This is a genomic window from Enterococcus diestrammenae, assembly GCF_049384045.1.
GTDB lineage: Bacteria > Bacillota > Bacilli > Lactobacillales > Enterococcaceae > Enterococcus_C > Enterococcus_C diestrammenae.
This window is the reverse complement of record NZ_JBMRGR010000008.1, coordinates 1-113,071: the sequence shown is the minus strand read 5'-3', so window position 1 is coordinate 113,071 and position 113,071 is coordinate 1. Positions and strand designations below refer to the sequence as shown.

General features: G+C 40.5%; 127 protein-coding genes, 1 tRNA gene and 1 other RNA gene (1 of these 129 cut by a window edge). 26 read left to right on the top strand and 103 right to left on the bottom strand.

Annotated features, from left to right (window positions below):
• Positions 1 to 293, top strand: partial view of a TetR/AcrR family transcriptional regulator gene (locus ACO03U_RS07495; protein WP_204687499.1) — the 3' portion only. The gene continues 283 nt to the left of window position 1, outside the view; the window shows 293 of its 576 coding nt (coding positions 284-576); its start codon lies beyond the left edge, outside the window; it ends in the stop codon at positions 291 to 293.
• Positions 294 to 393: 100 nt separating this feature from the next.
• A tRNA-Ser gene (locus ACO03U_RS07490) sits at positions 394 to 481 on the top strand.
• Between the two features lie 453 nt (positions 482 to 934).
• Here the strand turns inward: ACO03U_RS07490 and ACO03U_RS07485 are convergent.
• From ACO03U_RS07485 to ACO03U_RS07390, 20 genes are all read right to left on the bottom strand, one after another.
• Positions 935 to 1,519 carry a hypothetical protein gene (locus ACO03U_RS07485; RefSeq protein ID WP_204687501.1) on the bottom strand — a complete coding sequence of 195 codons (585 nt, stop codon included), beginning with the start codon at positions 1,517 to 1,519 and terminating at the stop codon, positions 935 to 937.
• Entirely contained in the window at positions 1,516 to 2,004 is a 489-nt protein-coding gene (locus ACO03U_RS07480; RefSeq protein ID WP_204687503.1) for a hypothetical protein, read from the bottom strand. Before ACO03U_RS07480 ends, ACO03U_RS07485 begins: the two co-directional genes overlap by 4 nt.
• A gap of 60 nt (positions 2,005 to 2,064) precedes the next feature.
• Entirely contained in the window at positions 2,065 to 2,286 is a 222-nt protein-coding gene (locus tag ACO03U_RS07475; protein WP_423104517.1) for a cold-shock protein, read from the bottom strand.
• Complete coding sequence (locus tag ACO03U_RS07470; RefSeq protein ID WP_204687505.1) at positions 2,283 to 4,655, bottom strand: phage tail tape measure protein; 2,373 nt, start codon at positions 4,653 to 4,655, stop codon at positions 2,283 to 2,285. Before ACO03U_RS07470 ends, ACO03U_RS07475 begins: the two co-directional genes overlap by 4 nt.
• A 3-nt stretch (positions 4,656 to 4,658) precedes the next feature.
• The gene (locus ACO03U_RS07465) at positions 4,659 to 5,012 is read right to left on the bottom strand and encodes a hypothetical protein (protein ID WP_204687507.1); all 354 of its coding nucleotides are present in this window, start codon (positions 5,010 to 5,012) and stop codon (positions 4,659 to 4,661) included.
• Positions 5,013 to 5,024: 12 nt separating this feature from the next.
• Complete coding sequence (locus tag ACO03U_RS07460; protein ID WP_423104514.1) at positions 5,025 to 5,384, bottom strand: hypothetical protein; 360 nt, start codon at positions 5,382 to 5,384, stop codon at positions 5,025 to 5,027.
• Positions 5,385 to 5,487: 103 nt separating this feature from the next.
• On the bottom strand, positions 5,488 to 6,099 hold the full coding sequence (locus ACO03U_RS07455) for a hypothetical protein (RefSeq protein WP_204687509.1): 612 nt from the start codon (positions 6,097 to 6,099) through the stop codon (positions 5,488 to 5,490).
• Between the two features lies 1 nt (position 6,100).
• On the bottom strand, positions 6,101 to 6,385 hold the full coding sequence (locus tag ACO03U_RS07450; RefSeq protein WP_204687511.1) for a hypothetical protein: 285 nt from the start codon (positions 6,383 to 6,385) through the stop codon (positions 6,101 to 6,103).
• A complete protein-coding gene (locus ACO03U_RS07445; protein WP_204687513.1) occupies positions 6,375 to 6,650 on the bottom strand; it encodes a hypothetical protein in 276 nt (91 codons plus the stop codon). The genes ACO03U_RS07450 and ACO03U_RS07445 overlap by 11 nt, the downstream gene beginning before the upstream one ends.
• Positions 6,651 to 6,816: 166 nt before the next feature.
• On the bottom strand, positions 6,817 to 6,957 hold the full coding sequence (locus ACO03U_RS07440) for a hypothetical protein (protein WP_204687515.1): 141 nt from the start codon (positions 6,955 to 6,957) through the stop codon (positions 6,817 to 6,819).
• Between the two features lie 20 nt (positions 6,958 to 6,977).
• A complete protein-coding gene (locus ACO03U_RS07435) occupies positions 6,978 to 7,217 on the bottom strand; it encodes a hypothetical protein (RefSeq protein ID WP_204687565.1) in 240 nt (79 codons plus the stop codon).
• On the bottom strand, positions 7,210 to 7,623 hold the full coding sequence (locus tag ACO03U_RS07430; RefSeq protein ID WP_204687517.1) for a DUF3206 domain-containing protein: 414 nt from the start codon (positions 7,621 to 7,623) through the stop codon (positions 7,210 to 7,212). Before ACO03U_RS07430 ends, ACO03U_RS07435 begins: the two co-directional genes overlap by 8 nt.
• A 331-nt stretch (positions 7,624 to 7,954) precedes the next feature.
• A complete protein-coding gene (locus ACO03U_RS07425; protein WP_204687519.1) occupies positions 7,955 to 9,481 on the bottom strand; it encodes a DNA primase family protein in 1,527 nt (508 codons plus the stop codon).
• Positions 9,482 to 10,309, bottom strand: a complete 828-nt coding sequence (locus ACO03U_RS07420) for a bifunctional DNA primase/polymerase (RefSeq protein ID WP_204687521.1) — start codon at positions 10,307 to 10,309, stop codon at positions 9,482 to 9,484.
• The gene (locus ACO03U_RS07415) at positions 10,302 to 10,460 is read right to left on the bottom strand and encodes a hypothetical protein (RefSeq protein WP_204687523.1); all 159 of its coding nucleotides are present in this window, start codon (positions 10,458 to 10,460) and stop codon (positions 10,302 to 10,304) included. The genes ACO03U_RS07420 and ACO03U_RS07415 overlap by 8 nt, the downstream gene beginning before the upstream one ends.
• Positions 10,461 to 10,511: 51 nt before the next feature.
• Entirely contained in the window at positions 10,512 to 10,715 is a 204-nt protein-coding gene (locus ACO03U_RS07410; protein WP_204687525.1) for a hypothetical protein, read from the bottom strand.
• Positions 10,716 to 10,725: 10 nt separating this feature from the next.
• Positions 10,726 to 10,953, bottom strand: a complete 228-nt coding sequence (locus ACO03U_RS07405; RefSeq protein ID WP_204687527.1) for a hypothetical protein — start codon at positions 10,951 to 10,953, stop codon at positions 10,726 to 10,728.
• Between the two features lie 127 nt (positions 10,954 to 11,080).
• Entirely contained in the window at positions 11,081 to 11,389 is a 309-nt protein-coding gene (locus tag ACO03U_RS07400; protein ID WP_204687529.1) for a hypothetical protein, read from the bottom strand.
• A gap of 3 nt (positions 11,390 to 11,392) precedes the next feature.
• A complete protein-coding gene (locus tag ACO03U_RS07395) occupies positions 11,393 to 11,701 on the bottom strand; it encodes a hypothetical protein (protein WP_204687531.1) in 309 nt (102 codons plus the stop codon).
• An 80-nt stretch (positions 11,702 to 11,781) separates the two neighbouring features.
• Positions 11,782 to 12,045, bottom strand: a complete 264-nt coding sequence (locus ACO03U_RS07390; protein ID WP_204687533.1) for a DNA-binding protein — start codon at positions 12,043 to 12,045, stop codon at positions 11,782 to 11,784.
• 158 nt (positions 12,046 to 12,203) lie between these two features.
• Here ACO03U_RS07390 and ACO03U_RS07385 point away from each other — a divergent pair, with 158 nt between their 5' ends.
• From ACO03U_RS07385 to ACO03U_RS07375, 3 genes are all read left to right on the top strand, one after another.
• Positions 12,204 to 12,833, top strand: coding sequence for a helix-turn-helix domain-containing protein (locus tag ACO03U_RS07385; RefSeq protein ID WP_204687535.1), 630 nt, complete (start codon positions 12,204 to 12,206; stop codon positions 12,831 to 12,833).
• 135 nt (positions 12,834 to 12,968) lie between these two features.
• Entirely contained in the window at positions 12,969 to 14,120 is a 1,152-nt protein-coding gene (locus ACO03U_RS07380; RefSeq protein ID WP_204687537.1) for a site-specific integrase, read from the top strand.
• 324 nt (positions 14,121 to 14,444) lie between these two features.
• Complete coding sequence (locus ACO03U_RS07375; protein ID WP_204687539.1) at positions 14,445 to 16,247, top strand: glycerophosphoryl diester phosphodiesterase membrane domain-containing protein; 1,803 nt, start codon at positions 14,445 to 14,447, stop codon at positions 16,245 to 16,247.
• Positions 16,248 to 16,352: 105 nt separating this feature from the next.
• Here the strand turns inward: ACO03U_RS07375 and ACO03U_RS07370 are convergent, their stop codons facing one another.
• On the bottom strand, positions 16,353 to 16,571 hold the full coding sequence (locus ACO03U_RS07370; RefSeq protein ID WP_204687541.1) for a hypothetical protein: 219 nt from the start codon (positions 16,569 to 16,571) through the stop codon (positions 16,353 to 16,355).
• A gap of 469 nt (positions 16,572 to 17,040) precedes the next feature.
• Here ACO03U_RS07370 and ACO03U_RS07365 point away from each other — a divergent pair, with 469 nt between their 5' ends.
• The 3 genes from ACO03U_RS07365 to ACO03U_RS07355 all read left to right on the top strand — a co-directional run bounded on the left by ACO03U_RS07365 (position 17,041) and on the right by ACO03U_RS07355 (position 18,558).
• Entirely contained in the window at positions 17,041 to 17,184 is a 144-nt protein-coding gene (locus ACO03U_RS07365; protein ID WP_202625853.1) for a hypothetical protein, read from the top strand.
• Between the two features lie 168 nt (positions 17,185 to 17,352).
• A complete protein-coding gene (locus ACO03U_RS07360) occupies positions 17,353 to 18,039 on the top strand; it encodes an MIP/aquaporin family protein (protein ID WP_161869998.1) in 687 nt (228 codons plus the stop codon).
• Positions 18,040 to 18,285: 246 nt separating this feature from the next.
• On the top strand, positions 18,286 to 18,558 hold the full coding sequence (locus tag ACO03U_RS07355) for a hypothetical protein (protein WP_161869999.1): 273 nt from the start codon (positions 18,286 to 18,288) through the stop codon (positions 18,556 to 18,558).
• A gap of 92 nt (positions 18,559 to 18,650) precedes the next feature.
• Here the strand turns inward: ACO03U_RS07355 and ACO03U_RS07350 are convergent, their stop codons facing one another.
• Together ACO03U_RS07350 and gdhA are read right to left on the bottom strand one after the other, a co-directional pair.
• Entirely contained in the window at positions 18,651 to 19,994 is a 1,344-nt protein-coding gene (locus tag ACO03U_RS07350) for a glucose-6-phosphate isomerase (protein ID WP_204687543.1), read from the bottom strand.
• 257 nt (positions 19,995 to 20,251) lie between these two features.
• Positions 20,252 to 21,595 carry an NADP-specific glutamate dehydrogenase gene (gene gdhA, locus ACO03U_RS07345; protein WP_161870001.1) on the bottom strand — a complete coding sequence of 448 codons (1,344 nt, stop codon included), beginning with the start codon at positions 21,593 to 21,595 and terminating at the stop codon, positions 20,252 to 20,254.
• A 142-nt stretch (positions 21,596 to 21,737) separates the two neighbouring features.
• Here gdhA and ACO03U_RS07340 point away from each other — a divergent pair, with 142 nt between their 5' ends.
• Positions 21,738 to 23,006 (top strand): BaiN/RdsA family NAD(P)/FAD-dependent oxidoreductase, encoded by a 1,269-nt coding sequence (locus tag ACO03U_RS07340; RefSeq protein WP_204687545.1) that lies wholly within the window; start codon positions 21,738 to 21,740, stop codon positions 23,004 to 23,006.
• Positions 23,007 to 23,173: 167 nt separating this feature from the next.
• On the opposite strand, the gene ybaK is transcribed toward ACO03U_RS07340, so the two are convergent.
• From ybaK to ACO03U_RS07325, 3 genes are all read right to left on the bottom strand, one after another.
• Positions 23,174 to 23,671 (bottom strand): Cys-tRNA(Pro) deacylase, encoded by a 498-nt coding sequence (gene ybaK, locus ACO03U_RS07335; protein WP_204687547.1) that lies wholly within the window; start codon positions 23,669 to 23,671, stop codon positions 23,174 to 23,176.
• Positions 23,664 to 24,443, bottom strand: coding sequence for a type I 3-dehydroquinate dehydratase (gene aroD / locus ACO03U_RS07330; protein WP_204687550.1), 780 nt, complete (start codon positions 24,441 to 24,443; stop codon positions 23,664 to 23,666). The genes ybaK and aroD overlap by 8 nt, the downstream gene beginning before the upstream one ends.
• A gap of 89 nt (positions 24,444 to 24,532) precedes the next feature.
• Positions 24,533 to 25,702: a class I SAM-dependent rRNA methyltransferase gene (locus ACO03U_RS07325; RefSeq protein ID WP_204687563.1), complete on the bottom strand. Its 1,170-nt coding sequence runs from the start codon at positions 25,700 to 25,702 to the stop codon at positions 24,533 to 24,535.
• 220 nt (positions 25,703 to 25,922) lie between these two features.
• Between ACO03U_RS07325 and ACO03U_RS07320 the strand changes: the two genes are divergently transcribed.
• The 3 genes from ACO03U_RS07320 (at position 25,923) to ACO03U_RS07310 (ending at position 29,547) form a co-directional block, all read left to right on the top strand.
• The gene (locus ACO03U_RS07320; RefSeq protein ID WP_204687552.1) at positions 25,923 to 28,049 is read left to right on the top strand and encodes an LTA synthase family protein; all 2,127 of its coding nucleotides are present in this window, start codon (positions 25,923 to 25,925) and stop codon (positions 28,047 to 28,049) included.
• A gap of 276 nt (positions 28,050 to 28,325) precedes the next feature.
• Positions 28,326 to 29,072: an FtsX-like permease family protein gene (locus tag ACO03U_RS07315; RefSeq protein WP_204687554.1), complete on the top strand. Its 747-nt coding sequence runs from the start codon at positions 28,326 to 28,328 to the stop codon at positions 29,070 to 29,072.
• Positions 29,062 to 29,547 (top strand): hypothetical protein, encoded by a 486-nt coding sequence (locus ACO03U_RS07310; protein ID WP_161870007.1) that lies wholly within the window; start codon positions 29,062 to 29,064, stop codon positions 29,545 to 29,547. Before ACO03U_RS07315 ends, ACO03U_RS07310 begins: the two co-directional genes overlap by 11 nt.
• A 417-nt stretch (positions 29,548 to 29,964) precedes the next feature.
• On the opposite strand, the gene ACO03U_RS07305 is transcribed toward ACO03U_RS07310, so the two are convergent.
• Together ACO03U_RS07305 and ACO03U_RS07300 are read right to left on the bottom strand one after the other, a co-directional pair.
• The gene (locus ACO03U_RS07305) at positions 29,965 to 31,518 is read right to left on the bottom strand and encodes an ATP-binding protein (protein ID WP_204687555.1); all 1,554 of its coding nucleotides are present in this window, start codon (positions 31,516 to 31,518) and stop codon (positions 29,965 to 29,967) included.
• The gene (locus ACO03U_RS07300; RefSeq protein WP_161870009.1) at positions 31,518 to 32,231 is read right to left on the bottom strand and encodes a response regulator transcription factor; all 714 of its coding nucleotides are present in this window, start codon (positions 32,229 to 32,231) and stop codon (positions 31,518 to 31,520) included. Before ACO03U_RS07300 ends, ACO03U_RS07305 begins: the two co-directional genes overlap by 1 nt.
• Positions 32,232 to 32,430: 199 nt before the next feature.
• Between ACO03U_RS07300 and ACO03U_RS07295 the strand changes: the two genes are divergently transcribed.
• A complete protein-coding gene (locus ACO03U_RS07295; protein ID WP_161870010.1) occupies positions 32,431 to 33,201 on the top strand; it encodes a Cof-type HAD-IIB family hydrolase in 771 nt (256 codons plus the stop codon).
• A gap of 145 nt (positions 33,202 to 33,346) precedes the next feature.
• Positions 33,347 to 33,711, top strand: a transfer-messenger RNA (tmRNA) gene (gene ssrA / locus ACO03U_RS07290).
• A 216-nt stretch (positions 33,712 to 33,927) separates the two neighbouring features.
• On the opposite strand, the gene ACO03U_RS07285 is transcribed toward ssrA, so the two are convergent.
• The 21 genes from ACO03U_RS07285 to ACO03U_RS07185 all read right to left on the bottom strand — a co-directional run bounded on the left by ACO03U_RS07285 (position 33,928) and on the right by ACO03U_RS07185 (position 52,291).
• Entirely contained in the window at positions 33,928 to 34,914 is a 987-nt protein-coding gene (locus ACO03U_RS07285; RefSeq protein ID WP_204687688.1) for an N-acetylmuramoyl-L-alanine amidase, read from the bottom strand.
• A 15-nt stretch (positions 34,915 to 34,929) separates the two neighbouring features.
• Positions 34,930 to 35,352 carry a phage holin family protein gene (locus ACO03U_RS07280; RefSeq protein ID WP_204687690.1) on the bottom strand — a complete coding sequence of 141 codons (423 nt, stop codon included), beginning with the start codon at positions 35,350 to 35,352 and terminating at the stop codon, positions 34,930 to 34,932.
• An 80-nt stretch (positions 35,353 to 35,432) separates the two neighbouring features.
• On the bottom strand, positions 35,433 to 36,179 hold the full coding sequence (locus ACO03U_RS07275; RefSeq protein ID WP_204687692.1) for a hypothetical protein: 747 nt from the start codon (positions 36,177 to 36,179) through the stop codon (positions 35,433 to 35,435).
• Positions 36,179 to 37,882, bottom strand: a complete 1,704-nt coding sequence (locus ACO03U_RS07270; RefSeq protein WP_204687694.1) for a BppU family phage baseplate upper protein — start codon at positions 37,880 to 37,882, stop codon at positions 36,179 to 36,181. Before ACO03U_RS07270 ends, ACO03U_RS07275 begins: the two co-directional genes overlap by 1 nt.
• A 12-nt stretch (positions 37,883 to 37,894) precedes the next feature.
• A complete protein-coding gene (locus ACO03U_RS07265; protein WP_423104503.1) occupies positions 37,895 to 41,035 on the bottom strand; it encodes a phage tail spike protein in 3,141 nt (1,046 codons plus the stop codon).
• Entirely contained in the window at positions 40,978 to 41,709 is a 732-nt protein-coding gene (locus ACO03U_RS07260) for a phage tail protein (RefSeq protein WP_204687697.1), read from the bottom strand. Before ACO03U_RS07260 ends, ACO03U_RS07265 begins: the two co-directional genes overlap by 58 nt.
• Positions 41,702 to 43,789 (bottom strand): phage tail protein, encoded by a 2,088-nt coding sequence (locus ACO03U_RS07255; RefSeq protein WP_455287373.1) that lies wholly within the window; start codon positions 43,787 to 43,789, stop codon positions 41,702 to 41,704. The genes ACO03U_RS07260 and ACO03U_RS07255 overlap by 8 nt, the downstream gene beginning before the upstream one ends.
• Positions 43,790 to 43,844: 55 nt before the next feature.
• Entirely contained in the window at positions 43,845 to 44,048 is a 204-nt protein-coding gene (locus ACO03U_RS07250) for a hypothetical protein (protein ID WP_204687701.1), read from the bottom strand.
• A gap of 116 nt (positions 44,049 to 44,164) precedes the next feature.
• The gene (locus ACO03U_RS07245) at positions 44,165 to 44,683 is read right to left on the bottom strand and encodes a hypothetical protein (RefSeq protein WP_204687703.1); all 519 of its coding nucleotides are present in this window, start codon (positions 44,681 to 44,683) and stop codon (positions 44,165 to 44,167) included.
• Positions 44,680 to 44,913: a hypothetical protein gene (locus ACO03U_RS07240; protein ID WP_204687705.1), complete on the bottom strand. Its 234-nt coding sequence runs from the start codon at positions 44,911 to 44,913 to the stop codon at positions 44,680 to 44,682. Before ACO03U_RS07240 ends, ACO03U_RS07245 begins: the two co-directional genes overlap by 4 nt.
• A gap of 13 nt (positions 44,914 to 44,926) precedes the next feature.
• The gene (locus ACO03U_RS07235) at positions 44,927 to 45,547 is read right to left on the bottom strand and encodes a hypothetical protein (protein ID WP_229084646.1); all 621 of its coding nucleotides are present in this window, start codon (positions 45,545 to 45,547) and stop codon (positions 44,927 to 44,929) included.
• Position 45,548: 1 nt separating this feature from the next.
• Entirely contained in the window at positions 45,549 to 45,935 is a 387-nt protein-coding gene (locus tag ACO03U_RS07230) for a hypothetical protein (RefSeq protein ID WP_204687707.1), read from the bottom strand.
• On the bottom strand, positions 45,935 to 46,336 hold the full coding sequence (locus ACO03U_RS07225; RefSeq protein WP_204687708.1) for an HK97-gp10 family putative phage morphogenesis protein: 402 nt from the start codon (positions 46,334 to 46,336) through the stop codon (positions 45,935 to 45,937). The genes ACO03U_RS07230 and ACO03U_RS07225 overlap by 1 nt, the downstream gene beginning before the upstream one ends.
• Complete coding sequence (locus tag ACO03U_RS07220; RefSeq protein ID WP_204687711.1) at positions 46,336 to 46,662, bottom strand: head-tail adaptor protein; 327 nt, start codon at positions 46,660 to 46,662, stop codon at positions 46,336 to 46,338. The genes ACO03U_RS07225 and ACO03U_RS07220 overlap by 1 nt, the downstream gene beginning before the upstream one ends.
• A 9-nt stretch (positions 46,663 to 46,671) precedes the next feature.
• A complete protein-coding gene (locus tag ACO03U_RS07215) occupies positions 46,672 to 47,205 on the bottom strand; it encodes a hypothetical protein (RefSeq protein ID WP_204687713.1) in 534 nt (177 codons plus the stop codon).
• A 34-nt stretch (positions 47,206 to 47,239) separates the two neighbouring features.
• A complete protein-coding gene (locus tag ACO03U_RS07210) occupies positions 47,240 to 47,590 on the bottom strand; it encodes a hypothetical protein (RefSeq protein ID WP_204687715.1) in 351 nt (116 codons plus the stop codon).
• 2 nt (positions 47,591 to 47,592) lie between these two features.
• Positions 47,593 to 48,522 (bottom strand): capsid protein, encoded by a 930-nt coding sequence (locus ACO03U_RS07205; protein WP_204687716.1) that lies wholly within the window; start codon positions 48,520 to 48,522, stop codon positions 47,593 to 47,595.
• Positions 48,523 to 48,540: 18 nt separating this feature from the next.
• Positions 48,541 to 49,140, bottom strand: coding sequence for a phage scaffolding protein (locus ACO03U_RS07200; RefSeq protein ID WP_204687718.1), 600 nt, complete (start codon positions 49,138 to 49,140; stop codon positions 48,541 to 48,543).
• A gap of 414 nt (positions 49,141 to 49,554) precedes the next feature.
• On the bottom strand, positions 49,555 to 49,749 hold the full coding sequence (locus ACO03U_RS07195) for a hypothetical protein (RefSeq protein ID WP_204687720.1): 195 nt from the start codon (positions 49,747 to 49,749) through the stop codon (positions 49,555 to 49,557).
• 102 nt (positions 49,750 to 49,851) lie between these two features.
• The gene (locus ACO03U_RS07190) at positions 49,852 to 50,808 is read right to left on the bottom strand and encodes a phage head morphogenesis protein (RefSeq protein ID WP_204687722.1); all 957 of its coding nucleotides are present in this window, start codon (positions 50,806 to 50,808) and stop codon (positions 49,852 to 49,854) included.
• Positions 50,780 to 52,291 (bottom strand): phage portal protein, encoded by a 1,512-nt coding sequence (locus tag ACO03U_RS07185; protein ID WP_423104497.1) that lies wholly within the window; start codon positions 52,289 to 52,291, stop codon positions 50,780 to 50,782. The genes ACO03U_RS07190 and ACO03U_RS07185 overlap by 29 nt, the downstream gene beginning before the upstream one ends.
• A 51-nt stretch (positions 52,292 to 52,342) precedes the next feature.
• Here ACO03U_RS07185 and ACO03U_RS07180 point away from each other — a divergent pair, with 51 nt between their 5' ends.
• Positions 52,343 to 52,666 (top strand): hypothetical protein, encoded by a 324-nt coding sequence (locus ACO03U_RS07180; RefSeq protein ID WP_204687724.1) that lies wholly within the window; start codon positions 52,343 to 52,345, stop codon positions 52,664 to 52,666.
• On the opposite strand, the gene ACO03U_RS07175 is transcribed toward ACO03U_RS07180, so the two are convergent.
• From ACO03U_RS07175 to ACO03U_RS07140, 8 genes are all read right to left on the bottom strand, one after another.
• On the bottom strand, positions 52,623 to 52,781 hold the full coding sequence (locus ACO03U_RS07175) for a hypothetical protein (RefSeq protein ID WP_204687726.1): 159 nt from the start codon (positions 52,779 to 52,781) through the stop codon (positions 52,623 to 52,625). The two genes, ACO03U_RS07180 and ACO03U_RS07175, sit on opposite strands and share 44 nt — an antisense overlap.
• 12 nt (positions 52,782 to 52,793) lie before the next feature.
• Positions 52,794 to 54,050 (bottom strand): PBSX family phage terminase large subunit, encoded by a 1,257-nt coding sequence (locus ACO03U_RS07170; RefSeq protein WP_423104495.1) that lies wholly within the window; start codon positions 54,048 to 54,050, stop codon positions 52,794 to 52,796.
• On the bottom strand, positions 54,043 to 54,462 hold the full coding sequence (locus tag ACO03U_RS07165) for a terminase small subunit (protein WP_204687728.1): 420 nt from the start codon (positions 54,460 to 54,462) through the stop codon (positions 54,043 to 54,045). Before ACO03U_RS07165 ends, ACO03U_RS07170 begins: the two co-directional genes overlap by 8 nt.
• Positions 54,463 to 54,605: 143 nt before the next feature.
• Entirely contained in the window at positions 54,606 to 55,034 is a 429-nt protein-coding gene (locus ACO03U_RS07160) for a hypothetical protein (RefSeq protein ID WP_204687730.1), read from the bottom strand.
• Between the two features lie 225 nt (positions 55,035 to 55,259).
• On the bottom strand, positions 55,260 to 55,655 hold the full coding sequence (locus tag ACO03U_RS07155) for a RusA family crossover junction endodeoxyribonuclease (protein ID WP_204687732.1): 396 nt from the start codon (positions 55,653 to 55,655) through the stop codon (positions 55,260 to 55,262).
• 432 nt (positions 55,656 to 56,087) lie between these two features.
• Complete coding sequence (locus tag ACO03U_RS07150) at positions 56,088 to 58,331, bottom strand: AAA family ATPase (RefSeq protein WP_204687734.1); 2,244 nt, start codon at positions 58,329 to 58,331, stop codon at positions 56,088 to 56,090.
• Positions 58,332 to 58,811, bottom strand: a complete 480-nt coding sequence (locus ACO03U_RS07145; RefSeq protein WP_204687736.1) for a hypothetical protein — start codon at positions 58,809 to 58,811, stop codon at positions 58,332 to 58,334.
• Positions 58,812 to 58,825: 14 nt separating this feature from the next.
• Complete coding sequence (locus ACO03U_RS07140; RefSeq protein ID WP_204687738.1) at positions 58,826 to 60,418, bottom strand: DEAD/DEAH box helicase; 1,593 nt, start codon at positions 60,416 to 60,418, stop codon at positions 58,826 to 58,828.
• A 56-nt stretch (positions 60,419 to 60,474) separates the two neighbouring features.
• Here ACO03U_RS07140 and ACO03U_RS07135 point away from each other — a divergent pair, with 56 nt between their 5' ends.
• Complete coding sequence (locus ACO03U_RS07135; protein WP_204687740.1) at positions 60,475 to 61,155, top strand: DUF4145 domain-containing protein; 681 nt, start codon at positions 60,475 to 60,477, stop codon at positions 61,153 to 61,155.
• Here ACO03U_RS07135 and ACO03U_RS07130 read toward each other — a convergent pair.
• The 10 genes from ACO03U_RS07130 to ACO03U_RS07085 form a co-directional block, all read right to left on the bottom strand.
• Positions 61,124 to 61,318 (bottom strand): hypothetical protein, encoded by a 195-nt coding sequence (locus ACO03U_RS07130; RefSeq protein WP_204687742.1) that lies wholly within the window; start codon positions 61,316 to 61,318, stop codon positions 61,124 to 61,126. The genes ACO03U_RS07135 and ACO03U_RS07130 overlap by 32 nt on opposite strands.
• Positions 61,319 to 61,328: 10 nt before the next feature.
• On the bottom strand, positions 61,329 to 62,075 hold the full coding sequence (locus tag ACO03U_RS07125) for a hypothetical protein (protein ID WP_204687744.1): 747 nt from the start codon (positions 62,073 to 62,075) through the stop codon (positions 61,329 to 61,331).
• A 6-nt stretch (positions 62,076 to 62,081) separates the two neighbouring features.
• On the bottom strand, positions 62,082 to 62,510 hold the full coding sequence (locus tag ACO03U_RS07120) for a replication terminator protein (protein ID WP_204687747.1): 429 nt from the start codon (positions 62,508 to 62,510) through the stop codon (positions 62,082 to 62,084).
• A 12-nt stretch (positions 62,511 to 62,522) separates the two neighbouring features.
• Entirely contained in the window at positions 62,523 to 63,122 is a 600-nt protein-coding gene (locus ACO03U_RS07115) for a hypothetical protein (protein WP_204687749.1), read from the bottom strand.
• Between the two features lie 13 nt (positions 63,123 to 63,135).
• Positions 63,136 to 64,170 carry an ATP-binding protein gene (locus ACO03U_RS07110; RefSeq protein ID WP_204687751.1) on the bottom strand — a complete coding sequence of 345 codons (1,035 nt, stop codon included), beginning with the start codon at positions 64,168 to 64,170 and terminating at the stop codon, positions 63,136 to 63,138.
• The gene (locus ACO03U_RS07105) at positions 64,170 to 65,519 is read right to left on the bottom strand and encodes an AAA family ATPase (RefSeq protein WP_204687753.1); all 1,350 of its coding nucleotides are present in this window, start codon (positions 65,517 to 65,519) and stop codon (positions 64,170 to 64,172) included. Before ACO03U_RS07105 ends, ACO03U_RS07110 begins: the two co-directional genes overlap by 1 nt.
• Entirely contained in the window at positions 65,519 to 65,746 is a 228-nt protein-coding gene (locus ACO03U_RS07100; protein ID WP_204687755.1) for a hypothetical protein, read from the bottom strand. The genes ACO03U_RS07105 and ACO03U_RS07100 overlap by 1 nt, the downstream gene beginning before the upstream one ends.
• Positions 65,743 to 66,570, bottom strand: coding sequence for a helix-turn-helix domain containing protein (locus ACO03U_RS07095; RefSeq protein WP_204687756.1), 828 nt, complete (start codon positions 66,568 to 66,570; stop codon positions 65,743 to 65,745). The genes ACO03U_RS07100 and ACO03U_RS07095 overlap by 4 nt, the downstream gene beginning before the upstream one ends.
• On the bottom strand, positions 66,567 to 66,848 hold the full coding sequence (locus ACO03U_RS07090; RefSeq protein ID WP_204687758.1) for a hypothetical protein: 282 nt from the start codon (positions 66,846 to 66,848) through the stop codon (positions 66,567 to 66,569). Before ACO03U_RS07090 ends, ACO03U_RS07095 begins: the two co-directional genes overlap by 4 nt.
• 251 nt (positions 66,849 to 67,099) lie before the next feature.
• Positions 67,100 to 67,348: a DNA-binding protein gene (locus tag ACO03U_RS07085; RefSeq protein ID WP_204687760.1), complete on the bottom strand. Its 249-nt coding sequence runs from the start codon at positions 67,346 to 67,348 to the stop codon at positions 67,100 to 67,102.
• Between the two features lie 101 nt (positions 67,349 to 67,449).
• Between ACO03U_RS07085 and ACO03U_RS07080 the strand changes: the two genes are divergently transcribed.
• The gene (locus ACO03U_RS07080; RefSeq protein ID WP_204687762.1) at positions 67,450 to 67,638 is read left to right on the top strand and encodes a hypothetical protein; all 189 of its coding nucleotides are present in this window, start codon (positions 67,450 to 67,452) and stop codon (positions 67,636 to 67,638) included.
• A gap of 135 nt (positions 67,639 to 67,773) precedes the next feature.
• Here the strand turns inward: ACO03U_RS07080 and ACO03U_RS07075 are convergent, their stop codons facing one another.
• Positions 67,774 to 67,956: a helix-turn-helix domain-containing protein gene (locus tag ACO03U_RS07075; protein ID WP_161870050.1), complete on the bottom strand. Its 183-nt coding sequence runs from the start codon at positions 67,954 to 67,956 to the stop codon at positions 67,774 to 67,776.
• 301 nt (positions 67,957 to 68,257) lie between these two features.
• Here ACO03U_RS07075 and ACO03U_RS07070 point away from each other — a divergent pair, with 301 nt between their 5' ends.
• From ACO03U_RS07070 to ACO03U_RS07050, 5 genes are all read left to right on the top strand, one after another.
• Positions 68,258 to 68,569 carry a helix-turn-helix domain-containing protein gene (locus ACO03U_RS07070; RefSeq protein ID WP_204687763.1) on the top strand — a complete coding sequence of 104 codons (312 nt, stop codon included), beginning with the start codon at positions 68,258 to 68,260 and terminating at the stop codon, positions 68,567 to 68,569.
• A gap of 19 nt (positions 68,570 to 68,588) precedes the next feature.
• Positions 68,589 to 68,993: an ImmA/IrrE family metallo-endopeptidase gene (locus ACO03U_RS07065; protein ID WP_204687764.1), complete on the top strand. Its 405-nt coding sequence runs from the start codon at positions 68,589 to 68,591 to the stop codon at positions 68,991 to 68,993.
• Positions 68,994 to 69,142: 149 nt separating this feature from the next.
• On the top strand, positions 69,143 to 70,762 hold the full coding sequence (locus ACO03U_RS07060) for an ATP-dependent nuclease (protein ID WP_204687765.1): 1,620 nt from the start codon (positions 69,143 to 69,145) through the stop codon (positions 70,760 to 70,762).
• Positions 70,763 to 70,812: 50 nt separating this feature from the next.
• On the top strand, positions 70,813 to 71,679 hold the full coding sequence (locus tag ACO03U_RS07055) for a DNA adenine methylase (RefSeq protein ID WP_204687766.1): 867 nt from the start codon (positions 70,813 to 70,815) through the stop codon (positions 71,677 to 71,679).
• A 110-nt stretch (positions 71,680 to 71,789) separates the two neighbouring features.
• Positions 71,790 to 72,932, top strand: coding sequence for a tyrosine-type recombinase/integrase (locus tag ACO03U_RS07050; RefSeq protein WP_204687767.1), 1,143 nt, complete (start codon positions 71,790 to 71,792; stop codon positions 72,930 to 72,932).
• Between the two features lie 841 nt (positions 72,933 to 73,773).
• On the opposite strand, the gene ACO03U_RS07045 is transcribed toward ACO03U_RS07050, so the two are convergent.
• The 9 genes from ACO03U_RS07045 to xdhC all read right to left on the bottom strand — a co-directional run bounded on the left by ACO03U_RS07045 (position 73,774) and on the right by xdhC (position 80,431).
• On the bottom strand, positions 73,774 to 74,001 hold the full coding sequence (locus tag ACO03U_RS07045) for a hypothetical protein (protein WP_204687612.1): 228 nt from the start codon (positions 73,999 to 74,001) through the stop codon (positions 73,774 to 73,776).
• A 205-nt stretch (positions 74,002 to 74,206) separates the two neighbouring features.
• Entirely contained in the window at positions 74,207 to 74,680 is a 474-nt protein-coding gene (locus tag ACO03U_RS07040; RefSeq protein WP_204687615.1) for a GAF domain-containing protein, read from the bottom strand.
• A gap of 98 nt (positions 74,681 to 74,778) precedes the next feature.
• On the bottom strand, positions 74,779 to 75,597 hold the full coding sequence (gene yqeB, locus ACO03U_RS07035) for a selenium-dependent molybdenum cofactor biosynthesis protein YqeB (RefSeq protein ID WP_204687617.1): 819 nt from the start codon (positions 75,595 to 75,597) through the stop codon (positions 74,779 to 74,781).
• Positions 75,570 to 76,331, bottom strand: a complete 762-nt coding sequence (yqeC, locus tag ACO03U_RS07030; protein WP_204687618.1) for a selenium cofactor biosynthesis protein YqeC — start codon at positions 76,329 to 76,331, stop codon at positions 75,570 to 75,572. Before yqeC ends, yqeB begins: the two co-directional genes overlap by 28 nt.
• A complete protein-coding gene (locus ACO03U_RS07025; RefSeq protein ID WP_204687620.1) occupies positions 76,319 to 76,582 on the bottom strand; it encodes a putative Se/S carrier protein in 264 nt (87 codons plus the stop codon). Before ACO03U_RS07025 ends, yqeC begins: the two co-directional genes overlap by 13 nt.
• Before the next feature lie 10 nt (positions 76,583 to 76,592).
• Complete coding sequence (yedF, locus tag ACO03U_RS07020; protein ID WP_161870168.1) at positions 76,593 to 77,189, bottom strand: sulfurtransferase-like selenium metabolism protein YedF; 597 nt, start codon at positions 77,187 to 77,189, stop codon at positions 76,593 to 76,595.
• A gap of 33 nt (positions 77,190 to 77,222) precedes the next feature.
• Positions 77,223 to 78,245, bottom strand: a complete 1,023-nt coding sequence (gene selD, locus ACO03U_RS07015) for a selenide, water dikinase SelD (RefSeq protein ID WP_204687622.1) — start codon at positions 78,243 to 78,245, stop codon at positions 77,223 to 77,225.
• A gap of 10 nt (positions 78,246 to 78,255) precedes the next feature.
• Entirely contained in the window at positions 78,256 to 79,407 is a 1,152-nt protein-coding gene (sclA, locus tag ACO03U_RS07010) for a selenocysteine lyase SclA (RefSeq protein ID WP_204687624.1), read from the bottom strand.
• A 34-nt stretch (positions 79,408 to 79,441) separates the two neighbouring features.
• Complete coding sequence (gene xdhC, locus ACO03U_RS07005) at positions 79,442 to 80,431, bottom strand: xanthine dehydrogenase accessory protein XdhC (RefSeq protein ID WP_204687626.1); 990 nt, start codon at positions 80,429 to 80,431, stop codon at positions 79,442 to 79,444.
• Positions 80,432 to 80,808: 377 nt separating this feature from the next.
• Between xdhC and ACO03U_RS07000 the strand changes: the two genes are divergently transcribed.
• The gene (locus ACO03U_RS07000) at positions 80,809 to 81,192 is read left to right on the top strand and encodes a hypothetical protein (RefSeq protein ID WP_204687628.1); all 384 of its coding nucleotides are present in this window, start codon (positions 80,809 to 80,811) and stop codon (positions 81,190 to 81,192) included.
• A 78-nt stretch (positions 81,193 to 81,270) separates the two neighbouring features.
• Here ACO03U_RS07000 and ACO03U_RS06995 read toward each other — a convergent pair whose 3' ends face one another.
• The 18 genes from ACO03U_RS06995 to ACO03U_RS06910 form a co-directional block, all read right to left on the bottom strand.
• Positions 81,271 to 82,191 carry an LCP family glycopolymer transferase gene (locus ACO03U_RS06995; RefSeq protein WP_204687630.1) on the bottom strand — a complete coding sequence of 307 codons (921 nt, stop codon included), beginning with the start codon at positions 82,189 to 82,191 and terminating at the stop codon, positions 81,271 to 81,273.
• 151 nt (positions 82,192 to 82,342) lie between these two features.
• Positions 82,343 to 83,356 carry a sugar transferase gene (locus ACO03U_RS06990; protein WP_204687632.1) on the bottom strand — a complete coding sequence of 338 codons (1,014 nt, stop codon included), beginning with the start codon at positions 83,354 to 83,356 and terminating at the stop codon, positions 82,343 to 82,345.
• 12 nt (positions 83,357 to 83,368) lie between these two features.
• Positions 83,369 to 84,349: a stealth family protein gene (locus tag ACO03U_RS06985; protein ID WP_204687634.1), complete on the bottom strand. Its 981-nt coding sequence runs from the start codon at positions 84,347 to 84,349 to the stop codon at positions 83,369 to 83,371.
• Between the two features lie 9 nt (positions 84,350 to 84,358).
• On the bottom strand, positions 84,359 to 85,504 hold the full coding sequence (locus ACO03U_RS06980; protein ID WP_204687636.1) for a glycosyltransferase: 1,146 nt from the start codon (positions 85,502 to 85,504) through the stop codon (positions 84,359 to 84,361).
• A 78-nt stretch (positions 85,505 to 85,582) separates the two neighbouring features.
• Entirely contained in the window at positions 85,583 to 85,981 is a 399-nt protein-coding gene (gene tagD / locus ACO03U_RS06975) for a glycerol-3-phosphate cytidylyltransferase (RefSeq protein WP_204687638.1), read from the bottom strand.
• A gap of 92 nt (positions 85,982 to 86,073) precedes the next feature.
• On the bottom strand, positions 86,074 to 86,946 hold the full coding sequence (gene galU / locus ACO03U_RS06970) for a UTP--glucose-1-phosphate uridylyltransferase GalU (RefSeq protein WP_204687640.1): 873 nt from the start codon (positions 86,944 to 86,946) through the stop codon (positions 86,074 to 86,076).
• A 36-nt stretch (positions 86,947 to 86,982) separates the two neighbouring features.
• On the bottom strand, positions 86,983 to 88,410 hold the full coding sequence (locus tag ACO03U_RS06965; RefSeq protein ID WP_204687642.1) for a flippase: 1,428 nt from the start codon (positions 88,408 to 88,410) through the stop codon (positions 86,983 to 86,985).
• Between the two features lie 201 nt (positions 88,411 to 88,611).
• Positions 88,612 to 89,778, bottom strand: a complete 1,167-nt coding sequence (locus ACO03U_RS06960; protein WP_204687644.1) for a hypothetical protein — start codon at positions 89,776 to 89,778, stop codon at positions 88,612 to 88,614.
• Between the two features lie 22 nt (positions 89,779 to 89,800).
• Positions 89,801 to 90,907, bottom strand: coding sequence for a UDP-galactopyranose mutase (gene glf, locus ACO03U_RS06955; protein ID WP_204687646.1), 1,107 nt, complete (start codon positions 90,905 to 90,907; stop codon positions 89,801 to 89,803).
• A gap of 89 nt (positions 90,908 to 90,996) precedes the next feature.
• Positions 90,997 to 91,929: a glycosyltransferase gene (locus ACO03U_RS06950; RefSeq protein WP_204687648.1), complete on the bottom strand. Its 933-nt coding sequence runs from the start codon at positions 91,927 to 91,929 to the stop codon at positions 90,997 to 90,999.
• Positions 91,930 to 91,940: 11 nt separating this feature from the next.
• On the bottom strand, positions 91,941 to 93,092 hold the full coding sequence (locus tag ACO03U_RS06945; RefSeq protein WP_204687650.1) for a CDP-glycerol glycerophosphotransferase family protein: 1,152 nt from the start codon (positions 93,090 to 93,092) through the stop codon (positions 91,941 to 91,943).
• An 87-nt stretch (positions 93,093 to 93,179) separates the two neighbouring features.
• Positions 93,180 to 93,959 carry a DUF4422 domain-containing protein gene (locus tag ACO03U_RS06940; RefSeq protein WP_204687652.1) on the bottom strand — a complete coding sequence of 260 codons (780 nt, stop codon included), beginning with the start codon at positions 93,957 to 93,959 and terminating at the stop codon, positions 93,180 to 93,182.
• A gap of 31 nt (positions 93,960 to 93,990) precedes the next feature.
• The gene (locus ACO03U_RS06935) at positions 93,991 to 94,707 is read right to left on the bottom strand and encodes a sugar transferase (protein WP_423104525.1); all 717 of its coding nucleotides are present in this window, start codon (positions 94,705 to 94,707) and stop codon (positions 93,991 to 93,993) included.
• Between the two features lie 22 nt (positions 94,708 to 94,729).
• The gene (locus ACO03U_RS06930) at positions 94,730 to 95,494 is read right to left on the bottom strand and encodes a tyrosine-protein phosphatase (RefSeq protein ID WP_204687654.1); all 765 of its coding nucleotides are present in this window, start codon (positions 95,492 to 95,494) and stop codon (positions 94,730 to 94,732) included.
• A 26-nt stretch (positions 95,495 to 95,520) separates the two neighbouring features.
• Positions 95,521 to 96,228 (bottom strand): CpsD/CapB family tyrosine-protein kinase, encoded by a 708-nt coding sequence (locus ACO03U_RS06925; protein WP_204687656.1) that lies wholly within the window; start codon positions 96,226 to 96,228, stop codon positions 95,521 to 95,523.
• Between the two features lie 13 nt (positions 96,229 to 96,241).
• Positions 96,242 to 97,018 (bottom strand): YveK family protein, encoded by a 777-nt coding sequence (locus ACO03U_RS06920; RefSeq protein WP_204687658.1) that lies wholly within the window; start codon positions 97,016 to 97,018, stop codon positions 96,242 to 96,244.
• A 50-nt stretch (positions 97,019 to 97,068) separates the two neighbouring features.
• Positions 97,069 to 97,938 carry a hypothetical protein gene (locus ACO03U_RS06915; RefSeq protein WP_204687660.1) on the bottom strand — a complete coding sequence of 290 codons (870 nt, stop codon included), beginning with the start codon at positions 97,936 to 97,938 and terminating at the stop codon, positions 97,069 to 97,071.
• A gap of 835 nt (positions 97,939 to 98,773) precedes the next feature.
• The gene (locus ACO03U_RS06910; protein ID WP_204687662.1) at positions 98,774 to 99,718 is read right to left on the bottom strand and encodes a hypothetical protein; all 945 of its coding nucleotides are present in this window, start codon (positions 99,716 to 99,718) and stop codon (positions 98,774 to 98,776) included.
• A gap of 359 nt (positions 99,719 to 100,077) precedes the next feature.
• Between ACO03U_RS06910 and ACO03U_RS06905 the strand changes: the two genes are divergently transcribed.
• Positions 100,078 to 100,527 (top strand): hypothetical protein, encoded by a 450-nt coding sequence (locus ACO03U_RS06905; RefSeq protein WP_204687664.1) that lies wholly within the window; start codon positions 100,078 to 100,080, stop codon positions 100,525 to 100,527.
• Between the two features lie 70 nt (positions 100,528 to 100,597).
• On the opposite strand, the gene ACO03U_RS06900 is transcribed toward ACO03U_RS06905, so the two are convergent.
• The 5 genes from ACO03U_RS06900 to ACO03U_RS06880 all read right to left on the bottom strand — a co-directional run bounded on the left by ACO03U_RS06900 (position 100,598) and on the right by ACO03U_RS06880 (position 106,439).
• Complete coding sequence (locus ACO03U_RS06900; protein WP_204687666.1) at positions 100,598 to 103,162, bottom strand: WxL domain-containing protein; 2,565 nt, start codon at positions 103,160 to 103,162, stop codon at positions 100,598 to 100,600.
• Positions 103,155 to 103,583, bottom strand: a complete 429-nt coding sequence (locus tag ACO03U_RS06895; RefSeq protein ID WP_204687668.1) for an LPXTG cell wall anchor domain-containing protein — start codon at positions 103,581 to 103,583, stop codon at positions 103,155 to 103,157. The genes ACO03U_RS06900 and ACO03U_RS06895 overlap by 8 nt, the downstream gene beginning before the upstream one ends.
• A gap of 9 nt (positions 103,584 to 103,592) precedes the next feature.
• A complete protein-coding gene (locus tag ACO03U_RS06890) occupies positions 103,593 to 104,618 on the bottom strand; it encodes a WxLIP family cell surface protein (protein ID WP_204687670.1) in 1,026 nt (341 codons plus the stop codon).
• A gap of 101 nt (positions 104,619 to 104,719) precedes the next feature.
• On the bottom strand, positions 104,720 to 105,415 hold the full coding sequence (locus tag ACO03U_RS06885) for a WxL domain-containing protein (protein WP_204687672.1): 696 nt from the start codon (positions 105,413 to 105,415) through the stop codon (positions 104,720 to 104,722).
• Positions 105,399 to 106,439: a WxL protein host-binding domain-containing protein gene (locus ACO03U_RS06880; protein WP_204687674.1), complete on the bottom strand. Its 1,041-nt coding sequence runs from the start codon at positions 106,437 to 106,439 to the stop codon at positions 105,399 to 105,401. Before ACO03U_RS06880 ends, ACO03U_RS06885 begins: the two co-directional genes overlap by 17 nt.
• Before the next feature lie 238 nt (positions 106,440 to 106,677).
• Between ACO03U_RS06880 and ACO03U_RS06875 the strand changes: the two genes are divergently transcribed.
• Together ACO03U_RS06875 and ACO03U_RS06870 are read left to right on the top strand one after the other, a co-directional pair.
• Positions 106,678 to 107,640 (top strand): DUF916 domain-containing protein, encoded by a 963-nt coding sequence (locus ACO03U_RS06875; RefSeq protein WP_204687676.1) that lies wholly within the window; start codon positions 106,678 to 106,680, stop codon positions 107,638 to 107,640.
• 224 nt (positions 107,641 to 107,864) lie between these two features.
• Positions 107,865 to 107,921, top strand: a complete 57-nt coding sequence (locus ACO03U_RS06870) for a hypothetical protein (protein WP_423104523.1) — start codon at positions 107,865 to 107,867, stop codon at positions 107,919 to 107,921.
• Here ACO03U_RS06870 and mprF read toward each other — a convergent pair.
• From mprF to ACO03U_RS06855, 3 genes are all read right to left on the bottom strand, one after another.
• On the bottom strand, positions 107,908 to 110,517 hold the full coding sequence (gene mprF / locus ACO03U_RS06865; RefSeq protein WP_204687678.1) for a bifunctional lysylphosphatidylglycerol flippase/synthetase MprF: 2,610 nt from the start codon (positions 110,515 to 110,517) through the stop codon (positions 107,908 to 107,910). The genes ACO03U_RS06870 and mprF overlap by 14 nt on opposite strands.
• Before the next feature lie 42 nt (positions 110,518 to 110,559).
• The gene (locus ACO03U_RS06860; protein WP_204687680.1) at positions 110,560 to 111,765 is read right to left on the bottom strand and encodes a hypothetical protein; all 1,206 of its coding nucleotides are present in this window, start codon (positions 111,763 to 111,765) and stop codon (positions 110,560 to 110,562) included.
• A gap of 77 nt (positions 111,766 to 111,842) precedes the next feature.
• Positions 111,843 to 112,478, bottom strand: coding sequence for a DUF998 domain-containing protein (locus tag ACO03U_RS06855; protein WP_204687682.1), 636 nt, complete (start codon positions 112,476 to 112,478; stop codon positions 111,843 to 111,845).
• Positions 112,479 to 113,071: the final 593 nt, after the last annotated feature.

Here is a 113,071-nt window from a genome sequence, read left to right as displayed (position 1 = left end):
ATTTATATGTTGCCTTGTATGTCGATGAGTATGGTGGCGGCCAGATGGTACACGATTTTTCTTACGATTACTTTAAAGAAAACGTGTCAAAAGATCCAAAATATGCCGATTTAAGCGAAGACTACATTAAACCGCTTCACGATGGCATTTGGATCACAGTCACTGGGATTGCTTCGTTGATGTCTTCTGGAATCATCCAGCCTAGTCAAGAAGAGATTATTGAATTAATCCAACGGGCTATTGAAATGATTTTAAACGTCAAAGAACCCGAAAAAGTCTTCGATAATTACTGAACTTGTCACCACTCATGAGTGATTTTCGCAAATCATACAGGAGTGGTGGTATTTTTTCTTGACAAATCCGTAATTTTTGCGAAAATAGGACATGTGCCTTGGAGAGTTGGCAGAGTGGTAATGCAACGGACTCGAAATCCGTCGAACCGGCTAATACCGGCGCGCAGGTTCAAATCCTGTACTCTCCTTATATAAAGAAAGAAACCCCGTCCTATCGAGGTTTCTGCCATCTGTTTCTAGTTTTGACTTGATTTTGACTTGATTTATCAAAAATTCACTCATAAACGCTGGGGGCATTAGCATTTGTCAATCATTGGCAAGTGCTTTTTTTATGTAATGAACACGCCCCTCCCTCGCATAAGAGACGCGTTCAACCAAAAGTACATAATGAGAACTATCTTGTGTTCTACCTCCACTCACAACTCAATCATATTATGACAAGTAGCCGTTCATTCTGTGGACGTTTTTTCATTACTCATTTTTGAGTAACAGCTCAGGGCGTGAACTACTTTACACCCTCCACACATTACCGTCTTGGACAAATTTATCCGCCACGTTAGCTAACTGAACGATTCGTTCACCCAGAGCCCTCCAGTATTCCTAGCGAAACACGCTTAGAATGCTCCTCTGGCACACGGTTCTCACCCAAAATCGACAATAAGCGACATTCCCACCCTGTTGTGGTCTACTTCACACTTCTCCAGGTTCAAGGATCGCATAAATTCCGCTGCAACTTCATCGCCTGGTTTGAAAATTTTCGCTTTGCTTGGGTCTAGTGTAAATACCACTTCATCACGTATAATCCCCAGGAAGGAAGGCTCATAGCTTTTCAGATACAGCTTGCCCATTTTTAGATTGAACTCCGGCAATTTTGCTATTTGCTTTTTGTTGTACACGCCTGTAATGCCCTTTATTTGCGTTTCTAGCCGTGCCTCTGCTTCAATCCGTCTCTGTCTATACTCATACGGTTCAATACCGTATAGGTCAGCCATTGCCTTATCTGTGCCTGGTTCAGCACTAAACGGCTTGCCATACTGCTGACTGATTACTCGCCGTTTAATATGCGTGACATACTTATCAGATAAGAGTTTGACATCAGCCTCATCTACCAGCTTTAAAGCGTTGAAAAATACAGTAGCCGCCTTCTGGTCCCATTCGGTCAACTCACTACTTAATTCAATATAACCTTGCCATTGTCGCAAATAATGTTTCGCAAGCCAGCTCATAATGCAAATACCTCCGCCATTGTTGTTACATCGTTCAATACATCGCCGGACAGCGTGACTTGCTCCGGTTCAGGCTCCAACTGCTCCCTAAAGCAAATCGCCGTTTCAATCTCTTGGATCTCGGTTGCTACCTTTTGCAATAACTCCATCGAAACATAGCCTCTTTTTTGCCCTGTATAACGTGATTTCAAGCGTTTTAGCTCATCGGCTGGTAAACTATCAAGATACATATTAAAATGCTTATTCCTAAAGATATTACGGTCTATACGGCGCTCTACTAAGTCCATGCGGTCATAAAGGTTAACAATCTCTTTATCCGGCCGAAAACCGCACGAAACAACACCCAAGGATGAATATTCTAGGTGGGTGGTCATGGACTGCTGATAGAACTCCCAACGCAATTCGTTAAAGTGTCTCTTGAGTTCCGATATCCTCTTGCTCAGTCTAAAATACTCTTGAACAATCAACTCATCCATCACGTCCATGCAGTAAGCCCCCTTTTATTATGTATAAGAGGTGGTCAAAGCCACCTCAAAAATAAGTTATTAGATAAGACTAACATTTGTAGCGTTCAATCCTCTTTCTGTTTCTGCTGGTTCAAAATTTAGCGATTGATTCGCCTCCAATTTTTTATATCCTGGCATATCAATTTCTGAATAGTGAACAAAATAATCGTGCCCATCTTCCCCAGCAATAAAACCAAATCCTTTAACTTCGTCAAACCATTTTACAGAACCAATGATTTTCTTTTTTAAATCTACACTCAAACCGGAACACCTCCCATATCCATGATTGCTTGTTTACTCGCTTGCTCCATTTTCCTGTTTAATCGGTCCAGTTCAGACGGATTATTAGCATCCACATTCCCAAAGTGATTGTGTTGCTCAACGGAGATATTCCCTTGTGGCCCTCTCGGATTTTTCTTTTCGGGATCCGTTAGAGGCGTGACTGTGGTTTTTCCATTGCCAACATTTAACAATTCTGGACCAGCTTCACCGACGATTGCTTGACCATTAATTAAGTGACCGCCTTTGGCTAAATACGGTATTTTCCCGATTGAAAAGGACTTCCCACCTACACCTGGAACCCATTTAGGAATCTTGATATTATTCAAACCACCGATAAAGCCGTTAATCAGCCCAATCATGCCATTAATAGGCGCTTTGGCCATTGCAGCAATACCTTCAAAAATACCGCCAAAAATATTTACTACGCCTTTCCACGCTTTCGACCAATTCCCGGTAAATACTCCAGTAATAAAATCGATAAAGCCGTTAAATATTCGCTTTCCAGCACTAGCAAAGTTGTTAAAATTCGCCATGATACCATCAAACACACCGCCGATGTGGTTTTTCAAGAAGTCAAAGACCGATTTCCCGACGTCCTTTATTCCTTTGAAAAAGGCATTCACACCATCTCTAAACCACTTACATTTGTTGTAGGCCAGAACAAATCCTGCGATTAGCAAAGCAATCCCTGCTATAACTAGCAAGAAAGGGTTCTTTGCTAAAAATCCAATAAGCTTTACCCAACCGCCTTGTAATGTTGCGATACCGCCAGCCACTTTTGTCACAGAACCAAGTAACGTACCGAGAATAACTAAAAATGGTCCGATAGCAGCAACAATCAAACCTATTGTCACAATCCAATTTTTAGAGTCTTGATCCAAACTTTGAAACCATTGAGCAAAAGCCTTTAATGCATCAGCAGCCTTCTGGATATAGGGAGCAAAAATATTTCCAACCTCAGCTCCGGCCAACATAACCTCATTCATGGCACTTTGATATGTGACCGTTTCTTTTATTTCATCTTTGAGTTTACTACTAGCGCCTTCTGACTCTTCATAAGCAGTTTTGTTATCCGCTAATGTTGTGTTGGCTTTTTGCATTGCTTCTATTACTTTATATCCCGCATCTTCACCTTGAGATCCAAAGATTGCTGAGATTGCTGCAGCTTTTTCCTGCTCCGTTCCCAGATTAGTAATTTCACTTGCCAAGAGTTGGAACGCTTCTTGATTGGTTAACCCGCCTTCTTTAATCTCATTAAATAATCCTTGGAAATCCCCACCTAAATCAGCAACGGCCGTTTCTACAGTTCCATCGCTCATGCGGATTCCAAATTCTTTCACTAGATCGTTCACTTTGTCGAGATTATAGGCACCACCATCTAATCCGGCCTCTAAAATGGCAAACATTTCCTCTGCCGAATAGCCCGAATCAGCAAACAAAGGTGCGTACTCCGCCAAGTTGTCTCCTAATTCATGAGTCTTATCCAGCCCATTTTGAGTAGCCACGGTAATTAAATCCATAGCTTCTTCTCCACTAAAACCGTATGTCGTCATTAGAGAATTAGCCCCACGCAAGGTTTCATCCATGTCAGCATCAAAAAGCTGTTCGAGAGCTAAGGCTTTCTCGGTCATTGATTGGATAGCGTCAGAACTTTGATTTTTTAACTCTGGAAATTGGTTGATAATCCGCACGACAGCTTCTTTCGCTTCGTCAATACTGCCAACCATCCCATCGGCAAAAACATCTTCCATTGCTTGATTCAGATTTTCTGCCTCGGATTCCGTCAACCCAAAAGCCGCTTGGATTTCGGACTGAGCAGTATTAATATCATTAGCAGCATTGATTCCAGCCGCCCCAATTCCCAAAATGGGCGCTGTAATACCAACAGACATCTTTTCACCGACACCTTTAACCTTTTCGCCGGCTTCTTCAATCTTGCCCAGTTTTTCAGCTGTTTCAGCTGACATCTTTCCTTGCTCTTCTAGGGCTTCATTTGTTTCTTCTAATGCACGTTTCAACTTGTTTTGACCGGTTTCGGATTCTAACATTTTCTTGTAGAGCTTTTCGGATTCAGCAGAATATTCACCAGTTTCTTTGACAGACTTCTCATATTCTTCTCGGAGCATCTGTGTTCGCTGTTCAGCTAATGCGACTTGTTTCTCTAGCTTTTTCTTGGTTGCGGTCAACTTCTCGGTTTGAGTAGCATCTTTATCCATTGCCGATACATGGTTCTTGTACTCGGTGTTAGCCAAGTTCATTTCTTTGTTGATGGCTTTAATTGATTGCGAATAAGCAACCTCGCCATTCGTTTTAAAATTTAAAACTACATCAGATTCTTTTCCTGCCAACGTCTACCATCTCCTTTGCATCGTCGCTAAGAACTCATTTTCTTTCTCCTTCATTTCATCTTTAAGTACATCAAATTTATTTCCATCCACAAGTTCGCCCTTGTTGAACTCCGAGATCAAAAAATTGCACAACTCGATTCGCTTCGATAATAATCGCATAAATGCTTTTAAATATTTTTTTTCGACTTCCTCAAGCTTTCGAACCTGGATTATAATCAATTCACGCTTGATTTTTTTTAACTTTTTTACTAATGCTTTTAAACTACTAGCCGCATCTTTTGAACTCCCCCAATCAGGAAGCATATACTGTTCCCAAACCAAATCCATTTCGATTCTTAACAAATCAGTCTTTTTCATTTGTCATCTCCACTATTCCCTCTCAGACAAGAAACTATTAAATTCTGCCAAACTTTGGACATCTTCTAAATTCTTATCGTACTCAGTTACTAAACGGAGTAGTTCTTTCACTGCCGCTGTATATCTATTGACCATCGTGTTATAAGTCTTCGCCGTTGCCGATTCTTTATAAAATTCTTGACTACCATTCTTAAAAAATTCAACGGTGCCGTTTTTGTTCATGTCAGATTCGAGTTCTGATAGGGTTACGTTCATAAATGCGATTCGTTCTATCAATCCTTCAACAACTTTTACGCTACTCCTAGGAACTTCTTCCATTAGTGCTTTAAGTTTGGCTATTTCAGCCTTAATTAGAGCCTCTTTTTTTGCCAAATCGTTTTGCCCCCCTCCCGTAAGAACCGAATGTATTTTTCGGAGGTCCCCTCCCGTTCCCTTTTCAAAAATTTAAAATCATTTTGAACAGGGGGGATTGTTTTTACGAATCAATTCTAAAATCGTGATCTAATCTTCCGGAAACTCTCAATTCTTCATCTAACCACGAGTTAACCGCTCGCTTAACAGAATATAAGTAGCTACGCACGCCCCCGTATAGCGCTGCATCTAAATTATGTGATTTATTTGAACGAGGATCGCCTCCCAAAACTTCTACAAGTTTTCCCATTGCAAAATTATGAGATTGACATAACCCATCCTGTGTTACTAATAGCCGGTGAAAATCCGTGCTCATCGCCGCTGCTACTTCTGAGAAAGTTTTTCCTTCGAATAGCTTCTTACCTTCATTCAATAATGCTGTGTTTTTCTCCGACGTTTCCTTTTTTAGCCCCTGAATATATTTACTGGAAACTGAGTCCGCAATTTCTTTCCGCTCCTGATAGGCCAAAGCAATCACTTTCTCCAGATCCTCAATATCCTTATTCACACTCTTGTTTGCTTTAAACGACTCCAATGTATACTTTCCTTTGGCTGCTAACTCCTTGTCCCGAGTTGCCATTAAGGAATCCAGTTCCGCTTCCAATTCATTAAGGTTTGCATCGATTTCTTTCAATTCTTCTACTACTGGTGTAGTCACTTTGTACTCATTCGACATATCATTTTCCTCCGCTTAACTTTGATTTAATTTTTTCAATCACATTCGAGTTTGACGGCTTAACCTGAGATACTCGCTTAGCTCGATTAGTTTTCAACAATTGACTTCGCCTTTCAATAGCTTCTTGATTCCTGGGGTCAAGATTTAACAGCTCATTCACTTTTTTTAAAGGTAAGGTTTCGATTGGTGGATTCTCAGCCTTAGCCTCAGCTTTGGCCTTCGCTTCCATCTCTTGCTGGTATCTTAACCATTCTCGATCATTAAAAAAATCATCTTCAGTTTTCATTTTTGCCTCCTGTATATTTCCATTGAAGATTGGCTTGCATAGAAGATTTTGTTTTCCCTCTCGCAAACTTTTTAAAGAAACTAGATCGCACACCCAACGTTTCAATAGTCGCCTTTAGCAATGTGGCTGTCTGCTTATCGCTCAGCTTCCCGGCTTCTTCTTTATCTAAAGCCTCGTTTAGTTGTGCTTCGCTCATCCCGGTAAGTCTGCATAACTTTTCCGGTGCAAGCTTGTTCAATACCAAAATTTCACGGATACTTTTCATAATTGCTCTCCCCTCCTATCTTTATAAAAAAACGGACACAAGATACCCCTTCATAAAAGCATGAAGTAATACCTTGTATCCGCTGGTTCTTCCTAGTCAGATACTGTTATTCTGTTATAGTTATTATATCATAAAACACGTCAAAAAGCCTGATATAAAAGCATTTTCAGTCTATTTTATTCGTTGTTTTTACTTCATACAAGACGACTTTCCCGTTTTTCACAGTTAGTACGACTTCGCCATAATTCGGCAATTTAACATCAACTGTTTTGCTATTAGTGTCAATATACAACCGATCACTGCTCACTCATATTCCCCCTATTCTTTTTAATCTCTATACCAAATAGAAATAGTTGTCTCCGATTCAAAATTTTCTCCTTCACCAACAGCAGCAGAACTTTGCTTGATATGAAAGATAGCCCTCTCTGGATCTTCAGCCAAGAAGTCATTTACTCTTGCTTCTAGTCCAGGTTGTCTTGCGTTAGCATTTGTATAGTGATACACCGGGCCTCCTGATTTAAATATCTTTACCTTCAGTGGCCGTGGTTGCCCTGTGAAATTATTCATCTTGTTCCTCCAGTAAATACTCTATCAACTCATCATCAGTCAGCAGCAACGCCAAGAACCTATCATGCAGATTGGTAAACAAAGCCTCTTCACGATCCGTCATTTTCCGTTGAGTTGCCAGGTTATACAGCGCAAGCAGCCCGGATAAGTCCTCTGCCACTTCCTCGGCTGTTTGGTAGTTCTCCCCATCAACTAAGGTTACCACCAACAATGATTGACTCCACTCCACTGATTCCCTTAGCCAGTTTGCATCGTCCGCCATTATATCCAAGGCTTCCTGTGAGAACGTGGAATAGTCCTTCGTTGCCAGCGCCACACTAAATGCCAGCGTGTTCATCAAGAAGCGTTCCATCATCTCGGTGTATTGCATGTTCATTGGTTTATTTGTGCTTATGAAATTTAGCATTTTATTCCTCCAATCTTGTTCTAAAGTTACCAAGTAAAAAGCGTCAAAGCGACAAACGGGCGTCAAATATTTTTAAATTGTCGCTTTTTATAATCCTTGTCATACCAAGGGTTTGAAGGCTATTTCCCACAAAAAAGCGACAAAGCGACAATTTGAACAAGTTGCCACTATATTTTATTTATCATGATTAATACGTTATTCTTTTTCTTTTTTCCTTAAGAATATATAACTTTGTCGCTTTGTCGCCTGACAGGTAAAGTTCCTTACTCTCCCAAGGTATACAGCGGGCGTCAAATATTTTTAAATTGTCGCCAACTTGTCGCTTTGTCGCCTAACCTCTCCAAAAGAGAGGCTGCTTCTTTTTCGGGTCGATTCTATCTGGTGAATAGTGGGAATAATAATCCAAGTCATTAAACACCTTTAAGTCGCTTTGGTGAAAATAGTCTAACGGGGCAAGGTTTTTTCTTGAGTACGTCCACAGTTTCGGCTCTAAGATATCCTTCAGCTCCTTGGTAAAGGTGTTCTGTTTCATGCCTCGACTCTTGTTCTCTTCCTCATTCCATGCTTTAAAAAGCTCAAATAGGAACTTCACTGGTAGCCGTTCACTGGTAAAATCACCAAAGAAAGCATTGTAAAAGCGAAGTACATTGTTGTTATCTTCTTCAAACTGTTGAAGGATTTCCATGCCGTCAGCGGTGTTTTCCATCTCCACATCGTCCAAGTTGACTGCTTTGTACGCAATCCATTCTAAAAGCTGTTGATTGTAAATGTAATGCGACTTGACCTTTTTGTTATCCCGCCCCTTGTAAGTATGGTTAAAAGGAACGATAACCAACCGGCGTTTAAATCCATCATCAAAGCCATTGATTTTAGGGAACTCATTAAACGACTGCACGATCTGGGCGGTGATAACTACCCCGAACCCATCTTTGCCTTTGCCTTCAGCTTGAACAACGTCACCCGTCACGATCGAACGAAAATTTGAACTATTCTCTATGAAGTCTTTACCGGTGTTATCATCACCAATGATTAAACTGTTGCCGTACGCTGTATAACAACCCCATCTAGCAGATAGCTGTTTCAGCGTCAATGCGGCGGTGTTACGTTTGCCAACAAGCGCCCGCAGCAACATTTGAAAAGTACCCTTACCGCTTTTCCCTTCCTTTGAGAAAAAGAACAACGCCTTTTGTGACACGTAATTCCCATTTAAACAAGCGTGGAATATCTTCCAAAAAAGCTGATACTTGTCTGGGTTATCGTCTGACAGTTCTTTTAGCCAATCACTAAAGCACCAATCAGCAAACGCTGGTTCTTTGGCGTTAGGATTGTAATTGACGGAAGTTTTTGCAAGGAAAACTTTGTCTGGTGTAAAAGGAAGCAATTTCCTTTCTGTGCGGTCAAATATGCCATTATTCATCACTATTAGTGATTCGTCCATCGTAGGCTCTTTTTCTGGTGATTCGATTTCTAACCACCCCATAATGTTTGATCTAGCTGCACTATTAGTCGTATTTTCAACTTTTAGGATAAGCTTCCCAATGAAGCGCTCGCCTCGCTTATAAATGCCTTCGTCCAAGTCGTAAGCACACAACGGGGCAACTTCTGGGTTGTAGTCGGTAACTACTGCAAAATGAACGTGCTTTTTCAATATATTAGCTACTGTTCGGGGCGGTACTGGTGGGATTGTCGTCCGAATCTCCCCGGTTTTTTTGTCTTCTTTTTGCGTTTTGTGTTCTTCCCGCCAGGAGTCACCTTCTGCATATAACACTTGATAAAGCTCACTCATCGTTTTTGGCGGTGTTCGTGTATCAATTCTTTCTTGTTCTTCCTCAATAAATTGGAGAATATCGTCTTCCAATTAGTGCCCCCCTTTCGTGTGCTTCTTCACTCGACTTTTGAAAGTAGCGTTGATTTCGCTTATCTTCAAAGGTTTTTCCATAAAATTATCATTAACCACTAGGAGTAACTGGTAGATGGTGTCTAGGTCTGCTCCAACGGCCAACATTTTAGACGTCTGTCTCATAATCCAATCATTACGACTTCCTTCACCCTTAGGCGCTCCGTGAACTAGCTCATCAAGAAAAGCACCAGTGTATTTCTTACCAGTCGTTCTTGCATGTTTTGGATAGTTCGCTATCTCAGCAGATTTTACATTTCCTTGTAGCGCCTGTATCAGCCAGTTTGGGGCGGTGGCAACTTGTTCGATATACTTACCATCTAACGCACTGTAAACGCCGTGTGTGGTCGTTGTTGGGGCTATCGGTATGCCGTGAGTAATGATATCTATTCCGGTTTTCTCCTTGCCAAGTAAAGCATTAAAGGCGTCTTGTTGCTGTTCCATCTCCACACCGTCCGGCAGCTTAAAGAAAAAGTGAACGCCGTTTCGTGGTGTCTTCTCTATATAGGTTGGAGGAAACGAACCAAACCGATTCCAAACTCGCTTGATATTTTCTACGCCATCAGTTTCTTTTTCGTGACGATCAACATCTATGACCATCAAGCGACTAGGCTCAAGATATAAGCCAATGTTCGCTTTGGGATTGTCAATCCACCACTTATTAAGCTGTTGCAGATCGTTCGTACCGTCATAGAATCCATTTGATCCCTTAAAAGGTATCTTAGTACCTGGGACCAATGGATAAATATGGAGGCCAAGTTTTTGATATTTCCTTACCTGTTCAATCATCACTTGCCCTCCTAACTTCGTACTCGTCCCATTCATTCCATAAGATTGCCACCACTGAAAACAACGTCAGCGCCTTTACTACCATCGGAGCAAAGCCAATGACTAGCCCGGCTACTACCCCTAATGCAAACAGATTAAATTTTTTATTCATCGTGGCCACCTCAACTAGCAAATACTGCATCGCCAGTATCAAACCGTAGGATTACTTGCTGGCCTGTAACGTCAGCCATTCGCCCGTGGAATCAATCTGGACTGATAAGGACAACTCCCGGTCTAAATCGCTTGAAGCCTGTAATGTAGCCCCATACGTCCGAATCTTTTCCGGGATCTCGACTTCTTTATATTTCCAATTCTCAACAATAATGATTGTTACTGATTTATGGCCTTGGCCTATTTGTTTTGTCATGATAGCCGCCTCAATCCGGGCAAATCTCGTTTGAGATTCGCAAAACTTCGGTTTTAATGTCATCAATCAAATCCACTAAATCATCTAGTTCACCGCTTTGGGCAATATAGGCAATTGCGAATTTATCACCTTGTTGTTGCGCATAAGTCAATCGGCATAGTGAGTGCTGTGCCACGCTGAGTTGAGTGAATAGCTTCCGTAATTGTTCCGCATTTTCGTATAATTGGTTGTCTTTCATAGTAATTTCCCTCCAAATTTGTTATCATGGAGTAAGATAAACGGCTATGAAAGTCCGTTCTGATAGCCTTTAGCGCATTGTGTCTTGCCGGACAGCGCTGAGGCTTTTTTTCTTACTCCAATCATAATTAATACTCCTGACTTGATACGTAATCCTTGAAGGCTTCCAAAACTTCCAGCGCTTCATACTCTGATAAGTTCGCCGCCTCTGCCAGCTTCGTAAGTGCTGCTAATTGGCTTTCTCTGAGGCTTTTTAGCATACTCTTGAGGTTTGCCTCTTGTTGAGAAAAGTAGGCTATCTTGGCTTCTAGTTCGTCGTTTAGTTGTGCCACGTTGTCAATCATCTTAAAAAGCATATCTTTCACCAACTCGGTATCGTCTGTTTCTTTCAATATTTGTACGACGCTTTTTCTAAGGGCCGTGATGTTTGCTTTCATGATTTAAACTCCCAACTTAATTCCCAAGACGCTTGCTAACTGTTCGACTTTTAAATAAATTATTTCTTGGTATTCTTCAAAATCGACTGGCTCGCCTGTTTCGTTATCTCTAATAACGCCTTGAGATATATCAGATAAATCTTGCAAGACAGATTCAGCGGTTACTTCTGGTTCGTAATCTTCCTTCAAAAGCTCAAGGCCGTTCATCGCCAGTCTAAAACTCTCTTGGGCAACCTCTCCCGAATTTTCAAAAGCTGATTGCAAGTGATACAACACTCTGTTCTGTAAACCATCTTTTTCTAAGTAGTGCATGATAAATTCCTCCTTCTTCCAATCCATAAGTGACTAACATTTGACTTCCGACATTCCACTTGCGCCCCCAGCGATTGCGATTAGTTTTGATATTGTAGTAACCATTCCCGAATTGCCTTTTTACTATAAAGAACCATTCCAGATTCCAAGCGAATTTCCGGGCAACCTTGTTTTACCCAATCTTTCAATGTATTAACACTTACATCAAAAGCAGCTGCCGCATACTTCTGTTTCACGATATCTTGGTTATCAACCACCGCTTGCAGCGCTTGTTCAAACATAGATACTGCTCCATCAAAACTTTGCTTTTGCCATTGGGCTAGCGTTTCTTCGATTGTTAGCATATGATTTTCTCCTTTCTTCCCGATAGCGATACGTTACTTTGCGTAACTTTTGGATATTTTTTTAGACGTCACTTTGCGTAACCTCTTGCCTATATTTTATATTTGATTTACAATGATGTCAAGTAACATTGCGTAACTTTTTTTAAAAGGAGGATCTTATGAATAATAATGAGCCCAATAAATCCGAAGTTGGTAAGCGCATTAGATCAATACGAACAAAAAAAGGTCTCACACTTGAAGAATTTGGCTTGATATTCGATCCACCCGCTAGTAAAAGTATTGTTTCTCGTTGGGAATCTGGAAAAAGCGTACCAAGTCCCGAACGGATAAAAACTATTACAGAACATTTTAATATTTCTACTATGTATTTACTTTATGGAAAAATAACTTTTGATGATGCTCGATATAGTAGTGAATATGAAAAATTTATCGAAAAACCAGATTTTAATACTAAAGAAGCTGAAGAAAAAATAAATTCGTTAGTACACAATTCCAACCTTGAAGATATACGCTTTTTCTTTTCTGAATTTGATTTATCTGATCTTAATCTACAACAAGGGTTCTATTTATTAGAGGTACTCGCACCTTTGGGATTAAATGATGCAGAAAAATACGACGATGAGTTGCTATCTCTTTTAGTTAAACTTCTATCTAACATAGAACACCTTTATAGATACTCAGAATATAAAAAATTAATTGCGTTGATGAACCAATCGCCAAAAAGTAAGACTGAATTAAAGTCTGATATACACAAGCACATTGAGGAAATTATTAAATTTATTACCTAGTAAATCACTAAAATCTAGATATATTAGCACTTTTACACATCTTCATCTAGTATACGAACTTCTAAATTTTACTATGTACAACATTCCCTCCCCCACACGCCCCCAGCGTTTGCACCAGAGGAGGAAGAACCAAACATGGCTACAATCAAACAATACGAAACAAAAAAGGGTAAATTCTGGTACTATAAAGCATACTTGGGCATTGATCCTTCAACCGGCAAACAAGTTGCTACTACAAAACGTGGATTCAAGACAAAAAAAGAAGCGCAACTCGCATTGAGTCGGCTTCAGGTAGATTATGAAAAAAATGGATTAAACAAGCCAGCAGCCAGTCAGACCTTCCAAGAAATTTTTGATTTATGGAAAGAGAACTTCAAATTGACTGTAAAGGAAAGTACCTATTGTAAAGCTATCAGTCAATATGAAGTGCATACTCTACCTGTCTTTGGCAAAAAAAAGATTGATGAAATTACTGTAACTGATATTCAAAAGTTTGCCAATGATAAGGTTAAGACAAAGAAAAAATACCGTGACTTTATCACCGATATATCTCGAATTTTTGAGTATGCAATGCAATTAGGACTTGTAACTGATAATCCTACCAAGCGAATCATCATACCCAAAAGGAAACAAGACGTTACCGAAGAACGTATCAAAAACTACTACACGAAAGACGAACTACAATTATTTCTAGATTGCTGCAAAGAACAAGAGTCGCCTAAGATATACGCCTTCTTCCAGTTGCTATCTGCTTCTGGTTGCCGTCAAGGGGAATTACTGGGCCTAGAATGGCGCTTTGTTGATTTCAAAGAAGAATGTATCCATATCAATCAAACGCTGGCTAGAGGCGAAAATAGACGCTTATATATTGAACAGCCAAAAACAAAACACTCTAAGCGAACTGTTAGCCTAGATCATGAAACCATGAAAGTTCTTAGAATGTGGAAAAAGGAACAAGCTGCTACCTATCTTCAATTAGGTATTAATACGAACCGGAAAGACCAGCTTGTATTTCCAAATGTAGAAAACAGCTTTATTCAATTGTCTAAGCCTCGAACTTGGATGTTAAGAGTTATGAGGAACAACAACCTAAGAATAATCACAATCCACGGGTTCCGACACACACACGCTACTTTATTATTAGAAGCTGGTGTCCCTGCCAAAACAATTTCAGAACGACTTGGCCATTCCACTATCCAAATTACGCATGATCTATATATACACGTAACCGAGAAAATGGAGAAAAAAACACCTCAAGTTTTCGCCTCAATCATGGCTAGAAATTGACTTGATTTTGACTTGATTTGTTTTCAATTTGTTGAAAAGTATTGATATTTCAACAGGAAAAAAAATCATAAAACAGCGGTATTATAGGAAAATGACAGGCTCTGATTCATTAAAACAATCCCTGTACTCTCCTTTCTATCAACGTTTTCAGCACTTTTGACCGAAATGTCAGAAGTGCTTTTTTTGGCTTTGGGGGTAAGTTTGGGGTAGAAAAGCTACAAGAACCTTAATAAAAAAACGCACTCTTGACTCACGCCCTTCCTATCAAACCCTCCCAGTTCCGTTCTGGCTAAAAATACCGTAAACTAAACTTAGGTGATGACGATGAACTATTTGAAGAAAACACTATTAAATACTTGGGAATTTCTCCGCAATACGCAAGCCTACTTCCGGGATGTCTTGCTGATGCACGGCTTTATTTTATTTGGTTTGCTCCCCTTACTTTCAAGTTCCACAAAATTTATCCTTAAGCGGGGAAATATTTCTTATTTATCAAATGAAAATATCGGCGAAATCTTGACGCAACACCCTGCTGTGGCGCTGTTATTGGGATTGACGCTACTGTTTATTTTGTTGGCAGTATTTTTCGAATTTACCTTTTTACTTTTAAGCGTCTACTTTATTCAACAAAAAGAAGCGGTCTCCCTCAAGCAATTATTGAAAATGACCTTGCTTCAAATGAAGAAAATTCGTCCCTCCGTCATTCTTTTCTTTATTTTTTATTTTCTGCTAGTACTTCCCATCGGTGGCTTGAATTTCAATTCTGACCTGCTTAGTCGGATTAAGTTACCCGCCTTTATCATGGACTTTATTTTTACCAATCGACTCTGGGTTGTTTCTGCCTTTATTTTAGGTTACTTGATTTTGGTTTATTTAGGCATTCGGGTGATTTTTGCTTTGCCGGAAATGATTTTACGGGACCGGTCCTTTGGGGCTGCGGTAAAAGAAAGCTGGGAAGTCACCCAGCGACGTTTTTTCTCAATCATCGGTCGCTTTTTATTCATTATCGGTAGTATTTTGTTGATAACAACTGCTGGTACCACCTTGGTCATTGCCTTGCAAGCAGGGGTTGAGCATTTTTTGCCTGACCAAGCCTTGAATACCGCTATCTTTGCTATGACCTTTTTGCAATTTTTCTTCCTATTAAACTTGGTGCTTTCGACAGTGGGGATTTTCGCGATTATTGTTGATTACATGGCAGATGAAGGCTTTTTGCCGGCGATTCCCAAATGGTTTTATCGTGAACCATTGAAACCTGTTTCCCACCGCCATCTGAAAAACTCTTTAATGGTGGCTTTGGCAATCTTCTTTGGTATCGGGGTCAGCATTTACAATATGAATTATTTAACCAACATGAGCCAAAAAATCCCTATCACAGCATCCCATCGAGGCGTTTCTGATAAAAACGGGGTCCAAAACAGTCTGCAAGCACTGACAGCGACCCACAACCATTATCATCCTGATTATATCGAAATGGACGTGCAACTGACCAAAGACAAGCAGTTTTTGGTCGCCCATGACTTTAATCTAGCCCGGCTTACTGGTCAAGCCCTACGTCCTGAAGAGGCAACCCTAGCGGAGTCGTTAGCTTTGACCGTCACCGAAAATGGGAAACAAGCCCCTCTCGTTAGTTTTGATGATTACTTAGCGACAGCTGAAACCCTCCAACAAAAACTAATTGTCGAAATCAAGCTCAAAAAAGCTGATCCAGTAGAAATTGCAACTCTTTTTGTCAATCGCTACGGGTCTCGCCTCCAAGCAGATGGTAGTCTGGTTCAAAGCCTTTCTTACCCAGTGGTTGAAGAAGTCAAAACCCTTACTCCAAACCTAACTGTCGGATATACCTTGCCATTTAACATCGTGGGTCCCCCAGTTACCAAAGCCGACTTCTTGACTATGGAATACAGTACCATCAATCGCAATTTTATTGAATCTGCCGAAAATGATGGCAAACAAGTTTTTGTTTGGACCCCAAATAGTGAAGATGACATTAGTCGGATGATGTTTTACGGGGTGGACGGTATTATCACCGATTCCATGGCAACTCTCAATCGTGTCATTGAGCAACGTCAGGATCAGACGACTTATTCTGATAAACTCCTTAATTTTGTCATCGGAATTGGCTAGTTACATCAGTTGTTATCTATTAGAAGTAAAAAATAGCTAAAAAAATGCACAAAAAAATAATCCAGCAGCGATTCCTGTTTTTTCGCTGCTGGATTTTTTGATTGTCTAGCCTACCAATGCAATACCGATTTGCTGTTGGACGTCTTCGTATCTGACCAACATCCGATGCTGGTACTCGATGACTTTCGCGCGGTCTGTTCGGTGGCAATCCTCCACTGTAATCACGACCGTGTTGGTATAAGCATGTTCCACCGTGCCTACCACCTCGTTAGTCAGTCCAATCGGTTTGCATATGTAGGATTTTCCAATTTCTACGTGTTCCATTTAGCGTTCCTCCGTGTTGTTTTATTTGTACATATAATAACAGAAAAAAATAGACTTGAAAACGTTTTTCACAATTTTTTTTAATTTTTATTTAGCTATTACGACGATATCCCCTACTTTTTAATTATCTTTATTAGATTTGTCTGTTTTTTTCTTACTGAATGATAATTTTAAGGGACTTATGAAGGTGAACTTGAGCGATTCTTCATTTTTAATTGATTAAACCCACCTTATTACATTAGCTATTTCTGGAGTTATTTATTACGTCATCAAACCATGGTGTCATTTATCTTTCTTACAATACCTGATTTAACGGGAAAAAGAACTGTTCTAACGATAGAAATAATTAATTTTATCTTATCGATTGCAAAATGATTACTGATTTCTTTGCTATTTTTAATTTATCATGATATATTAAAATAGTCGGTGAAACCACTAACGAAATAAACTAATGAAAGCAGGTGAACAGATGACATTTACTGAAACTGAATTGACGTATCGAGTAGCTTTTGATACAAAGAGCAATCGCTTCATGGCAATCAATGCCCACGATGAAACCCACATCGCTTATGGTGTGACCATCGAGGAAGCTGTACGTAACTTGCGCGCTTAATCAAAAAGGAGCCTAAAAGTGAAAACCGTAGAAGCGAAAATCCATTAAATTCGTCTGTCAGCTCTTACTGATGGACGAATTTTTGTTTACATAGCCTCAAACAGCGAAATTCTTTACCAGTTACTGAGAATTCTCTATAATAAGGGATAGAAAAGGAGATGTCTTATTATGGAATTATTCAGAAAAATATTTGGAGAGTTTATCGGGACTTTTATGTTAGTCTTCGTTGGTACCGGTGTGGTTGTCTTGGTCAATCCTGATCCACTAACAATTGGTTTAGCCTTTGGTCTGACCGTTACCCTGATGGATTACGCTATCGGCCACGGTGGTTTGTCAGATGGTCACTTCAACCCCGCAGTTACAGTAGCGATGGCCATCAATGATCGGGTCCCTGTCAAAGATGGCTTATTCTACATCTTAGCTCAATTGGTGGGTGCCGTCTGTGCTTCGGCTTGTGTTGGTGTTTTAGGTAATGCTTTAGGTGTCCCTGCTGGTTCTTATGGTCAAACAGACTTCACCAACATCAACGCTGGTATGGCTTTTGCTTTTGAAGCATTGATTACGTTCTTATTCATTTTTGTGATCTTGATGGTTACAAGTAAAAAATACGGTAGCAAACAAATGGCTTCCATTGCTATCGGTGCCGCTCTTGGTCTTTTGATCATCTTGGCATCCAACTTAACCGGTGGCTCATTGAACCCTGCTCGTAGCTTTGGTCCAGCAATCTTCGCCGGTGGTACTGCCCTTTCTCACTACTGGGTATTCTTGTTTGCCCCACTAGTTGGTGCCATTGTCGCTGCTTTCATTGCCAAATTCATGGGTAGTGAAGAAGGCTTAACTGAAGACGACGACTAATTCATCAGAACAATCCACAACACGCAAACCAAAAGCTTATCTTCCTTTTAAAGAATGGGAAGATAAGCTTTTTTATGACCCCCTTTTTAAGCTTAAGCTGCTAATTAGACGAAAGCCAAGATGTAGAAAGTATCACAAATCTTGTTTACACCTAAAAGCCAGCAAACGAGATATTGGAGTCTAGTTGACAAGTCTTGTATAATAAACGTACGGCTTTAGCCAATAAACCATGAGGAGTGAAAAATCATGGAAGAATTCGAAGGGGTTCTCGTCAAAACGGCCCTACTTCAAGAAAAACCCATCATGCTTTCATTAATGCGCTTGAAAAATGATGAAGATGCCCTCGACTGCGTCATTCGTGATCGTTTTTTATCTGCATATATCTTTCGACTCCCTGTCGATAAATATACCATCCACGTCACTGGTCGCCGCAACAAACGCAATCAGTTGCTAGTCAAACATATGACGATTCTCAATGTGGATGATTACATCAAAGTCATCGGGACACCAGAAGGATAAGGGCTCGCTAGCTATCGCAACAGGAGAGCTGAAAAAGACCACTTCTCGCCAAGTATTTCACGGCTAGAAGTGGTCTGTTTTATGCGATTGGTTTAAAGACGATCGTTTAATTCTTTTCCAAGTTCTTCAAAACCAGGTTTGCCAAGAAGAGCAAACATGTTTTTCTTGTAAGCTTCGACCCCTGGTTGGTCAAATGGATTGACTCCATTTAAGTAACCGGAAATCCCGATAGCAATTTCAAAGAAGTACATAACATACCCCAGTGTGTAAGCATCCATTTCAGGAATAGTTACCAATAAGTTTGGTACATCCCCATCTGTGTGGGCCAAGAGAACACCTTGGTAAGCTTTGGTGTTGACGAAATCAACATCTTTGCCTTGGAGATAGCCCAAACCATCCAAATCGGTATCTTGGACTGGAATTTTCACGTTTTTGCGAGGTTTTTCAACTTTCACAACCGTTTCGAAAATATTACGACGACCTTCTTGGATATATTGTCCAAGGGAGTGTAAGTCAGTAGAGAAGTTGGCACTAGATGGGTAAATGCCTTTTTGGTCCTTCCCTTCTGATTCGCCACACAATTGTTTCCACCATTCAGAGAAATATTGCATGCCTGGTTCGTAGTTGATCAATAATTCGGTGACTTTGCCTTTGCGGTATAAGATGTTACGCATAGCTGCATATTGGTAGGCTTCGTTTTCTTCCAATTTATCTGAAGAATATTCTTTGGAAGCATCTGCAGCCCCTTGCATCAAGGCATCGATATCAGCCCCACTAGCAGCGATTGGCAACAAACCGACAGCAGTCAAGACGGAGAAGCGGCCGCCGACATCGTCAGGAATCACGAATGTTTCCCAATTGTTGGCATCGGCTTCCACCTTCACTGCACCACGGGCTTTATCTGTAGTAGCGTAAATCCGTTTGTTGGCTTCTGCTTCACCGTATTTGTTGATGAGCATTTCTTTGAAGACCCGGAAAGCAATTGCTGGTTCCGTTGTTGTCCCAGATTTTGAAATGACGTTGACAGAGAAATCCCGGTCGCCAATCACTTCAATCAAATCAGCCAAATAAGTGGATGAAATGGAATTACCGGCAAAGAAGATTTGCGTTTTCTTTTCTTCCCGGTTCATGTAGTTGTAGAAAGTATGATTCAAAAAGTCAATCGCAGCTCGGGCACCGAGATAAGAACCACCGATCCCGATGACTACCAATACTTCTGAATCTGATTGGATTTTTTTGGCGGCTTCCTTGATACGAGCAAATTCTTCTTTGTCATAGTTGGTTGGAAGGTCCACCCACCCGATGTAGTCTGAACCTGCGCCAGTCCCATTACGCAACATTTCGTGAGCTGCTGTCACTTGGCTTTGCATATAGCTGAGTTCATGTTCATTGACAAAAGGTGCCACTTTGGAGTGGTCAAATGTAATGTGTGCCATTCTTGTTCCTCCTTCAATTGTGTGACTGTCGCCTGAGCAAAGGAAACTGTTTCACTCAACCCACAGTCAAGATTAACATTTCGTTACATCTACTACTTTACGGTTTTCAAGGCTTTTTTTCAAGCAGTAACTGTTGTGAAAAAGCTATCATGACGGGAAAAAAGTAAATCCTCTGAAAACCTGTCCGTAAAGGCCGAACAAGCCACAGAGGATTTTCGAAACAGGATGATTACGAAAGGAAAACTTGTTTTTTTATCCTAGACAAGACCTTGACTGAGCATCGCTTCTGATACTCGTGCAAACCCAGCGATATTGGCTCCCAACATATAGTTGTTTTCCGCGCCATTTTCTTTGGCGGTATCTCGGCAAGTTTCATAAATATTTTTCATGATATCATTTAGACGATTGTCCACTTCTTCTTTGGTCCAAGTCAACCGTTGGGAATTTTGGCTCATTTCCAAAGCTGAAACCGCCACGCCGCCAGCATTGGCCGCTTTCCCTGGGCAATAATGGACGCCGGCATCGATGAAATATTCCGCCGCGGCTAAGTTACAAGGCATATTGGCTCCTTCAGCTACGACTTTGACCCCGTTTGTTACCAATTGCTTAGCTTGTTCCAAATCGATTTCATTTTGGGTGGCACAAGGAAGCGCAATATCAGCTTTCACATTTTGGTCCCATACTGAGCCCTCGATATAGGTAGCCGTTGGTTTAGCTTCTTGATAAGCACTTAGGCGTTCTCTTTTAACTTCTTTGATTTCTTTCAAAAGGGCTAAGTCAATGCCGGCTTCATCAATGATACAACCGGTAGAATCCGAGCAGGTAATCGCCTTTGCTCCCAGTTGTTGCAGTTTTTCGATGGCATAAATGGCGACATTTCCTGAACCAGAAACCATCACTTGTTTGCCTTCAAAGCTATCCTTGTTGTATGCTAACAGGTGATTGACGAAATAAACGCAGCCATAACCGGTAGCTTCCGTCCGCGCAAGACTGCCCCAAAAACTTAGTGGTTTACCAGTCAAAACGCCCGCATCGTATTCCCGCAATCGTTTATACTGACCATAAAGGTAGCCGATTTCCCGACCGCCAACTCCGATATCTCCTGCTGGTACGTCCAAGTTGGGCCCGATATGTTTGGCAAGCTCCGTCATGAAGCTTTGACAAAAACGCATGATTTCCGCATCTGACTTGCCTTTCGGATCAAAATCAGAGCCGCCCTTCCCACCACCGATAGGCAGGCCGGTTAACGCATTTTTGAAAACTTGTTCAAAAGCTAAAAATTTCAAAATCGATAAGTTCACACTGGGATGAAAGCGCAAGCCACCTTTGTAAGGACCTAAGGCAGAGTTAAATTGGATCCGATAGCCGCGATTGACTTGCCAGGTTCCTTGATCATCTTGCCAAGGAACCCGAAATTGAATGAACCGCTCTGGCTCAGTCAGCACCGCTAGTAGATTATGTGCTTCAATCTCAGGATGTTTTTCCAAATAAGGGGTCACTGTGGATAGAAATTCATCCATGGCTTGCAAAAATTCGGCTTGGTTGGCGTCTTTCTCGTGTAAAGCAGCGCCAATGGTCTTTACATAGTCTTGTGCTGTCATAAATCATCCTCCAATATCCTTTATTGTCCAAAAGTTACTTCTCCATTTTAGCAGATTTGCTAGCTCCTGTGGTTAAATCTACAGAAAATTTCGTCTATTCATCTAAAAAAATCCTAATCTTTTCATTAAAGGACGTGTCAACATGCATAAAAATTACGATGTGATCGTAGTGGGTGCCGGTCCAGCCGGCTTAATGAGCGCGATTGCTGCCGCCGAACAAGGGGCTTCGGTACTCTTATTAGAAAAAAACAAGAAACCAGCAAAGAAACTGGCCATGACTGGTGGCAGTCGCTGCAATGTCACCAATAATCGTCCAGTGGCTGACCTTATTCAACACATCCCCGGCAATGGTCGCTTTCTCTACTCCACTTTTTCCCAGTGGAATAATCAAGATATCATGGCCTTCTTTGCTGCCAGACAAGTTGCCTTAAAAGAGGAAGATCATGGACGGATGTTTCCTGTCACGGATCGCTCCCGGACGATCATCGACACCTTAGTCACTGCTGCTAAAGATGCAGGAGTGACTATCGAAACAAATACAACCGTGGAAAAACTATTGACCGCAGCAACCGGCGAAATTCAGGGAGTCCGCAGTGCCAAAGGAGATACCCACGCCCCTTGTGTGATAATCACCACCGGCGGAATCACTTATCCTGGAACAGGTTCTACTGGGGATGGCTATCAATTTGCCAAACGCTTGGGCCATACGGTGACCCCGCTATTTGCCACCGAAGCCCCTTTGATTTCCGAAGATCCGTTTATTAAAAGCGGGGCTTTAACGGGTCTCTCTTTACAAAATGTTGCGTTATCCGTCTTGAATAAAAAAGGAAAAGCCGAAGTCACCCACCAAATGGATCTACTGTTTACCCATTTTGGCTTATCCGGCCCGGCAGCTTTGCGTTGTGCTTATTTTGTCAATCGCCAACTGCGACAAGCCCCCGGTGAAGCAGTCTTGCTACAGCTAGACTGCTTACCAGAAACTAGCCATGCCCAACTTAGCACCCAGCTTCAACAGCTCTTTCGTGACAATCGTAAATCGGTAAAAAATGCGTTGGCGCAATTGTTGCCTGACCGCCTGCTGGCCTTGTTTGTAGACCAACTTCAGCTAACCGACACACAAGCCAAACAAGTCACCGAAAAACAGCTAGATGCGCTAGTAAATCTGATAAAAACCTTTCCTATCACGATTAAGCAAACGATTGGTTTGGAGAAGGCCTTCGTGACAGCCGGTGGGATCAACCTCAAAGAAATCGATCCAAAGACGCTAGCTTCTAAGCTCGTTTCCGGATTGTTTTTTGCCGGAGAAGTCTTAGATATCAATGGCTATACTGGTGGCTACAATATCACAACTGCTTTATGTACCGGTCATGTTGCCGGACAACATGCTGCCCAGTTTGCCGGTTATTGGTAAGCCAGTTTCACCAGATCAGATTCCCCCTCAGCTTCAAGATCCGCGACCAATGCCAAAGCCAATCACCTTTTGCCTTTTTGAAATTTTAGACAGACCTTAGTCCATTCACAAAAGCCCAGCCCTTCTAAGGAGTAAATCTCATTAGGAGGACTGGGCTTTTTAGGGTTCTATTCTTCTAAATCAAGGGTTAAATCGACAAACTGACCTCTCACCAAAGTTGCCAAATCTTTTGGTGCCAGTTCCATCTGGAGTCCGCGACGTCCGGCTGAAACGATGATTGTCGCAAAGTTTTCTGCTCGGGCATCAAAAAAGGTGGGAAAAAGTTTTTTCATCCCCACAGGTGAACAACCGCCGCGGATGTAGCCCGTGGTTTCTTCCAAATCTCGCAAATGCAACATTTCGACTTTTTTATTGCCACTGGCTTTGGCGATTTTTTTGAGATCTAGCTCGCGGTTCCCAGGAATCACCGCGACGATGGGACCGGTTTTATTTCCTACTGCCACTAAGGTTTTAAATAGTTGGTCTTCGTTACGCCCCAGTTCTTCTGCGACACTATCCGCACCAAGATGGTCTTCTTGCCAGGCGTAAGTGTATTCTTGATAGGGAATCTTCTTTTGTTCGACCAAGCGAATCGCATTGGTTTTAGGTATTTTTTTCTTACTCATTTCTTTCACTTCCATTGGTTTCAATATGCATGGCGTCTAAAATCGTAACCAGCTGGTCTACGGGAATTTGCCCCGGTGCAGAAGCCTCAGCTAAGGAGCCAAAAGTCATGACCGATTGAATCAATTCACCGCTGATCCGACTTGGTTTCCCCATATCCCCCATGGAGATCAAAACTAAAGGCAAATCCACCAGTTCTCGCAATTTACTCGAGATATTCATCAGGCGCAGAACATCTTTTAAAGAATTGGGCATAACCGCGATTTTTCCCAAGTCCGCATGAAATTGCTTCATAATGCTTAACTTCAAGACCAACTCGCCATCAGCCGGCGTTTTTTCAAAATTATGATGGCTCAAAATAATGGCAATCTGTTGCTCTTTAAAAAGCTGAATAAACTTGCGTCCGAGATATTCCGCTACCTCTAACTCGATGTCCACCAAATCCAAGGCACCGCTTGCCGCTGCCGCTTCATAGAGTTCACGGTATTGCTTCAGAGTAAACTCTTGCGGCTTGCCCCCTTCTTTTTCAGTCCGGAAGGTAAACAAAAGTAATTTATCCCGCAAAATCGTCTTTAGATGAGACAACAGATTCAACACTTGAGCAAGATCCGTGACTTGATCGAATAAATCCACTCGCCATTCCACTACATCGGCTGGACTTGCTTCTGCCGCTTTGGCTTGTTGGGTAATGTCCTCAGCTGTTTTGCCAGTAAGGGGGACACAAATTTTCGGGCGTCCTACACCAAAAATGGTTTCTTTCAACTTGAATTCCATAACTAGCCTCCAAAAAAAGTTATTTGGTAACCCTTCCCACCAAAACCTGTCAGCAGGAAAGCCATTTGCTTGATCGTCGCTTAAATAGCTTATTTCTTGATTTCATAGATAAAGACTTTCAGATAATTCCCTTCAGTAAAGGCTGGATTCACTGTAAAATCCCCCGGCAATCGCTGTTCTTCCAAAAGCCGATACTTAACCTGTGCCAGTTGGAACTGCTCTTCTACACTTTTTTTAAACTTAGCGACAGATAAGTTCGCGGCATTCGTCGAGGCAATCAGTAAACCCTGATCTGCCAGTATCGACAGGCTATCTGCCACCAATTCTCCATAATTTTTTTGAACAGTAAAGACCTGTTTTTTATTCCGAGCAAAACTTGGCGGATCCAAAATGATCAGATCAAAAGTCAGGTCCTTTTTACGGGCGTAAGCAAAATAGCTAAACACATCCATCACGTGGATTTTTTGTGTCAAAGGATCGATCCCGTTGATTCGAAATTGTTCCCGTGTTTTTTCGAGACTACGCTTAGCCAAATCGACACTCGTGGTAGCCACCGCCCCACCCATCGCACTGGCGACAGAAAATGCCCCAGTGTAACTAAACATATTCAACACTCTTAGCCCACTAGCCAACCCTTCAGCCAAACGACCCCGAACCTCTTTTTGGTCTAAAAAGATTCCCGTCATTAACCCTTCATTTAAATACACCGCATAATTGACGAAGTTTTCTTGCACCAGTAAAGGCTCCGGTGCATCAGCGCCATATAGATGCTGACTTTCTGGTAAGTCTGCATGTTTAAAGCGAATTTTTTCATAAGCCCCCACCACTTCAGGAAAAACCTTTTGAAAAGCATTCACCAGTAGTTGACGCTTGTGATACAGCGTTTCGTTATACCAAGAAAACACAGCAAAGTCTTGGTATAGCTCGATAGTCAGTCCGCCGACACCATCCCCTTCACCGTTGAATAAGCGAAAAGCACTCGTCCCTTCATCTAGATAGTAAGGTTGGCGTTTTTCTTTGGCAAGAGTCATTTTTTCAACAAAAAAAGCCTCATCTAGCTCTCGTTGGCTAAAATCCAACAGCCAGCCGGCGCCTTTATTTTGTGGACTTAAGTAACCTGTCGCCAAATATTGGCCGCGACTATCTAAAAAAGTAACCCAATCTTGGGTAGTAGGTACTTGTTCTAGGTCTTCTGCTAGGATTAATGGATACCCTTGGCGAAACTTCTTCTCCGCCTTTTTCTTCACTTTACACTTCATTACTACACGTCCTTGCTCCATCAAATGGCTTCCTTTTGAGTATATCAAAAACCGCCTTATTTGTCTGTCATCTACCGAAACTAAAGAAAAGCTAAATAATGCACAAAGCCCATTGTTTCAATTGACACGCCATTTTTGGACTAGTAAAATGAAACATGATGAAATTTATGAAAACACCTTTCAATAATGCATCCATTTGAAGTAAAGGAAGGACAATTACGTGAACAAAATTAAACTACCGAAATTCGTAAATTCAAGACTGGGCTTTTTCGGCCTCTTAACCATCTTACTTTGGGTAAAAAATATTGCTGCCTATCTCACCGAATTCAAACTAGGCGTGGAGAGCTTTCAACAATACTTGATTCTCTTCATTAATCCAATCGCGACAACCATCTTTATGTTGTCCATCGCCTTATATGTCAAAGGCAAGAAATCCTCCTACATCACGATGTTGGTGATTTACTCCCTGATGACCTTGTTGCTTTTTTCAAACATTGTCTATTATCGTGAGTTTACCGATTTTATCACCATCAATACGATGTTAGGTGCGGGACAAGTTTCTAGTGGCTTAGGGGAAACTGCCATCAAGCTTTTCCGTCCCTACGATATCTTATATTGGATTGATATCATCGCTTTGGTGGTATTGTTTGCTCGCAAAAAAATCACCATGGATGAACGTCCCGTGCGCGCACGGATGGCTTTAGCAATCACAACTTTGTCGATCATGATTTTCTCTGGGAACCTTTTTATGGCGGAAGTCGATCGGCCTGAGCTTTTGACTCGGACTTTCTCCCGGGATTATTTGGTAAAATATCTGGGGATCAATGCTTTTACTGTCTATGATGGCGTGCAAACCTACCAAGCCAGCCAAGTGCGAGCTGAAGCCTCACCGACTGATATGGATGATGTTGCTAAATACGTTTCAAATCATTATGCGGCTCCTAATGATGACCTCTTCGGGATTGCAAAAGGCAAAAACGTGATTTACATCCATTTGGAAAGTACCCAACAATTTTTGATTGATTACAAATTGAAAGACGAAAATGGTGTGGAACACGAAGTCATGCCATTTATCAACAGCCTTTATCATGACAAACAAACTTTTGCCTTCGATAATTTCTATCACCAAGTCAAAGGCGGTAAAACCAGTGACGCAGAAACCTTGATGGATAATTCCTTGTTTGGCTTGAACCAAGGGGCCTTGATGACCCAATTAGGGGGCAAAAACACATTCCAATCCGCACCAAATATTCTGGAACAAACAGCAGGCTATACTTCTGCTGTCTTCCACGGCAATGACAGTACCTTTTGGAACCGCAACGAAACCTATAAACACTGGGGTTACGATTATTTCTTTAGCAAAGAATACTACGATGTCAACGAAGACAACTCCTTCCAATATGGGTTACATGACAAACCTTTCTTCCAACAATCAGTGAAGTATTTGGAACAGTTGCCTCAACCATTTTATTCGAAATTTATTGCTGTCTCTAATCATTTCCCTTATTCGGAATTTACCGATGACGAAGCTGGTTTCCCGATGGCGCAAACCGATGACGAAACCATCAACGGCTACTTTGCTACCGCTAATTACTTGGATGCCGCTGTTGAAGAATTCTTCAACTACTTGAAAGCGAGCGGCCTCTATGATAACTCGGTGATCGTACTTTATGGTGACCACTTCGGGATTTCCGAAAGCCGGAACGAATCGTTAGCCGAATTAGTAGGTAAAACCAAAGAAGACTGGAACAGCTACGACAATGCCCAAATGCAAAAAGTCCCTTATCTGATTCACATTCCTGGTCAAGAAAATGGTGGTATCAATCATACTTATGGCGGTCAAGTAGACGCTTTGCCAACCTTGATGCACTTACTAGGTGTGGATACCAAAAACTACATTATGATGGGCCAAGATTTATTATCCGCTGACCATGACCAACTGGTCGCTTTCCGAAATGGTGATTTTGTTTCTGATAAATACACCTACCACAAAGGTTCTCTCTACGACACAGCTAGTGGCAACGAAATCGTCACCGCCACTGCCCAACAACAAAAAGAAGTCGATGCCTTGAAGGAAAAAGTCAGCGCCCAGCTAGATGCTTCCGATCAGGTCAATAATGGTGACCTCTTCCGTTTCTATGATAAGAGCGGTTTGAAAGATTTAGATTACACCAAGTTCAACTACAAAGATGCCTTGGAACAACTAAAAGAAGCTGCTGCAAAAGCTGGTAATGACAACACTAGTGTCATCGCTGAAAACGGTGGGCAATCCACCGAAGACTTGTACGTCACTAAGACCTACAAAGAACTTCACGGTGACCCCTCAGTAAGCGATACAACAAAATAACTCATTTGAAATGGCTGAACCAGTTCTAGAAGCCAATCAAACCAACCCGTTAAAAGCTTAATCACTTTTAACGGGTTTTTTACGTCTTTTTCCCTAGCTTATTCATACTTTGTTCAAAATCCTAGCCTATACTAGTTATTAGTAGAAAAAGCTTTTAAAGTGGGCCAAGGGTTTGCACCCCTTGCCTGTCTTTCGCTACCTTGCAAAATTCTGATTTAAAAACCTTTCTTGACCCACCACAGCATTGCTTATACGAAAAAAATTGGGGGTGAGCTTGTGATGATTCTACGCCATGCTTTGGCTAGTTTAAAATACCATAAACGTTTTTTACGTCAATACTTACTCTGTCTGGTACTCTTTTTACCGATATTGTTTCTATTACATACCTTGCGTGCCACCTTGTTAAATTTACGGGAAAATATCACCAACCGCGTCCAAGAAGGGATATTACCAGAAGTGGACCAACGTTGGTTGACCTTACTTTTCACGGATTTAAAGTCCGTTTTACCGCTTTACAATGTGATTTTGGGAATCACCTGTCTCCTCTTTGCTGGCGTTCTTTTCTTGTTAAGCCGCAGTTACTGTCGCAGCCGTCAGTGTGAGTTGGTGGCCTATCGCCGCTTGGGTATGACACGGCGCCACTTCATTGGTCAACTCGCTCTTGAGCTGGTGATTCCAGCTTTTGTGTTGCTGGTTTGCTTGGCACTTGTTTGTATTGTTTTTCAGTCAAGTATGGAAACTGCCGTCCAGTGGATCCAATCTCGCCTATTGGATCGGTTTACAGATGTTGCCAAGATGGTGACTCCCAGCGGTACCTCTGATAGTAGTAATTTTCCGATTCGGGTAGGCCTCCCCGAAAATGGCTTGCTTTTGCTGGCAGCGATTCCTTTTGATAGCATTCACTGGTTAAAAGTCACTCTAGTTGCACTTGGCGGTACCGCCCTCACTATACTCAGTCTGATTGCCTTGGCGCTTGTTACTACGGTAATTACCATCAGGAGGTGTTTTACAAATGATTGCTGAACAAAAACATAAAAATCAAATCCGTGCTTGTTACACCACCAATCCACAAGCGCTACTAACCTCTTTTCAACAAAAAAAGACCCAACAGCTGGCCACTTTTGGCATCATCCATCCCGACTGGTTACCGATTCCCTATCTCGGGCTGAAGGAAAATATTTTGCTAGGGCTGTCTCGTAAACAACGAATGGAGGCTCAACTGACCTCAACCTTGAAACTAGTAGCTTTACCAGAGAGCATCTTTGCCAAAACAGCTGCCCAGTTGACCCAGTTCGAAACGATCCAGTTACAGTTGTTACAACAACTGTTACGCGGACCGCAACAGCTGGCTTTCATGGAAGTTTCTCAAGGCTTGTCCGTCAATGATATCCAACTTCTTTTACATCTTTGCTTGCAAATGAGCCGGCAATTAGACGTGGACATCCTATTTATCACAAGTGACCCTTTCTTCGCACAAGCCATTCAACAGATGAATTAAACTAAGCAACACTCTCAGTTCAGGCCTCTAAACCAAGGCTCGACTAGTGAGACACTAACGATCAAAGAAGCCAATCTTCCTATCATTAAGAATGGAAGGTTGGCTTCTTTGACTTCATTTATTACGAGTAAAAAGATGCGGATAGCAGGATTGATAAAATTTTTTCGTTAGATGACTGTTTAGCTAGCATTTGGTGGATTTCTGCAGCAGGAAATGTCAGCTTTTTTATGACATCAAAATGACAGCATGATACGCCATTTAATTCCTGAACCATCAGCCTTTTCAGTGCTCGATTTTTATCAAAGCTTTATCCATCAAAAAGCAACCACATCTTACAAGCATTTTCCTGCAAGTTGTGGTTGCTTCTCATTATCCAATAACGTCCTAACTGCATAACAGCAAGCCAAGGACCATCATTTATGATTTTTTGTCGTCAAGAGTCGGATCCTCATCCAGCGGTTGGCTCTTGTCACTAGGCTTTTCCTCAGGATCAAGGATGCGGCCGTCTTCTGCTAACTCCACATCTGGAAATGAAATGCGGAAAGTTGTCCCTACACCCAGTTCGCTGGCGACATCAATTTTCCCTTTGTGTAACCGCACCAACTGTTGGACAATGGCCAGGCCCAAACCAGATTCACCAAACTTGCGGTTTTTACGAGAAGGATCGGCTTTATAGTAGCGTTCCCAGATATTGTTCAACTGGTCTTCCGTCATGCCAATACCGGTATCGGTGATCTCCACGATGGTTTCCAAGTAGCCTTTTGAAAGGGCGACTTTGATGGTGCCATCCGTAGTAAACTGAATCGCATTTTGAATGATATTGACCATGATTTGCATGAAACGATCGTAATCCGCATAGACGCTCACCGGTTCTTCTGTCGTCAAAAGCAATTGGTCACCAGCAGCTTCTGCTTTTGGCGTCAATTGGGTCAATAAGGTACGCAAGGTCTCCGTCGCATCGAACTTCTTCACTACGATGGATATTTGATTGGTGCGAATTTTTTCATAGTCCAGATTTTCATTCACCAGACGAATCAACCGCTCTGTTTCATTTTTCATCAAACGTAAGGCGTTGTCTTTTTGATTTTCCGGAATCGCATTGTACTGCAACCCTTCTAACAAACCGTTGATGGTCGTCAAGGGGGTGCGCATCTCGTGGGAAGCATTGGCCATAAATTCTTTGCGGCGTTCTTCCTGACGCTGGATTTCATCATTGGATTCTTGCAAGGCTGTAGTCATCTTGTTGAAATCTTCCGCTAATTCATCAAATTCATCCCGGTTGTGGACGGGAATCCGCACATCAAAATTGCCGCTCGCAACTTCCCGTGTGGCATTTTTCATACGATTGATACGCCGCACTTGGATACTAGCATAGAAGAAACTGATAATCACCGCGACAATACTCGAAATAATAAAGCCTTTGAAAAGGTTCATATTTAAAGACTTCGCACTGTCTTCTACGTTTGTCGCCGGTTGGGTCAGCAAGAGCACCCCTGTTTTATCATTCAAACCCAAGCTCAACATGACATAAGCAGTGGTATCACTTTGGCCAAAAATATTTTTTGAATTCGTGAAACCCAGACGCTGACCTGTTTTGACTGCTTGCCACTGGGAAGTCAAAATCAGATTATCCAACTGGCTTTTTATTTTGAGACGCGCTTCTTCTTCTACAGGATAAATGATTTCGTTTTGATCGTTAATATAGACCAAATTGATATGTTGATTACTAAACAAGCCTTCTGTACTGCGAAAAGACTCCTGTAGCGCTGCCTCAGGATCATTTACCACCCCGAGGCGATTGGCATAAGTCTGGGCCACATCAATCGTCGAACTCGCATAGCTATACAACTGCTTGTAGTTATTTTCTTCAATCGTGTGGCGTGTCAACTGGGTAAAAGAGACGCCGACAATCAGTAACACGACCGCAATCACTACCCAAAAAGCCATCAATTGCTGATAGAGATAGCGCATCACGCCACCCCTGAATCATCAAATTTGTAACCAACACCCCAGACTGTCTGAATGACCTGTGGACCGACTTTTTCGATTTTTTGGCGCAATTTCTTGATGTGGGCATCCACCGTCCGTTCATCGCCAAAATACTGATAATCCCAAACCAATTCCAACAATTGTTCTCGAGAAAAAACTTGTCGTGGTTTTTTTGCCATCGTAAAGAGTAAATCAAACTCTTTCGGGGTCAAGCCAGGAATCAGCTGATCATCCAAATACGCTTCCCGCGTTTTGGTGTTCATTTTAAAATGGGTAGTTTTGACATCATAGGCTTCGTCATTGGCTTCTTGCGGCGCTTTTTCTACCAATTCACTCCGGCGATGCAAGGCTTTCATCCGAGCAATCAACGTCAGTGGGCTAAAGGGTTTGGTAACATAATCATCGGCGCCCATCTCAAGACCGATGACTTGATCACTTTCGGAATCCCGCGCCGTCAACATGATGATCGGCACCGTATCAGAAACCTTACGAATTTCCCGAGCAACACTCATGCCGTCCATTCCCGGTAAATTCAAATCCAACGTGATCATGTCCCACTTTTCCGGTTCTGCCAAAAAAGCATCTAAGCCTTCTTTGCCATCATATTTAAAAGTCGCTTCCCAACCTTCATTCAAAAAAAACATCTGCATCATTTCCGATACCGATTCATTGTCTTCAATCATTAAAATATTCATGGTCTCACATCCATTCCCTAATCTTTTCCCTTCGCCTAACTGACGGCGAAAAGTGTCATCTTCAGTATACTTCAAAGGGGCTGTTTTCTCCATTAACTTCACAGAATTTTCCCATAAGCTTTCCTATTTCATCGATTTTTTGGTATCATGTGGAAGATGTGTCCCACGACATGAAAACTAATAATCGAGGTGTCTGAAATTGAACTATCAAGCCATTGCTTTTTTTGACCTAGACGGCACGCTCCTTGACCAAAACTCCCGCATCACTCCTGAAGTGGCGGATGCGATGTTGGCCCTCAAGGAAAATCACGTCTTGCCGGTGATTGCTACCGGCCGCACCGAAATCGAAATTTTGGATATCCGTCAAGCTGCCCATATCGATTCAAATATCGTCATGAATGGGGGCTATATTCGCGTTGACGGTGAAGAAATATACTCCGACTTGATTGAAAAACCTCAAATCGAGCGTTTGTATCACGCCGTCTTAGATCACGGCGATCAACTTTCCTACTATAATGAAGGAGCCATTTGGTGTACCGGCCATTCGGAAGATTTGATTGGAGCTTATACCTTTATCCATTCCAAAATCCCACCCATCGATCCCCTGGGCTTCCAAAATAAACCAGTCAATATGCTACTGGTTCTTGGTCGGGAAAATCGGGATTTCTATGAAGCAGAATTTCCTGAATTTGACTTCTATCGCAATACCCCTTACTCCATGGATACTGTCAAAAAAGGAGTTTCCAAAGGAGCCGCTATCAAGATCCTTCGAGAAACTACTGGTTTGAGTCACTTGCCAACTTTTGGTTTTGGAGACGGTCCTAATGACAAAGCCTTATTGCAAGCTTGCGATACCAAAATCGCTATGGGCAATGCCGGCGATGAACTAAAAGAAATGGCTGACTTTGTTACCAAGAAAAATACAGAAGGTGGCATCATCCACGCCTTGAAACATTTCCAATTGATCTAGCTGGATGAACCCATGACCAAAACTGGTTGTGGGTTTTTGCTTAGCTTACCGGCAAATCCTAAAAAACACCTTAAACCAACGTCTCCCACTTTTCAAGGATAACTAGTTGTGTTACACTAACATCACGGAACCTCCCTTATATAAGGGGGCTGTTACGGATTCGACAGGCATTGTCGAGCTCGAATCGCGCTTCGAAGGTTACGTCTTCGTTAAAACGTTACAGTTAAATATAACTGCTAAAAACGAAAACAACTACGCTTTAGCTGCCTAATAACAGTTTAGCGTGATCCTCCCGGCATCGCCCATGTGCTCGGGTCAGGGTCTCAAATGAAGTGGGATACGCTAAGTCTTTCCGTCTGCAAGCCTTAGAAGAGATCATCAGACTAGCAACATCAGTAGCCTGTCATTCGGCGATTGATCGCGCGAAACCTTAAATAGAACTGACTATGAGCGTAGACTTTTGGGTAGCGAGATGTTTGGACGCGGGTTCGACTCCCGCCAGCTCCATTGGTAGTTTTTACCACTTTTGACTAAGCGTTGAAATCCTTTTAGATAAAGGGTTTTGGCGCTTTTTGTTTTTCGTGGTTTTTAGCGAATATCAAAAACGGATGGTCAAAAGGATGGTCAAAAACATGTTTCCTTAAACAAAAAAAGACCCCTCCCACTCAATTAAGAGCAGGAGGAGTTCCTATGTACGGCCCTCGGAAAAATCCGAGGGCTATTTTGTTATTTAAGATAAACAGACGGCACCCAGCCAAATCCATCAACTTCGGACCAATGTTTGCTCCCGTGAACAGACTGCCCGTTGTTAGCCGTAGCGGTGACCTTAACTTTTGTACCCTTTTTAAGGATACGGTAGCCGCTAGCAGTTTTAACGATCGGGCTAGAAAGAGACTGGCTCGTGTAGACATTAAGCTTGTCGATCGTTACCGTCTTAGTTTTGCTGGTTGATGGCTTGTTTTGCGAATTTGCATTTAAATCTGTGGCAGCTGCCCACCCAAGGCCGTTCACATGATACGGTTTTTTCTTGCCTTTAGCGATTTTATCAATCTTTCCAGATTTACCTCGACTCTTACTTGATTTGCCAGAGCCATCCGCATCCTTATACAAATTCCCAGTGACTTTAACGGTATCACCTGTCTTCAGACCAGTAGTTGGTTTTGATTCAGAAGGGGAACTAGTTTTATATCCAAAACACGCCAGCATCGCTGCAATCGCCTTGTCTAAATTCTTGACTAACTTATCCATATCGGATTTATTATCAACAAAAGCCCATTCGATTAACAGCACTTTCTTGCCTGGGTAACTATTTCGTGCTAAATATAGCCAACTACCATCTTTAGCGCCTCGATTGGTTAACCCTGTTGCTTTAGAAATGGCAGCTGCCATCTCCTCTGCCTTGCCCTTACTTGATGGCGATCCGTACAAGACTTCCACACCGTGCGCTGTGCCGTTGAATGCATTTAAGTGGTTGGACAAAGCCCAGCCATCTGCACCAGCGTTAATTTTGGCGGTGATATTTCCAAGATTGCTATTTGCACTTGTGCCGGCATTATCCGTTGTGTCTTTTGCTTTTGTAATAGTTAAAATCTTCTCGTTGATCTTCCGAGTAAAATCAGCCTCGTTATATCCATGCCCGCCAGCACCTGGATCAAACCAAGTACTACCTGTTTTCTTACCACCGTGTCCAGCTCCGCTACTTACAATACTCATTTTTCTTCATCCTCCTTATACATTATTTTCTTGATCATCTTTGTCTGGTAATTTGTCTTGTTGATTGGTCTGCAGTCGCTTGATGATTGGATCAAAAATATCTTTGCCGACACCAAGTTTGTTACAATTTTCCACCACACTGATCAGTTCGTTTGCTGTTTCCAACGTGTAGACACTGATAATGACCGTCACAGATATTAAATCTGGCAAGACGATGGTCAATGGCACAATCGCCACCAATACCACCAGCAGAGCAAACTTTTTAAGCAATCCGGTACTCATCTTTCCGGATTTTAGGTCGTGGTTGGTGTAAGCCTGGATAAAGCCAGTGATCATGTCCGCTGCCATTAAAATCAAAATGACACCCAGCCATATCAGCACCTTTCCATACTCATTTTTCATCATTTCTTCTGCCCACAGAATCATTTTCATATCCATTAGACTCACTTTCCTTTTCTTATTTTAGCTTTTGGGACCAACACAAAAAGACAACCAGCGATTAGGCTGATTGTCAAAAACTAGAACTTACCTAAAATACGGTAAATGTTTATATTTGCAGTATTTATTTCTGATGCACTTGATGAACCCATATTGTTATTTACACTTTTTGATGCGCTAATTTTTAATTGTGTATTATTTACATACGAAACACTTGTTTCTGCATAAGAAAATCCAACATCTGTCCCGCCGTTATTAATATTAACGCTGGTCAATCCAAAACCACTTTTAAGCTGATTAACAGTGATCCGAGCTAAGCTGTGATTGCCTTGATACTCGTACATGATATCGAAAAACTCAAATTTATGGATTCCGTCTGTCAGAAGTATCGAATCGTTCAATTTTCCAACACTCCCAGAAAATAAAACTGCTTCTTGCCAAATTCTTCTCCAACCGTTAGGATTGTCAACTTTATTATCATCGTTATTAACAACATAAGTCCAAATTTTCCCAGTACCTGTTTGTGTTGCAGTAATAAATTTTCGGGATCCTGCGACTGCCACATCCACCAAGAAAAATGAGTAGGTTAATGGTAAATTATTTGTCAAATTGCCCTCGATTAACCAATTTCCTGCTGATAGATCAAGTACATTAATATCCCCGTCGCTAATTAACTTACTATCCCCGTTTGCCGCTGTAAGCTTACTTAACATTTCTGGTGTCATGAAGCCGGATACCAAACGGTTGACTTCTGGATGGGCTTCATCCCCTCCTAGCCCTTTGTGATGACTAAAAAGGCGCCAAATTTTAGCTAACATACTTTCCATTAATTTTCGCCTCCATAACCAAATGTCAGTCCTGTACCGCGACCAAATTTTAAAATTTCAACTGTTTTAGTTGACTCATCAATACTAAAAACTGACCAACTATCCTCTTGTGGCGTATACCAGTATTGTGTGCCATCGTTATCTCGGCCTACAGACTGAGCAGTAATGACATAATTAATTCCACTTTGCAAAAGGTAATCATCCCTGTGCTGATGCCCACAAACAACTGCAATAACATCTCCTGTTTGTCCGCTAAAATTAAAATCTAGATTTACTGGCAAGTCTGCACTACTACCAAGTAGGGTTCCGCTGGTTTTACCCGCAAATCCATTAATCAATTGTAAAAGTACATCGTGATTGTAAACATTAGCAGTTGGCTCCCCTCCAATTGTCCCCTTGATATTGCAGTGGCTAAATGTAATTACATCTCTATTGGTTTTTAGCGCAGTATTTGCTAACCATTCCAGCTGGTCTTGCTGGATTACGGTTGTGTTCGTACGTGGATATTTGAGAATTCCGTTTTTATCTAATGTTTCAGGGCTTTGGTACAAATCAAGCCAAATTACTCTGACGTTAGTATTTGGAATATCATAATAGCAATAATTTGATTCGCCATTTCGCACTTCCCCAAATCTACTCGATTTCTGGAAATACAATTCTGCAAATTCTGCATTTGTTACTAAAAAATCAGTCCCAGGAACTTTATTCGCATCTGCTCTTATAGACTGATCATCGTGATTTCCAATGCCGATTATAATCGGACACTCGCAGCATGTGTCTAAAGTAGTTGCGTAATCTCGATGATGTTTTAAAATTTCTGTTTTAGTATTTTTATTTTCGTCAGCATTGTCTCCACCGGAAATGATCAGGTCTAATTTATCAGAGATAGCACCGATATTTAAAAGGTGTGTTAATCCGTAAGATGCAGCTGGAAATGGTCCCCAATAATCTGATCGAACTACATAGTGAACGTCGGTAATATGTCCAATGTTGATATTATTTTTTCTGGATTCAAGCTGATTTTGAATATCGAACAGTGGTGCCTCAAAGATATCACGAATGCCACCCATAATTTCATCGTTGATATTAGCAGAATTGTTATTTGTCGCTTCGTCTAACTGCGTTTTTAAATCATTTAATTGATTAAGCAATTCACCATTCGGATCAAGAGATTCCAAAATTTCCTTATTTTGATTTACAAATTCATCCCAATCCGATTTTCCAGCAGCTAAATACTCATCTAATTTGCGTTTTAAGTCTTCAAACGTCCATAAATACGTTGATCCATTAGTTTTGACTTCTGTAATTCCGTCCGAATAGACCGACTTAATAACGTTGTAGTAAAAATCGCGAGTCGTAAACTGTTCCGAAAAACTACCATCAGAATTCATTCTCCTAAAACTAAAATATGCGGTATGGCGGCCAAGATTTTGCCAATCGGTTGGTTTTAATGTATATTCCAGCTTTCCGTTAGCAGAATCAATCGGTCCATCAACTTCTTGTTCGATTAATCCTAGGCCTAAGTCTGTCGATATCTTGGCACAAAAGAATGGTTTCAGCCCCGTGTATGCTTTCGGACTGCTGTTTTCCGTCATCGTTACAACAAAAGTCTGTGTATCTTGATCTGTTTGTCGGATTTTTAATAAACCAACATCATTATTTGGTTCCGTGGTACTTAATGTAATTGGATATCTAATTGCCAATTAAAATCACTCCTATATCGTTATCTTTGTTCTTGGATTAACAAAATCATCATCGCTACTTGGCCAAAAAGCCTTCATTAGTTGGAAATGCAAGTGTTCACCTGTCGATGGTCCTGTGGTGCCCATCAAACCTAGTTGCTGGCCTGCTGTGACGGTTTGACCAGCCGTGACATCAATCCGTGATAGGTGAGCGTAGCCGGTATACAAGCCATCCGCATGCTGGATGACGACATAGTTACCATAGTAGTCAAAATACTCACTACTAGCTTGGACTACCTTACCAGCGTTGGATGCTAGAATTGGCGTATTTGGATTACCGTTGACCAAATCAATCCCATTATGAAGTTGCAAAACACCAGTAATCGGATGTACTCGCATCCCAAATTCAGAGGTGACTGTGATTGGTTTAGCGATTGGCAACTGATAACCTCCAATTGCTTGCGTATCAAACGGGATCTTCGTTGGTGTTGTCAACGCCAACGCATCGACCTTTTCAGCCCGAAAGCGATTCTGGATCCCTTGAACGTATTCTGGCGCCACCATTGATGAAGCGTTGGCTACAATGTAGTCGCAAACAGTCGTGATAAAACTGCTGTCGTTCCATGAACTTGCGAATTGTTGGACAAAACTGTAAAAGAAGCCGCTTTGAACCGCTGCTGGATACCAGTTTGTGATGGAACAAAAGATGGAGAGTGTCCCAAGCCATTTGTTGCCGTCGTTTAAATCCACGCCTGTGCTTGATTTCAAATGTTCAATCATAGGTTTCAATTTTTGACGACAGAAATACTCGGCTTGCACGCCGGTGAACAACGTTTCGTTTGCTGCACCAAATGTGGCCCATGAGTTGTTAAACTCTGACGTGCCCACGCTCCCAACCAGCGCACTTCGGATACTTGGATAGTTAGTCGCTAACCAAGCTAGAAATGGTGTCATCTCATAGGCTTGAGTGAAAGAATACTTCCCATAGTTCCAGCCGGCTCCATCGTTTAAAGGTTCGTGATAATACCCCGACGAACGATCGCCCATTTCGTATTTAGCAGTCAATGCCAATACTTTTACAAAAATGGTCAAGTCACCACCACTTGGACCGCCAGAACCGCTCCCGTTCGTGTCAATTTTCACGCCATTAACATAAAGTTCTTTGACATTTAAACGGCCGCCAACAGTAGCGTTATTGCCAACGTTTAACGAGTCACTAGCTGTTAGCCTTTCAGTTGCCGCGAGACCATTGACTCTAATATTTTTGGCAAACTCTGCGTATTCGGCTGCGTCTATTCGGCCGTTGACTTTTAGCGTGTTGGTGATTTCTAGGCTAAGAGCTTTGAGCGCGGATACAATATTCACATCGCCAACAAATGTTGCCTTGCTAGCGATGAAATTGCCCACTTCAACAGATACGTTTTTACCCGCTGGTGTTTTAAACACGATATTTCCGCTCTTGTCTAACTGGATACCGTTATTTTCAATTGCTGAAAGTTGAATGATTTGTCCGCCTTCATCCAAGGTGATAAACAATGAACGGCCGTTGTAGTTTTCGTCTGGTAATGCAATGCCGGAGAACTTAGTACCGGTGGTTCCTATTAAGCCAACTGATTCGTTGTTGTTCCAAAACTGATTACCTTTCTTTGTTAACTCCATGATCTTTTTGCTACCATTCCAAGCTTGAAGGACACCAGCTGCTAATTTCAACTGATCACCAAGAGCGTTAAAAGATGTCTCAAAAACATCAGCAATAATCTTCCCAGTTAAGATAAAATCAGCATTTAGGATCCCATCAATAGACCAAGCATTTCTAAAAGGGCCTCGCCAGCCATCACGAGAAAATCCAATTCCTTGGTTATTAATTGCAATAACATCCTTGGCAGTCTCTCGGCTGTCAGTATCCATGTAATACGTTGTATGGGGTCTGTTTTTTGGATATTGTAAAACCGAACCACCCTCTACCCCATTGATTAAATCAGTGATGTAATCAACAAATTCAGACATATAACCTTTTTTAGTTAATGCTTTGATAGTCTCTCGCATTTCATTATTTTGTTGCTGATAAAAAGTTAATTTTGCATCGCCCGCTACAATTCTTTTTGTTTTTTCAAGCAGTGAATCGTAAACAACTTCGGTAATTTTAGCCTCAACATAAATATCATAAAGCTTGTGATAAACGCTAAAGGTGTCAAACAAACCATAATTTCGCAATCGGGCAAATTCTTTTGCTTCTTCTGAGTCGGTTAATTTATCAACTTCCAGTTCAATTGATACTTTTGGCTTATCAACACCAGGATTTGTAGATGAAAAATACTTCCCCGCTACCTTATTTAAGCTATCTAAATCATGTACACCTTGTTCTTCGGTAAATTGAACATACCTAGCATAAATATCTGGATAGTTATTAATTAGTGAACTATCCACCTTCTTCCCATAGATACGCTTAGTTTTACCATCATTCCCATCTTGTAAATCTGCATAAGGTAGACATCGAGTAATAATCGATTGCCAATCAAATGTGATTTTCAATCCGGTCAAATCTTTCCCGTAGCGTACAACTCCTACGTTGTCTCGCCCACGTCGTCTAAGCAATGATAGTTTAAACGGTTCGCGTTTAATCTCTCCACCCCAATACTGAAGTAAAGAACCTTGTTCCCCAGCAATACAATTCAAAACATTTCTAGCCTCGAAAGTTGTACTCGACCGGGTAGTGATATCAGAAAATAATTTGATATCAGAAGATGCATCCATACCGGCAGTAATCAATTGCATCGCTTCAGAGCCATTACAAGATGCGATTTCTACATGTTGGACCTGTCGATTGCCCAAGCGATAAGTACGAGATTGGGCATAGATTAAGATATTGTTACCAATCGTGTCTTTGTAGGTTCGCTTAATTTCAAAAATATGATAGGCATCTGAATCATTCGGCTTAACCTTAATCTGATAGCCATTCTCGAAGTATTCAGCAAATCGAGAAAGCAGCGGGTGTTCAAGTTCTAATTCATACACGCCATTTGCACCTTCACGGATATCTGCCCGAGTCGTATCTCGCAATATCCCTAAGCCGTTGGTGCTAAAATCCGTTGCTGTCGGCTCATAAATTCTTGGTTTCAAACTTTTGTCCACCACCTTGGCTGAATATTGAATTCTTGTACACTTCCAGTCCATCTAAAAGTATTGGTACCTTTAGAAAGCGTGGGGAAATCAAGAAATTTCGTTTTGCTATCTTGAGTTTCCAAAATACCATCCACAATTCGATATGATTCTTCTAATTGAGAATCGATGAGTATTTCATTACCAATATTTACTAATTGAAACTTTTGTTCATTAACCCAAAAAGAAATATCCCCAGAACCCTTAATCTGAATTAAAGGTTTGGAGATATAGGGTTCGATATTTGCCAGTTTTTTTGCATTGGTTATCCACCTTAAGCCTGTTCTTGACATTTTAAATGGTCGCAAGCTAATTTTGAACTCAAATGGCGTCCACATCCCATTTTTATGAGTACCACTGAATATAGGCGGCTCGACGACAATCGCTTGGTAAATATAGTGAGGATCAAAATTGTAAGTAAAATCGGCGTAGTCAGACATATCCAACCACGCCTTGATTTTATCTTCTAAATGGTACATTTCTTCGTAGTCACTTACTTTTGCGACACACTTCAACTTCCATTCCACATTTTTGTAATAAGCATAATCAACTACTACCGAATCATTTCCAGGTCTTTCCTTCAACTCAATTACTCGACCAGCAGAAACGCGTTGAGGTCTAGCACTTAAAAACACATCAAAGGCTTCACTGTCAATGTGGTTGATTTTAAATTGTCCTGGTCTAAACATTGAATACCCCTCCTTTTGGATCCTCATCTCGTTCTCTTAAATCTTGAATAAATACAACCAAACGTCTAGCCATATTCATTAATTGAACGTCGGATAATTCACCTAGTGCTTGGAGAGTGATATTAAATGTATCTCCTAGCTTTCTCTTATTGGTTTCAGTATCTTTTTCAGGGTCATCATTGGTCCCTGTTGCAGTAGGTACAACTTGATTCACATCAATCCCAGTACCTAAATCATCTGTGTTAAAGTTTAATTTTTCTGAAATGGTGTCCATAGCATTTTGAATAGAATCGCCTTCATCTTCAATACCACCGGCAATCCCCAGAGGAATCCATTTCCCGACAAAATCACGGCCCCATCTGGATGGCGAGTGAATACCAAAGAAACTCAAGACATTTTCTTTAAAACCGCCCATAACTTTTTTGGCTGAATCCCATAAAGCACCGGCAGAGTTGGAAATTCCTTTGCCGATACCAGAAATGATATTAACGCCTACTTCTAGCCAATCAACGGACGTGAATTCATCGATAAAGCCAGTAATCAGCTTGTAACCGACATTTCCTAATTCACTGATATACCCTAAAAATCCATCAATAATCGCCAACATGATTTGTGGAATTGCCCCCACGATAGCAATAATGATTTGCGGTAAATTCTCAACTAGCGCAATGAATAACGTGACCCCTGCTTTAATTAACTGCGGTGTTGCACCACTGAAGGCACGAACAACGGATGTGATGATTTGCGGGATTGCTTTAACAATTGCTTGAATAATTGTCGGTAAAGCTTCTACTAGTGCAATCAATAGTGTTATACCGGCATCAATGATTTGAGGTACGGACTTGATAAAGAAACTTACCAAGCTATTGATAATTTTTGGCAATGCTTGAATCAATATTGGTAAAGCTGTAATTAAACCTTGTGCTAATCCTGTGATCAATTGTAATGCTGCATTAAGTAGCATCGGCAAATTTTTAATCAACCCTTGGACAATCGTAATTATTGCTTGGACCGCTGCCGGTATCAACGTAGGCATGGCTTGTGCAAGTCCCATCACTAGGGCCGTCACGATTTGCATAGCCACGTTAATAAACATTGGTAAATTAGCAATGATTGTCTGAATTAGCGTCATTAACGTATTAACCACGACCGGAATTAGTCCTGGTAACAACGTCAGTAATGTTTGTAAGACTTGGTTGAACAAGTCAGTCACTGCAGTAAGTAGCGTCGGTAGCAACTCACCAATTGCAGTCAGTATCCCATTTAACAGTGGTGGCAAGGCGGTCACGATATTCCCTAAAACAGGCGTGATGTTTTGAACAACATATCCGAATTGTTCTACCAAATTATCTACAAGCTTACCAATATCAGCATTGGCATTGCCCATACCGGCTAGCAAGTTTGTCCAAGCAGAACTCATACCAGCAATGGAACCGCTGATTGTTTCAGTGGCTTCTTTTGCAGTAGTCCCTGTAATCCCCATCTCTTCTTGCATCACATGGATGGCTTCCGTGACATCCGCAAAACTAGATAGATCATATTTGATCCCAGAAATCTTTTCTGCATCCGTCAAAAGACGTTGCATTTCTTCCTTGGTTCCGCCATACCCCAGTTTGAGGTTGTCCAACATAGTATAGTTTTGCTTGGCGAATCCTTGGTAAGCATTCTGGATATTGGTAATATCTGACCCCATTTTATTGGCATTGTCTGACATATCAATAACAGCCTGGTCAGCAACCGTTGCGGCTTTCGCAGTGTCTCCACCTAGGGATTGCAGAAGAGACGCGGAAAATCCTGTTACTGTCTCCATGTACTCATTAGCTGACATCCCGGCAGTTTGATAGGCTTGGTCAGCAAAGTCCTGGACTTTTTCAGAAGCTTTACCAAATAAGGTATCTACCCCACCAACTAGCTGTTCATAGTCAGCATAAGCAGAAACAACTTGCTTACTTAAGCCAACAGCGGCTGCTCCAGCGGCACCTGCTGCAACTGCCATGCCGGCACCGACAACTTTCAAGCCGCTACCAAGTTTGCTGAAGATTGATTCAGACTTTTGAGCCTTACCAGTGGTTTCATCAATGGCGGCATTCGCTTCTTTGTTGTCAGCGCTAATTGTTCCAAACAGCTCAAACACATTAAATGCCAAAGTCGTCACCCCCAAACTTTTCTAGCATCCTCAACGCGGATTCTGCAGCTTTTTGAGATTCAGACTCGACTTGTTCTTTTGGCTTGGCTTTTTCTAGCATCTGCTCCTTAAACTCGTTGTAAGATGCGTTTTGCCTCATCGGATTGGCAATATACATCGACCACAACTTATCATCCGTCATTTCTTCAAACATCGCACTTAGAAAATCATAGAAATCACGCCATTTAATCGTAGACAACAAAAAAGAGACGTCACTATATCTTTTGAATAGTGTGTCTCTAAATTTATGTAGTCCACCATAGCGTTCAATTAAGAAAGCAATTCGAATACTTCGCGTAATTCCGGCTTTAAGAAAAAATCCTTCACTAACAAGGCATAAGTGACAATATTTGTTTTGCCGATTTCTTCTGGAGTTTTACCTGTCAAATCCGCCAATAAGCTGTTTAACTCGGTTTTAATACTTTTGTGGTTAGCCAAAATATATTTCACTGCTTTACCAACAAGATCAAAACTTTGGGCAGAAATTTCTTCTTGGATATCTTTTATCTGATTCGCTAAGGTTTCTTTTTGCTTGTCATCTTTACCACCAGCAACAATCGCCAGTTCTTTTGCTTTTTGAGATTTGATTTTCGCAATGTCTTTTTTCTGCAAGAAATCATTAACCAGATCCGTAACATTCAAGATATTGATGATTTCGAGAATTTTAAAAACATCATTGGCCTCTAATTCTCTCATCGAATAGCCCAACAGGCGCTCTTTAATTTTGTTTTCTTTTTCAGCCTTTTTGACTGCTAATGCTTGTTGCTCAACCTCAGTTAATTTACTCATTTACTATCAGTCTCCTTATTCGTTTCTGGGGCACCGTCTACTTTTCGACTCGTTTCTATAACATCGGCTTTAACAATAGTTTCTTGCACTGGTTCAATCAAGATGCGTTTTAGATTGTTGTTTTTGGTAGTTAGCTGTTTAATCCGTTTTGGGTCATCATTTGTATAAATGTCTCCAAGCCAATACTTCTGACCTTTTTCAATAAAAGGATAAATCACCTTGTACTTCATGAAATTCTCCTTTCTATGCCTCTACTTCTGGTTCTTTAGGCATCAGGATTCGAACTGGCAACGACGTGCTGGTAATATCATCAATTGGTGTTCTTGCAGCAAAAGTGAGTGGATAGATGGCTTCTGCCTTATCTTTCACCTCTAATTCGAGACCTGAAGTACAAATCGCATGATCCATGATGATAATCACAGGCAAGTCCGAGCCACTGAGGGTTCCGATATACCCTAAATTGCTAATATAATCCGTTTCTTCAATTTTTTGTTTTGGCTTGATCACGTCGTAGCCTTCTGGATAATCCGTCCCAGTTGATTCCGTTACTTCCGCAAATAAAGCCATTTTCACGTTATCCCGAGTGTGTTCAATCACGTTGATTTCAAAGGTTCCTTCACTGGATTCAATCATGTCACCGCCCACCGGAGTGGTAAACACACCGTCAACTTCGACTTGGCGCAGATTATTTTTAAGAGACAATTTTGAACCGCCGCTGGTAGCACCCAATACATCGTAGGACCATTTCTTTGTCTCGCCGTCCCAGGTTAGGTTGCGAACTAAGGCGCCAGCGTTTAGTAAATACCGTTTCGGGGTATCTTTTGAATAACCCGATTTAGGCAATGTTTCACTTGTAATCGTCATTTTATTTCCTCCAATCAATTTTGCAATAGAGCTGGATAGTGTGGCGTTGAAGAGTGTCTGAGCCAGTAGGGATTGGATTATCATTTCGATATTCAATCTGAACCAAGAACCCATCCGTCAATTGAAAGAAAGGTTCTCGGTCTGGAAACTTCTCTATCATGGCTGACACAGCCTTCAATAAATCCACGTCACTGCTCTTATTATTGTCAAAAATATCCACATCAATATAAAAACCCTGACCGGTAAACCGAATAGGCTCACCAGTCAGAGAAAATGTTTGATAAGGATAGATGACTTTCTTTTGCGTATTTTTCAGGTAATAACTTTCCGGATTAACTTCTTGAAAAAGTTCTTCCAGATAATTGATTACCTTGATTCTGTCGTTCATCAAATCTCCTCCCCGAAGATTGCCTTCGCTAAGGATTCAATCTCTTTTCTAGTTTGACGAAAGGCGGGACGCAAATAAGGTTGGGGCTCTTGACCCCAAGTGAAAAACCACTCACCCGATGGATCCTTGTAGACCCAACCACCTTTTCGGCCACGACCATTCTCAGCAAATTCACCAGTGCCAAATTCCACATAAATAGCGTACTCTACATTCGTTCCAACGTAGCCAACTAATTCTCCCTCATCGACTTGGTAATCAATCGAGCCTTTCAGTCTAGCCGTCTGGGTGGTAGCTAGCAGGATTGCCTGTCCTTGGACTAAAATACAAGCCTCGAATAGCCAACGAACTGTAGCCTGTTGAATTGCATCTTTCGCTTCTTGTGAGTGATCTCGAAACACCATTAAGTCCACCTCTTACAATAGATTTCCAAATGGTCCCCTTGCTCCATAATGTCATCCACAAAAGTAATCTCAAATTCTTGGCCATTTCTTGGATTTTTAATGCGGTCAGTAGTCAAGATTTCCTTGGCGGGAAACCCTTCAGTAATAAAGACCTGCTGACTGGAAGCAAGGAGCGAATTTTGATAGGTCTGCTCGTCGCTACCCGTAATCATGTCTAAATAGCCATTCACAACCTGAACGCTCTTAAACGCTAAAATAGGGTGGTTTCTTTCATCAACTTCTCCAGTGTCCATTTCTCGAAGGATTTCAAACGGCAAAGCTTTCATAATATCCACCTACCATTTCAGCAAGCGATATTTGTCCACAAAAGACATCATCGCTGCCGGATAACCATTGATGGTTTCTCCTGAATTCTGGTCAAAATACGTCTCAGACACTCGGGAGACGGTTTTAGACTTCAAACCCATCTTGTCTGTCATCTGAGTATCATATTTCAAAAGCTTTCGTACACCAGCGAGAATATCAGCTGGATATTCTACCTTTGTGAGGTAGGCTTCTTTATCATTCCCAGTGAAAAGCTTTGGATTACCATCAAGGATAATAGTATTCCCAGCAACTTCTTTGATTACATAGAGACCATTGTTCCATTTACTAGCCGAAATTTGGATAGTATCTCCATTTCGCAGTCCTTCAACCTCATCAAAGACAATAACAGTGGCTTCACCTTCAAAACGAAGATTACAAAAGCGAACACGGCGATTCTGAAAAGGATTGTTCGTCAATTCCCGGATAGAAATTTCCAAACCGTCTAAATCGGCTTGCGTCACATTTGGATAGATCTTTTCAGCTTCATCAAGAGTAATAATCATGGGCTGTCTCCTCTCAAAAAAAGAAGAGGACAGCTTATTTGCTATCCTCTAAAAGTTTTTTCAAGTCATCTGTACTAGCATTTCCTTTGAACTCAATGCCTTTTTCAGTCAAGGCGGCTTTGATTTCATCGCGAGACATATCGGTGCTTTTGACAGCCTCCAATTGTGCAGTCAAATCGGCCACCTTAGCGACCAAGGCATCATTTTCAGCTTTAAGAGCATTGTATTCAGCAACCGAGTATGTTCTACCGCCGGTGGCCGTTTCAACAACTTTATAAGTCTTGGTTTTCTTGTCTAGCTCCACGACATCATAGCCCTCACCAAGATAAAAAGTCTTGTCGGTCTCATCAACTGTTAAAATACGATTTTCCTTTCTAACTTTCATGCTTATTCACCCCCCGCAGCTGCAGGTTCAACAGCAAAGGCTAATCCTTCATGCTTGGTTTCAAATAGTAAAACATCATCATAAGATTGTTCATAGTACAAGTAGTTACCAGAGTTAGCCGCAGATGGTGCGTCCAAGCCTACAAAACTGTATTTTTGAGGAGCAGCCATACATGGGATATAGATCAAGAAGAAATGCACTTGTTGAGCAGTTGGATCAGCCACCGCACCAGTCGTGAAGTCATACAAAGTTTTCATACGATCAGATGGAATTGCTGGTTCAATCACAACATCATCCAAACGATTAATAATCCGATTGATTTCACCGTTACTGTTTTGAACAGGAACCGTGCGAGAGAATGCTTGTAAGTTCTTCACCATAGTCCGAAGAGTTGGCGTACAGAAAATAGAACGTCCTTCAGTTGGAACGCCAGCTTCATCCATAGCCGTCATCATAGCGTCAAAGGTTTCCAAGAAATTATCCTTAGTGACAGCAATTTCGGTAATCCCACTAGCAGGAGAAAGAGCTTTTTTACGGGCAAACAAAGTAGATACCATCTGTTTATCCATTTCTGGAATTTTTTCTTCATCGTTGTACACTTTGGTGATATTTGCGATAGATACGGCTTGGTTTGTTTCATCAATATCCAATGGATCAACTAAAGTAGACCAATACCGTTCGTTGGTCAAAGTATATTCTTCCCATTGGTTTTCGTAGTTCGCATCAACGGCTGTAAGGGTACGACGTGTACGATCCTTACGACCATTTTTAATTAATAATTTTGGTACTTTTACTGTTTTAGCACCAGTGAATTTCAATTTTCCATTAGATGGGGAACTCCATAATTTTTGTGTGTACAGCAAGCCGTTTGCTGCATATCGTTGTTGTAATCCTTGTTGATAGGATTCGGCATAGTTTACTACTGCTGGCATTAAAATTCCTTCTTTCTATTATTTTGCTTGAGGTGTTGGCACGTCTGACATGAAGGCATCAATCATGGCTTGTGCTTGATTAGCTTCTGAGGCGCCACCTGCACCTTGCTTGGCATCGATTCGCTGAAATCCATCTAAGTCATTATTTTGATTATTCTCTTGACTTTGTTTATCAATTTCATCCGACTGAAAGTAATCTGGCATATTTTTTTGCAGATCCTTCACCTTGTTTTCAAGGTCTTTTACCTTGCCATCCTTATCCACTTCCAGATCACCAAGTTTAAACATTGCGTACTCAATATCCTTGGCGCCAGCAGCAGTCAAAGCATCCTTGGCTTGAATTGATACTTCCATATCCGCCAAAGCCTTCTCCGCTTTTTCCCGAGCATCTCGTTCTACTTGCAAGAGTTTTTGGGCATCCGGATTGTCCTTTGTTTTTTCTTGCAAATCCTTAAGAGTGCTATTGGCCTGCTTTAGCTGGTTAGACACGTTGTTATACTTTTCTTTAGGTACCGCATTTTTCGAAAACTCCGCATCAATTTCTTTATTCGCAGCATCGAGATCCACAGTTCCGTCTTCTTTCACGTGTTTTGCCAAAATCGTTTTAATCCATTCCATTGTGTTTTCCTCCCATACCTGTTTATAGCGGTCGGTTCCGCTTTGGGTTTCCAGATATACTGCTGGAATCAGTACGGTACCAGTTTTACGTCATAGTCCAGGACAAAATAAAAAGCCCCATTTCTAGGACTTACTTTCCTTATAATCAGTACGAACTACTGTACAACCAACTCGTGTGTACCATTCCACTACCTGTTTCAGACTCTTGGCAGTATGAGATAAGAGTTCAATTTTCAACGGTACATCACCATTGTGTTTTTCCGTTACACCTATTCCCACCCTAGCATACACACCATTCCAGTGATCTCTTAGTCCATTCGGAAAGTTTTCTGTTTCGATTGCGGTCTTGTAAACATGGACCACATCAGGTTTAACCTTCAGTATTAAGACAGCTTCGCAAAAATCTTTCATAAGCTACTTTCCCGCCTTCCGTTTCCCTAATTGATTTTCCATGACAACAGTGATAATCAGCTTCTCATTTAGGACTTCCGGAATATCCATTTCTTCTAAAGCTTTTTGGATAGCTTCAGTTTTCGAACGGCACGTCACAAAAGTAAAGTCATGCCAACTGTCCCAAGCATGACTAAAACTAACTTTAAATACGTTCATAGGCTTTCTCCTTTCTGTCAGGTGGTTTTTTAACAGGTAACGCAAAAAGACCGATAATCTCATGCAGAGTCATCGGTTGCCAAGGGCTATTCTGTTTATCCATTAAGATTCCTCCTTAATTTTGCGTACAAAAATAGCACCAGACTCTCGAATAGATTGAGCTTCTCGCCATTCATCATAATTCTTATACTCAATGACTTCTTTTGACTCGTTATCTCTTCGAAGCTTTGGCTCCATACCAAGAATTACTGAAATAGCAATACACCTGCAGTTACAGTCCTCCTCAGCTCTACCAAACATGTGCGGCTGGAGAGTTTTCTTGCCAGCAATCTCAAAATACTCATCCACTTCCCGAACTTGGCCATCCAATTGCTGGTGAGTGTGACGGGTACTGCCGTCTAGCGTGGATACCCACTTCTTTTTGACGCGGGCACCAGCGCTAATGGCGTCTTGCTGTGACTTTTGGGTGGTAACTCCAGTAACCCGGCCAGCTTCCGTACGAGCAATATTCATAGAGCGACGATAAGAAGCGCCACCGACTTCAGAAATCTGCAACGCCATCTTTTCAGTGGATAATCCTTTGGCGAATCCGCGAACGAGCACACGATTCATGTTCTTTTTCATCTTAGCGGCATTGCCCTTCAGACGAGTTGAAAGCTTGCGACTGGCTACTGGCGTATTAATGATTGTCTCCAACTGTTTATCTGTCAGCATTGCAAAAGTTAAAGGTACTTTTTGACTCATTTCGAACTCGTAGAATAAAGCATTGAAGGCTGTATCCCCCTGGTGCTTCAAAAAAGACCATAGGGACTGTTTTTCTTGGCCTTCTAGCTCATTAATCTTCTGATACATGGAAGTCCGAATTGATTCCAGACGTTCCTTCTGCAGCTTCTTCCAGTGCTTATCGTCGGTATCAATTTCTTTCTGTAACTGAATAACATCTTTGGTAATCTCAGATGCCAAGTCTTTGTATAGGGCCAGTAAATCTTTGTCTAAGTCTTTTTCAGACCTGTCGAGGATTTTCTCAATTTCAAGCTGATACTTGTTCTTCTTGACCATCCTCAATCACGTCCTTAGGCGGCAATTCTGACTCTTCAGTATAATCCTGCTCATCCAACAACTTTTGAACCTCTTCAAAATCTAAATCCATCAAATCACAGATATTCTTCAGGACTGTTTCATCATCCAAGCGACTAGCTGCTTCTAAAACAGTATCCAGTTCAATTTGCCGGGTTTCCGCAATTGTCTTCTCTCGATTGGCATTTTCGGTCTCATCCACCATGGTGTCCCGAGTGATGATGATTTCAATATCGCTGGTATCGTAAGCTTTCTTATGACGTTGATTAATATCGGCCACAATCAGCTCCAACATTCGTTTAATTAGCTTCCGAAGTCGAACTTCCATCTTGTTGCATTTGAGATCTAGCAAAGTATAACGGGACTGAATTACCACGTTGGTAATATTGCCATCGCCCACTTGAGAACTATCAAATCCCATGCCAAACTTGTAAATTCCCTCTTTGTCCACCTGTAGTTTAGCTTTCCGGGCCTCAACAGGAATATCCACTGTATGAACATCAAGGCTACCATTTTCGCCAACACCAACCGCGCCACGACTTCTCAGATTGTTGATGAGTTTCTCATAGTTGTCCCCAGGGAACCCCTTCACAGCAATAAAAGGCTGGTCAAAGTCCTGCAGATTATTAGACAAGGCACAGGCCATCAAGTCATAATCATCAATCAGCGCTTTGATAGGCTCTAAATCGGTAGTCTTGTACTTATTGTTGTCTAGACGTAAAAAAGGAATAAACTCAGGCATATTCAAGGCGGTTCCAAGAGAACGGCCATACACTTCACCAGTCTCTTTTTTTACAATGGTGTCAAAGTAGACCGGATTTACTGAGATACGAGTATCTAGCTCAAAAGTTTGCATGACATCCCCTTTTGAGAGGAAATACCACACTTTTTCCTTGTCCCAGATTTCAGCCCTGGTCACAATCACAGTTTTCCCTTCCCGATAAATTGGCACATCATAGTATCGAATAAAGACGATTAGCTGATTGTCATTGTCATAGATTTCAATCGTCTGTAAGCTATCCGATACCTGGAACTGAAGGCGGTCATCCGTTAGTTTGGTGTAGACATATTCATAGCCTTTTAGACTAGCGCCTTCCACTACTTCTTGCAGCATAACCTGGAAGTCCTCGTCGATATATTCATCCAAGAGTTCTTGCAGTCCTGCTTGGTCTGTTTTGATTTCAACCGGATTGGATAGCAGATATTGGACTTTCTGGTCCACCAGCTCTAAGAAAAACGGGTGTGCAATCTTGATATTGCTACGAGAAACTTCTTCACGAATCTTGCCTTCGTTATCCAAATAGAACATTCGATAGTTGAGAATGTCGTGCTTGTATTTATAGTAATCGACAGCAGTTCGCATGGTTGACTTGTGACTAGCCATACGATCGTGTGTGATTACCCGTTTTAGTGCGGTTGCTAACACTTTTGGGTCTTCTGATAAAAAATACTTTGGATCGTCCAAGGATGGACCTCCTTTCTTTGGTATAATTTTTGTGAAAGCGAGGTGATTCAATTGTCATTTAAAATGAACGGATTTGATGAGTTAAGCAACAAACTTAACAAAATGAACAAAGGTGTAGAAGAAGTAAACAAACGTGGTGAAGTATCTTTTGGGGAACTCTTCACCGATAGCTTTATGAGGAGCCACACAAAATTTTCAAAATTAGACAAATTCTTTGAAGCAAGTGGTTTTGATGTAAGTTCCTCTGAAGCTTTTTCTGCAATTCCTGACGAAGAGATCGATGCTTTTACAGCACAAAACTCCGAGTTTGATTCCTGGGAAGAGATGTTATCTACTGCAGGTCAGGAATACATTCTGAAGAAAATGGGCTTTTAACAGCTTCAATTTTCTTCAAAGTCTCTTTCAGCTGGTTTAACTGGTCCTCAGCCAGTTCGACTAGCTGTTTTATTTCTTTCAAGTCTTTCTCGTTAATTGGCACTTTTAATTCCATTCTCTTGTCCTCCTAATATAGCCAGCCTGCTTGCGATTTCATATATGGTTCCAATGCATAACGCAATGCGTCAATGATGTGGTTATTGGCATCAACTGGCACGTTTAGCCATTTACCAGCTTTATCTTGTTGGTAAACATAAGTGTTAAACTCCTCTAATGTCTTTTCGCATCTAGGATGAATATAAACTTTCAAGCCTTGCATAAAAGCAATACCGTGTTCAACAGAATCTTTCCCTTTGATTGCTCCAACAATACCAGTCGCCCCGCTATTTCTAAGTTCAGCAATCGTTAAAGGGCTGGCGCTATCTGCACGAATAACTTCATGCATAAGTCCTCGTTTATCAATTTCATCAATGATATCTCTAATCAACATTCCTGTTCGGTACAATTCACCGTATATCCACAACTCATTGTTTTCTTTATCGTAAACGGCACTAGGTAAGGTAGTTGGGTCATTGGTAAAACCAAAGTCCATCCCATGAATAACAAGGCCAATTTCTTTGATTTTTTCAGCTATGTCGAAATCTTTTACCTGGTAGCATCCATCAAATACTAGGCCTTCAGCAATTCCCCAATCTCCATCACAAACTACACGAGCTCGCCTTGGATTGGTACGGTAGAGATCCATATATCTTTGCCTATCACCATCATCTAACCATTCATTGTCTCGAAAAGTCGTAGTATCAGCAAAGACATCATCTTTTTTAGTTTCAGCATCAAAAAAAGCCCCTTTTAGCCAATGGTGTTCAGACCAAGGATTAAAAGTGACTGTAATTTGTTTATAAAAATCAGGCGCATCATACGTCCCACGAATGGATTCAACTACTGTATCGAACTTAGCTTGGTTCTCAATTTGATAAGCTTCTTCAAACCATGTCCAGCATAAAATTCCCACATCAACAGTAATTGAGGTAATTTTTAACTCATCATCCAACCCACGAAAAAGGATTTTCTGACCAGTCCGCCTTACTGTGATTTCTGGCAGTGATTCGTTAAATTTAAATAGATGAGATACATTAAGCCTTGCTGCTGCCCATTTAAAGTCAGTATAGGTAGATTGTTTATTCGTATTAGAGAATCGTCGGACTACAAGTAAATTTGCCCATTCATATTGCAGAATATCGTAAATATAGCAAAGTGCAGTAGATTTTGATTTCTTAGAGCCCCGTGAACCTTTTACCGCTCTAAAAAAATTACGACAATGAAAAAAGCGATTGTAACCCTTGCCTAGCATTTTAGCCATAGAGACTTTTACTTCATCATCCATCGTCATCATCCTGAGGTACATCATTTACAAAGATAACTTTTTGCGTTCCGGCGACATCGACTTTATCGGTGAATAGCGCATGGCGCTTACCTAACAGCTCCGCAGCCTTTAAGCGGTCTTTTGCTCCGACATCAACATCTTCATAAAGACCTTTTGAAGTTGCAACAGTTTCTGTTTCTTCTCCGCGCATAACAGAAGTCAAATACTCCAAAACTTCTTGGGCGTCAGCGATTCGTTTGCTTTCCATTTCAGAAAGTCGGGAATTTATATAATCTTTTAGGTCAGGTTTAGTCAAGTTTTCCTGTCCTATTTGTTTAGCTGTTTTTTTGCTATAACCCGCTTTAATCGCCGCTTCCTTAGCATTACCCAGCTCGACGAAAAAGTCGCAAAACCTTTTTTGTTTTTCAGTCATTATCACGTCTATTCACCTTCTTTCAGCAAAATAAAAAGACACCTGCGTGCACAGATGCCTTCTCATACATTATTCGATACTACAATCTTAAATCTTTTTTCTACTATTGTATACGACAGAACTACGACATATTTATGTCCTGCCTATGACCTAAAATTAGCAATTCGCACCTCTTCCAGCCCTTGACTATATAACCGAGTTACATGACGAAAAGAATAATGCTTCGATTCAGCAATCTCATCAAAAGACAAGAGATCAATAAAATACATCTCTAAAACTTCAGCACACCGTTCATCATCCAAAGCGTCGAAAGCAAAGCAAGCTTCTTGTCTAATCCTATGACTTGATTGAACTAAATTATTAATTCGGGTTTTCAATTCTTCTTTTCGAACTAATAATTCATCAAGCGTAAGAGGCTGTCCACCTCGGGGCATATCAGTAATTTCTTTACTGTTCAATCCTTCAAGTTTGAAATCCAACTCAGAAAGTTTTTCTTCTAAACGGTCAATCTTTGTAATGCACCGGCGATACTTTTTCAAATAATATTTTTTTCGTTTTGTTTCCTCTTTCAAACTACTACCTCCCATTTGACTGCATATACATGTCATCTTGAAAAGAAATAACCGCACTCAATATCCTATTAACCAATGGATGATTGTTGTATTTATTCCCAAGCTCACCTAGTGAGTGCACGAGCCATTCCCAATATTCATCTGAATCAAATGAACAACGTTGGAGAACTTGGTTCGATGCAGCCATCCATTTTTGAAGATCATCAAAGAATGCTTTCCAGTCCATCACAACTCCTCAATTCTGATATAGATTCCTGACACCTCAGCCCAAAACTTTTCTGCAATCTCACTAGCTACCAGCGCATCATCTTTCCAGAAACCTAGATCCGTCATACAGTCCTTTAGTAACTTTTGAAGGTTATCTGTATCTGGCTTTGTCGCTTTCCACTCCCCATCCTGATGCTTACCCGACAAGGGGAAACACCACTTAGTAATCAATCGAACCGGTCCAGTAAATTTTTTCTTTGGTGTGTTCGGTCCCAGGTGCGCAGTCAGCTTAGCCCGCGCTGCTACTAAATCCGGTGGCTCATAAAAAACCGGCTTTCCATTTTTGACAGTCACTTGCTTTTGCTGGTGAGTAGTTGTCGGGACTTTAGCCATTGGCATAAAAAATTCAATCATCAATTATCTTCCTTTCCGGGCGAGTACCATTACCCTGGATTTTTGTTCCGCGATATTTTATCGCACAATCAGCATGTTGCAACCTCCAGTGGCTACCATTATTTTCTCTAATTCGTTCAAAATGACCCTCGCCTTTATTTACAAAACCACCACAGCGGTAGCAGTAACCTGAGTATTTATTTCGCAATTGTTACCACCTCATTTTCGTTATTTATTTGTTACCTTTTCTATTTCTTTTTCTCTTGTGAAATCCATCAAGCTGTAGCGTTGTTACCCTTTGTGATATCTATCCCCCCAAGGGGAGATATCACAGGGTAAACGAACAGCGGTGTGACAGTGTTTTAAAAGCTGTTACCTCCAGTGAACTCTATTTAGCCTTACACGAACAAATGTGTTTTGTTACCTCCAGTGAACTCTAAATAGAGGTAACAACTATTGCTCATCATTCTTCATTATGGTTCCACCATCAACAACTAATGCCTTGTGTTTTTTAACACGCTTGTATACAGCACTTCTAGAAATATCCAAATAATCAGCGATTGCCACAGCTTCAACTGGTTCTCCATTTTCAGAGAGAATATTAAATGCCTCTTCTAATTCCTTTAGTGTCTTTTCAGAGCGACTCTCATTTGATTTAGCTGTTCCCTTTTTCCAACTCTCTTTTGGGTCCTCTTCTAACTTAATGTCCTGCAGCGATTCATCCAAAATATGAATTGGATATTTGAACCAGGCGTTCACCGGCTTGAATTTCGGAAACTCTCGTAACGTTCCTTCCAGCCGCCATGCGGTAGCTTGCCTTGCTGATTCAACGGCTGCATTTTTCTGATCGTTGATTTCTTTCAAAATTGGCTGGGCGTGAATAGCGGCCATCAAATGATGTTCCATCTGCTTTTTACTGAACTGGTCGTCTTGGCTAATTTCCTTGTATCCGGGGTTAAACTTACGAATGGCATCAAGGTAAGTCTGACAAATCATTTCATTTTCCAAAGCCATGTAGCGGTCTTCCGTAACAGGCAATTCAATCAAATCTAAAATGGCATCGGGATCCCGAGCAAAAACTCCCGAGCCGCTCGAGCGGTCCATTGAATTTTTACCACCTTGCGAACCTTTGCTGTGATGGTGACAGTAAATTACTGCACATCCTAATTCAGTGGCAATCTTGTCGAACTGATTGGTAAAATTTGCCATCTCGTGTGCGCTGTTCTCATCACCCGTCAACACCTTATAAATTGGGTCAATGATAACCGCAATGTAATTTTCCTTTTGTGCCCGGCGGATTAGCTTAGGTGCCAGCTTGTCCATTGGAGAAGTTTTCCCGCGAAGATTCCAAACATCAATATTTGAGACATGTTCATGCCCTTGGCCAAGTCGGTTATAAATTTCAATGAATCGCATCTTGGCTGATTTCTCATCCAATTCCAAATTGACGTACAGGACTTTGCCTTGCGTGCAATTAAATCCCATCCACTGACGACCCTCGGCGATGGCAATGGAAAGTTGCATCAGTGAGAAAGACTTCCCGGCTTTTGACGGACCAGCGATTAACATCTTATGGCCTTGTCGTAAAACGCCACCGATTAACTCAGGAGCCAGTTCGATTTTTGTTTCAAACAAATCAGCTAGGCTTTCGGGATCCGGAAGATTGTCATTCATGTCCTCAATGTATTCTTGCCATTCCTCCCAAGAAGCTTTCCCGATATTGGTATCCACAAGGAATTGTTTCTTGTCGCCTCGGATAAAACCAGGAAGGCGGGTCAGCCGTGAAGGATTCTTATTCTGTTTATCCACCCGAAGTCCATTTTTTTCGACAATCTTATAAAGATAGTCCACTCGTTCCTGGTATTGTGGATAGTTCACAGCATCTACTTTCACGATAGCGTGAAGAGACTTTCCGCCAGAATAAGTCAAAGTTACAACTGGCAATTCAAGTTCCCGAATGATTTCGTTTTGCTTGGCGATGTCCATATTGTCAGATTCAACTAACGCATAACGAAAATCGACGACATTATCATTTTTAACCCCTTGACCATCTAAAGGGTTGAATCGAATCCAAGCCCCGCTATTCTGATTGGGGTCTCCCATAACAGCACCAATGTCTCCTTGGTACCGTCGAAGACCGTCAATGATTTCACCAGCTGTCTTGGTATAGACGCCCGCTTTTGGCAGCCATTTTTCTGTTTCACCTTTTGTATGGAGATAACCATCATTCACATAGCCGATGATATCCCCTGGAGCAAAAAGTGCCTCTAAATACTTGACTACCTCATTTGAAGGATTCCAAGTCTGTTCAGTTGGTTCCTTGATTTCTTTTCCCAGAACCCAATCCGTTTTGACTAGTTTGTACCCTTTATCCACATCGGTAGCAATAAAACTATCATTCCAATCTAGGAATGAATTGTCATCGTCATAATGGGAATGCCAGCCGTTATCCTTAGCTAATTGGGTGATAGTAGCGCCAGTCACAGGAGAGTTTGTCCCTTGGAAGGTATTCCATTTCTTTTCTGTTTCGCCGTCGTTGTAACGTCCTCCGTCACGTTGGGACCATTCATCCCAATCGTTGACCGTGTAGCCTTCGTGCTTTAGTGCCATACCAACGTTGACCCATTCCTGATAATTCAGCATTGATGGGTCAATATAATCCAACAATTCGATTAGGTTCAATTTTGATTCAGACATCTAATCGCTCCAATCAAAGAGGATTTTTTCATAAGTTGAAGTTGTTCCGAACAATCCTGTGACATTTCTTTTTTCATAAGTTATGTTGATTGAAGGGATTTTTTCGCGTAACATTTCGATTGTTCTTGGGTCTCGTAAGCGACGTTTCAGGTACGCATCGTGTTCGTTCGAAATGTTAATATTATAGCCCGAATAATTTTGCAAAGCTGCAATTTCGAGCTCTTTTTCTAGATGTTCACTTTCATACCAACGCTCAAACCAAATTCGATGCGAATCTTTTTGCTTTTGTTGTAATTGTTCCTTTAGCGATTGACTACCAAACCCTTTTATTGGTTCATCAATAAGTTGTTCTGCAATCTTCATAACTTTCTTTCTGCCATTCACATAGTGATCCATAAGATTTTTTGGAACATTATCCAGTCCATAGAAAAAAGCTAGTCCAACTGCTATCCATTCATCACGGGTCAAATCATTTTTCATCAATACTTACCTCCCTAATTGATCATGTCAGTTTCTTTAAAAGTAGCTGGGTTAATCGACAAAGGCACTCGCCAACCATTTGAAGAAATCCGAGCAATCATTTTACGCGCAGTTTCAAACTGCCAGGTCCCGACGTGCTGGAAGCCGCGTTGTTCCAAGAAGCGAATCTGCTTTGGTGTAGTCAACCCTTCGCTACGTCTGAAATTTAAACGGTCCAGTAATAGCGATGCTTTGCCGGCATTGTCGACCTGTTCTGGTAAAATACCGAATTTTTCTAATGTCTTGATTTGGCTGTCACTCGGTGGCCCCATTTCCCAGCCAAATGATGGCACGTAACTCGACAGGTCTTCTGCTTGGATAGACATCTCAAATTGCAATGGATCCACGAGTTTTTGTTTACGACGCTTCATCTCAGCTAACTGTTTAGCTAGCGCTTCTTCCCGTTCTGCTACCACATCTTCAGCTGCTTTCGACTCAGCCTCTTCAATATCGACAGCTACACCGGCTTCTTCTATGTTTTCAGTCATCTTCTTGGCCACTTCATCGCTAGTAGCAATTAAATGGGCCGGGTGGCAAAGCTCATGACGCTCCGTGTGCCATAAAAAATCAAGCAACAATAATTCTGTTTTACCTTCGTGTAGTCGGGTACCTCGCCCAACCATTTGGCTATATAGTGATCTCACTTTAGTCGGTCTGAGAACTACGATGCAATCCACAGCCGGACTATCCCAGCCCTCTGTTAGTAACATAGAGTTACAAAGTACGTTGTATTTATCATTCTCGAAGTCCTCTAAAATCTCTGCCCGGTCCTTCGATTCACCATTAACTTCGGCAGCTCTAAAACCCCGGTCTTCCAAAATATCCCGAAACTTTTGAGACGTCTTGACTAATGGCAAGAAAACGACTGTCTTCCTGTTTTGACAATGTTTCACCATTTCGTCAGCTATTTGATAAAGATAGGGATCTAATGCAGTGCCTAAATCTCGTGTGGAGAAATCCCCGGCTTGTTGCTTTACTCCTGTTAAGTCTAGCTTCAAGGGAATCGTTAGTGCCTTAATTGGGGAAAGAAAACCTTCCTTAATAGCTTTTGGCAACGTGTACTCATAGGCCAATGATTCAAAGTAAGTTCCTAGGTTTCGCATGTCTCCACGGTCAGGAGTTGCAGTAACACCCAGGACATTCGACTGTTCAAAATGTTGTAGCACTCGCTGGTAGCCATCACTAATGCAATGGTGAGCCTCATCTACTACTATCGTGTCAAAATAATCGGGAGGAAACTGGCTAAGCCGTTTCTCCCGTTGCATGGTCTGTACGGATCCAACGACTACCCGGAAGAAACTTCCGACGCTGGTCTGTTCCGCTTTTTCTGTTGCTGTTTTAAGTCCTGTCGACTTTTCTAGTTTATCGGAAGCCTGGTCAAGCAATTCTCCCCGATGGGCAAGGACAAGCACACGCTCGCCCTCACGCACCCGGTCTTCAATCACTTTTGAGAACACAATCGTCTTGCCGCATCCTGTGGGCAAAACTAGTAATGTCCGCTTTTTACCTTCTGACCATTCCCGTTGAATGGCTTCACGGGCTTCCTGCTGATATGGTCTTAGTTGCATAGAAAGTTCCTTTCTTTGTTGGTATAATTAGAAAAAAATAGAAAGTTGGAGCTAAAATGACAGATGATTTCGTTACTAGAAAGTGGTCTACTACTACTACAAGTATTACAAGTAACATGGAAGTCACCATTCCAAAAAATTGTCCTATTTGTGGTGTCGCGAACTCACCCACTATGATTGGCTGTGATATTGTGGACTACTACAATAATGAAAAATTACAAACAATTAGTTGGAAGTGTACTAATTGCTTTAATAAATATGTTACTGGTCATACTAGGAAAGATATTAACGATAAAAAATTACATTATCTATATATCTATCCATCACCTACTCCGAGAGATTTTTCAGAATTAATTAAAAATCTCTCCCCACGTTTTGTAGAGATTTATAAGGAAGGGTACTACAGTGAAAGTGCTGGTTTCTTAACTAGTGCTGGCATAGCATATCGGTTAGCTCTGGAAATATTAATAAAAGACTATGCGATAGCAGAACTTCATAAAAATGAAGATGAAGTAACCAGGAAAAAACTTTATGCTGCTATTGAAGATTATTTACCAAATGTCGATTTTCAAAGAGTAGCAGATGTTATCCGTTTGAAAGGGAATGACTATACTCACTTCAAAGAAAAATATGACCAGGTAGATTTCACAATGTTCAAAGATTATTTGAATATTTTCATCGACTTAATTGAAGTACAATTGAAGATCAATCATCCTCCCATTGGTCATCGCGAGTAGTAATGCATTTCCCTTCAAAATCGTAGAAATAATCTACAAGATGAACCGGATCTGATAATCCTCCGCTTCCTTTTTTCAAAGTTACTTTAATTAATTGGACAACCTCGACGTTAATCGGGTTGTCCTTTTCATTTTTTTGAAAAATATCGATTTCCATACTCATTATTTTCCTCCTATGCAATAATTGTAATCCGGCCAGAGTCAATCTCTTCCGATAGCTGCTCTTTCAGATATTCACGAACATTAACGATTGCTTGATTATTCCAAGCCCCGCCGTCTGCTTCAAAAATGGCACCACGAGGTCCATCTTGCATCCGAAAAATAAACTGGCTTGTAGGTTGTTCCACTTCCAAAAATGTGCGATACGGTGCCAATTCTACCGGATTGGGAACTTTTACATCCGCTTTGCTAGCTACGCCTTTATTAATAGTGACAGCTTGACTCACGCCGTCATCACCTGTTTTTTTCACATTTTCTTCGGCAACATTTCCCGCGACTTGGAGTAAAATTTGGCGATCATCATTTTTTACAAATTTTGACTGTAAAGCGATAACGAAAGATTCCATATCCATGAAATGATTAAAATCAAAACGGGGAATCAATGGTTGAGCTGTTGCCAAAACTTCACGACTACCATCTTCTGCGAGTAATCCTTTCAAATGAACTTCCTTTGCGTTTTTAATGTGTACAATCAAATGCTGGTTCGCACGATCAAGTTTCGCTTTTACATAATTTACAAAGCCAGACAAGGTATTAATTAGGAGTGGTTCTTCCGCATTAAACACTCTTGGCAGCATAATCTCTTTAGCCTCACCATTTGCATTGATGGCATACCAACGTTCATCAACTTGAACTAAACGATCCTCTGGCTTGATTCCTTGCTCCATCAAATACTGAAGTGCTTCTTTTGTCATTGTCATAATTTATTACCCTCTCTTTTTCTGCAAATCAATGACTTGCTGATTTTTTTGCATTTCTTTTTCAACCACATCAACCGGAACACCAACATCTGTTTTCACTTGGCCATCGTCTGGATCAATATAAGTTTGACCAGGAACAGCAGATTTCAACTCGTGAGCTTCCACTTTACCCGTCACCAAATCTTTACCAGTTAACACAGTAGTGGAAACACCTTCTACGGGTGCAACTTTCACCGAAAAATCACTCGATACAGCGACAACTTGGCGGTTCTCGTCTGGCTTGAATTCAAGTTTGATTGTTACGCCGCGTTTGGCAGTTGCTGGTGTATTAGGGTCATGAATATTGGCAAATACTTTTTCGAGTTCGCCATTCAGTTTTTCCTGAATGGCGCCATTTGCTAGTTCTGAGAGTTGCAAATCAATTTCTTTAGTCATAAATCCGTCCTCCTAAAATGCACCTGGTTGGAATCCACCAGCTTGTGGCTGTTGTGGCTGATTAAAACCTTGCTGTGGTTGGGTAAATCCTTGTTGTGGCTGATTCTGCATTGGTGGTTGATTGAAGTTTGGCTGTTGTGGCGCTTGATTATATGTCGGTTGCTGAGTATAGACAGTTTGAGTTTGTCCACCTGGCAAGTATTCATCAACTTGATTTGATTCACCCTCACTACCATCACGCTTGGTATATTTATTGACGATTAGCTTCACGCGACCTTGACTACCGACTACATTGCTCCAATTTGGTTGGAATGGTTGTCCAATAATTGGAGATTGACCAATACCAGCAAAAAACTGAGTCAGTTTCCATTGCCATTTTTTTAGCATGAAAATACGATCAGATACTTCAGACTCGCCTTCCGCACCTGATACTTTCAATGTAACTTCTGCGTATGGCGTACCATTCTGGATTTTATTACTATTTCCGTCGTAAATTTTTCGTTCAAAACCTGTAACTGTAAAATTGTATTCTCCTGCTGGTAGAAGCTTGAAAGAACTTTCCTCTGCTTGGAAGCTGTCGCCCCATCCAATTACTTCGTTTTCGTTATTCATCAATTATTTCCTCCTAAAAATTTCTAATTTGTGTTTTTAAAAGGCCTAAAGCACTGGCCCAGTTACTAGCAAGGTAATTCCATAAATCAACTGGTACATTTTCAGCAGGCGTATCTTGTGGCATAAAGCCACCGACATAGATCACTTGCATAATTTCTTCATAGCTCACGCCGTCATTACGCATTAAATCAGCTAATCCTTGAGGGACAACCGGTGGGATTTCGGCCCGTTGATCAGGCGAAAAGTCTGGTTGTGGTTCAGGCAACGGGACATCATCTACTGGTGATGGAAACGGCTGTGGAGCTTCGGTTACTGACGGTTGATTGACACCAACTGTTGCTTGCTCAAATGCTTGGGCAATTTGTGAATAGTCGAATGGTAATTCATCTGGCAACTGCCAGCGGTTCTTAGCATCCCACGCTGGGCGGTGTGTTGTATACATCATCCGTTGACCACCAGTAGCTTTCTTACTCTCCGTTTTACTGTCCGTGATGATGGTAGTTTTGTAATTGGCAAACAAAACATTGTCAGACCATTCTTTGACGATGGGAGCCGTCTTCTTTTCGAGTTTTAACTCGTACCGGTCATATGCACCCATTTCATCGGGTTCTTCTTTCTTCCGGAGCATGGCATGGGCAGTGACCACTACATTGATTCCAACATCAATTACCTCACTTAACTTATCTAAGAGGGTTCCCATCTCTTTAGCTAAAGCGACAAATTTTTTACCATAGCCCTCTGCATCAATGCCATTCCAACCGTTAGCCGCCATCAAGTGTTTTTTGCAGATTTCCTCCGCCCAGTCGATAGTATCGATGACCAAGGTTTGACAAGGACGATTGACTTTGACGTACTCGACCTGCTGCAGAAGCATAGTCCAGCTAGTGGGTTTATCAAACCGTTTCACGTCCATGTGTAGAGTAGAGTCTTCGGTGTCAATGAAAAGTGGGTCTGGGAACTGACTGGCAAAAGTTGATTTACCAATCCCTTCCACGCCATACAAAACCACCTTTTGAGCTTTAGGAATACGTCCTGTTGTGATATTCATTAAAATGCTGCTCCTTTCCATGTTTGTTGAATTGGCTTCGTCGCTGATTGCAAACTGTCAGCTGCTGCGGTAATTTCACCAGATAGTTGAGCCGATGCTACAGTCTCATTTTTGATTGCATAGCCATCTTCGATGATGATTTCACATTCATCACCAGTAGAAACCCGTGTAGCAATTGCTTGTAAGCCTTCCTGTTCAAGCCACTTGCCAAACTCTTCTAATGACTGCATATCCATCTGCTCTAACTTGTCCAAAAGGATGAAGCCACAATCTGGTTTCAGTTTTCGGACAATAGCAGTAGAAACTTTCAGCTGATCAGACCCGGACATGTTGTCCCAGCGTTGGCCATTGTAGGTCAGCTCGCCTTCCACTACGGATAGACCAGGCAAAGGCAAATCAGCGTTATTTAGTAGTTCAGCTTTCTGACGACGGATTTCATCAATCTTGGTGGTCTCAGCAATATATTGAGCTTCGTATTCTTTGGCATCATCTTCGGCTTTTTCTTTGTCGAGATTGGCTCGGACCTTCCGATTGATTTCATCAATTTGAGCTAAATTCTGTTCCAGTTGTTCGGTTGATTCATCCTGCAAATCTACAGCTGATTTTTGGGCGATTTCTAGGTTTTTGGAAGTCTCAGCGTGTTGTGCTTCCATCCGCAGCAATTGTTGACGGGCTTGCTCAATCTGCTGGCGTTCAAGCTCCCATTGTTGACCAATTGCTTGTACCTGTTCCCGTTTCCGTTGATTCTCGCCATTTCTTGCTAGAATCTCTTGCTGTTGGGCAATTAACTCGCTAACTTCGACGGGTAATTTAGGGGCATCCGGATAGTAGATTTGTTCAGCTGCAAATTTCTTTTTCTGATCAGCAATCTGACCAATTGCGTGACGGTGATTGTAGATTTCCTGTTCTAAGCGTTCCAATTCATACAATTGAGGGCCAACACCGATAATTTGAAGTAATGTATTTGCCTTTTCCTTGCTGGTAGAATCCATAAACTTTGGAAGGTCAATGGCAAGCTCCTCTACAAAGCTATTTAGGAGGCTCTGGCCGCCCTTTTGTCCGTTAGGGTCAATTACCTTCAAATCTGAATTTTTTCCTTTGCGCTCCACAATCAAGCCGTTATTCATGACAATATGGAGATGCGGTGGATTAATAGAGCCTTCACGATGCGCTTGACTAGGCTTGTACTTATTACCACCTAGGCCCCAAGCGATTGCATCTAGTACGCTAGTCTTACCTTGATTATTATTTCCACCCACAATGGTTAGGCCATTAGCGGTTGGCTCAATTTTCACTGCTTTGACGCGCTTGACGTTTTCGATTTCGAGTTTATTAATTTTTACGGCCATTAGTTAGCACTCCCTTTCTGTCTTACATAAAGTTCATAGACATCGGACATCAACGGCTGACCAGCTTTGACGTAGCAATCAGTACAAATAAACTTGTCATAAGCCGGATGGTAGGTCCCCTCTTCATACCGCACCGCTGCATCAGCAGATTGATAATCGCTTCCTTTTGCTAGATTGATATACTCAGGTATTTGGTCCGGAGTACGTCCACACATTGCACATTTCATGATATAATCTCCTTAGTAATAGATTGATTTGCTGACCCATTGCTTGCAGGCGGGGTCAGCCTTTTTATTGCCAATAATTCACCACTAGGTAAAAAATATTGATCTGTTTGAATTCCATTGATCACTATCGTCGTAATAATTACTGTTAAATGTTTCGAAGTTACTTCTGGATTTGACTTAGGCTCATTCATCTCTTTCTTCAAATCTGAATTCTCCTTCCGCTGAACGTGAGCAAATCGTTGATCATTAAATCGTTGCATAGCTTCTTTGGATTTAACGTTTGTTGTCCCCTCAATCGGCATTACTGTGATTTTTCCAGTTTTCCTCAACCGCTGAACTTTCCCTTGGACTTGGCTATATTTCATACCAGTTAGTCGAGCAAGCTCTTCATAATTATGAACAAAACCATTTTCATCAAACTTGACGTTATCAATTAGCACAGAAATTTGATCTGCAGTCCAACTAGCTATAAGAGGTTTTGCTTTGTTGTTTTTGATTAAACGAGCAGCTCGATTACTAACTGAAGTGACAGTCCGCTCAAGTTCGTTAGCAATTTCTAAATATGTTTGTCCTTGATTCCTCATGGCAAGAAGTCGTTTATCTTCTCTCTCAGTCCAAGGACGTTTATAAGAATCAATCGCCAACTCTTTTTGAACCTTTGGCAAGTCTCCATCTCGTTGCAAGTTATAAACTTTATTCCGAACTGACTGAACGGTACGATTGAGCTTTTTTGCTATCTCTTGTAAGTTAAGGACTTCATTAGTTTCAGCTAATAGTGCATTTTTAATGAGATACTGAATTTCTTTAGTTGTCCAAGCTTTCATTTTCCAGCCACCTTCTTTAGGTGAGCTATCATTTCTCCTTGAGTACTTCGAACTGGGAAATACGGTTGACCAGGCTTGGTTAATGTCAACAAAGGTGGGATATGATATCCTCTTCGACTTTCCACGGCAGTGATGAAACTTCCATCTCGAAACGTAACCCGATAAAAATTCAATCCAAGCTCCTCATCGCACCGAATGTGTTCCCAGGGATCTTCATAGTAATCACCCAGAAATTCTTTTCGCTGGTGATCGTTAGTTAAAGTGATTTCTTCAAACATTTCTCTAGCCCCTTCCCGATCTTTGATTGGTTCGTTTAACTTCTGCATCGTCGTAAAAGGTGAAAAGCAACAAGCAAATTGGAATGGCCCAAAGCAATGCCATCTTCCACTCTATAAAGAAACGTAAGATGTCGAACAATATCCACGAACAAGCAATATTTCGAAAAATAAACTTCATTTCATTCTCCTTTCACCAATCATTGATAGGACTAGTAAGACAGAGCCGACGATAGCGGCGAGCAGAAATATTTTCATACCTTGTGCATCTCCATCCACTCGTCTAAGTCCTTCACATCATATTTAGGACGGCTTTTTTCACTGAAGATAATCACTTTCATGCCATGGTCTCGCCAGTCATTCAGAGTTTTTGCCGACGTGCCAGTGTATCTGATGGCTTGCTGCTGGTTGAGATACCTTCGAGGGACGAATGTATTCAACAAAGCTGCAAGTTTTTGATCCAGATATTCGTTAATCAGCTTTCGAATGGCATTCCATTCCATAAAGATTCCTCCTATCGAATTTTGATAATTTAATTAGCATTGTTGTATACTTTTCTTATCAGCTAGTGGTCAGCTGAAATACTGATAAGGGGGTGTTAACAATGAGTAAAACTGATAAGGAACTAGCCATTGATGTAGCCATCGCTGTAATCAATGCCCATCCTGCTACAAAAGTTGCACTTAGTAGCGGTGGTAGCACAGAGGTATATGGACTTGACCTGAAATCAATCAACAACATCATTCAGTCTGTTCATAAAACGCTTCAAAGTTTGCCTGAGGAAAAACCTTAACACTCGCAGTAACTTTATACTTTTCATTTAGAACTTCTAGGTCCGCTAGGAGTTCTTTTGCTTGTTCAAATGTTTCAACTTGCGCTGTTACGGTGATTCCAGTTGATTCATCCTTCCTCATTTTCCGTTTTCCTCCTATCGAATTTTGTAGTATGAGATGATGTCAGTGATTTGTTTCAAGTGCTCTTCTGGTTTATTCAAAATTCTTCTAAGATACTGTTCTGAAATACCTAAAGCACTTGCTACATCAGGGATTTCCCATCCTTTACTCTCAAAATGCTGTAAAATTCTTTTCTTGGCATCTTGAACATTAGCCATAGACTCTTTCTCCTTTCTTTTTTAATTTGAAACAAGTTCGACAACTATTTTCTAAACTCCGTTGACACAAATAGAGTTTTATTCTATACTAAGTGCATAGCTAAATAAGACATTAAAAACACTAATTTAAAAGCTTTCTTGGCGGTTAGCTATTTATTGTAAGTTGTATTTTTTGTTGTCTTTTTTGTTGCCGAACTTGTTTACAAGAATTAGTATAGAGCATAAACTCTAAACGGTCAACCGTTAAATAGAGTTTTATTCTATTTCTTTTTCTTGTCACCCCAGAAAGGTTGACATATCAATGAATCCATACGAAAAAATTCAGGAATTGACAAATGAAAGAGGTATATCTGTTCGTGAGCTTGAAAAACGGTTGGGCTACTCAAATGGATACTTTAGCAAATGGAAAAGAGTTTCACCAAACTCAGATGGATTGGCTAAAGTAGCCGACTATTTCGGCGTTAGCATCGACTACCTTCTTGGAAGAGAAGAGAAAACATCACTAGCAGAAAAGCATGGCGTCTTCGCTTTTGACGGCGAACCTGTAACCGATGAAGAGGTCGAATTTTTGAAATCTGTATTAGCTGCGAAAAGAGCTGCCGAAAACAAATAAAAGTGAAGTGAAGCCATTTATGCATGAAATTAATAGCCACTTGATAAAGCTAGTAAAAGATATGGGATTAGAACTACATTTTGTGGATATGGAACGAAGTGGGATTTATTTTGCTGAGGAAAAAGCTATTTTTATTAGCAACCAGCTACTTGATGGCAATTCTGATTTTGAAATATCTCATGAACTGGCCCACTGTATCGAGAAGCATGAGGAGTTTTCTGCTTTGTACCACGCTACCAATTACAGTAGACAAAAATTAGAGTTTGAAGCGAACCGGATAGCTATCGATATTTTATTATTCATCTGGTGCAACGAGTACGACTTTGAAAAAGAACATTTAAACGCAGTTAAATTCATGGAGTATTATCGCATCCCTTCGAATTTAGAAAGCTGTGTTCGCGAAACAATGAGTAATTATGGATAAAAAAATACCCCGACCAGAATTGCAGCTCTGAGTGGTGGGCACTTCGACTATACTACTGTAGTTGAGGAATTCAAGTTGGCATTAGGATGAAAATGCAATTTAAGCTAAAAAATTTCTAAATAGTTTGTCTAACAAAGGTGGAATTTCAGATGTGGATAAGAAGTGTTACAATTCATGATTTTAGAGCATTTCAAAATGAGTTGAAAATTGAACTATCTCCCAATATCACTTGTATATCTGGTCACAATGGTATTGGAAAATCGACAATTTTAGCTGTATTGAGTAATTGTGGAGAGCTAAAGAAAGAAGATGCTACTCATATCAATGGTTCTTTATTCAGGGGAGAATTTTCAGACATCATTGTTGGAGATCGTGAATATGATACTACAGGTGATAAAGCAGTATTAACATTTCAAGATGTTCCGCGAAAGTCCGAAAAGGATATTTGGGTTGAAAGCCTAAGATTTCGTGCACTTTTTCAAAAGGAGAGATACAGATTAATACCTAAAAAAATACCGGGAATAAGAGATACTGAAAGCAAATTAAAATGGCCTACTTTTTATTTAGGCCTATCTAGACTCTATCCTGTTGGAGAAGCCAGGACAAAGGCAAAAAAGAGCTTACCTAAAGATATTGAATCTGAACTAATCAAATTGCATACTTCAATACTATCATTGAACTTTGGCGATAATTTACACGCAAGAAGTATTGATATTCAAGAAACGCCTAAACTAAAAACAGGATTTAAATCAGATCAATATTCCGATACTGCCAATTCTTCTGGGCAAGATAATGTGGGGCAGATTATCCTATCGGTACTTTCATTTAAGTTACTTAAAGAAAAAAATCCTGAGAATTACCATGGTGGAATTTTGCTAATTGATGAACTGGATGCAACTCTCCATCCTGCAGCACAAAGAAAACTATTCGATTATTTATTTGAACAATCTGTTGATTTGAAACTTCAAATCGTATTCACTACACACAGCTTATCACTTTTAGAATACATCACCCAAACTAGAATTAAGAATAATAATACACGTCAAATAAAAGTTTCATATTTACGCAGATTGTCAAATGGTATCAATGAAAAAGAAAATCCTTCAAAAGTATTCTTTGTAAATGATTTAACTGATACTTATACAGGTGCAATTACCAGAACTAATAAAGTAAAGGTACTGACCGAAGACGGAACTGCTCGTTGGTTTCTTGAAGAACTATTCGCTTTTGAAAACTATTCACCCTCTATCGATATGTTAAACATCAATATTTCGTGGTCTCATGTTATTAATTTAATAACTTCAGATATCGAAACATTTAAAAACTATATCACAGTGCTCGATCCCGACTTAAATAAAACCGATAAACTTGTACAACTAAAAGGGATGATTCAGGGATACCCACTAACAATCGATGAACAGCTTTCAAATATTTTTATACTACCTGGAGAATCACCGGACTTTCCCAATATAGAACAGATGATGTGGAATTATGTATCCTCTATCCCTGATACTCATGATTTCTTTGAAGACCCAGTTATCTCAGAAAATAATTGGTCACAGCGCATTGTATTGCAAAACGGAATTCACTCCAGTATTTATGATACCTTTACAGACCAAATGAAATATAAAAAATGGTTTGAAGATAATAAATACTTTATAAGTATCCTCATGAAATATTGGGTTAAAGACAATAGAGATAAGGTAAATCTATTCGTAAATAATTTTAAATCCACATTTGGAAAAATCAACCAACAGATAAATATCTAGCTATGGCCATAAAACTAATTGTTTGCTAGTATGGAATTGAGGTGATAAATATGCCACAAACAAAATCTCCACTTCGATATCCCGGCGGAAAGAGTCAACTGTGGAAATTTGTAAATAAAATCATCAGTGAAAATAATTTAGTCAACCCTATTTACTGTGAGCCTTACGCAGGTGGATCAGGTATTTCAATTCGATTACTTTTGGATAATAGCGTTTCTAGAATCGTGATCAATGACTATGATCCTGCTATCTACTCTTTTTGGAACATGATTCTCAACAGAACTGAGGCTTTCATAGATCTAATAAACCAAACTGAAGTAACTCTCGAGGAATGGCACATTCAAAAAAAGCTTTACGAAAAATATGGCCGAGATCCAAATTCTCTAACTGGAGCTTTTGCAACATTTTTTTTAAACCGAACGAATGTTAGTGGAATTATTTTAGGCGGTCCTATTGGTGGTCAAGCACAAGAAAGCAAGTATAAAATTGATTGTCGCTTTAATAAAGTCGACTTAATAAAAAAAATACGGCTAATCGCAAACCAACGAGATAGAATTGATCTATTTAATCTTGATGCATATCAATTAGTAGATTTCTTAAAAAACAACTATCCAAGAGAAAGGCTCTTTACTTTTTTTGATCCTCCATACTACAAGCAAGGCTCATCATTATATCTTTCATTTTATAATCATGACCAACATCTACTCATGAGAGATAAAATACTTGAAATGGATGATTACTATTGGATTTTGACATATGATAAAGCACCACAAATTTCTGAAATGTATTCATCAGTCGAAAATAGCTTTGAATATGTCTTAAACTATTCCGCAAATCAAAAGAAGAAGGCAACAGAACTAATATTCTCAAGTCCAATCACACATATTGATTCTTGGGAAAAAATTCACTTAATGTAAAAAAGCACATCCCCTCGCCGGCAAGCTAACGGATGTGCCATCACATAAATAACCCTACAATAGGCTTATTTAACTACGCCTATTGTATCAAATTGAAAGGATGGATACAAATGGCAATGATCAAGCAATACATCAAAAAGAACGGTGAAAAAGCTTGGTATTTTAAAACTTACCTCGGCAAAGACCCGAAAACAGGTAAGAAAGTCTATACTACTAAACGTGGATTTAAGACCCAAAAGGAAGCTAAAATTGCCGAAGCAAGATTACAAACCGAATATGCCGAGGGACTGACTGCTGCTGACAAGCCTAAAACTTTCCAGCAAGTTTATGATCAATGGATTATCGAGTACGAAAAAACTGTACGTGGTTCTACCCTATTAAAAACAAAACGCATCTTTAAAAATCATGTATTGGATGCATTCGGTGATATGTTCATTTCGGAAATTACGCCACTTATGCTTCAAGCACAAATGGATAAGTGGTCTCAAAAATATGTTTCAGCTACAAAGTTTATGAATTACACTGGACTAGTATTTAAGTACGCTGTCCGCTTTGGGCTAATTGACAAAAATCCTACTGATTCAATCATTAAGCCAAAAACCAAGAAAAAGAAAAAAGAAGATGATGCCTTCTATGAAAAAGAAAACCTGAAACTGTTCCTTGAATGTCTTGATCGTATTGGTCATCCAAAGTCAAAGGCTCTCTTTAGGCTACTCGCAATGACTGGCATGAGAAAACAGGAAGCTCTGGCGTTGACCTGGAATGATATTGACTGCGAGGAAAACGTTATTGATATTCACCAAGCTATCAGTAGAGATGAGAATGGATTAAAAATAGATGACACTAAAACAGTTGGATCAACCAGAATTATTTCTATTGATTCTAAGACTTTAGAAAGATTATTAGAATGGAAATCGTTTATTGAGCCACCCACAAATGACTATCTTATATTTGGCCATGAGAACGCCGTGAAGGCTACGGACATCATGAGTATGGATACGCCAAGAAAATGGTTACTGGACGTACAGGACGAGATGGACAAGGTCTCTAAGAAGCAACTACCGCGAATCACTACCCACGGCTTCCGACATACTCATGCTAGCTTGTTAATTGAGATGGGTGCCACTCTTAAAGATATCCAATATCGTCTTGGCCATGAGGATATTGGTACTACCATGAATACCTACGCGCATATCTCAAAAGCATCAAAAGAAAAGCTAGCAAGTGAGTTCGATAATTTCATAGATTTTTAAACGTATGGTCAATTAGATGGTCAATTCCCTTAAATCACTGGTACATCAGTAACGAAGTAACTCCCGCCAGCTCCATTGGTAGTTTTTACCACTTTTGACTAAGCGTTAAAATCCTTTTAGATAAAGGGTTTTGGCGCTTTTTTTGGATACAAGAAAACAGGACAGACTGGCTTCCGGAGAATCCCTCGGGTTGTAGTGGGACCGTTAAATGCTAACTAAAGAGTAATTGTCATTTTGCTAGCTCATCTTAGCGAACTCTGCTTAGATGAACTGTATGCGATATGCTCCTTTAGCCCTCAGACATCCTTGACACTACTACCCGAGAGATTCTACTCCAGCAAGTCTGTCCTGTTTTATCGATAAGCGATTTATTCCTTTACTTCGTAAATCCAGCAAATTATTTTCTTGTAGGGTAGCATATGTACCGTGAAAAAGGTGAGATTTAGCAGAGTAGAATTGGATTGACAGTAGCTCTAAAGATGCGTAATGAATTACTTAGAGTTGTGGTGCTTGCACCACTTACTCTAAGTTTGAATGCGCAAGGTAAAAGACAAACAGATTTTTCGTTTGGCTTTTGCCGGTCTAGCTACCGTCAACCCAATTCCTAGGTCGCTAAATCTCACCTTTTTCGGGCATCACAAGGTAGGCACGATAGGCCATTTGATTCCTGATACATCAAACTTTTTTAGGGCTTAAATTTTTATAAATTCTATATCCATAAAAATAGACAGTCGTAACCAACGACTGCCTCCCCATTCAACAACAAGTCCTGTTTTCTCGCTGTCTTTTTCATTTTCCCCCTGCCGAACTTAGACGATCAACGTCTACAAAATGATCAGAATCAGCTAAAGAAGCAACAAGCTAATGCTTTGCCATAAACTTCCTCATAGCGAACCACGACATTGCCGCAACGTTCTTGGATTTCATCATGATCGACATAATCATAGCGATTGACACTGACAACCACACAATTTTCCATCTTTCGAATGACTTCTCCGATAACTTTGCGCTTAAGTCCCACTGGTTTACATTCGTAGGCTTGGCCTAGCTGGATGCTCTCACTGTTCATAGTATTCTCCCCTATATCTAATCATTTTGTAATTTTATGATAGCACGCCTCCCAAGCACTGTCAACGTTTTTATTCATCAAATTCTATTCATTTTCACATTTTTATTAAACTGTCATTAATTATTTATTCTGATAAACCACCCCTGTTCAAAGGAAAACTATTCAAAAAAGCCTCTGCCACAAATTAACAGAGACTTCCCTTGCGCTAGGCTTTACTAGCTAGCAACAGTTGTACATATTCTTCCAAAAACTGTTGGTCCACTTCATCATACATATCAAAGACACCGGCATCGATATCCAAAACCCCCACAAGCTCGCCAGCTTTTACCATCGGAACGACAATTTCACTCATGGCCGCCCCATCACAGGAAATATAGTTGGCATGTTCTTTGACGTTGGGGACGATTAAGGTTTGCTGAGTCGCCGCGCTTTCTCCGCAAACCCCTTTACCGAGTTTGATCCGGGTGCAAGATACTCGCCCTTGGAAAGGCCCCAAGATGAGCTCTTCCCCGTCAAAGAGATAATAACCGGCAAACACGGTTTCCTTCAGGGTTTCATTGAGAAGTGCTGAGGAATTGGCTAAGTTGGCCAGCCAATTACTTTCCGCTTCCAGCAGTCCTTTTTGTTGCAATAATAACAATTCATACGCGGCTTTTTTTGCTTCTATAGTCCAGCTCATGACATTCGCTCCTTTTAAGATAAACAGGGATTCTAATTTTTTTATCATAGCACTAGTAAACAAATCCCGCAATCTTCAGGCGCCTTCCTGTAGCAAAATTACCAAAGATTTTTTTGTGTCATACCCCACAACGCAGCTTCGAGGGCAGCACCACCAAGGGCTCGCGCTTTGTCTGAAATGGTCAGATAATCCACCTCTTCCGGGCTACGTGGATCCACATCCCCCACCTTCAAGCCTTTGGAAATGGTCAGACCTTCTTGAATCAGTCCTCGCAAAGTACCTGTCAATGGCGAAAACACTGGCGTATCCCCTACATAAAACAAAACTTCTCCTTGGGTTACCTGATCACCAATCTGATGAAGATGCTTCACGACACCAGCTTGCGGGGAATGAATCACTCGCTCGCGACTTTTCCCTCCTAAAATCCCAGGAACGCCAGTGTTGGGCAGCGGGCTGCCAGAAAAGATTAGACGGCCTAAACAGTGACCCCGCATCGTTTCGATGGCGACATCTACATCTGTGGGGGCGGTAAATCCAGGTCCTAGCCCAATCGTCACCGGCGCCATCGTTTTCTGCGTTCCAAGATTGCGTTTGGCGATGATGGCATCCACCAAAATCGTCGGCCGCAACTGGGGCAAGCTAGTCCCTTCTGGATCAATCAGTAACGGAATCTTCCCTTGAGACCAGATTTCTTCGCAGTCTATAGGGGTAGCAGCTTTGCGGGCAATCAGCTCTTCCACCTGATACTGACCCTCATAAACCGCTGAACACAGAGAAACCGTCCGCCGAATAGCCAATGGCTGAGCCGTTTCCAAGATCACAACTTTGAAGCCGGCCCTTTGAAATTTTTGGATCACCCCCGTAGCTAGATCCCCTCCACCACGAACGGCTACGATTGTTTCCTTGATCGTTGCCACAAGATCACTCCTTTTTCTTGCTGGACACTCCCGGCGACGACTGCCACCAAAGAAGCACGTATCTCAGGTACCAAGCCTGCCAAGATATCCTCAGTCTGTTGTAAGGCTGCTTTTGACTCTACTTGATTGAAAAAAATAGTTAGCGGTACCTTGCCGGCTTTTTCCAAAAGACCACCTCTACCAGCGATGATTTGCCGGTAATGACTAAGGCTCAAGGGATCGCCCGCCTTTGCTCCTGTCATAGTCATAAATAACGGCAAACGATGCACCACTTGTTGGGTAAGGGGTGTCCCCAGTGGCAAAAGGGGCAAGACTGCCAGCACTTCGGTCGTTGGTGGTAAAATCACTGGCTCATGGGGTCCCCAACCTTTCAAGGGCAATTGACGGGAACCATCTGCTTCCAGTAGCACCTGATCATAAGCAGAAAGGGCCTTTGTCAATAAGGCTTCGTCAGGCATCGTGAGCTTTTGCTGCTGGTCTTGCATCATGGGAACACCTGCGATGGTAATCCCAGCCGTGGCTTTACCCAACTGGGAAAAATCCCCAGTTACCAGGCGGTCATATTGGCTATTTGACGGAAGAAGGATTTTGGTCGTAGTGCTCATTAAGACCTTCTTGCCCATCTTGCGCCAGGCTGCTGCCAAATACTGACAAAGGCTACTCTTGCCCCCGGAGCCAACCACCGCGATTACTTGCTGATTCGCTGCAGGAAAGCATCGACTTAAGACGGCCATGGCACATACTCCTTTCCGTCGGCAGTTTCAACGATTTGATAGACAGTGGCCGGTGGGGCTGCCGCGACTTCCAGTCGCTCCACTGCAGCGTCCGTTTCCGCAGCTGGAATCCGTAAACAAATACCACAAAGATTGCCGCCAAGCTTCACCGGTAAAGGCATAGGAGCTACGACGATACCAGCTGCTTCCAAAGTAGTCTCAGCCTTGATTGCAAAATGGGTATTGGCGAAGGTGAGTAGACTCTTTTGCATGCTCCCACCCTCAGACCGTGATGGCTTTGTCAGCCAATTGTTGCTTTTCGCTGATCGTGTACATATTGGTAATCTCCCCGAGAGCGAGCTGATCTTTGACATCGTAAAAATCCAGACACGTACCACAAGCATAGATTTTAGTGCCCTTGTCCACCAAGGTTTGCAAATCAGGGATTACCGGTGAGCTGTTTAAGGTCAGGAAAATCCCTTCATTAAAGAAGATCAACTCGGTGGGCACCGTCGCTAGTTCGGTCAACGAATAAAGATAACTTTTCATCAATAATGCCCCTAGTTTCGGATCCCCTTCCCCTAAGACTTGACGACCGATTAGGTAAGTCGTAGTGGGCTGTTTTTTACCCTTGGCTTGAGGCTGGCGCTGACTTGCTTCCGATAAAAACAACGTAATCGTGAAGTGATCGTTATCGATTTTATGCCGTTTTGTCGGAATTTCCAGACCTGAAGTCATTTTTTCGATATTATTCAAGGCCACCTCATTGTCCACCAAGACTTCGATTTCTCCAGGCTGGTTCCCCAACTCTTTGATGGCTTTTTTCGTTTCAATCACAGGAATCGGACAAGGTTTGCCTAATGCGTCAATCTGAATCATACTGCTCCTTCTTTCTCTACTTTTTCTTTACTACTAAAGAATCACTAGCGGTTTTGCTCCCCGCTCACTGGCTACCATACCGATGATGGTAGCGGCAGGATCATCCACTTGCAGCGCCTGCAACAAATCTGCTGCCGCCTCAGCCGCTACGCTGATCAATAACCCACCAGAAGTCTGAGGGTCCAATAAAAGCTCTTGATACGCCGGTGGGACTTCTGTCAAATCCACCTTATCAGTCACAAACCGACGATTGCGTTCTCCACCAGCTGTCGCAAGATACGCTTCCGCATAGTGCAAAGCATCAGGTAACAATGGCAGAGCTGCCGTATCGATGATCAATGTCTGCTCTGTTCCTGCCATCTCGCTGGCATGGCCCAAGAGTCCAAAACCAGTCACATCCGTGCAAGCATGAACCGGATAAGCTGCTAACTTTTCAGCGGCATATTTATTGAGATGACACATGGAAGCCAGCGCCGCAGCAGTCGCTTCCTCACTAGCCAACCCCACCCGGACTGCCGATTGGACCAAGCCAACTCCGAGGGCTTTGGTCAAAATCAGGACATCTTCTGGCTGTGGCGTATCATTTCGCAAAAACTTCTCAGGATGAACCAGTCCTGTGACCGCTAATCCATACTTGGGCTCATGGTCATAAATAGAATGGCCTCCTGCTAGACTGGCCCCAGCCTCACTGACTTTTTCGGCACCGCCGGCTAAGATCTCCGCCAAGACTTCTTTGTCCAGCTGCTGGGGAAAACAGACCAAGTTCAGGCCATACAGCACCTTGCCCCCCATGGCATAAATATCACTCATGGCGTTCGCTGCGGCAATGCGCCCAAACATCCGGGAATCTTCTACCATCGGCGAGAAAAAATCCACCGTGGAAATCAAGGCTTGTTCCTCATTGAGCTGATAAACCGCGGCATCATCTGCCCGATCAAAGCCCACCAATAGCTTAGGATCCGTGTTTCTTGGTAGTTTTGCCAAATAAGTCGCCAACTCCCCCGCACCGATTTTCGCCCCGCAACCGCCGGAAGTACAACTAGATAAAAAGGACATCTTTCCACCTTCATTCTTTTGTTAAAATTTCTGTTAATGCCTGAACGGCTTGCTGGATTTCCCAAGAAGTCGTATCCCAGCCAAAGCTAAAGCGCACCGTTCCCGTCGCTAATGTCCCGGCGGTTTCATGAGCCCAAGGAGCACAATGAAGACCATTGCGAGTAATGATGCCGTAGTCTTCAAACAATCGCCAAGCCAGCTCATCACAAGACAGCTGCCGAGGGACAATCGATACAACCGGCACCGATTCTGAGACGTTTTGCCGGCCTAAAATCCGCACCGGTAACTCTTTAATCCCCGTCACAAACTGCTGGGTTAGCGCACGTTCTTTGGCTGCCAGCCTCAAGTAATCCTGCGCCTTCAACCACGACAAGCTAGCCTGCAAACTGCAAATCCCCAGCTCATTAGGCGTTCCGGGTTCAAAACGATCTGGTAAACTCGCTGGCATTTCAACAAGCTCTGAAAAACTCCCGGTGCCTCCCGTCAGCCAAGGTTTCATGATGGCGGCTGCCTGGTCATTGAGAATCAAGCCTCCAATCCCCGCTAAGGCCAACAACCCTTTGTGTCCAGTAAACGCCACCACATCTGCTTGCAAAGCCAACATATCAATAGGTAAAAAACCCGCCGTCTGCGCAGTATCCAATACCGTCAAGATGCCATAGGTTTTCGCAATTGCAAAACATTCCTGCACCGGCAATATCGTCCCCAAGACATTGGAAGCCTGCGTCATCACCAAGAGGCGCGTGTTTGGCCGAATGGCTTGTGCTACTTGCTGTGGCTCGAGACTGCCATCCTCGGCACAAGGCAAGCAGGTAACCGAGACTCCTTGTTTGCGCAAGATTTCCAACGGTCGCCGGACGGCATTGTGCTCCACCGAAGTCGTCAAAACATGGTCCCCCGGTCGCAAACACCCTTGCAAAATCATGTTCAAACTCGTGGTGACATTGGCGGTAAAGATCACATGACTGGCATCGGGATAATTGAAAAACTCTGCCACCGACTCTCGGGCCAGATAGCGATTTCGCTCACTAGCCCCCCCCATAAAACTCCGCTTTGCAGCTAGTTCTTGATTTTGTTGCAAATAAGTCGTCACCGCCGCCATCACAGGTTCTGGCTTGCGTAAGGACGTCGCGCCATGATTGAGGTAAATCTGCTGGGTCATCTCCCCACCCCTTTATCTGGAAAATAAGTCTCACTTATCCTTGCTCAGCCCGCGCCAAGATTAGCTCCCCGGCAATACTAATCGCCAGTTCCGCCGGTGTCTCAGCCTTAATCGCTAAACCAATCGGCATATGAATCCGCGCAATCTGCTGCTCAGTACACCCAGCTTCTCGAAGTTTTTTCTTCATCACCGCCACCTTATGACGACTCCCCATCCCCCCGAGATAGTAAGCTGGCGTCTGTAATAATTGCTGATGCAACGTCAAATCGTGAAGGTGGCCCCGGGTCATCACCAGAGCATAGTCTTGCTCCGTCAAAGCCAGCTGCTGAATATCTGCAAAATCCACTAGTTGCAATTGGCAAACCTCAGGAAAATAAGTGGGATTCAAAAACTCTTCCCGATCATCCAAGACCGTCACTCGAAAATCCAAATTAGCCAAGACCGGCACCAAGGCTTGTGCCACGTGACCGCCACCGAAGAGATAAACCTGGCTCGGCGGCGTCAGCTCCTCTACGTAATAAGCCACACCAGCTAGCGTCTGCTCATCAAAAGCAGCCACGAGGGGTTCCTTCGTGCCTAGCCAACCCGTCTTTTCACTATAAAAAATAAGTGGAGCCCCCTCAGTTTCTTCCAGCGGTTGAAACAACCAGCCGCTGCCACCAGTCCCCAGGCAATCACTAATAGCGTTTACAATTTCTTGAAGCCCCGCATCCTCACTGGCTAAATATTGGTACAACAAGGTCATCCCTCCGCCACAGACCATCCCCAAACCAGATGCTTCTTTGGGGGTCAAGCGGTATTCTTGTTGAGTGCTTTCCTTTTGCTCCAGCAAGTCTTTCGCCAAGCTTACTGCCAAAAATTCCACTTTGCCCCCACCGATCGTCCCTGCCTGCAAACCCGCAGCGGTCACCACCATCCGGGCCCCTTTCTTACGAGGTGTGGAACCGGAACTTTTGATCACTGTCACCAGCATCACAGCCTCCTTTGGCAATCTGCTAGTTAACGTCTGAATGATTTCTTTCATTTGAAACCCCTCTTTAATGGCCATATTTTAAACTATGTATGAACTTGTTCAATCCCTCTTGTCGTACCCCGCTTTTGCAGACCAATCCGCCATTTAAATTAACTTTCAACAAAGCTCTTTGTCTACAAAGAAAACGCTACCACGCTATACCCTTCAAAGTATAACACTGGTACTAAAAAAATTCAATTTCACCTAAAAAATATTTTGAATTCTTTTCTGACCACAGCAGCAACTCCGGCGAAAGGAAATTCTTTCTTAAGAAGGTTAATATTCTCAAAAGAAAAAGCCAGAAAGGAACACTTCCTTGCTTATCCCCCAAAACCTTGTATAGTTAGCTTTAATAGTCCAGATGACATTCAAAAACGGAGTGAAAAATAGTGAAAAAAGGCATTTTATTCGTCGAAAACAGTGAATTTAGTCCTAACCCCGTCATTCGCAATCTGATCGCCCAAATCCAAGAGCAGGATGAAAACTATGCCATCTCCTTGCTCAATGAAACGCAACTCTCCCTGCGACATTTCACCAATGAAATCATCTTAGTGGATTTTTCTTTAAGCCAACAGCTCAACCAATTGCGAGCCGCGTTACCAGCAACTGTGGTACTGGACACTTTCGATGCCGTGGGATATGCTACGATGAGCTCGCGACTAATCTTGAAACAAATCCAACAGTTGGAACTCAGCTTCACCTTGACCTTGGAATCTGTGGAAGAAAAACGTCGTCGGGAGTGGTTTGCGGCGGTTGGGAAAGGGCGAGGATAAACACTTTCGACCATCTATAACAAGAACTCCAAAAAGACTGAACGCCAGCTGACGTTCAGTCTTTTGTATTACGCTCTTTTACAATCCTAACTCACTTTTCAAGATATCCTGTACTCGTTTCAGCTCATCTTCTGAGACACGCTGGTAGCTGATATTGTCCTGCATGAAACCTTCCCCTTGCATCTGTTCCGTCTTGACATGGGTAAAGGCATCCCGATAGTTCAAGGCAATCTTCTTCATATCAGCAAAATGCATATCGGTGGTCACATTGGTTTCCATCGCATTCAAGACTTCCTGATACTTGGTAATTCCATCCATCGACAACAATTTCTTCACCACACCCACGACGATATCCCGCTGACGCTCTTGCCGACCATAGTCGCCACGAGGGTCTTCTTTACGCATGCGAGAGAAGGCTAAAGCCATATCCCCATCCAAAGTATTCAGACCATGTTTAAAAGTGTAGCCACTTTGGGTAAACTCTTTTTCATTACGCACCTGCACACCACCCACTGCATCGACGAGCTCTTTCAAGCCTTTCATGTTGATGGCAGCGTAATGATCGATAGGAATGTCCAGGTACTTCTCCACGGTATCCATCGACATCGCCGCCCCACCAAAGGCATAGGCATGGTTGATCTTATCATCTGTCCCATGACCGACGATGGACACATAGGTATCTCGAGGAATGCTGACGATAGTCGTCTTCTTATCTTTCGGATTGACCGTAGCCACCATCATGGTATCCGAACGCCCTTGCTCCGTCCGACCCAAGTCCCCGGTATCAATCCCAAGTAGTAAGATTGAAAACGGCTCTTGTTCTTCCAAATCCACAGCCGTTTCACGCTTCGCTGGTGACTCTCGTTTCACGGATTCATAAGTCTTATCGGCAGAACCTTTGACATCCAAATAGACCTTGGTACCGATGCCGACTACTGCGACAGTCAATAAGACGACGATGCCGACTATGGCTAGAATGATTTTTTTTCCTGTTGACATAGGCTAACCCCTCATTTCCTAGTAACATATCTTCAAAAGATTTATTTTTAATATATCATAAAAACTATCAATTAAAATATAGTAATATATGCTAGAAATCTACTATTTTTTTATTTTACAGTTATTAAATAACACTCTAATATATAGAATACTAATTTTCAAAGATCTTTGTAACAGCAGCAAGAATAAACTCACCTCCTGTTATTTTTTTTGAAATTTTTAAAGCGTTTATTCTCATTGTTTTATATTCATTCTTTGAAATCTTATTTATCTGTTCATCGATTAATCTTAAATCATCAATTACAATACCCACACCCTCGTCTAAAATAAAATTTGCTAACGCAGCCTGCCTCCAAATAATTACAGGAATCCCTAAGCTAAGATATAAGGAAACTTTATGAGGATTATTGAACCGCATGTAATTTCCCGAAATGCCAGCACATGTTAGCACAGAATCGCCATCCCACACTAAGCCATACTTATGACCAATAAGTTTTTCTTCTAACTCTGCTGATGAAAATGCACCTTGGTAACTAAGGTTAGGATGATAATTTTTAGCTGGCTCTACTCCATATAGATGAATAGGTGTAGAACTTTTTAACTCACTTAAAAAACTAGATTTACTTAAATTACCTGCAAAAACAATAGAATTATTTTCTTTTGCTTCTAGTAAAATATCATGTCTAAAGCTAGAAAGATAATCAAACAATTTTAGAGTTATAATTTTCTGCTTTACACCATTCTCAATTAACCATTTCTTCATTCTTTCATTATGGGCAATAATGTAATCAAACTGATTAAAAAAAGTTATTTCTCTTTTATAATCTAATGGCCTATCAATATAAAATCTTAAAGAATCAATATCATGAATAATCAGAACCTTAGTTAGTTTTTTCTGATTAGCATTTTTAACAAAACTATCGCTCAGTACTCGACTATAGGCTGGATATTGGTAAAATACATAATCCCCTTTTTGAGTTTTAGCAAGTTCTTTTTTCCAGAGATAATTTCCCTTAAGTAGTCTAGCTAACTTATGTGTAGGTATTTCAATTCCTAGTTTATGGAAACCAGATTCACATAAAATGCTAGTAATATCTTGTTTTGCTTTTGTACCTGCATGTAAATTTGTTTCTTGTCTAATTTCAACAACATATTTATTTTTCATCTCAAAATTCCTTTACCATTCAAAAGATGATTTTGCTGGAAACTTCCATTGCAATACTTCTTCAAGCTTTTCTTGCCATGCCTCAAACTGCTCGTTTGTACTCTTCTCATCATTAATACATACTAGTTTCACTTTTTCTTTTCTTAATACTTGTAAAATCTCATGCATCTCTGAGATATTAAAATATTTGCCAAATGATAACTTTTGAGGTTGATAATTACCTTCTTCTAACATCCAATAACGACATAACCAATGATTAATATCCTCTAAGCCTCTAACTCGATTATAAAAAGTAGCTTCAAAAGCTTCTAATTCTAGCTGATATAGATCTGAAAATGTTGATTTTAAGTGCGGTTGTGGTAAATGAGGATTAAAATAGCCCGTAATTTCTTTGTAAGGAAATACTAAAAAATTTGATACTAACATTTTCCCATATCTAAAACTAAATTGCTTACGCCAATTTTTTTTTAAAGACATTCGTTTATTAAAATGTTTATTAATAATCATCAAGTTATTAATCAAGGTATGGGCAAAAACATCCACTGGCGCAATGCGATTATAGATTCCATAATCTAAAACTTGATCACCTACAAAGAAATCTTCTGGAGTAACTGGACCATTAACAAACATATCATCATTAAATAAAATAAATTTTTCTGCCAAATCCTTTAATCGAAATAAATTTAATTCAATCGTATTTGAATTAAAAGTTGGCAGATACTCTTGGGGAATATAGTCTTGATGGAAAACTAAGTTTAGTTTAGGATGCTCTGTATTTAGCCACTCAGGTATTTGATTATCGGTAATTAAATGAATCTTATTTACCCACGGACAAAAAGTATCAATCGAACGAAATAGATATTTTAGAGTGCCGTAATCTCGATACCGCACTTCATCTTGGTTACTTTTATGGCTACTAAATTTTTCTTTTTTCTTTCTCCAAAGTGGGTCCATTCCATCCACCCAAGTAATCACAACATCTATTTTATCCAATGATAATACCTACCCTTTCTTTACCAAACTCTCAATCAATTGAGCTAAATCTTTTGCTGTGGCAGAAATAGAATAGCCATTTTTTTCAATAATCGCAGCATTTTTTTTAGAATTTTCTTGACGTTCTGCAATAGAGATACGGTTATTTAATCCTGTCAGCCAACCATTTTCATCATCAAATGATAATTGACAAACTGAATCAGTTTGAATAGCTTCACTTGGTATTCCTTGAGAACAGACAATCGGTAAGCCATTTACTTGCGTTTCAAGTAAAACAAAGCCAAAGCCTTCTGTTTTTGATGGAAAAATAAAAATATCTATCGCAGAATACCATTTGTTTAGATTCAATTTTCTTCCCATAAAGATAATCTTATCTGTCATTTGCAATTCCTTCACTCGCTCAACAACTTGCTTTTCATCACGCCCGTTACCGAAAATTAAAAAAACAGAATCAGGATGTAATGGTAAAAATTTAGCGTACATCTCTACTGCAAACAATGGATTTTTCCGATCTGATAACACTCCAGCAAAGCCAATAATATTCGTATGATCTTCAATTCCTAGCTCACTTCGTAATTCTTTACGACTATCCTCATCAAAAACAAAATTAGAAATTTCAATTCCATTTTTTTGAATGAACACTTCTTCACCAGGTTTAAACATCCAATCTTTTGCCTCGTTCGAAACCGCCAAATTTAAATCGCTATTCTTTTTAATCACTTGTCGTCCATAATTATTTAAGGTATCTAAAATAAATTTTGAAAGACGAGATTTCGGTTTTTTACTGTAGTAATTATTGTGACTGTGAATAATTATTTTAGCATTACTGTATCTTTTAGCCATTTTGATTGCAAAATAATTCCATGAAGCAGAATAATTAAAATGAATCACATCATAATACTTACCTCTATTTTTCAAAAAGTTTCGCCAATCAAAAAAGTGTTTAATCGGACTAACTGTAACAGGTGTCACTCGGTAATAACCCCATCCACGATTGAGAATTGACTCTTTTAGATCATCTGATGGAGAGATAGACATACAATCTATCTGATATTGATCAGAATTAAAATGATCATAAGTATTCAATATATAGTTTGTTAGCCCGCTTCCTTTTTGAAAATCACCTGTAGTTAAAACTCTAATTGGACTCTTCACGTTCAAATCATTCCTTTACAATGACAGGAGCCATACTCTCCTTAACCGATTTATAAACTTTAACTGAGAATTTTTTTATTAATTCACACCAAGATCCTTCTTAATCTGAGTAGTAGAAATTTCTGGTGTTCGTGGAAGATAAATGACTTCTGCATCAGTTTCTTCTTCAATAAAGTCGAATTTTCCTGCCCAGTCATCTCCCATGACAAATTTATCGATATGATACATTGAAATATCAGGTACTTTTTGATCCCAGCCATTTTCAGGAATAACCAAATCCACATAACGAATGGCTTCTAGTAATTGTTTCCGTTTTTCATAAGAGAAGTAGCATTTTTTTTGCTTTTCATCCCAATTAAATTTATCAGTAGAAAGTGCAACTACTAGATAATCTCCCTGTTCCTTTGCTCGTCTAAGCAAGTTAATATGTCCATAATGCAATAAATCAAATGTTCCGTACGTGATTACTCGTTTCATTTTATTTTACCCCTTTTTTTGTAAAATAGTTATACTATCTCTCATAGAAAAAGCTTGGTTCCTAAGATACCAAGCTTTTTCTATGACTTTAATTACAAGGTTTTCGCCAATTCTTTAATATAAGCCTTCAAATCCTCAGCAATCTCAGGATGTTTTAGCCCCATCTCGATATTGGCTTCAATCATACCTAATTTATCTCCCACATCATAGCGTTTACCAGTAAACTCATGGGCAAACACGCGTTGGATTTTATTTAAGCTGTCGATGGCATCAGTCAACTGGATTTCATTGCCTGCACCGGGTTTTTGATTTTCTAAAATACCAAAAATCTCTGGCTTCAATAAATAGCGACCAATAATTGCAAGGTTACTTGGGGCCTCTTCTGGTTTTGGTTTTTCAACGAAAGATTCTACATCATAAAGGCCTTTAGAAATCTCGCCATTAGGATTGATAATCCCATATTTTGAAGTTTCTTTATGAGGCACTTGCATAACCGCCAAAGTAGAGGCTTGGGTTTGATGATAGTCATTGATCAATTGTTTTGTCAAAGGAATCGTATCTTCCATAATATCATCACCCAACATCACCACGAAAGGCTCATTTCCTACAAAGGCTTTTGCCTGCAAAACTGCATGTCCTAATCCAAGGGGATGTTTTTGGCGAATAAAGTGCAGATTAATCGCGGTTGTCGCTTCAACCAAAGCTAACAATTCTTTCTTATTTTTTGCTGCAAGATTTTGCTCTAACTCCAGATTCGCATCAAAATGATCCTCAATCGGGCGTTTCCCTTTACCGGTAATTACCAAAATATCTTCAATTCCTGATGCAATTGCTTCTTCCACGATAAATTGAATCGTTGGCTTATCAACGATTGGCAACATTTCTTTTGCAATAGCTTTTGTTGCTGGTAAAAACCGTGTCCCCAACCCTGCTGCGGGGATGATAGCTTTTCTAACTTTTTTCATTTTTCATACTCCTTATTTTGTCTAATATTTCATCTTTTAACCTCTAGATTTCTTACTAATAAAACCTTTTGCGAAATCAATAATAGAGGCCTTGAAAATCACTAACATTACTAAGTAAACAAACACTCCCAGGAGTACTTCTAACCCAAAATAAATAATGCTTCCTGGTAGAAAAACATGTAATCCTCTGACTACAATAAACATCACACTTGCGGATATTAGATATTTCCATTTACCACTGAAAAGTAGTGATATTTTTAACGTCCTTCGTGCCAAAATAATTTGTACCAGCGAAACCGTAAATTCTGAAAGAACAGTGGAAATCACCGCCCCAAACACTCCAAAATTCATGATTAAAGGGAAATTTAAAATTAAATTCACAATTGCACCAGATACAACTGACATCGTGTAATACTTAGTTTGATTAGTTGGTAGCAAATACTGTGTACCCAAGACATTACTCCAACCAATAAAGATAATTACTAAACTTAAAATGGAAATCAATATCCCCGTTACTTCAAATTCCGGACCTAAAAACCAAACTGAAAATTTAGGTGCAATAGCTGATAATCCTAATGCCATTGGAAAACAAATAGCTGTCACAAAATCAAAAGATTGATAAAGATACTTCGCTACTTTTTCTGTCTGTCCTTTAGCAAAGGTATTAGCAACTCGTGGTAACATCACTGTCCCTGTTGCAGTCACAATGGCTAAAATAACTTTGACAATCTTATCTGAATTCTCATAATACCCAGTACTACTTACGCCTACCATAAGACCCAGCATTGTTTTATTTAAGACAAGATACACCTGTGTCGCTACTTGAGGTACAAACAAAGATAAAGATGGAAAAAAATGTCGCCAAAGATTTAACTCTTTAATTTTTGGCAAAATAACAATATTACGAAGATATGGCCACAAAGTTAAATTTCCAAATAAAATCGACAAGCTTAAAATCAAAATGTACAAACCGATATCATTTTTTGATTTTACGAAGACAAATATTGCGATTAATGAAATAATCTTAACCAAAGTATTTCTCAATACCGTCTTCTTGAAATCTTCATTTCCCATGAAAAACCAAGAAATATCCAATCCGGCTGCGATAATCAAAAAAGATTGATAGAAATAAAAGTTTTGATACTCAGAAACTACTGATACAAAGATAAGAAATGCAATATAACTAATTGCAATACAAACCATTCTTAAAATCGCAATTTCCCAAAAAAGTTGACTCATTTTTTTTCGATTATCCCTGTTGTAGGCAATCGTCCTATTTCCATACAAATTAATTCCGATACTACCAAACAGTATAAAATACTGGATAATTGAATTGGTATAAGCGTTAATCCCTACCCCTTCACTTCCAAGAACTCGAGATACATATGGAACTGTAACTAACGGAATTAAAATTACAAAAATTTGATAACCTACATTATAAAAGTAATTTTTTATTAGACTCAATAGAAAGTCCTCCTAGTTGTTTTACTTTCAATCAATACTTTTTACATAAGAAAACAACTCTAATTACTTAAATTGTTGCTATTACTTTAATATATGCATTAGCTGATTGAAAAAATTCTTGTTTCATCTTTTCAATTTGTAATTCCAAATACAACTATTGACACAAAATTTAGTTAATCTAATCATTATTTATTCTTTAAATTATAGTTCTTCTTTCTTTGTATCTGCGAACAAAAATAGCATAAAGGGACTATATGAAAGACGGAAAGATTTGTTATCAACAAAGTCAAATAATGTAATTAATGAAAGAAGTAAAAATAAAATAATTTTTCTATTCTTCAAGATTTTTAAAATATTGGTAAAGAAAAGTGATACATAGGCAACTAATGCAGTAATTCCTTTAAAAAAAAGTAACCATATATTTAAAGTATCAATATAGAAATATTTTTCTCCATAAGATAAAATTTGTCCGTTTCCATAACCATTAACTATAATATCATTTCCAAAAAAATTGATTGGATAAGTATTAAAGGCTTGATTACCTAATACAAGTCGATTTGAGAGTAAAGTGTTCAAAAATGTAGCTAAATTTGTTGGCATACGTTGATACATATAAGGTAATAGGACTGATAAAAAATTGAAAGTTATTAATAAAGCAATAATAACAAACCTTATGTGATATATAAATCTAAAAAAAACTTTATCATTTATTATTGTTAATAGTTGAATGAGTGCTAATAGAAAAATTAACATCATTGCAGCTCTGGAATCCGCAACATAATTAACGAATAAACCAATAAGAACTAAAAGAAAAAATAGTATAACAGATTTACTTCTTCTAAAAATAAAAACCAAACAACAACTTAGATAAAACCAATATGCTCCTAATACTGTCGGATATGAGGTTCCTAGAGCCATTCGGGGAATTCCTGTTGGTCTTATGCTAGTATAATTTGGAACAAATTTTAAAATAGCCAATACCATTACCAGACTTAATAAAAATAGAACGAGTAGAAAGAAAAACCGAACGACTAAATCAAAGTCGATATTTCTAACAGCTAAAACTAATGTAAAAAATAATATCACATCATATGAGCCACTAAACAAAAAGTATATTATTAGTAAACTTAAAGAAATTATATAAAAAAGTAGTTCTCGATAAGAATATTTATCTCTAAAAAATTTTAATCCCAGTAACATAATACCTAAGACCTGTAACATTTTTCCTAAAGAATCTGGGATAATTAGTGAAAGGGTACTCTCACCAATAAAACTTGAAATTATAAAAAAAGCATAGGCCGAAAAAAACAAAAGCGAATTCATATTTATTTTTTTATTAATAATATTTATTTTTTTCACTTCTTTCATTGTGATCAATTCAAGATATAATTCAATTTTCTTTTAGTTTTTCAGAAGCTATTCTTAATGCCTCAGCAATCACCATATGCATATCAAAGTACTTATACATCCCCAAGCGACCACCAAAAATAACTTTACCTTCTTTGTCAGCAAGGTCTTTATATTGTTGGTAAAGATTATTATTTTTATCATCATTGACAGGATAATATGGTTCATCACCAGGATGCCAATCTGCGGGATATTCTTTAGTAATGATGGTTTTTTCTTGCGTGCCAAACTCAAAATGTTTGTGTTCGATAATCCGAGTGTAAGCATGATCTGCATCAGTGTAGTTCACCACTGCATTGCCTTGATAGTTTTCTTCGTCAAGAATTTCATTTTCAAACTTCAGTGAACGGTATTCTAAACGACCAAATTTGTAATCATAATATTGATCAATCATCCCAGTGTAGACAATTTTATCTGCTTCTGCTTCAAAAGCTTCACGATTATCAAAGAAGTCCGTGTTTAATTGAACTTCGATATTTGGATGATCTAACATTTTTTCTACGATTTGTGTATAGCCACCAATTGGAATTCCTTGGTATTTATCGTTGAAATAGTTATTATCGTAAGTCAAACGAACTGGCAGACGTTTAATAATAAAGGCAGGAAGTTCTGTACAAGAGCGTCCCCATTGTTTTTCAGTATATTCTTTAACGAGTTTTTTATAGATGTCAGTACCTACTAAAGAAATTGCTTGTTCTTCTAAATTTTCGGGTTCTTTACCATTTAAAACGGCCCGTTGTTCGTCAATTTTTGCTTTTGCTTCAGCTGGAGTAACCACGCCCCAGAGTTTATTAAAAGTATTCATGTTAAATGGCATATTGTAAATTTCACCATGATAATTAGCAATCGGTGAGTTCGTATAACGGTTAAACTCCGCAAATTGATTCACATAATCCCAAACTTCTTTATTGGAAGTATGGAAGATATGGGCACCATATTGGTGGAACTGAATTCCTTCCACTTCTTTTGTGTAAATATTTCCTGCGATATGATCGCGTTTTTCAATCACCTTTACTTGATGACCCTTTTTGGCTGCCTCATTTGCAAAAATCGCGCCAAAAAGGCCTGAACCGACTACTAGATAATTCATTTTGGTATCCCCTTTGCTAATTAAATAATTATGATAAATTTTAGTTTGTTAAATATATTACGATTCACGAAATGAACTTTTTCTATAAACTAGTTGGGTAAATAGTTTGAATTTTTTCCGATCTTCCCATTTTTTCCATCACTATGAGCATCCCGCAAAGTTTTTGAACGGATGTTTCTATATCCAGAATATTTCGGTTTCATATAATTTGCCGCTAATCTTGACCAAAATTTCCATTCTAATGCAACTTTTGAAATAACTGGATGTTTCGTATGACGTTTTACCAAATCAATTTGGTTTCGAACCCCATAATACTCTTTCCATGTATACTGATATTTATGATTATCAGCAGCAAAAGCTGTTTTATGAACAATAACTGCATCTGTTAAACAAACGATTTCAGTCTTGGATCTGATACGCAGTGAATACTCAAAATCATCTAACCAAATGAAATATTCTTCAAGAGGTAAACCAATTTCAGATATTAATTTAACGTCCATCACTAAGCCTACAAAAGAAACTGCATCCACAGAAAATGTTGGTTGGCTATATTCTTCAACAGGGACAACAATTTCATCTAATAAACTTTTCGAATGCAATACTCGTCTCTTATGAGTAAGCTGAATAGTTGAATCCTCATATATTACTTTTCCGCAATAAGCTCTTATTTGTGGATGGGTATCTGCATAGTTCAGAATCTTTTCAAAATAATCTTTTTGATACATGGCATCATCATCACTAACAGAAACATAATCAAAATTATATAATTTGCATCTATCCAGTCCTGCCTTAAAGCCACCTGCTCCACCAATATTCTCTGGTAATTCTACTAAATCAAAAATTTTCTGATTGAGAACATCAAACTTTTCAATTAATTCAGAAACCGTCCCATCTGTTGAAGCATTGTCTACAATAATAATTTTTGTTGGTTTAATAGTTTGATCTAATAGAGATTGGATAGCTTCCATTAGCAAATCTTTTCTATTAAAAGTAACAACAACTGAACCATATGTCTTATTCATCTACATCTTCCTTATTTCTCAATATTAGTAACACCTATAGCTAATGCATCCAACAATTTATTGATATCAACAGTTTTTAACATGTTCACAATTTGCAAAGTATTGTTTATTTGATATTTAACATCATCATTGTAGTAAATGTTTTTTAGAGTCTCTTCATTTAAAATTGGAATGTCATAAACTTCTTTCAAATCAACGTAAAACCCACGAAAATCTCGATACTTATCATAGTCATAAGCATACATATAAATTGGTTTATCCAAAAGATAAAAATCGAACATCATACTTGAGTAGTCACTAATTAAACAATCCGTAGCTAAAAGCAACTCATCTAAATTTTCATCAGAGACATTAATAACATTGCTTCTTTCCAAATTAACTTTTTCAAAATAATGAGTTCGCAACAATAATACTGTATTACTACCAAAGTCAGGTAAAACATCACCATTGAAAATATGATTTATTTTTGGACTTTGAAATTCTCTGAAAGTTGGTGCGTATAAAACTAGACGTACATCTTCATTTAAACCATATTTTTCAATCAACGACTGACGAAAATCAATTTGTTGTGATTTTTTCTCAACCAATGGCAAATTTCGTGGTAATCCAGTTTTAATATGATTAACTGAATTAGGAAATACTGTCTTGAAAATTTCATCATCGTAGTCACCACAAACTGTTAACAAATCAAATTTAACCTGGGTATACCATTTTTTTACAAGTAAACTCACATGGGTTTCATCTTTGCCAATCTTTTTTAACGGAATTCCATGCCAAGTATTCAAGTAAAAAATTTTTTTAGATTTATATGGTACAAGTTTTTCAATGCTTGTATTTGAAATCCAAACGGAGCTGCTAAACAACTCCTTGAAAAAAGACACACTATTGATCGAGATGCTTCGAGTACCACTTGGTAACTGATAGCTATCGGGATTGTTAAATGCCCATACTAACTCATAATCTTTAAACCGAGGATCTTGTCTTATATAGTCATAAAGAACTTTAGGACTATCACTGAATTGTCTCCCTGAAAAAGATGTAAATATCATCTTTTTCTTCTTCTTTAGTAAATGATCCAAAATAAAATAGTAAATATAAAGAACATAAAAAAAACACTGAGCAATAAATTTACTATTCTTAACCAAGTTCTTTATTTTTTGCACAACTTTACCTCCAAATAAATCAATTCAAAATCTATATTAATAAAATAATCTAGTTTACAGATTCTCAGCTTCAGTTAAGGTTAAATATTAATACCTACTAATCTTAAACTTAGCCTTCAAAAATTTAGTGCCCTTTTCTAGCCAAGATCGATTCTCCATGAAAATTACCGGGATTTCTTCATAAGAATAATTATTTTTATCAATCCAAACATCTAACAGAATTTCGCTCACCCGTCCAAATACTCGCGCATGAAAATCGTTATACTCAGAAATATCTAATTCTTCCTCAAGAGCAAACAAAATTGAAAACATCCACTCACAGTAGGCATTGAATTTTTCTTCGGACATGATAAACATATTAAACATATGGGCAGATTTTCGATTCAATACTTCATCATACATTGCCACATAATCAGGGTGCAATTTCTCTAAAACTTTTCGAGTCACTACTAAATCTTGTGGGTAATGAGTATGATTGTAATGAGACTCAATCGACTCAATATAATAATTACGCTTTTTAGGTAAAACGATATCAGCTTTTTCAAGTTTACTATCCAAAGTTTTACGATCCAAAACTTCATTAAAAGTCCCTTGAGTAAAAATGCTGACATTATGATTTTTTGAAAAATGGCGACGATAATGAGCTAATCCCTTATAATCAGCGGAAACATTTTTCCAAATCCAATAAAGTGCTGTTAATTCTGAGTAGTTTTTATTTTTTTCAGAAATATGATCTCCCGTGTTATCTCGGGAATAACCTAAATCTTCAGAATTAAAGTAAGAGCCACTTTGAACTGGTACATACATGATATCCTCTGGCATTTGGTACTTCTTATGTGTCGCTACACCAACAGCTATTGTTTTCATATTAACTCCATTCAATCCTTTTCTTTAAAAATTAATACGCCCCATTCGGCTTAATCATAACTTTAACAGTTTTTAAGATAATCTTAATATCATTTAAGATGCTGCGATTTTTGATATACTCCACATCAAAGTCCACCATTTCTTCAAAACCAACTTCATTACGACCGCTAACTTGCCATAATCCAGAACAACCAGGCTTAACTAACAGTCGTTGCATGTCATGGGGAGTATACTCTGCAACCTCACGTTCCAAAGGTGGCCGAGGACCAATCAGACTCATGTCTCCTTTGACAACATTCAGTAATTGAGGCAATTCATCCAAACTAGTGCGACGAATCATTTTACCAATCTTAGTTACTCGTGGATCTTCTTTCATTTTAAACATGGCACCATCAACTTCATTTTGAGCCATTAGTGCTGCTAACTTTTCTTCAGCATCAACACACATGGAACGAAATTTATACATAGTAAAAGTTTTGCCATTGCGTCCTACCCGAGTTTGAGCAAAGACTACCGGTGATCCTGGTTCTTCTTGGCGAATTTTATAGGCTACATAAGCCATGATTGGTGAAGCAAGAACTAATCCTACCGTCCCACCGACAATATCAATCCCGCGTTTGACAAATTCATAACCTTTTTGTTTGCTTAATTTTTCTTGATCAACCCATTGCAGCTTAAAATACTGATCCTGATAATAATTTTTTAATTCACTCACATTTAACACATTAAAAAATTCATTACCCATCATCATTTGTACTCCTCCCCATTGATTAAAAAAATCCAAATCGCTTTTTCTTTATTTCCATATATTCCGGGAATGTGACCTCATCCCCATTGATCAAATCCTTCGCCACTTGTTCCATCATTGCGACTTTGTCCTCACCAAAGTCATGGCCAATCTGGCGAAAAGCTTCTTTCATTACAAATGTTCTTTTTTTGGTACCATGAGCATCGGATGCCATCATCTGGACGAGGTTGTGCTCGACCATCTGCTTTGCCGTTTTTTGGATATCTTTGCCAAAGACACCTATGTAGCTTGGAGCTGTGAGCTGTGCCAGACAGCCCATCTCCAAGAAAGGAATCAGACGATTGGGATCTTCCCGAAACTTAGCATTGCGCTCTGGATGGACGATGACTGGCACTTTTCCCATATTGCGTAAGCTAAAAAATAGCTGCTCCGTATAAGCCGGCACATCCATCGTCGGAAATTCGATGAGAAGATAGGTATCTTCGAGGTCGGTGAATAAAATCCGGTCTTGCTGGATTTCCTCTAATAAGTCACCTGTAATCCGTACCTCCTGGCCTTCTAATAAGGTCAGCGGTAGATTGCGCTGATCAAGAGTGGCTTGTAATTCCGCCACTCTATCGATTACTTCGACCTTTGGATTCACATATTTGCCATTGTTATGATGTGGGGTACATAGGATATGGGTGATGCCTTGGCTGATGGCTTTTTCAGCCATATCGAGGCTATCGGCTAGTGTTTCTGCCCCATCATCAATACCGGGTAAGATATGACAATGAAGATCAATCATCTTACTTCTCCTCCCATCCGTCTGACTTAGTTACCGTAATAATAATAATACCCTTGATCTTTCATATTTTGCGTACCATTGTAGACAACACCAAGTACGCGTGCTTGGACCATTTCCAATAAGTTTTTAGCATTCGTCAGTGCATCTTTACGCGTGACATTTTCCCGCACGACTAGCAAAGTACCATCTGCTTTGGAAGCCATGATTTGCGCATCGGTCACGGCGACGACAGGTGGCATATCAAAAATGATGATGTCATAAAGATGCCGTGCTTCCTCGATGACTTGATTCATGCGAGCAGAGCCAAGTAGTTCTGAAGGGTTGGGTGGCTTGGGACCACTTGGTAAGATTGATAGATTTTCGATACCTACCGTCCGCGCATTTTCTAAGACACTTTGATTGGTACTCAAGACGAGGCTCAAGCCACTCTCATTGCTGAGTCCAAAAGTCTTATGAACAGTTGGTTTTCGCATATCAGCATCAATCAGCAGCACTCGCTGACCTGAGTTAGCAAAGACTACTGCTAGGTTCGCAGAAGTAGTCGATTTCCCTTCTGATGGACCAGATGAAGTGACGACGATTGTCTGGATTTTTTGATCTGCCGAAGCAAATTGGATATTGGTACGAATCGTTCGATATTGCTCGGAGATTGGCGAGGACTTGTCTGCCAAGGTAATCAGACTGACTGCACCGGTTTGTTGGTTATGATGTTTACTACTTTTTCGTTTTCCCATTATCTACTTCTCCCTATACTCGTGAACGACTGCGACGAGCCTTGTCTGGTGTATTTTTAGCGCTAGTTTGTTGTTGCACCGCAGCAACAGGTTTGGTCGCTTTTTTGAGTTCTTTGTCACTCATCTGTGGCACCGAACCAAGAATAGTCAATCCTAAGTTTTCAGCCACAAAACGGCTATCTTTGACAGTCCGGTCTAACAATTCCAATAAGAAGGCTAATCCGACACCCACCATCAGCCCGAGGACTAGTCCAATGGCTAAGTTGAGTTTGTTATTTGGAGAGACAGGTGTCATGGAAGCTTGAGCGTCAGAAATGATCGAGATTTTATCGACATCCAAGACATCTTTGGCATTTTCTTGGAAGACTTTGGCAGTCGTATTGGCGATATGTTCGGCATCGACAGGTTTTGTATCCGTCGCCACGATAGAGAACATTTGTGAATTTTGCGATTGTTGGACTTGAATCGCGCTTTTAAGTTCTCCGACAGTCTTGTCTAACTTGTATTCAGATTCGAGGCGATCTTGGACAGTGTTCATGACCAAATCCCCGGTAATCATGTCTTTATAAGTATTGATCATCAATAGATTCGTATTGACATCCCCAGCATTTGTCGTGTCTGTTCGTGGAAGCTTCACGATTAGCTGTGCTTGTGAATCATACTTCGGCGTGATGATAAAGAAAGTAGCTACCCCTGCTAGTGCTAGCCCAGCAAACATGCACATCAATATCGTCGTGATGTGCTCCTTTAAAATCTCAAAAATCTCTTTTAAACTGATTGTTTCTTCCATTATATTGTCTCCACTTTCTCTCATTTTCTCAAAAACATCGTGTATCGAGTCTACTCGTAATCTTCTGTGTAAGCTTCTTCATCGTAGCCAGTATCTTCTTCTGAGTAGGTGTCACTGGAGTCACTAGCACCACCATCATCGGATGAAACACCACCATAACCCAGCTGCTCACTAATCGTATTCAGTGACTTAGTGAAGTCAGCCTTTTTGCTTTCATTGCGGACTTGACTGATACTATCGGCTAAGGATAGATAGCTTTCGTAAGTCGCATTTTCAGTAATTTGACCGTCCTTGAGCATTTCACCGATACTTTTTTCGATGTCTTTGATACGAGTTAGTTGCGCATCGGCAAAGTCTAAGTAATCAGTAATATTTTTTTTCCATTGATCATCTATCATCATCAGCTTCAAGTCTTCACGGATGTTGCCAATAGCTTCATCTGTGAGATCTTCTTTAATCACGACATCGTTCACTGGTTCTTGCCATGAACTCACCGATTTTTCAAATAGTTCATTGGTTTTATTTTGGACGGCCAATTTATCTTCTACTAAAGCTATTTTTTTCGTCAACGCAGCTTTCGTTTCTTGGATTTTTTTGGTGTCGCTAGCTAAGTCTTTCGTCTGGATATTGTATTCTTCAGCATCCACTTTGACCGCTTCTAACTTCCCCCGTTCGCTAGTAAGCTCACCATCCTCCAAATCTTCACGTAAGAAAACTTGTTGGTCATCCACATAAAATAAGCCAATCGTTTTATCGATGGCAGCTAGTTTTTCTTGCCCATTTTCGATTGCCTTATTGGCATATTGGACCCGTTGTTCGTATTGATGTGAGGCATTTGCTTGATACCCCATATAACAAATCACGATAGCACCAATCCCAACAGCCGTTACAGCCAGGCCCTTTAGTAAAGGTCTCCCCATCCAGTCTACACTCTCCCACACAAAAAATTATATGACACATGACAATTGAACTCATTATACTGTATTTTCGTTTAAGAATACAGAGTTTCGGAAAGTTAACACCATTTTTTCGTCAATTTGAAGACAAAAAGCTTGAAAACACGAATATAATTCGCTATGTAACCGCCTCATCGATAGAAAACCATGTGATGTAAATTCAACGCTGTACACGTCATATAATTCCAATTTTACCAAATTCATTAATCAAAAAATGCGTACACTATCAATATGCGAAAAAACATTAAAGTCAGATAGTTCCAAATAAAAAGTCTTTCGAACCTGTTTTAAATTGGTCCTAAGACTTGGTAAATTACATAATTAAAATCGCTTCTATTATAATAGCGAGTCTCTAGAATTATTGCAAAGTAGAATTTTCGCTATTTTTTTTGAAAAAATGACTTCGGTCGTGAGTTAGTCTTTCGTAACTTAAATCAAGCTTAAAGTTGTGTTGTTTAATTTTGTCTATTTTTTATTGTAGTGGTACAGTACTCTGATAATCACTAGCCTCTTCTGCTCAGGAGCTCGTAATAGGTAAATTTTCTGAAAGAAATCTGTTTTTTAATTGAAGGCTCAGAAAATCGTCAAAAGTCAGTCAGTTTTTTTTTGCTCATTTTTATTCATTTTTTTATAGGTAAAACGATTTATCTTTCTTTGTGTTTTTATTTATTTTCTCGTCAGAACCAGGTTTAGTAAGCCATAAAAATAAATATATCGATTAACCAAAAAGAAGACCTATCCATAAAAAAGCATATTGCTTGGATAGGTCACTTATTTTGATACTTGGTATTTACATCGGTTATTCCCACGATACCGCCACTTGTAAGGCACCCAAAGGATCTTGATGCGTCACACGGTAGACGATTTCATCTACTTGCCACACCACTTGGGCCCGCTGGTAACCACTACTACCTAAATCTACGGTAATCTGCCCCAAAGTTTTCGGTACCGGTAAAAAGGCCTCTTCCAGATAATTTACCATCTTTTTGGCGGTAGCTACTGGGTCTTGCCCTTCCGAATTTAATCCTCGAACAGTTAAGCTCCAATTTCCTTCTTGCCAATTTAGATAGGTGGAACCGGCCGCCCCTTGTTGGTGACCCGTGATTCCGTAACCTAAATCAACGGCTTGCCCACTATCATCTACAATGTAGTTAACAGCTGCCTGGGCTTCGGCATTGGACCCGTAGTCGCTAACTGAATAACTAGCAAAAGGCGTTTCATTGTTTAACTGCCGATGATTCATGATCAAGGCTTCGTCCATAGCATAGTATAAAACGTTGACTCGGTTGACTTCCACGGCACTAGCAATATTTAAGGCTTTTCCATTTGGCGCTGTCACTGTAGGCAAGTGTAACTCGCTATGCATCGCCTTTAGCTCAGCTTGAGCATCAGGACTCCCTTCTACAGATTCACTAGCTTCTGTTGGTTGGGTAGATTCACTAGACTGGGATGGTTCACTAGATTCGGTAGGCTCACTCGGCTTTGTGGACGTAGATGGCTCACTTGCTCTTGTTTTGCCGCTACTGGAACTGCTAGTAGATGGTTCGACTTCCGAACGGCTACTGTCCTCAGATCTTTCACTTTCGCTACTGTTTGATTCACTGCTTTCACTGGAAGAAATACTTGTGGTACTGGATGTGGCGCTTGATTTGCTAGTGCTACTAGTTTCCGTCTCCTCAGGCCCGCGACAAGCCACTAACATGCCTAAGCTCAGGATTAACATTATGCCAAACCCTTTTTTCATTATTGCTCCTCCGTTCTGTTGTGGGCTCGCAACTTACTCACGATTATATAACAAGATATATCGATTAATAATTTAATTACTAACAATAAGTTTTGCGGAATTATCATTTGGCTGATTGGATGACTACTATGATAGAAAGCTTATCTTTCAATAAAATTATACTTCCTTTTGCTAAGAAGCCGAAATATTTAGCTTCAAATCATACCCTATGATGCTATTTAAAGAAAATAATAAAAAACACTAACGGTAGAATGATAACTAGAGAAATTTCATAGATTTTTAAAGGAAAATCATCTTTATTGGCGTAGCTTCTATTGTGAAGGTAAAAAATCCAAACTTTTAGAGGAGACTTTTTTATCATGAAACTGATTGTGACTATGAATCAAATTGGCTATTTTAAACCCGAAACGACAGCTCGGCGTTTGAAGGATTATTATTATCAAAAAGAGGGTAATCCGGTGGTTTTTCTTGGATACCTCCGTCTGATTCGCTTGCTTTCAGAGTTGACAGAACGGGTTGCCCCATTACGTTCTGAGCTCTACAGTATAGAAGTACGCGAAATATTTCTAAACACCGACTGGGAACAACAGCCGTATTTAGTCTTATTTTTACAAGAATTTCGTGAATTTTTCACCGAATCAGAATGGCATAATCTTCGGCAACGGTATCAACGCCTTTTTCCATTTTTAGAAGAGTTTGTGGCAAGATTATGGTTGGACTACATTCAATTGATGACTTTGTCTTCGATTGATTGGTGTGCTGTGCCAGATTCTCTTCACTATAATGCCTCTATCAGACGTAGTCCATAACTGTCGATACCCCGCAGTTTTAAGCTGCAAAAAAGCCAATTCCTTCAAATGGAATCGGCTTTTGCATGGTTTAATTATCGGAAATTTCGTCTGACTTTGGCAAATCAGACAACGTCCAAGTTAAGGTGCTTTGATAAGTTCCCAGATTGGTGATGGAATCTGCAATTTCTAAGGTACTGCTGTTTTCTTCATCCGTTAAGATATTAAAAGTTTCATTTGTAGTTTCTTGATCGTTCCCAAGATGGTTCAGGCGGTCACCCGTTTGAAGTTCATCGGATTTAATCTTCAGTGAAATAATTTTCGCTTGATCGATATCCTGTTGCACATTCAGGTTGAGGATTGCATTTACTGAGTCATCCTCCCCTTCCCTACTAAACGGTGTCATTGTAACATTTAAGCTCCAATTTCCACCTTCACCACCATTTCTTGAATCAGTAATCTTGATAAGACCATCCTGATTTGCCTCAGAACTATTACCAGTCTCCACCTTGAAATTTTGGATATGGTTGATACTGCCATTTCCGATAGTCCCGAGTTTGAAGGTACCAAAGTTCAAATTTGGTACAGCATCAAGGCTTAAGATTCCCTGTACAACAATCGTAAACTCTGCTGTGGTAGATTGACCATTCTTATCAGTGACAGTACCGGTTATTGTGTAGGTTCCCGGCTCCCAACCTGTGGTATCAACAGTAAACGGAATATCTTTTTGCGGTGCTAAACCTGTTAGACTGCTACTAGCATCCCCTTGAGATTCATCAGCCATTACATTTACTGGCAATTCTTTAGTGGGGTCTACTTGGTCTTTTCGCGTAAACTCTACGGTATACTCGTTCTGGTCTCCGTAAATATTCAAGGTATTTTGAGCCTTGTTTTCGCTAGACGTCACTTTATCATCAGTGAAGGTCAGTTTCAAAGTGGTTTCATTAAAATCCGGTAGGTTTTCTGCGTCGAAAATACTTCCGAAAGCTTTTTCTTTAGAAATAGGAAGTTTCAAAGTAATATCCACCCCGGCGATTAAACTACCCCAAAATGATTCAACCAATGAATTGGAATTTTCCAGTGTAATACTGCCATTTGGAACTAACATAGTCCCAGCAAAAGGAAAATCCACTTTACCAATGCCTAGACTCAAGGTATTGGTAACATTAGGGAAATTATGGATAATATGACTTCCCATTGTTTTATAAAAATCTGCTGGAAACTCATGTCCACTTTTATCGACAAAGGTCATATTACCATAATCAAAAGACCATCTTAGCTCTGTCCAATCATTCCAATTAAAGATAATAAAAGGAAGTGTCTTTTTTGAATAACTATTTCTATCTACGTTATCCAATTGAATTTTCATTGAATTATTTCCAGAAAAGTCTGATACTCCAAGTGTCTTTTTAGATAAATCAAATATTGCTACAGCATTTTCTTTGCTACCAGCAATTACCGGCACCTCTACTTGAAGCTCGCTAATATCATTATCAAGTCTCACATATTTTGCTGCTTTAATCGATGAATCAACGCTACCATTACCCACAGCGGGTCTGTCGTCAGTGAAAGATTTGTAAAAATTGCTTACCGTTTGCAATTGGGTTTTACTGCGGCTGAAGTATGTTTTTGCATCATAAAGTTCATTATTAGATTGAACCCCTAAGTTATCACGAAAATCGAGGATATCACCAATTTTATTTTGAACTGGTGTACGATCTTCTGCAGATTTAGTGTTATTAGCATCATAAGTTGTTGCAGGTATTGTACTTGATGCATCCTCAAATAGAAATCCTTGCTCTGCTTCAAAATTTTTCAAGGCGGTCAAGGACATTTTAGACTGAGTATTATTTTCTCCATAAGTGCGGCCAATCAATCCTAATGGTGCTGTTTTTATTGCGCTATCAGCTGTATAAGTATATGAAAATGGGTATCGCCAACTTGTTGGATCTGGATCCTCAGCAGTTGTTCGGTAGTAAGTTGCTGAATCAAAGTTTAAATCTAGAGAATCTGCAGCATAAGTACCATCATAGTTTGGAGCTGGCGATCGTTGACCAGTAAAATAGATTGTTCTCCCAGCAAACGCCGTAAAATGAGTCCCAATTCCTAATGGGTACGTGTCTACAACACTGTCTCGGAAATAATTCACACTCCCAACATCAACTTGTGGGCCTGGGCTTATCGTTGGATCGTAACTTTCGGAAAGGTGTGGGTTCGAATCATCCAATTTAGTGGTTTTACTATCCTTTTCAGCAGATGATTGTGTGGTAGCCTCTTCCGTTGATTCATGGGTGCTGGATTCGGTGATGAGTTCACTGGTGGATTCAGCAGTATCACTAGATTCAGTCGTGTCACTAGAATCTGTAGCGGTCGTCGTCTCACTAACATTTGAACTAGTCGATGCTTCACTACTACTTGTGGTGGATTCACTTGAACTTGTTGTCTCGCTAGTTACTTCACCGCTAGCAGTAGTACTATCTACGGTCATTTCACTAGTCGTAGTTCCTTCTGCGGTTTCTTGCGTCGATTCTTGCGTATTTTTACTGGTAGCGACAGTTTGATCTTCTGTGGAAGCCAATGTCGTAGCAGCGGTAGCAGTGAATGGATTCAGTAGCAATAAAAAACTACAAGCACCCGTCAATGTTTTTTTAAACATCAGCATTTCCTCCTAAAGATGTTTGATTTGTGATTTGCTTTTTTAAAAGAGTCAATAACAGTGCCAACATAGTTAACTCAAGCCCAATCACTAAAAGCCAAAAATTTGTAGCCGAGCCGGTTTTAGGAAAGACCTTTTCGGCAGTTGACCAAAGATTGCCAACTATTCCTTGAGATTTACCATTGTTTTCGATATTTTGTGACGTATCTTTTACAAAATGTTCGACTGGCGCTGACGGTAATACTACATTTCCCGCTGGTAACTGACTAGGTGGTGCGACGGGGTCAGCAACTATTGGTCCACCAATGATCGTCACTTCAGCAGTGCTGGTTTTCGTATCCGCATTTGTCACGGTTGGTGCTAAAATCAAAAATAGCAAAGTAATCACAAAGCAGACCTTGAAGAGCTGCATTTTTTTCATATGAATCACTCATTTCTCTTCTTCATCTGATTTGCGTTTCCGTCGGCCCAAAATAAAGGCCACAATCAATAAAATCAATAACAATAGCACAGCGATCAAAATATACAACCATGTATAATCAGGTTCAGGTAAACCTACTGCCTGCTGGTTTATCTTTTCTGCCTCTTGATTGACGATAGTAAAATCTTCCTCGAATTTCCACACTTTTTTACCCGAAGTGGCTACCATACTCAAGTGGTAATCTCCCGCTTCGATAGGATCGTTTTTCCAATCAATAGCGAAATCATAGTTAGAATTTGGCGCCATTTCCTGAGCGTCTTTTTTAGTTTCTTTTAAGACTTGTTTACTACCTTGCTTGGAAATTTTTGCATCTACTGTCATCTCGCCAAACGCTTGGGGTTGGATGTTTTGCAAATTGGCAAAAATAGCTGTATGGCCATTATCCAAACCAGGCTTGATTGCGTTTAATTTGAGTTCTGGCGATACTGCCGTTTCAGTATCCTCTATCAGACTAATACCCATTACCATGGCGTAACGGTTTTGGATACTGATGGATTGGTCACTAGCTTCAGTATCGTCAGCAGCTTTTAAGGCGTAAAACCCACCTAAAATCGTCCCAGAGAAGGGTTCTTTTGGCACGGTTAGCTGGAAGGTGACATCTTTCGTTTCGTTTGCCTTCAGCTTGACGGTTTGCGGTTTGGAAAAAAGTTCGGAAATTGTATATTGAGCTGATGAATCTTTCGGAAAATCGTAATCTGAATACTCGATGACACCACCTTTATTAGTAAACGCCGGGTTTGGCGAAACGCTTAATTCCAGTGGCACGTCTTCCAAATTTGTAAAGCGGATGCTCAACTCTTGTTGGCTGTCAGGAGTCACCTTCAAATTAAAGAAACTACTATTGTCTAGTTGATTGTCCGGGAGCAATGCCTCCATGGTAAAACCTGCACCATTTTCTGCTGCTAGGGCGGAGTTACCACCAGTAAACGCTACAAAAATCAACAGGAATCCAATAATTAGGGGGATTTTTTTCATTATGTATCTCTCCTTATATGATGACTGACCAACAATAGCTCTTCCTCTGTTGGCAAAGAATCGAGCAGCAGATGCTCGATTCTTTGGACAAAGCGTTGATATTATTTTGCTGCAGTAGTAGATGGTGTATTTGCCAAAGTCCAAGTTAGGTCGGCTTGGTACGTGCCGGCTTTAATAGTAGGATTTTTGTCGATAGTTAAAGTTGTATCCTTTGTATCTGAACTAATGGTGTAAGTATTTTCTCCCATGCCTTCGGAAGCCTCTGCCGTTACCACGCTAGATGCGTTTTCGGGTGTAACAGTAGTACTAGCAGCATCAGTTGTGACACCTTCTGCTTTTGGAGCATTCACAGTCAAAGTAACTCCTGACAATATATTTGTTGAACCAGATGTAAAATTGCCTAATCCAACACTCAGTTTCCAGCCAGTACCACTACCTCGGAAATCAGAAACACGAATTATACCTTTGTTATTTCCATCATTAGAAGCTTCACCAGTTAAATCTCCACTTGCATAAGTTAATGTTATGCCATTTGTCGCAATATCTTTTACAGAAGCTGTCCCAAAATTCATATCTGGTACAGCATCCAGTGTTAAATCTCCAGGTGTAACTTCAAATTCAGCTGTCGAATTTGCCTTACCTGTCGTCGTTTCAGTATCTCCAGTTGCCACTCTCCCATCTCCAACAACATCACCGGTTTTCAAATTTGTTGTTGCCGCTTGTACGTTACCCACACCCACCATTAGGGTCATCAATGCTGCTGCAGATAACGAGAATGTTTTAATTGTATTTTTCATCTTTTTTTCCTCCTTGCATTCTTTCAGCGTCTTCCGTGTTAGCGGTCGGCTTTTTTGAATGCTTATGTCTTTTATTTTGATATATTGCTACTGTGATAACCAAAACTAATACCACAGTCAACCCGATGGCGATGATAATCAGCCGTCGGAGGGTTGCATCTTTTAGGGTTGGTACTTGTTTGTTAATTGCTCTGGCCTGCTTTTTAGTAATCGTAAAATTTTGATTCACTTTTACTTGATTATCGCCAGAACCTAAGACACCAGTAATCGTATACCGACCATTTTCTAAAGCTTGTCCAGCTAAAGAAATAGGGTAGACAAACTTGCCATTTGGCACAAAATCTAACTGACTCAGGTCTACTTGCCAAGTTTTCTTCACTAGACCGAAGAATTTTTCATGTGTGATTGACAACTGTACATCTTGATCTAACAGGTACTTTGCTTGGGGGTTAACAATGGTTACACCCAAAGCCGGTAAGTCATTTGCAAGTTGACCTGTAAGCTTGGTGACGGCGAGATTTTCTGATATTGCTGCTTTTCCCACCAGTGTTACTGGTAACATGTAGGCTGCTTCTTCATCTTTTGTGATTAAAACAGCACCAGCCACTTCCCCTTGGGTTACTTGTTGAAAATCTAGTGATAGGGTGATGTCTTGCGTTTCGCCGGCAGCTAGCGTGAGATTTTGTGGTGGAATCAGGTCACCGAAGTTTAATGGTAGCTTTCCAGCAAATTTCTTTTTCGGCTGATAGTCAATTTCCCTGGTAGCATCCATCGTCGCTTGCGCTCCTTGAAGGACTACCGTAGCTTGTTGATTGGTAAAATTGGTCACCGATAGTTGTAACTGATGTTTTTTTCCATCTAATGGAAGAACGAGCTCAGCAGTTGTTACCCTTTGCCCATCCACCGTCAAAGGGGTAATTGTTATCTCATTTTCTTCACCGTAAACAGGATTACAAAAAATAACTAAACTAAATAACAATAAAAAACTGAAAAATAGGGAAATCCATTTTATTCTTTTGCTCACTGCTACCTTCCTTTCGCCCATTCATTATAGTGATTTTATTGACAATAGCAATAAATATGTTTAGTTATTATTAGTTATTTAACGTATTTTTTTCGAATAATATTGGTAGCGTTATTATTTATCTTTTTTTTAAAAAATAACAGGACTTTTTGATAAAAATCAGATAAATTAAAAACTTGAGTAATTTTTAATAAAATTTGCTATACTGAGAAAAAAATTACACAGAGGCGGGTATAAAATGAAAATGATTCGGAAAATTTCAATATTCATTTTTCTCCTAATTCTCTGCTTATGGACGATGTCTCCAATAGCCAATGCAGATAGTGCCGGTTACGGCGTGACCCCCTTATTACCAGATAATCAACTTACTGCTGATTCATTTTTCAATTTATTAGTAAGTCCCGACACCAGCCAAGAGCTACACATCCAGCTAACCAATCAATCCAATCAGGAAAAGAGGCTGGAGTTAACCGTTTCTACCGCATCTACTACAAAACAAGGAATAATCGACTATACTACTATACCCAAACTTAACCAAGGTTCAGCACTCGACGAATTACTGACCGTTCCCGATAAAGTAACACTGGCTGCCAACGAAACAAAGGTCATTTCACTGACATTAAAAATACCAGCAAAACCTTTTACCGGTATCCTTTTAGGGGCCATTACGATTCAAGAAGTCGATCAAATTACTGACTCAGCTACCCTAAACAATCAGTTTGCCTACCAAATCGGAGTCATGCTACGTGAATCCAAAGACTTACCTGAACATGATGTCTCCTTAAACCAGCTAACAATAAACTCTAAGCAACAATTCCAACTAACCATCAAAAACAACGGGCGCCTCGCTTCCGGAAGACTGACTGGCAAGTGGTCAGGTAAAGGTCACCCCACCTTCAATCAAGAAATACAACTTGCTCCAAATACCACCATTTCCCTTCCTTTACCTTTCAAGGAAGAAGTAGTCGCGGGTAATGGCACACTGACTGTTACTTTAAAAATCGACAATCAAAGCTTTACTTATCAACAATCGCTTTATCTGCGAAAAACAGCTGACGGAATTCAATTGATTAAACTCCCCTTTCCTACGAGTATGATGGTGGCAATAATCTTAGGTATCTTTGCTATGGTTAGCATCGCTGTCTGGTACTGGCATAAAAAGTCTTCTAGCAAAAAAACAGCAAATACTGCTAATCGATGATGGGGCATGTTCACTGTTTTCTTCTTAATAGAAAAGCAAATCTTTCGTGAGTGTTTTAGGATTAAAAACTAACTAATTACCAACAAGCAGACTAACCAAAAAATCCTCTGAGTCGTCGTGTCTCAGAGGATTCGAGTGATTCTAGTCATATCAATACCCATGTAGCAAATTCTACAACCAAGTATGGTAGCTACCCAAAAACCGGCGCCGTACAACACCCTCTTGTGGCAGCTTTTGGCTTTTTACTAATTGGCTTAGCCCTTGTCATCAAGAAGAAGTAAGTTGCTCTTCTTTTGCTAGTTGCTTGGTGGGCTTGCGCTGATTGCCCACAGCGCGACTGAGATCCACGCTATGATTGTCCACCAATAAAATCACCAACATCACATAAGCAATCCAGCTATCCCGGTGATACAAGGTGTAGCGTGGGACCCATTGGCTGGCATACTTTTCCTTGTATTCTCGTAAGCCTTGGAAAGAGTAAAAGTGGGAGCCGCCTTCGTAAACTAAGTTGGCAATTCTTTCTTGGGTAAAGCTTTTGCGAGAATGGCCAACATTGGCTAATGGCGCCATCCCCAGATCAAAATACGAAACGCCTTGTGCTTTAAAGTAATCAAAAAGATGAATCAATAAGAAATCCATACTACCAGATGGGGCTTTTTCACTATGATGACGCATCAGATCAATCGTACCTACTTCTTTTGAATAAGTAGGCATCAGATTGGCAAAGCTGACGATTTCGTGGTCTTGGTTGCGTACGACAGCAATCGGACCTCGTTGCAAGTAAGCTTCTGAAAAGAATCCTAGTGAAAAGCCTTTTTCTTTGCGTCCTTTGAGCCAACTATCAGAGATTTCTTGGAGACAAGCCATCGTTTCTGATGAAAAAGGTGGCTGCAACACATCGAAGGTATAGCCTTCTTTGGTGATTTTATTGAGAACAGCGCGAGTCCCTTTCATCTTTTTACCGGCCGTGGTAAACGTAGTCAAATCCACCAGGGCTTCTTCCCCCATCTTGATAAAATCATAACCTAATTCATGTAAGATGGTGACGGTATTGGCATCACACTCATAAAAGATTGGTTGGTAACACCATTGATCCGCCTCATCGATGAAGGCTCGGATGGCTGCTTGAAAATCTTCTTTTTTACCAACAGGATCACCCATCACGACGCATTTATTGTCATAGGTCGCAAATTGTAAAAAGACAGTCTCTTCAGTACCATCGTGGTAGATGTAAACGTCTTTGTCCCCTAAAAAGACCAGCTGGCTAGCACTATTGCCGCCATAGGTTTCCAAAATGCGTAGAATACGTGTTTCATCTACTGGTTCACCGATTTTTTGCCGGCGTCCTTGTAAAAATCGTAAAAACACCAACATAAAGCCCGCCACTACCAAAATCGCGATAAAGCCTGTCATCCATAGGCGCTCAGAAGGAAATACCATAAATGATATCGGATGATGCCGGCGATGATGAGGGAAGGCTGGCGAATTGTAGACACCAATGGCTACATAGAATAACGACAAAAAGCCGATAATCGCCCCATCAATTGTTAACCATTTCCATGAGTAAATCAGCTGCTCTCGATAAAGCTCACTGCGAGAACCAATCACCATCACCAACATCGTCGTCAAAACTACAATCGCGATAATACTCGTATCAAATAAACACGTGTAAACAATAGCCACGAATAACAACACGACAGTTGGATAAAAGGCACGCTTCACTTGAGCTGCAATCCCGCGCCCCATAATGAGCAAACTAAACCCTAATATAATATTGGGGTACTGTGCCACCAAATGGTAATGGAAAAGATTCATCCCCCGCAGCCAGCCAATTTCCCGGAAACCTTGTGGGATTGTCGCCAATAAGACGATTAATATTCCCGAAAGATACATTAAAAAGACTTCGATTTTATGGAAAATCTCCAGCATGAGATTGCCAGGAATCCCGTCATATCGCTGATTGAATCGCGTCCAAAGCTGTTTTGAAAAGAGGATTCCCCCGATCAAAAACGGAATCACATAATAAAAGAGGCGGTACAATAACAGCCATACCACGATTTGAGGCCGGGAGATCCCCAAATTTGTCAAACCGAGGATCATCATGACATCAAAGGAGCCCAACGCACCAGGAATCATCGACACAATCCCGATGATTGAGGAGGCAATCAATAAAGGCACCAAATCCCACAAGGACACTTGAATCCCCATCAGCCAGCCAATGAGACTAAAACTAACGACGACCCCCAGCCATTCCAAGAAAGAAACACCTGTCAGCTGTAGCCGGTATCTAGGTGATAAGCCACCCAAGATTCCTTTTTTCTTCAGCATCGTAAAAAGGTATACCAGGGGGAAATACAAGCCGCCACCTAGAAGCCATGGCCAGTATTGGCTGACGAAAGGACTGCTTTTGCCACTGATTACCATGCCTAAACTTAACAAACCAAAAAGCGACAGTCCCGCTTCCAAAAACAGCAAAATTTTTGACAAAGGTCCCAACACTTCTTTGGCAGATTTGCCTTTGGAATAAAACTCTGAACGTAAGCCGATACTCACCAAGCCGCCAAAACCGACCAAGTTGTTGATGGTATTGACTAGCCAACTGGTTTCTAAGATGTAGCCTTTTTTGTGTTGTAGGCCCATCATCTGGTTTAACGTAAAATCATAGCCAGTCATAGGTAAGACAGCCAGCAGCCCCACTAACGCCATCAAAAGCACTTTATAAACCGGAATATCCACAAAAATAGCAGAAAGTTGTTGCAAGGAAATGGTCTTGCCGATGGACAAGATTTCGGTAAAGACAATCACCGTTACCGCTAGTAAAAAAATTGTTTTGAATAATCGTTTATGCTTGGTAAACCATACGCCTAACTTTTTCATCTACACACCTACCGTTTACTTTGATTTATTGTCACACTCAAACTAGTTTTCTTCTGTCACTTGCAGAGGCAATAATAAGACGCGATCCATAAAATGACTAGTTAAAAAAGGCATCTTATTTTGCCGATATTTTTTAGCGCCACTTTCAAATATCACAGCCAATTGATTTTCAGCTTCATTGATACTTACTTCTTCTACGCCCCGTGGCACCTCAATGACTCCGGGATCCACGGCTCTTTTTAAGAGATCGATTTTTTCCCAACGACTAGGATCAGGCAGGCGATAAGCCATTCGTAGTTTGCCTGGACGGTGACCATTGGATTGACTGATGATCATCAAACCGGATTTTGCCAAACTTACTCCCTGCATGCGATCCCAACCAGGAGTGTAGGAGCTGATGGCCCCTTGCTGGATCAAGGATTGAATAAACGCTTTTTCGATTTCTTTTTGCTTTCCCGTCTTGAGGGCTTTGGCCAACTCTGGACTGCCGTCATCCCTGATTGTCGGAAGTCCACCAGCCTGATTTAACGGGACCGAAACGATTGAACGCTCCTCTTTATTAAACCCATACTTTGCCACAATCAACTGGTTACGATACAAAGTCAGAGAAGAGGTCCGAATGCCAATCGGCCAAATACTTTTTTGACTGATAATCGGCGCTTGCTCTGCGGCTGCCTGATAGTCGTCAATCACTGCTTGATCGAGAAAGCCAAAACCAGCTTTTTTATTCGTATCATCAGAATAAATCAGCCGTCGTCGCTCATCATCATAGGAAATTCCTCCCACGTGAGCTTTACTAGGTAAAATCAAACTTTTCACGTATTTCTTACTTTTTTTGTCAATTTGAAAAATTAAGGAATTTAACCGATGATCCCCATCGTAAACACTTATATAGTAGTGATCTTGTGACTGGGTCAATCCTTGTGGCACCCAGTCCGTGCCGAAAGCAGCTTGTTTTGTTTGATAATCAATCGACCAAGCCCCTCGCAGTCCCGGAATTACTAGAAAGCTACTTTCATCAAAGGAAATCCCCTTGTTTTCTTGATGACGATTCAACTGCTTTAGTTGGTCACGAACAACTGACTCTGCTTGTAGCGGTCGAGGATCTGCCTCCCATTTTGGCACTTGATCCGGAGTAGCCACCAAACTGGTAAAGTACTGTTGATTCCAAAGGGTTCTTCCACTGATTCCACCAACTACTAGCAACCCACTAACAAATGCCATCACCAAATAATGACGCTTTTTCATTTATGTGACTCCTCCTTTTTTGATTTGCTAAGTAATGGGCCTTTTCATTTCCAAACTAAGAAGAAGCTGCGAATCGACTACTTGTGCTGGAGACTTCTCAGACTGACCAGTAAATAAGGTAAATATAAGAACAGCAAGGTCAGCCGTTGCCAGAGCCCGCGATGTGCTACGTGGTAGGCTTTTAAAAGCGGAAGTTTGGGCGAAGAGAATAAAAGCATGGTGATACCCGCCAACACCAAAAGAGTTAACAGGACTAACCCCCAACCAGGCTTGTGTCTAAGAAAGAAGAGCCAAATCAATAGCCCGTTACCCACAAATAAAGCGATGAAACCCGCCCCCGAAGCGACATTATGAAGTATGCTTGCAAAGCCTACTTCTTCGGCTGTTTTGGCTCGGGCAAACAAGCCGGTAATGATGCAATCTCCCAGGCCGAAAAGGATCAAGCTTCCCACCAAACCTGCCGCCAGTAATGGTGAAGTGGTTTTAAACTCCTGATAAAAAGCCGGTGCCGCTGCAATAAAAAGTATCCCATTGAAAATCTCCCATATGCGAAAGGCATTCCGTGTTTCCATACCAGTTTCCCCAAAGCTAGAGATCAACATGTTTTTTTGCTGGTATCCGGGAATAAAATGTCCTAGCACAAAAGGCAAAAGCAATTCACTCCCCACCGCCAGCACTAAAAGATAAAAGCCAAATCGTTTGTATCCTACCATCCTACTCGCTTCCTTTTAACTCAACTTTTTTCTGTTTTGACCCATGCCAGTTGCTCCGATCCAAGCAAGTCTTTTCAATAATGTCTGACTAAAAATAGTGATTAATCGCCCTCCGTTTGAAATGAAACAGCAACTTTCAGAAATATCCTATCAAACTTTATTGCTTTTTGCTTTTAAAAAGTGAGCATGTGACAAATCTGTTACCGAAAATTTACCGAAGTTTTGTAATTGATTTTACGCTTGTTCGTCAACCATTGCCACCTATCTGATAACAAGCTACAGCGCCTCTCCCTCCTAACTCACAAATAACGACAACCGCGCCCCTCTCGACAAGTCTGACAGTGAGGGACACATTGCTATTAGATGATAAGAACTGCAAATCATAAGGAAACTGGCGGAGACGGTATATGTATCGCTTAGCCTTAATTTCAAAAAAGCTTATTAGACTGGGCCGACCTTTCTCAAATCAACTGAACACGAGGACTGAGTTCGATTGGACAGGAAATATTCCACAACAATCGAGTAGGAGATGAGAGATTAATTCCCTCACCGACCTCTCACACCACCGTACGTACGGTTCCGTATACGGCGGT

What these genes read in the sequence shown, in the direction of transcription:
- ACO03U_RS07190 (WP_204687722.1), bottom strand. Translation starts at nt 50,808, where the DNA reads ATGGTCAAGAAGAACAAGTATCAGCTTGAAATTGAGAAAATCCTCGAC.
- ACO03U_RS07230 (WP_204687707.1), bottom strand. Translation starts at nt 45,935, where the DNA reads ATGAACGACAGAATCAAGGTAATCAATTATCTGGAAGAACTTTTTCAA.
- ACO03U_RS07245 (WP_204687703.1), bottom strand. Translation starts at nt 44,683, where the DNA reads ATGAGTAAATTAACTGAGGTTGAGCAACAAGCATTAGCAGTCAAAAAG.
- ACO03U_RS07400 (WP_204687529.1), bottom strand. Translation starts at nt 11,389, where the DNA reads ATGAAAGCAAACATCACGGCCCTTAGAAAAAGCGTCGTACAAATATTG.
- ACO03U_RS07140 (WP_204687738.1), bottom strand. Translation starts at nt 60,418, where the DNA reads ATGCAACTAAGACCATATCAGCAGGAAGCCCGTGAAGCCATTCAACGG.
- ACO03U_RS07025 (WP_204687620.1), bottom strand. Translation starts at nt 76,582, where the DNA reads ATGCAAAAGAGTCTACTCACCTTCGCCAATACCCATTTTGCAATCAAG.
- ACO03U_RS07170 (WP_423104495.1), bottom strand. Translation starts at nt 54,050, where the DNA reads ATGGATGATGAAGTAAAAGTCTCTATGGCTAAAATGCTAGGCAAGGGT.
- ybaK (WP_204687547.1), bottom strand. Translation starts at nt 23,671, where the DNA reads ATGAGTAAGAAAAAAATACCTAAAACCAATGCGATTCGCTTGGTCGAA.
- ACO03U_RS06960 (WP_204687644.1), bottom strand. Translation starts at nt 89,778, where the DNA reads ATGAAAGAAGTGAAAAAAATAAATATTATTAATAAAAAAATAAATATG.
- ACO03U_RS06935 (WP_423104525.1), bottom strand. Translation starts at nt 94,707, where the DNA reads ATGATGGGTAATGAATTTTTTAATGTGTTAAATGTGAGTGAATTAAAA.
- ACO03U_RS07200 (WP_204687718.1), bottom strand. Translation starts at nt 49,140, where the DNA reads ATGGAATGGATTAAAACGATTTTGGCAAAACACGTGAAAGAAGACGGA.
- ACO03U_RS07305 (WP_204687555.1), bottom strand. Translation starts at nt 31,518, where the DNA reads ATGCGCTATCTCTATCAGCAATTGATGGCTTTTTGGGTAGTGATTGCG.
- ACO03U_RS07155 (WP_204687732.1), bottom strand. Translation starts at nt 55,655, where the DNA reads ATGATTGAATTTTTTATGCCAATGGCTAAAGTCCCGACAACTACTCAC.
- ACO03U_RS07165 (WP_204687728.1), bottom strand. Translation starts at nt 54,462, where the DNA reads ATGACTGAAAAACAAAAAAGGTTTTGCGACTTTTTCGTCGAGCTGGGT.
- ACO03U_RS07435 (WP_204687565.1), bottom strand. Translation starts at nt 7,217, where the DNA reads ATGAATAATTTCACAGGGCAACCACGGCCACTGAAGGTAAAGATATTT.
- ACO03U_RS07275 (WP_204687692.1), bottom strand. Translation starts at nt 36,179, where the DNA reads ATGGAAAGTATGTTAGCTAAAATTTGGCGCCTTTTTAGTCATCACAAA.
- ACO03U_RS06890 (WP_204687670.1), bottom strand. Translation starts at nt 104,618, where the DNA reads ATGAAAAAAATCCCCCTAATTATTGGATTCCTGTTGATTTTTGTAGCG.
- ACO03U_RS06875 (WP_204687676.1), top strand. Translation starts at nt 106,678, where the DNA reads ATGAAAATGATTCGGAAAATTTCAATATTCATTTTTCTCCTAATTCTC.
- ACO03U_RS07375 (WP_204687539.1), top strand. Translation starts at nt 14,445, where the DNA reads ATGAACTATTTGAAGAAAACACTATTAAATACTTGGGAATTTCTCCGC.
- ACO03U_RS07310 (WP_161870007.1), top strand. Translation starts at nt 29,062, where the DNA reads ATGATTGCTGAACAAAAACATAAAAATCAAATCCGTGCTTGTTACACC.
- ACO03U_RS06895 (WP_204687668.1), bottom strand. Translation starts at nt 103,583, where the DNA reads ATGAAAAAAATGCAGCTCTTCAAGGTCTGCTTTGTGATTACTTTGCTA.
- ACO03U_RS07430 (WP_204687517.1), bottom strand. Translation starts at nt 7,623, where the DNA reads ATGCTAAATTTCATAAGCACAAATAAACCAATGAACATGCAATACACC.
- ACO03U_RS07085 (WP_204687760.1), bottom strand. Translation starts at nt 67,348, where the DNA reads ATGGAATGGAATGCCATTCGAAAGCTGATTAACGAATATCTGGATCAA.
- ACO03U_RS07280 (WP_204687690.1), bottom strand. Translation starts at nt 35,352, where the DNA reads ATGGATATGAAAATGATTCTGTGGGCAGAAGAAATGATGAAAAATGAG.
- ACO03U_RS06940 (WP_204687652.1), bottom strand. Translation starts at nt 93,959, where the DNA reads ATGAAAACAATAGCTGTTGGTGTAGCGACACATAAGAAGTACCAAATG.
- ACO03U_RS06950 (WP_204687648.1), bottom strand. Translation starts at nt 91,929, where the DNA reads ATGAATAAGACATATGGTTCAGTTGTTGTTACTTTTAATAGAAAAGAT.
- ACO03U_RS06910 (WP_204687662.1), bottom strand. Translation starts at nt 99,718, where the DNA reads ATGAAAAAAGGGTTTGGCATAATGTTAATCCTGAGCTTAGGCATGTTA.
- yedF (WP_161870168.1), bottom strand. Translation starts at nt 77,189, where the DNA reads ATGATTCAGATTGACGCATTAGGCAAACCTTGTCCGATTCCTGTGATT.
- ACO03U_RS07350 (WP_204687543.1), bottom strand. Translation starts at nt 19,994, where the DNA reads ATGGCACACATTACATTTGACCACTCCAAAGTGGCACCTTTTGTCAAT.
- ACO03U_RS07135 (WP_204687740.1), top strand. Translation starts at nt 60,475, where the DNA reads ATGACAGATGATTTCGTTACTAGAAAGTGGTCTACTACTACTACAAGT.
- ACO03U_RS07095 (WP_204687756.1), bottom strand. Translation starts at nt 66,570, where the DNA reads ATGAAAGCTTGGACAACTAAAGAAATTCAGTATCTCATTAAAAATGCA.
- sclA (WP_204687624.1), bottom strand. Translation starts at nt 79,407, where the DNA reads ATGACCCAGCAGATTTACCTCAATCATGGCGCGACGTCCTTACGCAAG.
- ACO03U_RS07420 (WP_204687521.1), bottom strand. Translation starts at nt 10,309, where the DNA reads ATGATTGAACAGGTAAGGAAATATCAAAAACTTGGCCTCCATATTTAT.
- ACO03U_RS06995 (WP_204687630.1), bottom strand. Translation starts at nt 82,191, where the DNA reads ATGTCAACAGGAAAAAAAATCATTCTAGCCATAGTCGGCATCGTCGTC.
- ACO03U_RS07070 (WP_204687763.1), top strand. Translation starts at nt 68,258, where the DNA reads ATGAATCCATACGAAAAAATTCAGGAATTGACAAATGAAAGAGGTATA.
- ACO03U_RS07370 (WP_204687541.1), bottom strand. Translation starts at nt 16,571, where the DNA reads ATGGAACACGTAGAAATTGGAAAATCCTACATATGCAAACCGATTGGA.
- ACO03U_RS07215 (WP_204687713.1), bottom strand. Translation starts at nt 47,205, where the DNA reads ATGATTATTACTCTTGATGAAGCTGAAAAGATCTATCCAAATGTGACG.
- glf (WP_204687646.1), bottom strand. Translation starts at nt 90,907, where the DNA reads ATGAATTATCTAGTAGTCGGTTCAGGCCTTTTTGGCGCGATTTTTGCA.
- ACO03U_RS07380 (WP_204687537.1), top strand. Translation starts at nt 12,969, where the DNA reads ATGGCTACAATCAAACAATACGAAACAAAAAAGGGTAAATTCTGGTAC.
- ACO03U_RS07195 (WP_204687720.1), bottom strand. Translation starts at nt 49,749, where the DNA reads ATGAACGTATTTAAAGTTAGTTTTAGTCATGCTTGGGACAGTTGGCAT.
- ACO03U_RS07220 (WP_204687711.1), bottom strand. Translation starts at nt 46,662, where the DNA reads ATGAAAGCTTTGCCGTTTGAAATCCTTCGAGAAATGGACACTGGAGAA.
- ACO03U_RS07100 (WP_204687755.1), bottom strand. Translation starts at nt 65,746, where the DNA reads ATGAAATGTGCAATGTGTGGACGTACTCCGGACCAAATACCTGAGTAT.
- ACO03U_RS07360 (WP_161869998.1), top strand. Translation starts at nt 17,353, where the DNA reads ATGGAATTATTCAGAAAAATATTTGGAGAGTTTATCGGGACTTTTATG.
- tagD (WP_204687638.1), bottom strand. Translation starts at nt 85,981, where the DNA reads ATGAAACGAGTAATCACGTACGGAACATTTGATTTATTGCATTATGGA.
- ACO03U_RS07120 (WP_204687747.1), bottom strand. Translation starts at nt 62,510, where the DNA reads ATGACTAAAGAAATTGATTTGCAACTCTCAGAACTAGCAAATGGCGCC.
- ACO03U_RS06990 (WP_204687632.1), bottom strand. Translation starts at nt 83,356, where the DNA reads ATGAAAAATAAATATGTTGTTGAAATTAGACAAGAAACAAATTTACAT.
- ACO03U_RS07325 (WP_204687563.1), bottom strand. Translation starts at nt 25,702, where the DNA reads ATGAAGTGTAAAGTGAAGAAAAAGGCGGAGAAGAAGTTTCGCCAAGGG.
- ACO03U_RS07125 (WP_204687744.1), bottom strand. Translation starts at nt 62,075, where the DNA reads ATGACAATGACAAAAGAAGCACTTCAGTATTTGATGGAGCAAGGAATC.
- gdhA (WP_161870001.1), bottom strand. Translation starts at nt 21,595, where the DNA reads ATGACAGCACAAGACTATGTAAAGACCATTGGCGCTGCTTTACACGAG.
- ACO03U_RS07410 (WP_204687525.1), bottom strand. Translation starts at nt 10,715, where the DNA reads ATGACAAAACAAATAGGCCAAGGCCATAAATCAGTAACAATCATTATT.
- ACO03U_RS07260 (WP_204687697.1), bottom strand. Translation starts at nt 41,709, where the DNA reads ATGTTTAGACCAGGACAATTTAAAATCAACCACATTGACAGTGAAGCC.
- xdhC (WP_204687626.1), bottom strand. Translation starts at nt 80,431, where the DNA reads ATGAAAGAAATCATTCAGACGTTAACTAGCAGATTGCCAAAGGAGGCT.
- ACO03U_RS07265 (WP_423104503.1), bottom strand. Translation starts at nt 41,035, where the DNA reads ATGGACTGGAAGTGTACAAGAATTCAATATTCAGCCAAGGTGGTGGAC.
- ACO03U_RS07395 (WP_204687531.1), bottom strand. Translation starts at nt 11,701, where the DNA reads ATGCACTACTTAGAAAAAGATGGTTTACAGAACAGAGTGTTGTATCAC.
- ACO03U_RS07355 (WP_161869999.1), top strand. Translation starts at nt 18,286, where the DNA reads ATGGAAGAATTCGAAGGGGTTCTCGTCAAAACGGCCCTACTTCAAGAA.
- ACO03U_RS07225 (WP_204687708.1), bottom strand. Translation starts at nt 46,336, where the DNA reads ATGGTGTTTCGAGATCACTCACAAGAAGCGAAAGATGCAATTCAACAG.
- ACO03U_RS06885 (WP_204687672.1), bottom strand. Translation starts at nt 105,415, where the DNA reads ATGAAAAATACAATTAAAACATTCTCGTTATCTGCAGCAGCATTGATG.
- ACO03U_RS07110 (WP_204687751.1), bottom strand. Translation starts at nt 64,170, where the DNA reads ATGAATATCACAACAGGACGTATTCCTAAAGCTCAAAAGGTGGTTTTG.
- ACO03U_RS07465 (WP_204687507.1), bottom strand. Translation starts at nt 5,012, where the DNA reads ATGAAAAAGACTGATTTGTTAAGAATCGAAATGGATTTGGTTTGGGAA.
- ACO03U_RS07385 (WP_204687535.1), top strand. Translation starts at nt 12,204, where the DNA reads ATGAATAATAATGAGCCCAATAAATCCGAAGTTGGTAAGCGCATTAGA.
- ACO03U_RS07130 (WP_204687742.1), bottom strand. Translation starts at nt 61,318, where the DNA reads ATGAGTATGGAAATCGATATTTTTCAAAAAAATGAAAAGGACAACCCG.
- ACO03U_RS07300 (WP_161870009.1), bottom strand. Translation starts at nt 32,231, where the DNA reads ATGAATATTTTAATGATTGAAGACAATGAATCGGTATCGGAAATGATG.
- ACO03U_RS07040 (WP_204687615.1), bottom strand. Translation starts at nt 74,680, where the DNA reads ATGAGCTGGACTATAGAAGCAAAAAAAGCCGCGTATGAATTGTTATTA.
- ACO03U_RS06915 (WP_204687660.1), bottom strand. Translation starts at nt 97,938, where the DNA reads ATGGGGAGACCTTTACTAAAGGGCCTGGCTGTAACGGCTGTTGGGATT.
- ACO03U_RS07285 (WP_204687688.1), bottom strand. Translation starts at nt 34,914, where the DNA reads ATGAGTATTGTAAGTAGCGGAGCTGGACACGGTGGTAAGAAAACAGGT.
- ACO03U_RS07415 (WP_204687523.1), bottom strand. Translation starts at nt 10,460, where the DNA reads ATGAATAAAAAATTTAATCTGTTTGCATTAGGGGTAGTAGCCGGGCTA.
- ACO03U_RS07145 (WP_204687736.1), bottom strand. Translation starts at nt 58,811, where the DNA reads ATGAAAAATGATTTGACCCGTGATGAATGGATAGCAGTTGGACTAGCT.
- aroD (WP_204687550.1), bottom strand. Translation starts at nt 24,443, where the DNA reads ATGGAATTCAAGTTGAAAGAAACCATTTTTGGTGTAGGACGCCCGAAA.
- ACO03U_RS06930 (WP_204687654.1), bottom strand. Translation starts at nt 95,494, where the DNA reads ATGATTGATCTTCATTGTCATATCTTACCCGGTATTGATGATGGGGCA.
- ACO03U_RS06900 (WP_204687666.1), bottom strand. Translation starts at nt 103,162, where the DNA reads ATGTTTAAAAAAACATTGACGGGTGCTTGTAGTTTTTTATTGCTACTG.
- ACO03U_RS07235 (WP_229084646.1), bottom strand. Translation starts at nt 45,547, where the DNA reads ATGACGATTACAAGTGAAACATTGCCTAAATCGGGTTATTCAAAAGAT.
- ACO03U_RS07390 (WP_204687533.1), bottom strand. Translation starts at nt 12,045, where the DNA reads ATGCTAACAATCGAAGAAACGCTAGCCCAATGGCAAAAGCAAAGTTTT.
- ACO03U_RS07340 (WP_204687545.1), top strand. Translation starts at nt 21,738, where the DNA reads ATGCATAAAAATTACGATGTGATCGTAGTGGGTGCCGGTCCAGCCGGC.
- ACO03U_RS07045 (WP_204687612.1), bottom strand. Translation starts at nt 74,001, where the DNA reads ATGAACAGTGAGAGCATCCAGCTAGGCCAAGCCTACGAATGTAAACCA.
- ACO03U_RS07405 (WP_204687527.1), bottom strand. Translation starts at nt 10,953, where the DNA reads ATGAAAGACAACCAATTATACGAAAATGCGGAACAATTACGGAAGCTA.
- ACO03U_RS06925 (WP_204687656.1), bottom strand. Translation starts at nt 96,228, where the DNA reads ATGGGAAAACGAAAAAGTAGTAAACATCATAACCAACAAACCGGTGCA.
- ACO03U_RS07250 (WP_204687701.1), bottom strand. Translation starts at nt 44,048, where the DNA reads ATGTTTGAAGAAATGACGGATGATAAGTTGTGGTCGATGTATATTGCC.
- ACO03U_RS07450 (WP_204687511.1), bottom strand. Translation starts at nt 6,385, where the DNA reads ATGAAAACTGAAGATGATTTTTTTAATGATCGAGAATGGTTAAGATAC.
- galU (WP_204687640.1), bottom strand. Translation starts at nt 86,946, where the DNA reads ATGAAAAAAGTTAGAAAAGCTATCATCCCCGCAGCAGGGTTGGGGACA.
- mprF (WP_204687678.1), bottom strand. Translation starts at nt 110,517, where the DNA reads ATGAAAAAGTTAGGCGTATGGTTTACCAAGCATAAACGATTATTCAAA.
- ACO03U_RS07175 (WP_204687726.1), bottom strand. Translation starts at nt 52,781, where the DNA reads ATGGAATTAAAAGTGCCAATTAACGAGAAAGACTTGAAAGAAATAAAA.
- ACO03U_RS07240 (WP_204687705.1), bottom strand. Translation starts at nt 44,913, where the DNA reads ATGAAGTACAAGGTGATTTATCCTTTTATTGAAAAAGGTCAGAAGTAT.
- ACO03U_RS07210 (WP_204687715.1), bottom strand. Translation starts at nt 47,590, where the DNA reads ATGAAAGTTAGAAAGGAAAATCGTATTTTAACAGTTGATGAGACCGAC.
- ACO03U_RS07055 (WP_204687766.1), top strand. Translation starts at nt 70,813, where the DNA reads ATGCCACAAACAAAATCTCCACTTCGATATCCCGGCGGAAAGAGTCAA.
- ACO03U_RS07080 (WP_204687762.1), top strand. Translation starts at nt 67,450, where the DNA reads ATGAGTAAAACTGATAAGGAACTAGCCATTGATGTAGCCATCGCTGTA.
- yqeC (WP_204687618.1), bottom strand. Translation starts at nt 76,331, where the DNA reads ATGGCCGTCTTAAGTCGATGCTTTCCTGCAGCGAATCAGCAAGTAATC.
- ACO03U_RS07075 (WP_161870050.1), bottom strand. Translation starts at nt 67,956, where the DNA reads ATGGCTAATGTTCAAGATGCCAAGAAAAGAATTTTACAGCATTTTGAG.
- ACO03U_RS07115 (WP_204687749.1), bottom strand. Translation starts at nt 63,122, where the DNA reads ATGAATAACGAAAACGAAGTAATTGGATGGGGCGACAGCTTCCAAGCA.
- ACO03U_RS07150 (WP_204687734.1), bottom strand. Translation starts at nt 58,331, where the DNA reads ATGTCTGAATCAAAATTGAACCTAATCGAATTGTTGGATTATATTGAC.
- ACO03U_RS07050 (WP_204687767.1), top strand. Translation starts at nt 71,790, where the DNA reads ATGGCAATGATCAAGCAATACATCAAAAAGAACGGTGAAAAAGCTTGG.
- ACO03U_RS07090 (WP_204687758.1), bottom strand. Translation starts at nt 66,848, where the DNA reads ATGTTTGAAGAAATCACTTTAACTAACGATCACCAGCGAAAAGAATTT.
- ACO03U_RS07455 (WP_204687509.1), bottom strand. Translation starts at nt 6,099, where the DNA reads ATGTCGAATGAGTACAAAGTGACTACACCAGTAGTAGAAGAATTGAAA.
- ACO03U_RS06905 (WP_204687664.1), top strand. Translation starts at nt 100,078, where the DNA reads ATGAAACTGATTGTGACTATGAATCAAATTGGCTATTTTAAACCCGAA.
- ACO03U_RS06920 (WP_204687658.1), bottom strand. Translation starts at nt 97,018, where the DNA reads ATGGAAGAAACAATCAGTTTAAAAGAGATTTTTGAGATTTTAAAGGAG.
- ACO03U_RS07480 (WP_204687503.1), bottom strand. Translation starts at nt 2,004, where the DNA reads ATGGACGTGATGGATGAGTTGATTGTTCAAGAGTATTTTAGACTGAGC.
- ACO03U_RS07445 (WP_204687513.1), bottom strand. Translation starts at nt 6,650, where the DNA reads ATGAAAAGTATCCGTGAAATTTTGGTATTGAACAAGCTTGCACCGGAA.
- ACO03U_RS07205 (WP_204687716.1), bottom strand. Translation starts at nt 48,522, where the DNA reads ATGCCAGCAGTAGTAAACTATGCCGAATCCTATCAACAAGGATTACAA.
- ACO03U_RS06855 (WP_204687682.1), bottom strand. Translation starts at nt 112,478, where the DNA reads ATGGTAGGATACAAACGATTTGGCTTTTATCTTTTAGTGCTGGCGGTG.
- ACO03U_RS07485 (WP_204687501.1), bottom strand. Translation starts at nt 1,519, where the DNA reads ATGAGCTGGCTTGCGAAACATTATTTGCGACAATGGCAAGGTTATATT.
- ACO03U_RS06860 (WP_204687680.1), bottom strand. Translation starts at nt 111,765, where the DNA reads ATGAAAAAGCGTCATTATTTGGTGATGGCATTTGTTAGTGGGTTGCTA.
- ACO03U_RS07105 (WP_204687753.1), bottom strand. Translation starts at nt 65,519, where the DNA reads ATGGCCGTAAAAATTAATAAACTCGAAATCGAAAACGTCAAGCGCGTC.
- selD (WP_204687622.1), bottom strand. Translation starts at nt 78,245, where the DNA reads ATGTCCTTTTTATCTAGTTGTACTTCCGGCGGTTGCGGGGCGAAAATC.
- ACO03U_RS07065 (WP_204687764.1), top strand. Translation starts at nt 68,589, where the DNA reads ATGCATGAAATTAATAGCCACTTGATAAAGCTAGTAAAAGATATGGGA.
- ACO03U_RS07365 (WP_202625853.1), top strand. Translation starts at nt 17,041, where the DNA reads ATGACATTTACTGAAACTGAATTGACGTATCGAGTAGCTTTTGATACA.
- ACO03U_RS07060 (WP_204687765.1), top strand. Translation starts at nt 69,143, where the DNA reads ATGTGGATAAGAAGTGTTACAATTCATGATTTTAGAGCATTTCAAAAT.